The organism is Autumnicola lenta (assembly GCF_031846515.1).
Lineage (GTDB): Bacteria > Bacteroidota > Bacteroidia > Flavobacteriales > Flavobacteriaceae > Autumnicola > Autumnicola lenta.
Genome location: NZ_JAVRHO010000013.1, coordinates 1 through 115343, shown reverse-complemented (window position 1 = coordinate 115343; position 115343 = coordinate 1). Strand labels below are relative to the sequence as shown.

Genomic DNA, 115343 nt, shown 5'->3' with positions numbered 1-115343 from the left:
TCCATCTAATCCATAAATCCATATTTCATCGGTCATGTCAGAATTATAGGTGTTTTCAAAAACGATATTTTCATCGTTTTCAATAATAATCTCTGTTCGTCCGTTTTCTTTTCTGGTAATAAGGAATTTGTCATCTTCTTCAGTTCCTGTAATAACCTCAAACTCCAGTAAGTACTTATAATAATCCCTGGCGATAGCAAGCAGGTTTTCCCGGCGCTCCTTAAGATCCTCTTTTATCCGCTCTATGCTTTCATCTTTTGTATCTTCCGGAAGCGCTTCAAAAGCCGCATCGATTTTTTCATCGGAAAGTTCATTCTGAATAAACTCCACCTGCTCTTCCCAGTCTTCCCAGGTAGCGGTTTTTATAAAAGTTTTGTCCAGGGGATAAGCCGCAACGTTAAACCACTTTACATTTTTCAGTTTTTCGCCGGAAAAAGTTTGCATGGCTCGCAATACAGGAACTCCCATTTGCAAAAGATCGATTATTGGCCCGTCGTACTTTGAAAAAGCCTGATCCCGGTCCCTGGCAATCGGTTTGTACATTAGCCTCCCGTCTTGCTGCTCAAACTGCGCCCATCTCCACTGGTCTTCATGCCGGTCCCAATCCCCGATCAGCATATCAAAAAGCCGTGCTTTTATATAAGAACCCTCGTTTACATAAGAATTTTTAGTCTCCCTAAGTTCCAGAAGAAGATCTGCCGTGCTTATAATATCATCTGGCGAACCAAAAGTTTCAAACTCTTTATTTTCATCCCCAACATGCTCCTCCAGCATATAAAGTTTATTGCCATAACCATCGTTAAATATCCCCAGTTCCTCCTGTTTAGGGAGATAAACGAGCCGTGGATTTGCATGGTAGATGTCCACAGCCGCAGAGAGGTCGTTTATGGCAAATGGAGCATAAGGATGGGATGTGGTATAATAATCCTGAACAATTCTTTCTGCCAGCGTATTATCTATACGGTCCCGTACATAGTGGGTTTTAATTTTCTGCTGGATAAACCGGGTTGCACTTTTTCTTATTTCTCGTAAAGTATATTCATGTTCATCTTCATCAATTATTCTTAGGGATCTGGATTGGTTTCCACCTCCTTCTGAAATTGGTACGGGGTTTCCCGGCAGGTCACTTAGGAAAAGCACTGGAACTTCTATGTCACGACTGTAAATATCCCGGTAATGTTCTCCCCATAGAAAGGTGTAAAATCCGCTTTTATCTGTTTCTTCCTGGGTATACACAGAAGCTTTATAAGTTTCACCAAAGTTTTCCCTGTCGGGATAACTTACTTCATCAAGCCTTGTACGTTCTCTTTTAATAAATTTGCTGAAGAGTAGCTTTGGACCCGCAGGGGTGGCTTCGTAAAACCTCACAATTGAACTCCTATCTTTAAAGACTGTCAGTTTTGTATAACCGTTTTTATCTGAAGCAAAGTGGTCGTCCTCATGGATCTTGGCTTTTTCAGTATTTGCTGCTGCGCCACTTATAATTTGAGGGATACCATCATCTTCCAGATATTGCATGTTCCGATCGTTTCCTGATACAAATATTACATCGTCAAACTGGCTGGCAAGTGTCTCCAGTCGACCCCGTAATTCCTCCATCGCACTGTTATAATAGGATTGCCTGGAGAAACCTCCCATTTTTTGAAAAAATCCACGTCTTGTGTTGGACATTACGGGATGGTGTACTGCTACAATAATGGTTTTATTCTGTTCATCCTTAAGATCATCCTTAAATTTTATGAAGAACTGGTCCCTTGTTTTGAGTTCACATTTGTTGTTGATGTAGGGATGATCATCCCAGTCTTCCAGAAACCACTGAGAATCCACCATTATAAGTTCCACTTCGTCGCTTAAAGTCTCCGGTTCCCGGGGGCAACCATCATTTGGCCAGAATTCGGCATCGCTGTTATCCTGAAGAAAAGATTCCATATCGTCCAGGTTTTCCTGTCCGCCTCCTTTGCGCCATTCATTTACGCCGGGATTAAGGATTACGTTTCCATTAAAATCCTTCAGGGGTTGTAACAATTTTTGCCTTAAATCTTCTTCTGTAGCTTTTCTTTTGTCCTCATCTTCTGGATAACCATTTTCTGTAATATTTCCGAGCAGTACAAGACTAGCATCCTGGTCCTGTTGAGAAGCTTGTACAATCTGGCTGAAGATGCTTTGGGCCGCAGAGTTCTCGTTAAGCCCCGTATTGGCGGTAAAATAAATTGAGTGGGAAATTTCCTTTCCTTCAGGAATTTCGTCTTGCTGTGCAAAAGTTAAATTCAGGGTAAAAAGGGTAATTAGTACCGTAATCTGGTTCTTTAGGGAGCCAGAAAACGGACTTTTTAATTCAATAAACATATAGTCGACTTTTAAGTAGGGCCTGGAGCCAGTTTAACAAACTTCCAAAATTGACAAAAAATTATATGGAATAAGAAACTTTAACGCTTTATAACATTTATGAAGAGGCAGAAGCGACCGGTTTTTAGCAATTATTTTATGATATTTTGTTTATAGATCATCTTCTTTTTATAACCGGAATGATTTTCTGTATAAATATAAAATATTATTTTTCATTATTAGTCCAAATTATCCTTTTGCGTCTTAGTAGATTATGACCTATTTTAGCTCAAAACAATCCCTGTTGCGGTCACTATTTTTTCTTTTGTTTCTCCTATCCGGTGCGCTCCTTTCCCAGGAGTTACCTCCGGTAATTAATTACGGTCCTAACGATTATGGAGCCGAGAATCAAAACTGGATGATTGGCCAGGATGATGCCAAAAATCTATATTTTGCAAATGGTGCAGGATTACTGCAGTTTACCGGGGAGAAATGGAACCTTTACCCGGTACCTAACAAAACGGTTGTACGATCTCTTAAGGTAATTGGAGAGAGGATCTATACCGGCGCTTACATGGAAGTGGGGTACTGGGAAAAAAATGATTTGGGTGTGCTGGAATATACCAGCCTGGTAGAGCGATTTACGGAAGATATCCAGGACGGGGAACAGTTTTGGGATATTGAATACAGCGATGGTGTTGTTATCTTTCGCAGCTTCCGTGGGATTTATCTTCACAGTCCCGGGGCAGACAATATTGCCATTTTACGAAATGATGCCGGTCAACCAGTAACGAATCTTTTTAAAGTAGCGGATAAAATTTTCTTTCAGAAGGCACAGACAGGTATTTACACTATTGAAAAAGGGCTACCAGAGCAGGTAATTCCGTATTCTGCGCTGGGAGAAATTGAAATTATGCAGATTTTCCCACGGGATGGGAATTTGGAACTGGTAACGGCTATGGGAAATTTCTATAGTTGGAATGGTCAGGAACTTGAAAGGGTTTTGGAAGATTTAAGTACTAAGATCAAAAATGCGGGATTACTTTCGGCGTTAAAACTTTCCGATGATAGTATGGTGCTGGGAACTGTGGGCGAGGGAATTTATCATGTATCAGAAGATGGTGAGATCCTGAGTCATTTTGATCAGGAAAACGTACTTCTCAATAATACCGCGCTTGATCTCTACCTCGATGATGCGCAAAATGTTTGGGTGGGTCTGGATAATGGGATAAGTGTTTTGAACCTGGATTCCACTTTTCGTCTATTTCAGGATAATACCGGAAAAATAGGATCGGTTTACTGTTCCTTTCAAAATGACGATTATCTCTACCTGGGAACAAATCAGGGGCTTTACTACAAGAAACCCGAAGACACCGAATTTACTTTTATAGAAGGAACTAACGGGCAGGTGTGGAGTTTGCAAATGGAAGGTGACTATCTTTTTTGCGGACATAACAACGGGACCTACCTTGTAAACGGAAACAGAGCTGAAAGGATATCAGAACGTCTTGGTACCTGGCTGGTAAAGGAAATTGAGAATAAACCGGGATATTTTATCCAGGGACATTATAATGGCATCAGCTTCTTAAGAGATACGCCTGGAGGAATTGAAGACTTACCTATGCTTGATAATTTTCCTCATTCTTCAAAGTTTATTGAAATGGACGATGACGGTGATATCTGGATTAGTAATGAACATAAAGGTGTGTTTAAATTGACAATAAGTGATGCGCTGGATAGCATTGTGAACAGTCAAAATTATGTAATTGATGAATCCACAGGAATAACGTCAAGTATTTTTAAGTTCAATGATACGCTTTACTATTCTTCCAAAAATCGTATTCTCCAATATACCGGGGGAGCAGACGATTTTCTTCCAAATAGTACACTTGCTAAGGTATTGGAGGATACAGAGAGGATATCCGGAAGAATAATTAATGACGAAAATGGTAAAATTTGGGGGTTCGCCAAGAACTCCATATTTAACGTAAGTCTTGCCAGTTTAAGTGGTAAATACGAACTTAATGAGATCTACCTGTCTAAAGGGTTTCGCAATATAACTTCAGGTTACGAGAACATCACCAGACTTAAGGATACAGAGTATATCCTGGGTATTGCCGACGGCTATGTTAAATTTAATAAAGTAGAAAGTACTATACACGATTATGAGGTGCGCATGGATCAGATCTCTATGTCTGCGCTAGATGAGGCTGCTCGATTGGTTGCCATGGATGGTAGCAGTCCTTTTGATTATAAAACCAATAATATTAATTTTTACTTTAGTGTTCCTGTCTTCAAGAAATTTCTCACTCCGGTATATAGCTACAGGCTTTTGGGCCAAAGTAACATGTGGAGTGAATGGGATGAGGCTGCCCATGCAGGATTTAAAAATCTTTCCTTTGGGAATTACACTTTCGAAGTAAGGGCAAGGGTGGGGGCTAGAATTGCTGATCCACTTACCTATAGTTTTGATATTGCTCGCCCCTGGTATTGGAGCTACACTGCTATTATACTCTATTTTTTGATTTTGTTAATCTTGCTTTACCTGGTCCATATTTTCTATAAGCGAAGACATCAGAAGTTTATCGAAGAGAATGAAAAAGCACTAAGGATGAAGAATCTGGAAGCACAGCAAAAAATAATCAAGCTGGAGAACGAACGACTGGAGCAGGATATGGTAAATAAGAACAGGGAACTTGCAGTTTCGACAATGAGTCTTATCAAAAAAAATGAGTTTCTTTCCAGCATCAAAAAACAGTTACAGAAATCTGAATCGGCTAAAGTAAAGTCGGTCATCAGGACAATAGATAAGGATATAAGTGAAGAAGATAATTGGAAATTCTTTAAAAAAGCATTTAGTAACGCAGATAAGGATTTCTTCAGAAAGATTAAGGCAAAACATCCGGAACTTACCTCCAACGATTTGAAACTTTGCGCTTATCTAAGATTAAATCTGTCATCAAAAGAAATCGCTCCCCTTCTAAATATTTCAGTAAAGAGTGTGGAGATTAAACGATATCGTTTGCGAAAAAAGATGGATTTAGATCATGAAACAAATTTGACCGATTATATTCTTGCTTTATGACCTTTACATAACGCATTAATAACTCTACATTACCTATACAAAAATTTAAATTATTGGTTAGTAGCGGAATATGTGCAAAGTTCGTTATTCCCTGTAAAGGGCTGTTCTTATTGCAATCTTCGCATTATACTACGTCAAAAATTGCTAAATACTCAGCATGTAGATTTTTTGTAAAGGTTACTTTACTACTCTCATAAGGATTTGTTAATATATTTGAGAGAACAATTTTAATAACAAATCACATGAAGAAATCTACTTGTCTTTTAATAATTATATTTCTAAGCGGGCTAATTACGGCTCAAGCGCAATCCTATTCGGTTAGCGGAACTGTGGTCGATGAAAACAATGTACCTTTATTAGGTGTAAATGTAATTGTAAAAGGAGAATCACGCGGAACAACAACCGATTTTGACGGTAATTATATAGTTGATGATATCTCAACAGGAGATGTTTTAGAATTTAGTTATTTAGGCTTTATTGCTCAGGAAGTCACAGTTTCCAGCCAACAGACAATTGACGTGCAATTAATAACTGATTCAGAAGCACTGGATGAAGTTGTTGTGGTGGGGTACGGAACACAAAGAAAAAGTAATGTTGTAGGTTCTGTAAGTAGTGTTGAAGTAGATGAAGCCACCGCCATACCTACCACCAATGTTTCCGAAATGCTGAGAGGAAGGGCAGCGGGTGTGCAAGTGAACCTGGGGAGTGCGAGACCGGGAGGAGAATCCAACATTGTAATACGAGGAAATGTTTCTGTTGCACCAAACGGTAATTCACCATTAATTATAGTAGATGGATTACCCTTTGATAATTTAAATGATGTAGCACCTAGTGATATCGCCAGCATTGAAATCCTAAAAGACGCTGCTTCAACCGCCATTTATGGATCAAGGGCTTCAAACGGCGTAATATTGGTCACCACCAAAAGAGGTGTGGAGGGTATAACCAGGATAAATTATAATGCGTATACCACAACGCAGTCAGTTACAAAAAATTTCAACCTTTATGATGGATCACAATTTATTGATCTGAGAAGAGAGGCTAACAGGAATAGATTCACCGGCGATTATCTGAGAGATGAAAACATATTCAGTCCCTTTGAATTGGAAACCATTGAGAACAGGCAATTTGTCAACTGGGAAGATCTTGTTTTAAGAGAAGGGGTAATTCAGTCTCATTCCCTGAGCTTTTCATCAGGGACGGAGAAGACCAAAATCTTTTCAAGTTTAAATTATTTCACTCAGAATGGTATTATCCCAAATTCCAGTTATGATAGAGGTACCTTCAAATTAAACCTGGAACATCAAATAACCGATAAATTGACTTTCAGAGGTATATTTAATTATCAAAATGCTACTCAGGATCAGGAAACAGGTGGGTTAAACTTCACTACCATTACACCATTAGCGAGACCATTTGACGAGAATGGCGAACTAGTGAAATTTTATTTGGGGAATTCTATAACGGCTGTAAATCCATTGTGGGATCAAAGAGAGTCCACGGATGAAAGTAAAATAAACTTAACAGATGTCAACCTGAACCTTACCTACAACTTTACTCCATTTTTAAGTTATACACTAAATACATTTCTCAGAAATAGAAACACTAATAGAGGTATATACCGCTCATCGTTACATTCCGCGGGAGATGAAGGAATAGATGGCATTGGCGTTCTGGCGAACACTTTATTCAAACAGGTTTTAGTTGAGAATATAGTAAATTATAATCCACAGATCAATGATGATCATAGTTTAGAAATTACCGGGGTTCAGGCCTTTGATGAACAGGAAAATCAATTTACTCAAATTGACAAATCAGGATTTACTAATGATGCCCTGGGGTATAATGGTAATGCTACAACCTTACTGGCCAATGTCAGAAACGTTTCACAAAGAAGACTTCTATCCTTTCTGGCGCGGGTGCGTTACAGCTACTTAAACAGGTACCTGCTTGAAGCTACTGCGCGGGCAGATGGGGCTTCCGTATTTGCAGCCAATAATAAATGGGGATACTTTCCTGCTGTTTCCTTTGCATGGAAAATGCACGAAGAACCCTTTTTAGAAGCTGTAGAATCGATAAACGAGATGAAATTCCGGGTAAGTTACGGAGCCACAGGAAATCAGGGGATTAATTCCCTTGAATCTTTAGGGGTTGCCAATGACAGACCCTATGTTTTTAATGGCCAGACTGTGGGTGGATCCACGGCCTCCTCCCGTTTGCCAAACCCTAATCTAAAATGGGAAACTACTACAACCTTTAATGCAGGAGTCGATTTTAGATTATTCAATAATCTTTTTGATGGTACCGTAGAATATTATAAAGCAAATACCACAGATCTTTTGTTAGATCGATCTATTGCGGGAACAACCGGTTTCAATGTTATCCGTTTTAATGTAGGAGAATTGCAGAACGAAGGTTTTGAAGCATCTTTAAATTCTAACTTTATTAGCACGGAGAACTTTCGATGGACGCTGGGCCTGATCTTTTCTAAAAACAGGAATGAGATCATTTCCCTTACCGGTGAGACCGATGATAATGGAAACCCGATAGATATTACAGATAGTTCTGGGAGAAGACTTTCTATTGGTCAATCTATTAACAACATCTGGCTGCCGAAATATGACGGTATCTATCAGGTAGGAGATGATATTGCGGGGTCAGGGAACCCCCTGGCACAACCTGGAGATGTAAGGGTGGTAGACCAGGATGGGAACGGACAAATAGATGACCGTGATAACGTGTTTATTAATACAGATCCGGACTGGTACGGTTCCATTACTAATACATTTAATTATAAGAATTTCGAACTTTTTGCCGATGTGTATTTCGTTCAGGGTGCAACTCGATTGAATAGTGTTCTGGCGAATGGAGAGCTTTGGAAAGGAGCAATTAATGGAATAAGAACTAAATACTATACTCCGGAATTTCCATCCACACAATATCCAAGACCAAAACCTGATACTCACCTACATCTGTTTCCTTTTGCTGTACGTGACGCCTCTTATATTCGCTTAAGAACCTTAACCTTGGGCTACAATTTGCCGAATAATGCCCTTTCCAAGATAGGGATTGATAAGTTGAAAATTTATGCCACCGGTAACAATTTATTGACCTTTACTGATTTTAGATCTTATAGTCCTGAACAGGATCTATTAAGTAATGGTGGTACGTCGTTTCCCGAGACCAGAGATATTACCATTGGAACCAATATTACATTTTAAGTAAACGTGTTATAAGCCACCTATTCTTGGAACTAAAATTGTAATTTAATCCAAATTGGGCCAGTTAAACAAATTAAATAGCAACAGATGAAAATTATAAAAAGTTATTTGTTATCGAAAAAGTTTTTTGTAATACTTATTGCATTAACGTTTTCTACGTCATGCCAGGACGATTTCCTGGAAGATAAATTGTTATCTGATACTTCCGTAGACTTTCTGTATTCCTCTCCTGAAGGATTGGAGTCAGCGGTAGTAGGACTTTATGCCTTAAACAGAACTATCTACGAAGATCTCAGCCTTAACGGTGCCTTTCCGTTGATCTTGCAGGCCAAGAGTGATCTATCTGTAGGAATAACCGGGGAGGCTTCGCTTTACAGCAGGCTTTTATGGGGTGCAAGCCTGGGTGACTATGGAACAGCTTCAGGAATCAATGCCTATTGGGTAACCTATTATAGAATCATAGACCGGGCGAACGCCATTATTCGTGGAGCTGAGAATTTAACTGATGTTGATGAGGACAGAAGAAATCAGATTTTGGCAGAAGCAAAAGCCATGCGTGCCAATTCTTATTTTATCTTATACAGACTTTTCAATAATATATTCATCACCACAGAACCTACCACACCGGAAAATGCATTTGATGTGCCTCAGGATAAATCTTCTGAAGAAGAAATCTTTTCATTATTAAGGTCAGACCTGGATTTTGCCATTGAAAACCTTGATTACAGTCCTGAAGAATTCGGCAGATGGAGCCAGGGTGCTGCAAGGCATTTACGTGCCAAGGTTGCGATTTGGCAAGAGGATTACAGCGAAGCGGCCGCACAAGCTGATGCGGTTATAAACAGTGGTAATCACAGTTTGACCACTACTGAGCAGGTTTTTGCTGGAGATCTGAATCATTCCGAAACTTTATTTGCGGTGAACTTTGAGTTTCAGACCATTGGAGGAGGTGGTCCACATATTTTAAACTGGAACATGGTATCTTCCTATGCAGAAGCCCCTGGCCTGGTGCAATCTGTTGAAAACGGAGGAGCAGCAGCAGGTTTTATTTCATTAAATAAATATGTGATTGACCTTCTTAATGATGATCCAAATGATGAAAGGAGGGACGGTACCTACTACATTTTTGAATACGAATATAATGATGAGTCCGGGCTTCCCCCAGGTAAGGAACTAGGTGAGCCACTGGACTTATATGAGAATAGTGAAACAGATCAAAATGAATTTATGTTGTATTACCGCAGGCAAAATCCGGGAGTATTAAAGTTTTTTGATGCAACCGTGGAGCCTACTGACAGAAATCATTTTAAGAACATTATGATTTATCGACTTGCTGAGACCTATCTCATTGGCGCTGAAGCCTACATGATGCTGGGGAATAACTCAAAAGCATTAGAATACCTAAATGCCGTAAGAACAAGAGCCAATACAGATCCCGCATCTGAGATAAATCTGCAGGCCATTCTCGACGAAAGGGCAAGAGAGTTAGCTTTTGAAGGGCAGCGTTGGTATACACTTAAGCGTACAGGAAAATTATACGAATTCCTTCTGGATCATATGAATAATGATAATATGAACGAATCTTATCCTGAGGGAAATCCAAAAAATATATTGAGAGAATATATGGAAAACTGGCCTATTCCTCAGCAACAAATAGATCTGTTGGGACCAAACTATCCCCAAAATGAAGGCTATAATTAAGAGTTGATGATATAAGGTAACTAAAAATATAAGAAATGAAACGGAATAGTATAATACAGAATATTCAGAATTTTAATTTATCTCTGATACGGCTCCTTCTCCTCTTCGGTGTATTCAGCATAATAAGTTCCTGTGAGACGGAAGATGATATACCACCTGAATCTGCCTATGTTGAGCCTGAACCTGAAGTTCCCGGGGAAGGTTGTACTGATGAAGTTATGGTCCCCGACCAGACCGACCTGGCCGAAGGAATAGACTTTGAATGCGGGACGCCAGATACAGGCTTTTTTGGAGAAGCTGCTGGTTCTATAACCATTGAGCCCGCTGATAATCCTGATAAGGAAGGAATTAATACTTCTGATAAGGTAATGATGGTTACCCAAACTGAAGGAGTGGAAGGCTGGGCCGGATTTTTCTTTGATGTGACTAGCAAAATTGATCTTTCTGAAAAGCAAACCATTAAACTCAAAGTATATTCTCCGGCTGCGGGACAAAACATTAACCTGAAACTGGAAGACAGTTCAGATGGAACCATTTCAAAAGAAGTCACTATGACTTCAACAGTTGCCGACGAGTGGGAAGAGATTTCATTTGCCTTTTCTCCCAGCGATTCCGATAAATTTGACAGAATGGTGCTATTCTTTAATTTCAACGGCGATAAGGATGCCACTACAGTACATTATTTTGATGATATAGTTCTGGCTGAAGGTGGTTCTACGGAGGAGCCGGTGAGTGATTCAGAGCCAACCAGTACGGCTACTGATCCTAATGTGGATGAGGATAAGGTAATATCTCTTTTCAGCGATGTGTACACAAATGTCACAGTAGATACATGGCGTACCGAATGGTCTGATGCCACTCTTGAGGACATCACCGTAAATGAGAATAATGTAAAAAAATACAGCGATTTAAATTTTGTGGGTATCGAGACCGTTGCGACTCCCATTGATGCCAGTGCCATGAGTCATTTCCATGTAGATATCTGGACTGCCAACGCTACAGAATTCAGAATCAAATTGGTCGATTTTGGAGCTGATGGTGCTTTTGACGGAGGAGATGATGTTGAACATGAAATCGTAATTTCGAATCCGGCACAACAGGAATGGGTTGAAGTGGATATATCACTTTCCGATTTTACAGGACTTACCACGAAAGAAAACATTGGACAGCTGATATTTGCTGCAAGTCCATCAGGGCAGAACACCATTTATATAGACAATGTGTATTTCTATGATAGTTCAGGGATATTGAACGAGCCGGTATCTGCGGCTCCAACACCTACGGCTGATGCAGAAGTACAATCAATATTTAGTGATGCCTATACAAATCCAACTGGAGTAAATTACTATCCAGACTGGGGACAGTCTACTTCTTTTGAGATAATAGACTTTGGTGGTAATGCAGTGATAAAATATGGAAATGTTAATTACGAGGGGATAGATTTTGGAGAAGCTATAGATCTAACTTCCTATACAACATTAAAAATAGATGTGTGGTCTGCAGATTATACTTCCATTCCAATTTTCTTGATTAGCACTGGATCTGGAGAGAGATCAGTTAGTTTAGATGTAATTCCAAACCAGTGGAATACTCTGGAAATTCCATTGGAAGACTTCATAAGTCAGGGACTTGATGTTAGCGACATATTCCAGATCAAGTTTGATGTTCAGCCAGATACCGGAGGTAGTTTTTTTATAGATAACCTGTATTTCTCAAATGAAACAGGTGACGGTGGTACTGATGGAGAAGGCTCAGCCGGAACTCTTGGTTTTCCCTTAGATTTTGATGGTTCAGTAGACTATGCTTCTAAAACGAGTGGTGTTGCATTTGAAGTAGTAGTAAATCAAAACCAATCTGGGATTAACTCAACAGACACTAAAGTAGGCGCAGTTACTAATAATGGTCAGCAATATGAAGCGTTGACAGTTGTTCTTGATGAGGCAATAGACTTTTCAGGTTCTAATAAAACTATAACTATGAAAGTTTATTCTGAAACCGCTTATCCTGTTCTATTTAAGTTAGAAACTGGTGTGAATGGAGAAAGAGCTAATGAAGTAGAAGTAGATCATGGTGGTACAGGATGGGAAGAATTAACGTTTGACTTTGCAAACAATGCGATAAAAAGTTATGTGGATGGTGACCCAGATAACGGAGCTGCTTTTGTTCCAGTTGGGCAATATGATTCATTTTCTATTTTCTTAGATTTTGCGGGAACTACTGCAGGTACCTTCTATATTGATGATATCGAACAGAATTAGAAAAGAAACACTGTCCAATATTTAAAATTATTAATTTTTTGATCATCAGAACCCTGGTAGTTAGCTGCCAGGAAGATGATCTTGACCTGAAAACCATCAGGGTACTCAAACACTGTAAATACAGATTAGTGCATACGTAAAATATGCTTAAAATTAACTATGAAAATGACAAAAAACAACCCTTTTTACAGTTTTAAATCTATGAGCTTCATATATATTTCTTGCTTCCTGCTATTATTTTTCAATTCCTGTAGTACGGGGGATTCAGATTTAAAAACAGGCGTTTCAAATTTACAGGTAGAGGTTTCCTTAGCCGGGGCTAGCGAGCAGCAGCCTAATGGAGATGGTTCAGGAGTGGTGCAGGTGACTGCTACCGCCAACAATGCGGTGAGATACGCTTTTCGTTTTGACAGCGGAGATGTGCAGGAAAGCACTTCAGGTACAATGGAATACATATTTTCTGAAGAAGGAACACACACTACAAATGTCGTTGTCTGGGCCTATTCAGAATCGGGAGAATTCATAAATGAAACGGTGGATTTCACCGTTTTTAAATCTGATGCACAATTCACAAAGCTGGTTTTCTCTGATGAATTTGAAAGCGAAGGAAGTCTGGAGGAAGAAAAATGGCATCATCAGGTCATTCCACCAAATAATGGCAGCTGGCACAATGGCGAATTACAACATTACACAGCCCGTACCGAAAACTCCTTTGTGAGTGATGGCACTTTAAAGATTAAGGCCATCAAAGAGCAATATACATATGGTGCTTCCACTAAATCTTACACCTCTGCCCGCTTGAATTCTAAATTTGCCTTTACTTTCGGCCGGGTTGAAGTCCGAGCTAAACTTCCCGAAGCGGCGGGTACCTGGCCGGCAATCTGGACTTTAGGTGCAAATTGTAACGAAACCGGTAGTTACTTTGAAGGCCAGTATGGAAGTGGACAGTGGCCTGGTTGTGGTGAAATTGACATAATGGAACAAACGGGGTGGAACAAAAATGAAATTATATCCCATTTTCATTGGGGAGACCGTAATACCGGGGAATACAAAAACATAGGAGGTACGTTGCCAGTTGCAAATACAGCCGGTGAATTTCATGTATATTCCATGGAATGGACCGATAGCAGCATTAAAACTTTTGTAGACGGGGAATTAGTCTACGAACTACCCAACTCTTCAGAAAAACCATACGATCATCCGCACTATTTATTGCTGAATATTGCACTTGGTGGAAATCTGGGTGGTGAAGTTCCGGAGAACTTTACAGAAGCTATTTTTGAAATCGATTATGTAAAAGTCTTTCAATAGATAGTATTTGTACAATTATAATTTCCTGGCGTGTCTGCTCAAAATTTTTTCCAAATAATCATGAAGAAATTTTTTAATACTTAAATATCTCTTTTATCTGGCACTCTTGAAACACTTGTTTTTCAGGTTAATTCTATCTTTTAATATAATTTATATGAAACAATTTTTTTTAAAAACCTTCCTGGCGCTCACGTTAATTTTCAGCGGAAATATATACGCTCAGGATATACCAGTAAGAACGGGAACAGACACACTTTTCTATGATGATTTCTCCGGAAGTTCCCTGAACAGGGAGAAATGGAATGTCATTGGAACCGATTTTTGGGTAAATAACGAACAGCAGATTTATGTAGATTCCACCGCAACTATTTACACTGTGGACGGGGCCGATGCAAAGGGAGTCGAAAATGCATTAATGCTTAAAGCTCATTACAGCCCCAACTATATAACTTTTCGTGGAAATAATTTTGATTTTATTTCGGGTAGGATTGATACCCGTGACAAAGTAATGTTTACCTATGGTACTGCTGCTGCCAGAATGAAGCTTCCAAAAGGTTCCGGATTTTGGCCTGCTTTCTGGGCACTGGGCGGGGGTAGTTGGCCAGAAACCGGAGAGATTGATATTATGGAATATGTGGGGGAGACCGATTGGATAGGGGTTGCCCTGCACGGACCGGAATATTCCGGAGAGACTCCGCTGGTTAACAAATACTTCTTCCCTGAAGGTGAAGATGTGACCGACTGGCATGTGTATTCTATTGATTGGACGCCTGATAAAATTGATTTTAAAGTTGATGGCAGGTTGACCTATCGGGTTACAAAACCTATGGCAGAGCATTACGGGAATTGGGCTTTTGATAATTCAAAATTTCTTATTCTCAATCTTGCTTTAGGCGGTGCGTATCCGTACAAAACTAATGGAGTGGAAAAACCTTATAATGGTATTCCTGCATCAACAGTAGAACTTATAAAAGAAGGAAAAGCAGAAGTCCTAATCGACTGGGTTTTAATAAGAAAATAAAGAGTTTTGATTAGCCAAAGTTCATCCTCTAAATACCGTTTTTGAGGAGGATCTGTGAGAGTTGCTTCAGCCATGCCTGAAAATTTACCAAATGTAGTATTCCGCACTCCAGATGGAAAGACGGCAGAAATTACTCAGAATAAAAATTCAAATATAGAGAGGGGCGTTTTTTAAATTCTCATAGATGATGTTAGTTTTCTTCTTGACGCCCCCTTTTCTATACTTAATATCAAATCATGAAAAAATGTTTTATCCTTATGTCGTTCCTTCTTTCGGGAGGGTTTGGCCTACAGGCCCAAAATAGTGAAATTCCAAGCTCTGTTAAAGACGTCGAAACCAAAGTAGATTCCATTCTGTTTATGATGACGCTGGAGGAAAAGGTGGGGCAGCTGGTGCAGTATAACGGCAGCTGGGACCTTACCGGCCCCGCTTCAGAAATGGGCAATAAAGAAAAGGAAGAGCGCCTTAAGAAAGGACTGGTAGGTGCTATGTTAAATGTGCTTTCGGTAGAAGCTACAAGAGAAGCGCAGAAGCTGGTGATGGAAAATTCCAGGATTAAAATTCCGCTTATTTTTGGTTATGATGTGATACATGGTTATAAAACAATTTTTCCTGTTCCGCTTGGGGAAACTGCAAGCTGGGATTTGGAAGCGATGGAAAAGTCAGCGCGGATTGCTGCAATAGAATCTGTGGCCAATGGCGTAAACTGGACATTTTCGCCCATGATAGATGTGTCTCGGGATGCGCGTTGGGGAAGGATTATGGAAGGTTCTGGCGAAGACCCTTATCTCACCTCTTTGGTCGCTGTTGCGAAAGTAAAAGGTTACCAGGGAGATGATCTTGCCGATAGTACCACGATTGCGGCCACTGCAAAACACTTTGCAGGCTATGGTTTTGCTGAAGCCGGCAGGGATTACAATACCGTAAATGTGGGGAAGTATGAGCTTCATAATTTTATTTTGCCTCCGTTTAAAGCTGCGGCAGATGCCGGAGTGGCAACTTTTATGAACTCGTTTAATACTATAGATGGTACGCCCGCTACAGGCAGCAAAATGTTACAACGCGATATCTTGAAGGACGATTGGAACTGGAACGGATTTGTGGTTTCAGACTGGGGTTCTATTACAGAAATGATCTATCACGGTTTTGCAAAAGATAAAAAACATGCTGCTGAAATTGCCCTAAAAGCCGGAAGTGATATGGATATGGAAGGCGGCGCTTACGAAGCCGGGCTTCTGGATTTGGTGGAAGAAGGCAAAATAGACGAAAATCTTATTGATGATGCGGTAAAAAGGATTTTGCGCGTAAAGTTTAAAATGGGACTTTTTGAAGATCCCTATCGCTATTCCAATCCTGAACTGGCAGAACAAATTTCCTATGAAGAGCATAAAGAAGTGGCACGTGATATCGCAAGAAAATCCATAGTGTTGCTGAAGAATGAAGATGATATGCTGCCCATAAAAAGTGCAGTGCAAAATATTGCAATTATCGGCCCGCTGGCAGCAGACAAAGACACGCCTATAGGAAACTGGAGGGCACAGGGAGAAGCAAATTCCGCGGTTTCTGTATTGGAAGGAATCAAAGCTGCCGCCGGGAAAAATGTAAATATTTCTTATGCTTAAGGTGCCGCGCTTGGAACCGGGGAACGGAGTTTTTTGATGCCCCTGGAAATAAATGAAACTGATAAATCTGGTTTTCCAGACGCTGTTTCCAAAGCTGAAGATGCAGATCTGGTGATCATGGTGCTGGGTGAAGATGCTTTCCAGAGTGGTGAAGGACGGAGTCAGGCGAAAATTGGACTGGCAGGGCTTCAGCAGGAATTGCTGGAAGAAATCTATAAAGTCAATAAAAATATTGCTTTGGTATTGATTAATGGCAGGCCGTTGGAAATTACATGGGCTGCAGAAAATATTCCGGCTATTGTTGAAGCATGGCAGCTTGGTTCAGAAAGTGGAAATGCTATTGCCGATGTGCTTTTTGGGAAGTATAATCCTTCAGGGAAACTTCCGGTTTCCTTTCCAAAGGCAGTGGGGCAGGAGCCGCTATATTACAATCAGCAAAATACGGGAAGACCGTATAGTGAACAGCATGTAACATTTTCCAGTTATACAGATATTGGGAAGGAGGCGCTTTATCCGTTCGGCTTCGGATTAAGTTACACCGATTTTGAATATGGGGAAATATCCCTTTCCGCAGAAGAAATGAGTGCCAATAAAGAAATCACACTAAGTGTGCCGGTGACCAATTCCGGAGATGTGGCGGGTAAAGAAGTTGTGCAGTTATACCTGCGTGATCTTGTTGCCAGTAAATCCAGGCCGGTAAAGGAGTTGAAAGGCTTCGAGATGATAGAGCTGAACCCCGGAGAAACAAAAACTGTCGAATTTAGTATTGATGAAGAAATGCTGAGGTTCTATAATGCAAGCAAACAATGGGAATCTGAATCAGGCGATTTTGAAGTCTTCGTCGGTGGAAATTCGAGAGATCTTAAAAAGGCAGCATTTACGCTTAACAAATAAATCCCTTTTTGTTTCAGAGAGCGGAGTCTTAATTCGGACTTTGCTCTGAGACATTGTTTTAAAATTATTAATCGATTAGAAATGAATAACATGATTAGAAAAATTACAGGTTTGCTGTTTTTAATGATTCCGGTTCTTATAAATGCTCAGGAAGTGATTTTTGAAGAAAATTTTGATGGGAATGAGCTAAATATGGACAATTGGAGCTATGAAGAAGGCGATGGGTGCCCCGATCTCTGTGGTTGGGGAAATAACGAGCGGCAAATTTACAACCGGGATTATGTTGCGGTTGAAGATGGAAACCTGGTGATAGAAGCTGTTAAAGAAGGGGAGAAATACTACTCCGGAAAAATTATTTCTAAAGATAAAGTCGAATTTCAGTATGGCGAAATAGAAGTAAGGGTAAACGTTCCGCAAGGGCAGGGGATTTGGCCTGCTTTCTGGATGTTGGGGCATGATATTAATGAAGTAAGCTGGCCTGCTTCAGGAGAAATTGATATTATGGAGTATGTGGGTCGCGAGCCAAATACAGTCTATACCACGCTGCACTATCCCGCCCACCACGGGGAAAATGCAAGCTCTAAAAAGACAAATATCGACAACATAGAAGACGGTTACCATATATTTAAGGCGGTCTGGACTGCCGATAATATCGAATTTTTTGTGGATGGTACTTCGGTTTACAATTTTATTCCGGAGAAATATGATGCAGAACATTATCCCTTCAGAAAGCCGTTCTATTTCCTGATAAACATGGCTGTGGGCGGCAATTTTGGTGGCCCCGAAGTAGATGATTCTATTTTTCCGAAGAAATATTATGTAGATTACATCAAGGTGACGGCGCTGGAGGAATAGTTATTTTTCCCAGGGCACTCTGGGCGATTCATAGAAGTTGAGGTTCATAATCTTGAATCTTTTATATTGCTCTCCTAAACGCACTTTATATTCTCCCCAGTCTCTAAGACTATCGGGGGACCAGCCAATTTCGGCATAACCCGGTAATCTTGGAAAAACCATATATTCCACGTCTTCTATGTCTTTAATAGTCTCTGTCCAAAGCGGGGCTTCAATTCCCACAATATCTTCTTTTGCAATTTCGGGGACAAGAGTTGCCGGGTTCCAGTTATAAGCAGAATCTACTTCAATATAAGCGGCCCAGTGAAGCCCCAGGGGAGAAAGTGAATCGTACTGCATATCCATATAGGCACGTTTGGAAGGGGACATAAGGATCTTTGCCTTTTTCTTTTTAGCTGCAATGGCGTTTTCTTCGCTGTGCCAAAATTGTGCTACAACGCCTTCTTCAATGTCTGCAGTCTGGATTTCGTCCCAGCCAATAATTTCTTTGTCGTACTTCTTTACAATTTTTTGAACCCGGTTTATAAAATAATTATAGTCTTCTTTACTGGTGGCATGGGATTCGTCACCGCCAATATGGAAGTAAGGTCCGGGCGTTATGGCAGCAATCTCGCTAATAACATCATCTATAAACTCATAAGTAATTTCCTTATTTACGCAAAGGCTGCTAAAACCAACTTCAATGCCTGTATAAAGTTCGGGAGCGTTATCATCGCAGTTCAGTTGCGGATAAGAGGCTAGGGCAGCGTTGGTATGCCCCGGCATATCAATTTCAGGGATAACGGTGATATAATGCTTTTGTGCATAGGCGACAATTTCTTTGTAATCCTCCTGGGTATAAAATCCGCCTTCGGTATCGCCAACTTCCCTGGACCCGCCAATGCTGGTAAGTTTTGGCCATTTTTTGATTTCTATGCGCCAGCCCTGGTCATCACTTAAATGCAGGTGCAGTTTATTCATTTTATAGGCAGCAAGAAAGTCGATATATTGTTTTACCTCATTTACACTGAAAAAGTGCCGGGAAACATCCAGCATGGCACCCCGGTAGGAATATTGCGGATGATCTTCAATTTTTCCTGAAGACACATTCCATTCGATATTCTGAACCTTGTCACTTTCAATTTCCGGCGGAAGGAGCTGTCGCAGGGTCTGGATTCCGCGGAACAAACCTTCGGGAGTAGAGGCCTGTAAATGCACATTTTCGACTGTAACTTCCAAAGTATAAGCTTCGGGTTTCTGAAATTGAGAATTTTCACTGAGGCTTAAGAGAATATTTCCGGAGTTTTTATTTTCTTCAGAATTTTGCTTTACCGGAAGCTCAAAACCCGTTGCAGGGCTTAAAAATTCAGATAAATAGCTGGCAACAGACCTCATTTCTTCTTCATCTTCAGAAATAAGAATAACAGTTTCAGGAGTAATTGTAAAATTTCCTTCATAGTTCTCTATCTGTATGGGAATGGGAATAAGGCTCTCTTTAGACATGTCTTTTTCATTAAAGTTACGGGAGGAAAATGCAAGTGTCAAAAAAAGTGCAAGGCCAAAAATGGCAATTATCGTATTCCTGATGAGGAATTGCTTCTTGTTGAGGTTTTTATTATCCATTCTTAGCTGAAGTTTATTTCCAGTATATTTTGTTTGGTTATCTGGAGGCTAGTTGATTGGTGAAAACCTCAATGCCCGGTCTTCCCGGGCATTGAAGCTGTTGGATTTATCTTTTAAACTGCACTTGCCTTTATTTAGTCACCAGTTTGTTCTGAAGATAATCAAAACTTTGTTCCAGGCTCTGGTAGGGCTCCATTTCAAAATTTTCCTGTTCGATGATAAGGTGTTTTGCGCCTGCCTCTTCAGTATATTTAAAGATTTCCTTATAATCTACAGTGCCGCTTCCAATTTCGGTATTTAGCTCCGGCTGCTGCTTATCCATATCCTTTACATGCCACAATGGGAACCTTCCAGGATACTTTTTAAACAATGCCGCCGGTTCTATTCCTGCTCTTACGACCCAGTAAATATCCATTTCAAAATAAACCAGGTCTTTATCTGTATTCTCCAAAAAGATTTTATAACCGTTTTGTCCATTATAATCGTCAAATTCGAAAGCATGATTGTGATAAGCGAATTTTAAGCCTTCTTTCTTACACATTTCCCCGGCAGTGTTCAGTTTATCGGCAATCCTTTTATAGTGATCTACAGAGTTCCGCAGGTTATCGGCAATATATGGTGCAATAACATATTCCTGGTCCAGTTTATTGGCTACTTCCAGGATGTAATTTAACTCGTCTTTTGTGCCGTCTTTTTCCAGAAAGGGATCTATTCCGTAGTGTCCACTCGGGGTTTCTATGCCATTTTGCTCAAGGATGTTCTTGAATTTCTCTACGCTTAGCCCCCAGAAACCGTTATCTTTGGAATAGCCATAGGTTTCGGCTTCCTTAAAGCCTATTTCGGCTAATTTTTGAATTGTTCCTTTCACGTCATTCCCAATAGTTTCACGTAAAGAGTAAAGCTGTAATCCCAAAGGTTGCATGCCGGAATTGGCAAATATCGTACTAGGTAAAAGTGTGGTGGCTGCCAGTGCAAGTCCTGATTGTTTGAGAAAGGTTCTTCTATGTATCATAGTTTAGTTTTTAAGATTGATTAAATGAAAACTTTAGAATTTACTCTAAATAGCTGAAACTGTTTTTAAATAGAGCTGAAATTTTTAAGTGGCTTTTTCCATACTTCGGAATTTACCGGCCTTGAACTGTTCCACAGCATGATTTGCAGCCCGGGCCGTAATTGCCATATAAGTTAACGAAGGATTTTGCGAAGCCGAAGATGCCATGCACGCACCATCTGTTACGTACACATTTGGAACGGTATGGACCTGGTTATTTCCGTTTAAGACAGATGTTTTTGGATCCCGTCCCATTCTTGCAGTTCCCATTTCGTGGATTCCGTTTCCGGGGAAACAGGGATCCTCGTAGCCCTGTACATCTTTAAAACCGGCCGCTTTTAGCATTGCTATGGCCTGTTCCTGTGCATCTTTGCGCATCGCCATTTCATTTTCTTTATACTCGCAACCAAAAGTTACCGTTGGAAGGCCCCATTTGTCTGGTTTGTCATAATTCAGCATCATTTTATTTTCATGGTAAGGAAGGCATTCCCCAAAACAGTTCACACCTATTTGCCAGTCCCCGGGTTTTTGCAGCGCTTCTTTAAGGTCTTTGCCATAGCTCATTTCACCAATGGCACTTGTCCAGTCTGTCCTGCTGGCACCACCCTGCATTCCGTATCCGCGAAGGAATTTATCTGTTTTACTTTTTTCATCTACATTTCTAAATCGCGGTACAAAAAAGCCTGCAGGTTTGCGGCCTTTGTAGTAATCTTCTTCATGCCTGTCTGATACTGCACTTGCGCCTACTTTAAAATGGTGATCCATCAAGTTATGCCCCAGTTCACCGCTGTCATTTCCCAGGCCGTTGGGAAAACGGTCAGACTTTGATTGCATGAGAATGGAAGCAGAAGGGATAGCGCCGGCACAACAAAAGATCACATCTGCATAAAATTCCAGTTTCTCTTTGGTTTCGGCATCTATTACCCTTACTCCCGTAGCTTTTTCCAATTGTTCATCATAAATAATTTCGTAAACAATAGAATTTGGTCTTAAGGTAGTATTTCCAGTGCGTTCTGCAGCTGGAAGGGTAGAAGAGTTACTGCTAAAATATGCTCCATAGGGACAGCCTCTAATACACCTGTTTCTATACTGGCAAGGGCCACGCCCTTCTCGTCCGGAAGGATCGGTAAGGTTGGCTGCCCTACTATTAATTACTTTACGGTCATCATAATTTGCTGCTACACCATCTTTCAAATCCTGTTCAACACAATTTAGTGGCAATTCCGGAGTAAAAATACTATCGGGTAATTGGGGGAGGCCCTCTGCCTTACCACTAATACCAACATATTTTTCAACTTTTTCATACCACGGTACCAGGTCTTTATATCTTATTGGCCAGTCTACTCCATAGCCGTCGTTCTTGTTTGCTTCAAAATCCAGGTCGCTCCATCTAAAAGACATACGGGCCCACATAAGCGATTTGCCGCCCACATGGTAGCCCCTAATCCAATCGAACCGCTTTTCCTCGTTATAAGGATGATCTATATCATCCACAAACCAATGCTTGCTGGCGTCGTTAATGGTATACCCTGTACGGGCCTGTTTGGACTGCCTTTTTAACTCTTCGCGCGTAACCCTTCCTTTATATTTATAATCCCAGGGATCATCGTTCATAGTAGGATAATCCTCTACATGTTTTACCATGCGACCTCTCTCTAAAACAAGGGTACTCAGCCCTCCTTCAGATAATTCTTTAGATGCCCATCCTCCTGTAATTCCGGTACCAATGACTATTGCATCATACCTGTTTTCTGAAGCGGGGCTTATTCTCTTGTTCTTCATTGGGTCCTGATTTTAATTATTACTTGCTGTTAAGGCTGAATTTACTGAAGTATCTTCGTTTATTTTAACCAGTTGGATAAAGTCATCGTTTTTGGCAGATATTACATAACTTCCCTCGGGGGTATTTAGGCGAGCCATATCTTTTACGTCGCCGGGGACAAAAAAGCCACTTTCTCTTGCGGGAACAGCTTCAAATTCGCCCTTTCCGTTTCCTTTTAGGAATAATCCAATTCCGGCATCTGCACGTGGAGTTTCAATTTCTGAACTGTATAGATTTCCGGCAATTAGTGCGTCAAGATGGCCATCATTATCAAAATCTTCTATAAGTGTTTGATTAATACTCGACAATTGTGCTTCTACTGGTAATTCTTTTAATCTGAATTCTCCGTCTACATTTTCAATATAAAGGCTTGCAAAAGATTTTACCTGGTAATGGAGTGCATCATCCAGGTACTTTTCTGTATAAATATCTTCGAGAGTGGCTTCTGAAAATGACTGGTAATTCTGAAATTTTTGTTTTATTCCCGGCATTTGCTGTGATGAGCATTCTCTTCCCCTTACCGGGAATTTTTCACCATCATTAAAATAACTCAAAACAATATCCTTCTCATTGTTACTATCAAAATCATGGAAGTAGATGTCAAAAGTTTCCTTTTCCGTCGCCTGATATTTGTAATTTAAGCCAAGGTTGCCCGCAATAAAATCTAAATCCCCGTCCTGATCAAAATCACCTTCTTTAAGACTGAACCACCATCCTGTAGTATCTGCCAATCCCATTTGTTGCGTGACGTCAATAAGTTTTCCTTCCTGATTTTTAAAAACACTTATAGGCATCCATTCGCCGGTGACAATAAGGTCTGTCCAGCCGTCGCTGTCGTAATCTGTCCAGCTTGCACTGGTGACCAATCCCAGTTTTTCCAGTCCGGGAGCAGCCTGGGGAGTGACATTTGCAAATTTTGGAGTGCCGTTTTGGGACTTATTTTCCAGCAGGTAACTGTCGGCCGGAGAGGGGTAATTTCCCGGTACAAGTCTGCCGCCAACAAAAAGGTCGAGGTCCCCGTCCTTATCAAAATCTTCGGCATAAACCCGGGATCCGCTTGTTAGCATTTTTGGTAATGCTGTTGCAGATTTTTTAAAGTTTCCATTTTCATTTATATAAAGCCTGTCCTGAAGCCATTGAGAATCCTTTTTAAACTCATTTCCGCCGCTTACAACATATAGATCATAATCGCCGTCATTATCTGCATCAAATATAAGGGCCCCTAAGTCTTCATATTGCTTGTCATTTTCAAGATCTTCAAAATTTTGTTTTTCAAAACCTGTTTTTTGCTGAAAATATATTCCTGCTGCATGTCCTGAAGCCCCGCCTACGTACAAATCATCAAGGCCGTCCCCGTTTAGGTCACCAACTGCCAATGCCGGCCCAAACATAGAAGTTTTGTGTGGTAGGAGAATTTCGTCTTCAAAATCGTTGTAATAGTTTTCTTCATGTCTATGCTTCAGTCCCAAAGAATCTGCATCAACAGTTGTAAATAAAGCTGAATTGCTCTCTGGCTGTTCCATTTCAGAAACTGAAGAATTTTTATAATCTAATACCAGAAGTTCATTTGCCGGCACATCTTCCAGAACTTCTGTTTTTTTATCTGGCCAAATTATTTTCACCACCTTGGCAACCTGCTCTTTTCCAATACCAAAATGAAGTTGTGGAGCTACAGAAGACTGGAAACCACGGGTGAGGGTGAGTTCCTGCATTTGAGTATTTCCAGAAGTGGTAACATAAATACGAGCTCCTAAACCGTTGAGGTTTTTGTCGGAACCTTTTAATTGAAAATCAAGGAAATTATTTTCTTGAGCATTGTTATTCTTGAAAACAGACGCGTAGTCGTCGATATTGTTAGTAACAATTTCCAGATCTCCATCATTATCCAGATCTACATAAACAGCACCGTTAGAAAAGCCTTTATGGGATATTCCCCACTCCTCATTTGTTCTTTCAAAAGTGAGATCACCTTTGTTTCGAAAAATGAAATTATCTATTTTTTCAGAAGGAATTGCAAGATTTTTTTGAAGAAGACTATCTCTTTTATTAGGATCTTTTGCCAATTTATTGAAGAAATCCCGGTTGTTGATTTCCCTTCGTGTTCCGTTGGAAACAAATACATCTTTAAGTCCGTCGTTATCAAAATCTGCAAAAAGTGGTCCCCAGCTCCAGTCTGTAGAGGATAAACCTGCGAGACGGGATGTGTTACTATACTGTGGTATTTTGTCTTTTATCACACCCGAATGGGTTTGTAACGTATTTTGCATGTACTGATAGTGAAAACCGTTATTTACGGTACTCCAAAATATAGCAGGATTCATACTGGACATGTTGGATTTTGCCCTGCGGTTGTTCTTGGGTGCCATGTCTACCTGTAGAATATCGAGAAGCCCGTCATTATTATAGTCACCAATATCTGCTCCCATCCCATAGAAGGAAGTTTGGCGTGTGGCATCCTTTACAACTTCTGTAAAGGTACCGTCCTGATTGTTCAGGTAAAGATAATCTGGAATGCTAAAATCGTTTGATACATAAAGATCTGGCCAGCCGTCTTCATTTAAGTCGCCAACGGTTGCACTTAAAGTAAGGCCGAAGGACCTTAATCCTGATTGGTCTGTAACGTTAGTGAAATGGCCACCATCGTTGCGGTACAGATGATCTGTTTCAATGTCTTTTATATTTTCAGTTTTAAACTTATAATATTCATTGTTGGCACTAAAGCGGGTAGGAGGATAATTGGCTACATAGAGGTCCAGATCACCATCCATATCATAATCAAAAAAAGTAGCCTGTATACTATTACCTTCATCATCAATTCCGTATTCAGCTGCTTTATCGGTAAAAGTGCCGTCGGTATTATTAATGTATAAAATATTTTTTTTCGGTTCATCCTGGCCACCAATAGAGCAATAGATGTCAAGGAAACCGTCACTGTTAACATCGGCCATAGTGACCCCTGTAAACCATCTTTCGTCTCCTGTTACGCCGGCACCTTTTGTAATGTCCTCAAATTGAAGATTGCCTTTGTTGAGATAAAGTTTGTTGGGTACCATGTTCCCGGTAAAGTAGAGATCTGTAAGGCCATCGTTATTTATATCCCCTGCTGCGAGTCCGCCTCCAAGGTATATGTAAGAATACGTGAAGAAGTTGAGGCTGTCGTTCTCTGTAATAGTATTCTGAAAAAAAATGCCTGTTTTATCCTTATCAAGCTGTTGGAATTGTTTAGTATTGCTTTCTTCCTGATGAGAACAGGAGATATAAAAGCAACAAAAAATCATAATCCCTACGAGTTTTTTGATTCTGCAGAACATTGTATTTGAGAATAAAAACATGCTTTTTTAAAAAAGCCAACAGAGCTTAAGTAAATAAACTCTGTTGGCGAATTAGAAAATTATAATCTGCTAACTAGTAACCGTCATTCTGTTCAAGAATTCCACCACTAAGATCGATAGCAGGTTGTGGAATAGGGAAAACAGCCGCGTTTGGACTGTAAGAAGCCCCCTGAAGATAAGCACGAGTATCGTTTTGCTGTAGATACTCATTTAAAACTTCTTCTGCTTTTCCTCGTCGTACAAGATCAAAGAACCTGTGGCCTTCTAAAGCAGTTTCTAATCTGTACTCAAACAAAACAGCCTCTTCTGCAAATTCCTGATCCGGGAACCCACCGTTTTCTGAATATAAGCTAATTTCGTAATTAGCAGCTGGGGTGCCATCGTCATCCATAACCCAGGTATCCGGATTTGCAGCACGGGCCCTAACCTGATCTACAAGGGTGGCTGCCATGGTTAGATCACCTTCTGCAGCGGCTATCTCTGCACGCCATAGAAGTATTTCTGCATAGCGAATAATATTGGTGTTTATTGAGTTTATTGCAGTGTTCCATCCTGTTAAGGAATTTACAGAGCCAGCCTGATCTGCGCTATAAACTATCTTTTTGGAAACATAAGGACCTCCGTTTGCGGGATCCCTAATCCATGCAAGTCCAGGGAAATCTCCCCATCCAAGAAAAGGAATTCCTTTTCGACCCACTGTCCAGTCCAGTCTTGGATCCAGGTTTCCTGGCTCCTCAACAAAAGTTTCATCGTTTGCAAAACCACTTGGAGAATTGTCCTGTGGATCTACGTTGTTGATGTTGGTTTCATTAAATGTTTCGGGCATAGGTAAACCTGCAGCATCGGTTTTATAGGCATTCACGAGATTATGTGAAGGTTGTAAGAACCCACAGCAGCCTCCTCCAATAGGACTTCCGTTAGGAAAATTTAAAACTTCACCCCATGCAGCGTTGCTGCTGTTGTTACTGCCGTCGTTTACAGCATTCTGTACGGCAAATACAGACTCTACGCTGTTGTTGGTTTCAGCGTTAAAATTGTCATGAAAATAAGTGTTAAGTGCATAAGGTCCGTTGTTAATGATATCTTCAAGCAAAGGCCTGGCTGCTGCATAATCCAACTGGAACATATGGGCTTTAGCTAAGTAAGCTTGGGCGTTCCAGGAATTTGCTCCACCAACCCTGGTGCTTAGAGGTTCGAGATTATCTACGGCAAATTGAAAATCCTCTTCGATTCTTGGCCACACATCTACACCCATATTGGTGGTGCTCTCTGTGGTATTTTCATCTATATAAGGAACATTTCCAAACATTTTTTTCGCTTCAAAATGATAGTGGGCTCTTAAGAACCTTACTTCTCCAAGAAACTGGTTAGCTTCTTCTTCGGTTAATGTTCCGGCTTCCAAGCCTCCCTGTATTGCATTTATCGCAATGTTGGTACGGGAAACTCCTTCAAAAATGGAAACCCACTTATAATCTACATAAGAGTTTCTTGCAGCTGCAGAATAGGTTTCAAAAGCGGTGATTTCAGATTGATCACCTGCATCACTTCCTTTATAAGCATTGTCTGCAGCAACCTCACCGTAAACCCAGTTAGAAGCGGCTGCTCTCCAAACGTTATCATTCGCCTGGTTTCCATCTAACATAGCGTACGCTGCAATAACCTGGGTGTTAATGAACCTGGAATTTAAGGGTACATCAGAACCCGAAATTACAGATTGAATAGGTACGTCCAGTTCGTCGTTACAGGACCATAATAGCGCTGTACACATTAGTAATCCAAATATTTTTTTCATAGTAATAATTTATAATGAAACATTTAAACCAAGTATTACCGATCTGTCTATAGGATAAACACCGCTGTCAAGACCAATAGTCAGGTTAGCATTGGTTCCTGGTGCATTTCTAAGGTTGATCTCAGGGTCTAATCCGGAGTAATCAGTAATAGTAATTAAATTTTTTCCTTGTAGATAGAATCTTATTTTTTCCGCACCAAGGCTTTGTACGGTGCTTTCAGGTAAGGAATACCCGATAAGGATATTTTTTAGCCTTGCATAAGATCCGTCTTCCACATAATAAGAGGAAGGTGCAGATTCGTTAAGAATAATAGCAGCATCATTAGTTAGATCTGGCAACCCATCTGAATTTACAAAGGCCAAACTTTTTCCTCCAGGGAAGGTGTTAAAATCTGTAAAGAATTTCAGGAAGTTATAGATGTCATTTCCTTGTGAACCCTGCACAAGTAAAGAGAAATCAAAGTTCTTGTAATCTCCGTTAAATGTAAGCCCATAAGTAAAGTCTGGGTGGGGATTTCCAATAAATGTAGTCTCTCCATCATTTGCAAACTGCATCCTGCCGTTTTCTATTCCGGTAAATACTTTTCCGTAGAAAGAAGCCAATGGTTGCCCTGCCATGGTCCTGTTAGGAAGCTGATCTCTTACACGATCCCCCTGTATAAAAGTATCAGGGTTATCTGGATTTAGATATTCAACTTCATTTTTATAAGCGGAAATATTGAAGCCTACATTAAAGTTAAAATCTGAATCTCCCATACTGTTATAGGATAGTGCAGCATCAAAACCTGTATTATTCATTTTTCCCAGGTTCTGGATAGTACCATTGGTCAAACCAAAAATAGTTGGATCACTTGGAACAAATAAGAGCATGTCCTCGGTATCAGCATTGTAATATTCAAAGTCAAAGTTCAAGGTATTGAATAGGCGGGTGTTGATTCCTAAGTTTAATGTAGTAGTCGTTTCCCACTCCAAATTTGGATTTCCCCGCGCATTAAGTCCGTAACCAGATGCAACACTGTTAATGCTGGTTGGATAAGCATAATAATCGTTGTTAGGGGAATAGGTGTTTACTGTTGCAGAGGTTGAAATATTTCCGTTATTAGCCACAATTCCGTACCCTGCTTTTAACATAAGATCGGTAAAGACATTTGAATCTTCCATAAAGGCTTCATTACTAACTCTCCAACCTGCGCTAAAAGAAGGGAATACACCATCCCTATTGTCCTCCTGGAATAAAGAAGAACTATCATAACGTACAGTAGCACTTAACAAGTAAGTATCCATAAACTTGTAATCAATCTTTCCAAATGCAGAATAGTAGGCAGATATAAATCCATTACCTGAACCGGCGTACGCCTGTGTTCCTAAATCAAGATAGCGGATATTATCAACGTCGTCAAATAAGAATCCTCCACGGTTTGCGCTAAAGCCTCTAAACCATTCTTTGTGAAATTCTGTACCGGCTAAAACATTAAAGCTGTGGTCCTCAAACGTTTTATTATAGGTTAAAGTATTAAACCAGGTATAGGTTCTAAAAAAAGAAGAACTCTCTGTTAGCATGTTATCAGTAGCCGCTTCTGCTTCGAAAATTGCAGGAGCAAAATTGGTGGTATTAGTAGATTCCAGATCAAAACCAAGGTTCGATTTAAAAGTAAAATCTTCGAGAAAATCTACTTCTCCATAAAAATTACCAAGTGCTCTAAAACCTAGAGTGCTGTTGTCTTCATTTCTCGCCGCATTGGCAATAGGGTTGTCAGCATTACCCAGCCCCTGTACCCATACTCCGGCAAAATTCCCTCCTACGTCTCTAACTGGAATTAGAGGGTGCATTCTGTATAAATTGGTAATAGTACCATCATTAACATCTACTCCGGGGGGAATAGTCTGATCTGAATAAGATAAAGTCAGGTTTTCACCCACTCTAAAATTGTCGGTCACATCAAAACTGGAATTAGCTCTAAGTGTATAACGGGAGTAATTTGTTGCATATCCTGTACCTTCCTGATCCAATGCGCTTAAGGACATAAAGAAGCTGGCGCTTTCAGAACCACCGGCCGCACTTACATTAAAATTCTTTGTTGTGGCAGGATTAAAATATTCGTCAAACCAATCTGTTCCTTCGGGATTTGATCTGGTTATCCTGTTGTCAGGAAAGCTGTATTGACTTTCATCAGCAGTTTGTGCTCCTCGTGGGAAAAGATAATTTGGAATAACCGGTTCAGGTCCGCTTCCAAATTGTTGATTACTTGGGTTTCCTGTTCCGTCATTTGCAGCAGCTTCCCAAATGGCGTCTGCCAATTGTTGTGGAGAAGCCATCTCAGGAAATACGGAATCAGGAATAAAGTCTATTCCTGTGTAAGCATTGGCATTAAACCTAACTTTTTGTCCGCGTCTTCCACCTTTTGTAGTTATTATAATAACCCCGTTTGCTGCACGGTTACCATATATGGCCGCCGAGGAAGCATCCTTTAGAATCTGAATAGATTCGATGTCGTTCGGGTTAATATCAGTAAGGCCTGCCCCTGTTGGGGTACCATCGATTATATAAAGCGGGTCGTTTCCGTTAATTGTTCCGTAACCACGGATTCGTACCACGGCACCTTGTCCCGGACCACCCTGATTACCTACAACAACACCAGAGCTCTGGCCTTGTAAGGCTTCTTCAACGTTTAGAGGAGAAACTGCTTCCAGATTTTCAGATTCAACTACAGAGACAGACCCTGTAATATCCCTTGTGCTCTGACTGCTATAACCAGTAACAACAACTTCGCTTAATGCTGCAGCATCTTCTGTCATGGTTACGTTAATTTCTGATCTTCCGCTAATTGGAATTTCCTGTGTGGCAAATCCAACATAGCTAAATACGAGGGTAGCGTCACCATCGGCCATAATAGAATAATTTCCATCAAAGTCTGTAGCCGCCCCTGTTGAAGTGCCCTGGATAAATACGCTTACTCCGGGAAGAGGTAAGCCATTCGCGTCTACTACTGTACCACTTACTTCCTGTTGAAGAATTTTTTCCACCTTTTCATAAGCATACGATTCAGGGATACCGAATCCCAGTAGTAATACTAAGACGGTTATAACCGCCTGGAGACATTTAATCCCTGATGATAAGCCCAGGAGGTTTGTTTTAAACTTTCCGTTCATAATTTAATTTTTAGTTGAGTCATTGAGTTAGTTATTAATTTAAAAAGTAGTTAGTTTTCTAAAAATCGTTAAGTAATTTTTATCATACGCATCTTAAAGTTTTTAAGGGTTTATTAATAGCTCGATATTAAAATATGGAAAGACGCCATACATTTAATTATGGCCTCTTTCCTATATGAATTTCCACTAATATAAGGTTGTGCTTTGCGGTGTTGACAATTTATGGCATTGCTATATATTAAATTTTTAAATTTTACCATAAAAAATTACAGGAGTCGAATTTATAGATAAGGTGACCAGAATGTTAATATTATCTTATCATTTTGTAATGAAATTTTTGCTTTCTTTTTTATCTGGTCCTTCTAATAATTTTGAAATCAGAGTATAACGAAAAACAGCCCCGGGAAAATAACCGGAGCTGTTTGTAAGAAATGTCTTCCACTTTTCGGAAAGGATATAAAAGGAATCAGTTCCAGATATTTGGACTCTCTTCCCTGCCAGTGCGGTAGTTCTCTATAATTTCAATAGCTTCTTCTGTTAAGGAAACAGGATATTTACATGTTTTATTCTGGCATACATAAATAAGCGTCTCATCCTCTACAAGTTTGCTTTTTAAGAGCGGAAGGTTCTCTTTTTTACCACCCATAAAAATAGAAGTTGGCAAGTACTTTTTCTGAACCTGAAAATTCTTTTGTTCGGCATTCTCACCTACGATGGCAATTTCGTAAGCTCCAAAAGCTTTAGTGCCAATCAATTTTGTCCAGTTCGCGTAAAAGGAAGGATCCTCCATTGCCTGAACATACATTTGCCCAAGCATTTCTTCGCTCATCACCATATATTCTTCATTTTCAAATAGCGTTCCCAGGGCCAAAAGATTTTGTGCCATAACAGAATTTGATGAAGGGATCACATTATCGTCCAGTTCCATTTTTCTGGCGACCAGGTTGTTGTGCTCGTTGGAAGTATAATAAAACATACCGCTTTCATTATCTCTAAAATGAGTAATGGCGTATCCGGTAATTTTCTGAGCTTTTGAGAGCCATTCAATGTTAAAGGTTGTTTGGTAAAGATTAATATAAGCCTTGCTCAATAGCGCGTAATCGTCCAGAAAAGCGTTTATTCCGCTTTTACCGTCTTTATAGCTCCTCCATAAGCTATAGTCGGGATTGAGCATCTTGTCGCTTAAAAATTCGGCGCATTTTATTGCCTTGTCCAAATATTTTTCCTTTCCAAGGGCCAGAAAAGCATCCAGGTAAGCGTCAATCATAAGAGCATTCCAGGATGTCAGCGATTTATCATCAACAGTGGGCCGATTTCTGCTTTGTCTTTCCTCCAGCAGCTTTTCTTTTGCTGTTGAAAGGGAATTCCTGAAATCTTCTGCATCCAGGTCTTCTTTGTTGATGTATTCTTCCGCGGAAAATCTTCGGTAAAGTATATTTTTTCCTTTTTCCCAATTGCCGTAAGGTTCGATGTTGTAATAATCTGAGATCAATTCAACTTCAGAAGAATTTAAGGTATTGCGGAGTTCTTCAGTAGTCCAGACGTAGTATTTGCCCTCTTCACCATCGGTATCGGCATTTAAGGAAGAATAAAAGCCCCCCTCGTTATTTGACAATTCCCGCTCTACAAATTCGATGCTTTCTTCTATTACTTCACGATATTCCTCTGATGGTGCAACTTTGTAAGCTTTGGAATATAAACTGATCAGCTGCGCGTTGTCGTAGAGCATTTTTTCAAAATGAGGGATCAGCCAGTTGGGATCTGTGGTGTATCGGGAAAATCCACCACCAAGCTGATCATAAATTCCTCCCCTGGCCATATTGTCCAGCGTGGTCTTTACCATTTCCAGCACTTCTTTATTTCCGGTTAAGTAATAATGCTGCAAAAGAGCGTCCCAGCTAACAGGCAACGGAAACTTCTGTTCTCCCTGGTAGCCACCTTTTTCTCTGTCAAACCTTGGCTCCCAGGCTTCCATAACAGAGAGATATTCAGCTTCGGAAATTTCATTCTTTTGTGTACCAAGATCACCCAGGCTATTCGTGCTTTTAATACCTTCAGTTAAAGCATTGGCAGTTTCTACTAAAGACTCCTTGTCTTCCTTATACGCTTCAGCGATCTTGGTTAAAATATTTTTCCATTCTTCCGGTGGGAAATAAGTTCCGGCAAAAAAAGGTTTTCCATTGGGTAGTGCTACTGCATTTAAAGGCCAGCCGCCGCTACCGTTTAAAAGCTGGGCAGCATTCATATAAATTTTATCAATATCGGGACGTTCTTCGCGATCAATTTTTATAGAAACAAAATCGCGGTTCATAATCGCAGCCACGCTGGAGTCCATAAAACTTTCCCTTTCCATCACATGGCACCAGTGGCAGGAGGCATATCCAACACTAATTATGATGGGTTTATCTTCTTCCTTTGCTTTTTCTATAGCTTCAGGGCTCCATTCGTACCAGTCTACAGGGTTATCTGCATGCTCCCTCAGGTAAGGACTACTGGCTTCAGCAAGACGATTTTCTATTGCGTGCTTTTCCTCCTTCTTGTCTGCACATCCTGCTAAGCAACAAATTGTTATAATTAATAAGCTGAAAGTCAGTAGGGTTCTAATATTTATTCTGAATGCCATGGCTATTTAAATCAAATTTTTCGGGATAAATATAGGGGAATTAAGCCTGCGCTTAATTGTTCATGAATGCAAAGTTTTCATTTCCTAATTCAGATTTCTTTTCTGAATAAAAAAGCGTTTCAGTAAATCTGAAGCTTCACGTTCCATAATTCCGGATTTTACCTTTGTTTTGGGGTGCAGTTGTACACCCATCGTTCTAAAGCCCCGCTGCAGGTCGTTTGCCGCATAAACAAGCTGCGAAAGCTGACTCCAGTACAGAGCTCCGGCACACATCTGACAGGGTTCCAGCGTAACATACATCGTGCAACCCTTCAGGTATTTTCCGCCTAAAAAGTTCGCGGCTGCCGTTATGGCCTGCATCTCTGCATGGGCAGTTACGTCATTCAAAGTTTCAGTCAAATTATGGCCCCTGGCTATAATTTTCTCATTGATTACCACTACAACGCCAACGGGAATTTCTCCTCTTTGAAAAGCAGTATGAGCCTCATCCATAGCTTTTTTCATAAAGTAGGCATCATCTAAGGGCTTTATCATATCCTGTTTTTACCCGGTAACCGGGATTTATATGTTCCGAAAGCTTTCCCCGAATTTGATATTATTGCTATGAATTCTTTTAAGCTGCTTCGGGATTTACTGCGGAAAGGTAAAAATTATAAATTAACCGAAAGAGTTGTTTTCTTGATATTCTTTTGCCTGATATTTCACGGCTTAAAATTCTGCCTCTATCTTTACAGAAAATTAGGCAGTCGCAGTTTTGCGGAAGAAACCGGCTGTAAAATGAAATCCATTAAAATTCCTGAATTCAATAATGTCTGGAAAGCTTCTAAATAATATCAATTCCCCAAAGGATCTGAGAAAATTATCTCCCGAAGAATTAAAATCTTTGGCTGGAGAGCTACGGAAATTTATTATTGATATTGTTGCCACTAAAGAAGGTCATCTTGGCGCCAGCCTGGGCGTGGTGGAGCTAACCATTGCATTGCATTACGCTTTCAATACACCTGAAGATCTCCTGGTTTGGGATGTGGGGCACCAGGCTTACGGACATAAAATCCTAACCGGCCGCAGGGAAGTTTTTGAAACAAACCGCCGCCTAAACGGAATCAGCGGCTTCCCAAAGCGAGAAGAAAGTATTTATGATACTTTTGGGACAGGGCATTCATCAACATCAATATCTGCAGCTTTGGGAATGGCTATTGCTTCCAACCTTCAAGGAGAAACAGCAAAGCAACATATTGCCATTATAGGAGATGCCTCCATTGCCAGTGGGATGGCGTTCGAGGGTTTAAATCATGCCGGGGTTTCCAAAGCCAACCTGCTTGTTGTTTTAAACGATAATGCAATTGGCATAGATCCAAGCGTGGGTGCACTAAAACAATACCTAACAAAAGCCAAAGTTGGGTACAAACCTTCACAGGATAATATTATTGAAGCGCTTAATTTTCAATATTTTGGTCCGGTAGACGGTCACGACCTGGATTCGCTTCTGAAAATTTTTTCAGAATTAAAAGAAATTTCTGGTCCTAAATTTCTGCATGTAATTACAACAAAAGGAAAAGGCTTAAAAAAGGCTGAAGAAGACCAGGTAAAATATCATGCCCCGGGAAAATTTCAACCCGACACGGGCGAACTTTTACCGTATGATACCAAAGGTCTGCCGCTAAAATACCAGGATGTTTTTGGGTTGACCATTGTAGAGCTGGCAAAAAGCAATGAGAAAATCATCGGGATCACGCCTGCAATGCCTACCGGCAGTTCACTCAAATACATGATGGAAGTTTTTCCTGAAAGGGCTTTTGATGTGGGAATTGCAGAGCAGCATGCGGTAACCCTTGCTGCGGGAATGGCCACGCGGGGATTCACGGTTTTTTGTGCAATCTATTCCACATTTTTGCAAAGAGCATACGATCAGTTAATTCACGATGTGGCTATACAAAACCTTCCGGTGGTGTTTTGCCTGGATCGTGCAGGTTTGGTGGGGGAAGATGGTGCCACGCACCATGGGGTTTTCGACATTGCGTATTTAAGGTGTATTCCTAATCTAATAATCGCTGCTCCTTCAAATGAGGTGCAGCTGCGTAATTTACTCTATACTGCACAACTAGAGTTAAAGCATCCGCTGGCCATAAGATATCCGCGTGGCCGGGGAGTCAAAGTGGAATGGGAGCTTCCGTTTAAAGAAATGGAAATCGGCAAAGGCCTCTGCCTTAACGAAGGATCGAAAATTGCCATTTTAAGCATAGGACCTATGGCAGCCAATGTTTCTGAAGCAATTCAGAAATTAGAGGCTTCAGAAAAAGAAAAATTTGGCCACTATGATATGGTTTTTGTAAAACCACTGGATAAAAAATTGCTTCAGAACATCTTCAGAAGGTATAAAACGCTGATTACTGTGGAAGATGGGGCGGTAAAAGGTGGTTTTGGAACTGCTGTGCTCGAATTTGCTTCTGAAATGGATTTTAAAGGTAAAATAAAGTGCCTGGGAGTACTCGATAAATTTATTGAGCAGGGAAAAGTAACCGAATTACAAGAAATCTCCGGAATTAGCGTTGAAAATATACTGGCGCAATTAAAAACGCTGGTTTAAAATTTCTATTTTTGCAATTCCGAGAATCTATCTAAAATGAAAATCAGACTATTAAGCTTAATTCTATGCCTTTTTTCTATCAAATCTTTTGCTTCAAATTACTATCAGATCCCTGTTATTATTGATACAACAGAAGCCGGTGAAAATAGTGCTTTAAAGGACTCTACAGAGACAGATGTTACCAATTACTGGGACGAACAAAATGCTGTGGGGCTGGATTTTAACGAAGTGGCTTTTGTTAACTGGAGTAGTGGTGGTAACAACTCCGTTTCGGCTCTAATACACGGCGATTTTGAAAGAAATTACAAGAAAAAACTTACTAACTGGAAAAATTCGGCAGTTATCAGGTATGGAATTAATGCCCAGGAGGGGCGGGAAATAAGAAAGACAGAAGATGAACTGGTGTTCAGTTCTTCTTTTGGTTACAGGAGAGATTCTACTTCTAATTTTTACTATTCGGCAAGAATGGACTTCAATACGCAGTTCACCAACGGTTATCGCTACCCGGAAACAGATATACCTATTTCAAAGTTTATGGCACCCGGTTACTTATTTCTTGGGGTTGGTGCAGAATTTTCTCATCCCGAAGAAGATTTAACCGTCTATTTGTCTCCTATCACCCAAAAATCAACTTTTGTACTCGATCAGCGCCTGGCGAACGAAGGGATGTTTGGTGTGACTCCCGCGGTAAGGGATGAGGACGGAAACCTTATTGAAGAAGGAGAAAGCGTTAGGACAGAATTTGGTCTGCAGTTCACCAACAGATTTTCTAAGGAAGTTTTTGAGAATGTCAACCTTAAGCACAGGCTTAATCTCTATTCAGATTATCTCAATAAATTTGGAAATATAGATGTGGACTGGCAAATTAACGTGAACTTAAAAGTGAACGATTTTATAAAAGCCAATGTTGGTTCGCAGATACGTTATGATGATGATGTAAAGTACAAAGAAGATTTCGACGGAGATGGCGAATTGGAAACCACGGGGCCACGGCTGCAGTTTAAGCAAACACTGGGAGTGGGTGTGGTGTATGAATTTTGAGTAATTATTAATTATTGAATTAAAAATAATAAGAGTTTGCAAGCCATATTCTGGAGGAAAATGAGGTGTAGAGCAAGAGTAGCACCTTTCTTTAAGTTTATACCGTCTATGTATGATAAATGTGAGGTGCGGTTTTTATAAATCCTTCTTTAAGTTTTTTGGATTTTGCCGTGTATCAAAAAAAGTAAGTATGTGGATTTCCTGATCATTAAACTGATAGAACAGAGAGGTTTGTTTACTAATCACACATTTTCGTAATCCTCTATGTTTAAAAGATTCTGGAAAACTTTCTGGCTGATCCTGAATAATTCGGATAGTTTTATCTAACTTCTTTATAAAATCAGATTTTACTTTATAAGACCATTCTTCCAGTAGCTACTCAAAAAGCAATTCCAGTTTTTTCTCTGCTATTTGAGAAATTCTGACTTTTCTACTCATTATCTATGTTTGCTCATAAACGAATTATAGTCAGTATCTGCACCTTCTTTTATCTGTTTCTGTGCAGTTTTAATTTCTGACTTCTGGTTTGAAGTGAGGTCGTCCCAAAAATCTGTAGTTTTCTCTTTCCTGAAAATTTGTTTAATGGATTGAATAATTTTAGGATCGTTAGTATTCAATAACAATTTCGCCAATTCTATTTTTTCAGCTTGAATATTCATTTCTAAAATATTTCTAACAATAGTAAGTATTCTCTTTTAATTAAATTCTTAGCTGAATGTTTTTAAGACTTGATAATATTTACAGGACTTTATCAAACAATTTTTTGCATTGTCGTCTTTAATTCAATGCTAAAGATTTTTTGAGCATTGTTATATTCTAAAACCTTTATATTTTTCAAAAGAAGCCACCGTAAATCCATCTGTAAGGGAAGCCGTATAAGAACAAATCTGTAATAGACTTTGATAAACTGATTGGCCTTCGGGAATTTTCAGTTTGGGAACAGATCGTTTCACAAGTTTATCAAAATTAGATTCTGAACCTGGTTCTTCAGGTAAAAACGCGTGCGTGTAGGTGTCCAGCAAGTGCGTAAGCATTTTATAACCTGCAATTTCTTTACCTATTACTTCTTCGCTCTGGTAAATGCGTTCCACACTTATTTTAATAATGTCCTTGATCTGTGCCTCATAACTGCTCTTGTCGAACAAAGATTCGTGAAATTCCCCGGCGAGAATGGTCTCTTCATTTTTCAGGAATATTTCCACAGCTTCGGTAATAAGCGTGTTTATCGCCAGGGCTCTCAGGTAGCTCAACCTGTCTGCAGTGTTGGTGAGGCTATTGTATTTAGAAGTATTGATGCTGTTTTTTACCAGTTTTATTAAATATTCCAGCGCATATTCTTCGTCAATGAGACCAAGGTTAATACCGTCCTCAAAATCGATGATGGTGTAGCAAATATCGTCTGCGGCTTCTACGAGAAATGCCAAAGGATGCCTCGAAAAACCGACATTATCGCCCTTTCTTGTTTGTGTTAGCCCTAACTCTTCTGCAACTTCCAGGAAAGTTTCTTTTTCAGACTGAAAGAATCCGAACTTTTTGTCGCCAATATTCTCAGTGGGTTTATGCGGAAGGGATTCCTTGGGGTATTTCGTAAAAGCTCCTAAAGTAGCGTAAGACAGCCGAATTCCGCCCTTAATTCCCGGCCTGTTTTCGGTTAAAATTTTGAATCCGTTCGCGTTTCCTTCAAATTTCATTAAATCCTGATATTCGGTGGTAGTGAGCTGTTTTTTAAAACGTTGCCCGTTACCATGGCTGAAGTATTCTCCAATTGCCTTTTCTCCGGAATGCCCGAACGGCGGATTTCCTATATCATGGGCAAGTGCGGCCGCGGCAACAATAGCTCCAAAATCGTTCATCTGGTAACCGTGAATCGTGGAAAGGTGCGGATGTTTTTCCAGAATCTTCTGACCTGCCAGCCGCCCCAAAGAACGTCCAACTACTGAAACTTCCAGGCTATGTGTTAACCTTGTATGAACAAAATCGGTTTTGGAAAGCGGAATTACCTGGGTTTTATCCTGAAGGCTACGAAATGCCGAAGAAAAGATAATCCGGTCATAATCCACCTCAAATCCCAGGCGGGTTTCATTTTGTTCTTTTCTGAGCCTTTTATGCGTGTCGCCGTAGCGTTTAAGTGACAGGAGTTGTTCCCAGTTCATTTTAGTTCTTTTGGTTCTGCGGTAAATTTACTTCAGTTCACTGAGAAATTTCTCCTGAAGGGGTATGATTTTCGGTTCACTCTGCATGTTCTCCTAAAATTATCCCGCAGATTTCGCTGATTTTCGCAGAGCAAAAAGGTTTTTAAGAGATTTTTCTGCGTATATCTGTGTCATCTGCGGGCCAGCTTTTTTCTAGAGCTTCTAAGGATTCTCAGTAAAATTTATCCCGCAGATTTCGCTGATTTTCGCTGAGTGAGGAGCTTTTCAGCAAATTTTTCTGCGTTTATCTGCACTATCTGCGGGACATATTTTTTTCTAGAACATCTAAGGATTCTCATTAAAATTTATCCCGCAGATTTCGCTGATTTTCGCAGATCTTATAGATTATTTACTTTCCGAAAAATTCCGGTTGAAATATTATCTACGTTAAAATTCACTAGAATAGCTAGTTTGAGTTTTGTCAGTTTTAAGTAAGTGATGGTCTGCTTATGGTGAACCTCTGCCAGATGTTCTACGGACTTTATTTCAATAATAACTTTGTTTTCCACCAAAAGATCCAGTCTGAAACCTACTTCCAGTTTTTCTTTTTCATAATAAACCGGAACGGGGGTCTCTTTTAGAACTCTTAATCCACTTTTTTCAAGCTCGTATTTTAATGCTGCGACATAAACCGATTCCAGCAGTCCCGGTCCTAAGCACTTATAAACATTATAAATGGCTCCTCGTATTTTATAGGAAATCTCATTTTCAGTCATACTTAGGTTCTAGTGGTGTGAATTTGTCCCGCAGATTCCGCTGATTTTCGCAGAGCTAAAATGTTTTTAAGAAATTTTTCTGCATTTATCTGTGTGATCTGCGGGACTATTTCCTATATGCCGATAATTGCCATTTTAAGACCCGCACATTAAACAGTCGTCACCTTCGCCTTCTTTGGATTGTGCGATGAGGATTTTTCTTTGTTTCTAAAAGCTCCTAAAGATGCTTAATAAAATCTATCCCGCAGATCTCGCTGATTTTCGCAAATTTTAGAACTTTTTAGCAAGATTTTCTGCGTTTACCTGTGTGATCTGCAGGACTATTTCCTATATGCCGATAATTGGCATTTTAAGACCCGCACATTAAACAATCGTCACCTTCGCCTTCTTTGGATTGTGCGATGATAGCACGCAATTCTTCCGGGGAAAGGGAACTTTCGTCTGTAACCACTTCTGAAGGAGCCGAATCTTTATTTTGCACAATTTCCGCAGCACGTTCAGGGGCTTTTTGAGTGGTGTCAGCTATTGGTTGCGCTTTTTTCTCCTTTTCCAGGGTAAATTTAATAGCATCAACAGCACTTTTGGTCCTTAAGTAGTACATTCCGGTCTTTAAGCCGCTTTTCCAGGCGTAGAAATGCATGGAAGTCAGTTTTCCGTAGTTCGCATTCTCCATAAACAGGTTGAGCGACTGTGACTGGTCTATAAAATAGCCACGCTGGCGGGACATGTCGATAATATCCTTCATACTGAGTTCCCAAACCGTCTTATAAAGCTCTTTTAGGTCCTGCGGAATCACATCTATATCCTGAACCGAGCCGTTATTTCTCATAATGGCGTTTTTCACCTCATCTGTCCACAGATTTTGATCCACAAGATCTTCCAGCAAGTGTTTATTCACCACAATAAATTCGCCGGAAAGTACGCGGCGGGTGTAAATATTGGAAGTGTAAGGCTCAAAAGCCTCATTATTGCCCAGGATTTGTGAAGTGGAAGCTGTTGGCATTGGCGCTACAAGAAGTGAGTTTCGCACCCCGGTTTTTACTACCTGTTTGCGCAGTTTTGCCCAATCCCATCTTCCGCTAAGATCTTCATCTTTTATTCCCCAAAGGTTATACTGAAATTCTCCCTGGCTTATGGGTGAACCTTTAAAAGTTGAGTACGGCCCTTCTTCTTTGGCCAGTTCCATAGAAGCTGTAACTGCAGCGAAATACAGTGTTTCAAAAATATCGTGATTAAGTGCTTTTGCCTCGTCGCTTGTAAATGGAAGTCGCAGTTTAATAAAAGTATCTGCCAATCCCTGAACCCCAAGTCCTACCGGACGGTGGCGCATATTAGAATTTTCTGCTTCTTTTACCGGATAATAATTGCGGTCTATAACTTTGTTGAGGTTTTTGGTGACGCGTTTGGTAATTTTATAAAGCTCTTTATGATCAAATTCTCCGTTTTTCACGAACATTGGCAAGGCAATGGAGGCGAGGTTACAAACAGCAACCTCGTCCGGACTCGTGTATTCCAAAATTTCTGTACATAGATTGGAAGAACGGATGGTTCCCAGGTTTTTCTGATTCGACTTTCGGTTCGCGGAATCTTTGTATAACATATAAGGAGTGCCGGTTTCGATTTGAGATTCCAGGATCTTTTCCCAAAGTTCCCGTGCTTTTATGGTTCTTCTTCCTTTCCCTTCAGCTTCATATTGCGTATAAAGCTTTTCAAATTCTTTTCCGTGGATATCAAATAAGCCGGGACATTCATGCGGGCACATTAATGTCCATTCCGCATTTTCTTCTACACGCTTCATAAAAAGATCTGGCATCCACATTGCGTAAAAAAGATCGCGGGCACGCATTTCTTCTTTTCCGTGGTTCTTTTTAAGATCAAGAAAATCAAAAATATCGGCATGCCAGGGTTCCACGTACATGGCAAAAGAACCTTTACGTTTTCCGCCGCCCTGGTCTACATAACGGGCGGTATCGTTAAATACCCTCAGCATGGGGACTATCCCATTAGAAGTACCGTTGGTGCCCGAGATGTAGGAGCCTGTTGCGCGAACATTGTGAATTGATAAACCTATACCACCAGCCGACTGCGAAATCTTTGCAGTTTGTTTTAAAGTATCGTAAATGCCATCAATACTGTCGTCTTTCATGGTAAGCAGAAAACAGGATGACATTTGAGGTTTTGGAGTTCCCGAATTGAAAAGTGTTGGGGTAGCGTGAGTAAAATATTTTTTAGACATCAACTCATAAGTCTCTATCGCGGCTTCTATATCGTTTAAATGAATACCAATAGAAACACGCATAAGCATATGCTGAGGTCGCTCGGCAATTTTGCCGTTTAATTTTAAAAGATAAGAACGCTCCAGGGTTTTAAAGCCGAAATAATCGTAGCCAAAATCGCGGTTGTAAATAATAGTCGAATCCAGCAGTTCTTTGTTCTTCTGAATAACGTCATGAACATCATCTGCCAGAAGAGGTGCTTTTTCACCGGTTCTTGGATTGATGTACTCATAAAGATCTGTCATAACTTCAGAAAAAGTCTTCTTTGTATTTTTATGAAGATTGGAAACCGAAATTCGTGCAGCAAGTTTTGCGTAATCGGGATGAGACGTGGTCATTGTTGCGGCAATTTCCGCAGCAAGATTATCGAGTTCACTGGTAGTTACATTATCGTATAAGCCTTCTATGACCCGCATGGCAACTTTTACGGGATCTACCAGTTCATTGAGTCCGTAACAAAGTTTCTTAACGCGGGCGGTTATCTTGTCGAACATTACGGGTTCTCTGTGCCCATCTCTTTTTACTACATACATAATACTAATATTTTAAGCCCCTCCCGACCTCCCCGAAGGGAAGGAGTTGTGGACGTTGAATTTTCTAAGTGTGCTTCCCCTTAATGGTGCAGGGGATTCCCCCTTTGGGGGTAGGGGGCTTAAAAATCAGCGTCGAAACTGATTTTATCTGAATCTTTGTCTTTATTCATTACACCGGCCTTTTGATATTCGCCAACCCTTTTTTCAAAGAAGTTGGTTTTCCCCTGCAGGTTGATCATATCCATAAAGTCGAATGGATTGGATGAGCCATATTCTTTTTCACATTCAAGCTCTACAAGGAGCCTGTCTGTCACAAATTCCAGGTATTGAGTCATCAACTTGGCATTCATTCCAATGAGGCTTGCCGGTAATGATTCGGTAATAAATTCACGTTCTATATTAAGCGCATCAATAAGAATTGCTCTGATACGTTCTTTAGGAACCTGATTAACAAGGTGGTTGTTGTGCAGGTGGACCGCAAAGTCGCAATGTACACCTTCGTCACGGGAAATTAGTTCGTTGGAGAACGTAAGACCGGGCATAAGTCCTCGTTTCTTAAGCCAAAAGATAGAGCAGAAAGATCCCGAAAAGAAAATCCCTTCTACAGCGGCAAAAGCAATGAGACGTTCAGCAAAAGAATCAGATTCTATCCATTGAAGAGCCCATTGTGCTTTCTTTTGAATGGCAGGAAATACTTCAATTGCTTTAAAAAGCTGATCCTTTTCTTTCTCATCTTTTACATAGGTGTCAATGAGAAGAGAGTAAGTTTCAGAATGGATATTCTCCATCATGATCTGAAATCCGTAGAAAAATTTTGCTTCGGCGTACTGAACTTCATTTACGAAATTTTCAGCAAGATTCTCGTTTACAATCCCGTCTGAAGCAGCAAAAAAAGCAAGAATATGTTTAATAAAGTAACGCTCGTCTGAATTTAGCTTATTATTCCAGTCGTTTAAATCCTGATGAAGATCAATCTCTTCGGCTGTCCAGAAACTAGCCTCCATTTTTTTATACCAATCCCAAATATCGTGGTGTTTAATAGGGAAAATCACAAACCGATCTTTGTTTTCTTGTAGAATGGGTTCCAGTTGAGCCATAGAAGTATTTATTTTGGATTTTTTTAACAAAAACTATTAGTAACAAATATGGAGAAATGTAAAGGAATTTTTAAGCTGAAGCTGTAAAGCTTTTCAACAAAGTTTTTAACACAAAGGAAAGACCGATTTGCTGATGTGGCAGAAGTTGTTGGTTTTAACATATTGTTTTTCAATTAATTATAATATGTTAATAACGGGAGATCTATTGTGTTAACAGTTACTTTAAATGTAGCAATATCGTAGAATTGACGGCTGCTACAGGATGCGATTCCATCTGGGTTTTAAGATAAATTTTGAATTTTGGAGGGTGACCGTTTTGTGCGTAAGGGATCTGATTTTTGAAAGAATTTTTCAGAAAAACCAGGTATACGGTGTATTTTCTTCAAAGGGGTTGGAAAGGCGCTGCATAAAAAATTCTGAAACAAATACGCACTGTTTGCGAAATTGCTTCAGAATTAATTCTGAAAATCTTCGAAAAAAGAGGGTTGCTTAAAATGGCAATTATCGGCCTCCCATGCTGTTGTAGTTAGATTTTTTAAAAGTTACGGATTCCTTTTCTATCCTTGTACAGGTCATGCTCATATTGTTTTTTTCTTTTCTCTTGTCCTGCATCTCCATTTCCATAAGGAGGACATCGCCATCCTGCAGCCATTCCGGGTTAAAATTTTCGGGTAAATTGTTTTGCCGGTTCTGGAACATTCCTTTAAAGCCTATTCCCGCTTCGTCTGTCACGTAAAACCGGATGAGGTAATCTTCATTTTCCCCCTGATAGCCCTGGCAGTCAAAGCCTAAAATTGTTTTGTTGCCAATCGCTTTTATTTCCATATCATCGTAAAAGTCCTCATTATCTTCGGGAGTTTCTTCTATGTCGAACCTGGAGGCCATCAGGTACTTATTTTCACCGGAAGTCATGAATATTACACTTAAATCGTTCTCATTGTCTATTACTATAAACATTTCTCCCTGCTGCTGCATCTTGATTCCAAAGTAAGGGGCGCCTTCTTTAAGGTGGTAAAGCATGTCCATTTCTCCACTGCCGGAGTTGATGTGCATATTATAAGTCCAGGTAAAATCGTAGGCTGCCGGTACTTCGTCAGGGCTTACGCGTTCGGCTCCCATGAAATTACCGTCACTCAGTTTCTTTTCCCACATCGAGTTCAGACTTTTATTGGTCTCGTCTGCTGCTTTGTCTGATACATTATCAATAGCAGCATTCTCCACTTTCTCCTGGACTTTGTTCTTTAGTTTTTTTAAGAACTGTGCTTCTGTAGTATTGCTGATCATAAATACTGCCAGGAATAAAATCAATAATTTTCTCATGATGTTTTCTTTTTGTAGTTATACGTTGATTAATATGGTTTGTAGGGTAGGATAAATGTAGAAGGGAATATTCTGAAACTTACCTAAGGATTGTTTTACCTCATAAGATCAGATTCTCCTTTTTTTTTGAATTTGTGAGGAAGGCGAACCGCTGAAGAGATTTTTGGCTTCTCAGGATTGGGAATGAGATTTTTTTCCATTGCTGTGTATTTATTGTTTTACAATTCAAAAATAAATACAGACGTGGGGAAAAGCCCTGAGGGAGGGGTTGCCTGTTTAATTAGGTTCAGACTTAAAAGATTGAACCTTTAACAGTAAAGTGTGTGGTTAAAAAAATAGGATGTTTATTAAGTTTTACCTATTCTTTAAATCACAGTAATAAATATAGGGAATAAAAACAAGAAGTCAAAAGGGAGTGATTGAATTTCAATCTGTTAAGCAGATAATTATTTGATTCTTTCTGCAACCTTTTCCAGTTCCATATACCAGTCTTCGCCAAATTTCCGGATCAGGGCTTCTTTTACAAACTTATAAACGGGAACCTGCAGTTCTGCTCCCAGGCTGCAGGCATCATCACAAATTTGCCATCGGTGGTAATTTACGGCAGAAAATTCTGAGTAATCCTGAACACGAACAGGGTATAAATGGCAGGAGACGGGTTTTTTCCATTCGATTTCTCCCTGATTGTAGGCTTCTTCAATTCCGCAAAGGGCAGTTCCCTTATCATCAAAAGTGACATAAGCACAGTCTGCACCGTCTATTAAGGGTGTCTCAATTTCACCATTTTCAGTGGTAATTGAAGTCCCTTGCTTTTCTATAGCTTCAATTCCCTTTTTCCGAAGAAAAGGCTTTATTTTTGGATAGATTTCTTCCAAAATTTTCGCTTCCTCTTCTTCTACCGGTGCGCCGGCATCCCCGTCTATACAACAGGCTCCTTTACAAGCTGAAAGGTTACAGACAAAATCATTTTTAATGATTTCTTCTGATACTATGGTTTTTCCTAATTGAAACATAGTGCAAATATAAATTTATAAGCTTTTTTAAGTCCAAACTTCGGGTGAAATTTTATAAAAAGTTTCATTTTATAACCGATGGAATTCTCTGAATTAAAGACTAATTTTGCACGAAATTAGCGATATGACAGAAATAATCACTCTAATAAAAGAAACTATAAATCTTAGAGAGATTTTTACAGCGAGCATGGTGCTTTTTGCAGTTATTGATATTATAGGAAGTATTCCTATAATTATTGATTTAAGAAGGAAAGCTGGTCATGTTGAGAGTGAAAAGGCGGCTATCGTGGCGGGAATCTTGATGATCCTGTTTCTGTTTGTTGGAAAAGAAATTTTAAACCTTATAGGAATTGATGTTAATTCTTTTGCTGTGGCTGGCGCCTTTATCTTGTTTTTTATTGCCTTGGAAATGATATTGGGTATTTCTCTGTACAAGGATGATGCTCATGAAACAGCTTCTATTGTTCCACTTGCCTTTCCATTAATTGCAGGTGCGGGTACAATGACTTCTATTCTCTCCTTAAGGGCTGAATATGAAACGGTAAATATTATTGTTGCTATCATTATGAATATTATATTTGTATATGCTGTTCTGAAATCTTCGGGTAAAATCGAGAGAATTCTGGGGCAGCAGGGTATTAATGTAATTAGAAAAATATTTGGGGTGATCCTGCTGGCAATAGCAGTGAAACTTTTTGCCACAAATATCCAAAGTTTATTTCAATGAAATTTTTTATTTATTCTGTCATAATTTTGGCTGTTATCCTAATAGGATATCATGTAAGAATTCTTGATTTTGATAATCTTCTAAAAGGTGAGAGTGCTAACGCGACGGCAGCTATTCTTGCCAGTTTCTGTGTAGTCCTATTAATGGCTATCCTCCTGGTTTCGAGAAAAATTTCCAGAAAGGATTCTTGAAGCGATGGAGTTTGATGTTCTTGTAATAGGGGGCGGTGCTGCCGGTATGTCTTGTGCGCTGGTCTTGGGTTCTGCCCTCGATAAGCCTTTTGCAGAAAGTAAAAGAGTAGGTATTATTATGCACCAAAAAGCCAGCGACCTGCAATCTGCACTTTTTAATAATGCACTAGGTGTACCTCCTGGAACTTCAGGGCAATCTATTCTAAAAAGTGGCCTTGAGCAAATTGAGGAAAGATATCCTCGAGTTGAACGTATTGGGAAAGAAAAAGTGAAGGAAATTCTTCCTCTTGAAGTTGGTTTTCAGGTCATCTCGAATAAAAACACCTATGTTTCGCAAAAAGTAGTGGTGGCAGTTGGATACTCTAACCTGGTAAAAATAAAAGGACTCGAAAAATATATGATTCCTCATAAAAAAGCAAAAGCATCCAAAAACAGGATTCAGCTTATTAATGAAGATCATGTGGTTTTTCCTGGACTGTACGTTGCCGGTACTTTGGCGGGCTGGAGGAGCCAATATGCTATAGCATGCGGCAGTGGGGCGGCTGTTGCAACAGATATTCTAACAGAGTGGAATGAAGGGGAGCATATTAAAGTGCATGATAAGTTAACCAGAGAGGAGAGAGATTAGAACAATAAAAAGTGAGAGTAACGTTAAGATGATAAATGAGCGATGTAATTTTCGGAAGATTAAAGCTCTTTTTAATTGGCGTTTAAAATCTTTGTCCGAGTTGGTATGTAGATGTTCCCTAATGATTTTTAAAGATACATTAGAAGAAGTCACTAATATCTCCTTTTGAAGAAAAAGTAATGCGCTATTGTCCAATAAGCGAAAACTCACCGCTATAATAAAGAAGAAAAGAGGCGAAAACGTTAGGCAAACTTCTAAAAAATCATCTGGAGCATTCACAGTTCCAAATTAGGTTTTTTCCTTCGACAATTGAATTACTTTCTCGATTATTCGATCACCTTCGTTTTTTATCCGTTCAAATGCGTTAGTCCCGAAAAGTTGCTGAGCCATTACAGCTCTTAAATATTGCTTTAGCAGTGGCTTAAATTCTTTCACCTGGATGTTAATTCCTGGGCTTTGATCTCTACCATATCTAAGGAACTCTCTAATTACCTGATCATTAATAATCTCCTGCTTCTCAAACTCTTCCTGGCTAATGGAGTTGTAATAATCCCGATCCTGCTCCATGAGATCAAAGATAAACCTGCCCATAAATCCTCCGTTAAGAAGCAGCATATACTGTTCTTTTTCTGCTTCCAAATCTTTTGGAACAAAAACATCGGGAATTATTCCGCCGCCGCCATACACTATTTTTCCACCCGGAGTTTTATAACGAAGAGAGTCCTCGACATGAATACTGTCGGCACTTTGTAATTCGCCATTTCTGTACCTCCGCATGTAGTCGTTGTAATAGGTTTTATTATCTTCTCCATAAGGCTTTTGAATGGAGCGTCCTGTAGGTGTATAGTATCGTGCAATGGTAAGTCTAACTGCACTTCCATCTCCCAGCTCCATTTCCCGTTGCACGAGTCCCTTTCCATAAGAGCGCCGCCCCACAATAGTACCAATGTCATTATCCTGTAAAGCACCTGCTACGACTTCACTGGCAGAAGCAGAACCTTCATTTATTAGGACATATACTTTTCCGTTTTCAAAATCCCCCTCGCGCTGTGCAAAGGTTTTCTCAACAGAACCACTCTTATTTTTTGTAAAAAGAATGAGCTTATCATCTTTTAAAAATTCATCAGCAATATTAATAGCTTCAGAAAGGTAACCACCCGGATTATTCCGAAGATCAAGGACAATTTCTTTTGCTCCCTGCTTTTTTAGTTCTTCCAGCGCATCATCAAATTCTTCGTAAGTGGTTTCAGAAAAGCGATTGACTTTTACATAGCCTAGCTTATCTGTTAACATGTATGCTGCATCCACGCTTTTTAAAGGAACTTTTCCACGATTGATTTTAAAGTTCAACAGATTTTCTTCCCCTCTCCGAAAAACTTTAAGGTTTACTTTGCTGCCTTCTTCGCCTTTTAGTTGGCCAATAATAGAGTCTGTGCTTATATTTTTTCCAAAAAGACGGGTTCCATCAGCATAGAGGATACGATCACCACCGCGAATTCCGGTCTTTTCACTTGGACCACCTTCAAGCGGCTGGATAACGACAATCGTGTCGCCAACTGTGTGAAAACTTACTCCAATTCCCACAAAGTCGCCTTTCATGCTCTCACTTACATGGTCGTATTCCTTACTGGGGATGTAAACTGAATGGGGGTCAAGATTCTCAAGAATTTTATTTACAGTAATATCTACAATGCTATCAGTATTCACATCGTCCACATACTCATAATCGATATAATCAATTAGCCGACTGAGTTTCTGCTTTTTAGGATTGCCGGAAAAAAGAGTGTCTGAGGTGGTAAAATTAAGCTTGGCACCAAGGAGAATTCCCAGGGCGCAGGCGATCCCCAAAAGTAGTGGGATATATATTTTATTACTGTTTTTCAATTATCTAAATCTGTTATCTGCTCAAGTTTAACTCCGGCTTTCCTTAAAAACTCAAGTCCGGAATTGTCCTTGTAATCAATGTTATACACTAATCGCGTAATTCCTGCCTGGTGTATAAGTTTGCTACATTCCTTACAAGGGGACATTGTTATATAAAGTGTTGCCCCAAGGCAGGACTGTGTAGAGGAAGCCACTTTTAAAATAGCATTTGCTTCTGCATGCAATACGTACCACTTGGTGTATCCTTCATCGTCTTCACAAGGATTTTCAAAACCACTGGGAGTACCATTATAACCATCAGAGATTATCATTCTGTCCTTCACAATAAGCGCGCCAACCTGTTTTCTTTCACAATGGGATAGCTTCCCCCATTCCCTTGCGATGCGTAAATATGCTTTGTCGTATTTTAATTGTTTTGTCTTCTGCATAAGTAAAAGTGCAATTTAATTGTTAGAAGCTAAGTCCTTGTAGATGAATAAGTACGAATAAAACTGAATATCTTTCAGGAATGCTAAAATATTAAATAGCTGCAAAACTGTCTCGAAGAATCGGTAAAATAATGCCAAGTATTATAGAGGATGTAACTAATATCCAGTCCCGCCTGGAAACATGAAGGACATTTTGAAGAAGGAAACCTGCTATCATTACTATAAGTACAACGCTTACTTGTGCTGTTTCGATTCCCAAAGCAAATTCCAACAGCGGCAGGAATTTACTTTCCCCAGAGGCTGTAACCATTTTAAAGTAAGAGGAAAAACCCAGGCCGTGAATAAGACCAAAAAACAGGGTAGTAAAGTGCAGCAGGTTTAAGTTATTCTTTTTTTCATTCTTTCCTGCATTTAAAATATTAAAGAGAGCTGTTGAAAGAATGGTAAGGGGGATAAGAAGTTCCACCCAATCCTGATCTACTTTAACTATCTCGTATACAGACAGAAACAAGGCCAGAGTGTGTCCTATGGTGAAAAGGGTGACGAGCCAAAGAATTTTTTTCCAGCTGATAAATCCGTACCCTACTACAAGCACAATTAGGAAAAGCATATGATCGTATGCCTGCCAGTCAAGAACATGCTCAAGGCCGAGGTTAAAATAAAGCCAAAATTGCGACATACTAGTTAATTAACAAAGATTCGAAAGTACGACATATTCATAAACATGCAAAGTTTTTTAGGCGCAGAGGCCTTTAACCGGAGGGTGCTCATTTTATAGCATTACTGAAATATTTCTGAATAAAGCTTTAGTATTTGGGATGACTACATTACTTTTGGAACTCTATTTAAATTAAGTCTAAATAAACTAAGAGGTAATTCAGATTTCGCCAGCACCTCTTAAGATTGAACTATCCTATAATGAAGAAAAAAAGGAAATACACTTTCAGGAAGTTTATGAACGACGTTCATCTATGGCTGGGCCTGGGTAGCGGAATTGTACTTTTTCTAGTTTGTTTTAGCGGAACCATGTTGGTTTTTGAAAAAGAAATTAAAGCACTATTTGCGGAAGATCTTAAAATTAAAAACAAAGAAGAAATTATTGAGATAGGAGATCTTGTTGAAAACTTGAAATCTAGAGGTGAAGTATTAGGGGTGAGTATTAGTAATAAAGAGACAGATCCTTATGAATTTAGAGTAAAGACTTCTCCTGAAGACAGGCGGGGAACCATTTTCTTTGTTGATCCACATACTGGCGATACTTTAAAAGCTCCGGAATCTTCTCTGGACGGCTTTTTTATGAGCATGTTCCGCCTGCACCGTTGGTTGTTACTGGATACCGCTATTGGTCGTCCTATTGTAGGCGTTGCCACCATTATTTTTTTCTTTCTTGCGGTTAGCGGAATTATAATATGGTTTCCAAAAAAGTGGAAATGGAGAAATTTTAAGCCCGGCTTTAAAATAAAGTTTTCAGCAAAATGGAAGAGGATCAATCATGATCTTCATAACACACTCGGCTTCTACTCCTGCATTTTTCTTGTTGTTATGATTCTTACAGGGCTTTGCTGGTCTTTTGAGTGGTATCGGGATGCCGGTAGCCAGGTGCTTGGAACAAAAGTTTTTGGTAATCGCGGCAGCCCCGGGATAGAATCACAACTTGATTTTGATCCGTCCGAGGAGTTAACTGTAGCAGAAATCTATAAAGTAGCGTCAAAAGAACTGAATTACAATGGAATTACAAGTATTTCATTGCCCTCTTCAAAAAAAGGAGTGTTTCAGATTAGAAAATATGATGAAAGTAATTGGTCGCCGGTAGTTTCAGATCAATTGGTGCTGGATAGAAATGGAGAAATGCTTCAAAAGGAAATATTTAAAGAGAAACCTCTTAATGTACAGGTAGCATCATTAATAAAACCTCTGCATACGGGCGAAATCTTCGGAATGTTCTCAAAAGTTTTATATTTCATTTCCTGTCTTATCGCCACTAGTTTGCCGGTTACGGGAACCATTATCTGGCTTAATAAGATGAAGAAAAAGAAAGTTTCTTCTAAGTAAAAAAGGAGGATGCCTAAAAATGCCAATTATCGACCTATAGTTTTACGACTATCTCCGGTTGCGCTCTTTTGCAGCTCCCGAAATACTTTATAGATCCTGGCCGGTTTTAGTCAGCCTCCTAACTCAATGTATTGTCTTCTAAAAAAAGACAATTAAAATTACAATGTCATCTCGCCAGACGCAAGAGCTTCGTCAATATCTGCTTTTACAGTAGTGAAGTTTCTAAAGAATTTACGCCCGTCCACGCGTTTGATTTCTACTTGCCGTGTTCCATCCTTTTTTGTCTTTACCGCGGTGATTTTTACGCGATCGCCTTCAACACTGCTATAATTAGCGATACCGCCACTTTTAATTATGAAATTTGGACGCGGAAAATGAATGTGCTTAAAGCCATATGCCTCAGCTTCATTTATTTTTAAAATTGTGCCGACTTCAATGTTTTCCTGATTCATTTCCTGCGACTGCATTTGAAAGCCAAAAAATAAGAATAGTGTAAAAATTAGTAGGTTCTTCATAACATAATTATTTAATAGTTAAAAAATGGACTTAATTTTCTTAAATATACATTTATGGAGATAAATATAGAGAATATTAATTCTCAAAAATTTCTTAATGATCTGGGGACTAGGAGCTAAGGCTGATGATCTTGAAGATGCCTGTTATTACTGGGTTTACAGCCGGAAGTCATGAAAATTCTGAACATTCTAAGTTAGAGTGTTTCACGAAATTACCTTAAAATCATACAATTTATAATATCATTAGATGAAGCAGCAGGAGTAGAAGTGTGTTTTTTTACGTTTGTGCTGATATATTTTTTAAAAATTGCCAGGAAACGTTCTTCAGAGTTTATGGAGAAACATATTAGTTTTGTGGCGCCGGAGGTTTTAACGGTTTAAACAAACAACATAAAAAAGCTGAAATTGGATTCTGGCTTTTAAAAGAGTTTTGGGAAAACGGAATCTAAAAGAACTAATTCCGAAGCTATTTGAGCACGGTTTCACTGCGCTAAACCTAAATCGTATAGAGAAGGTTTCGTAGTAAGCGAAAATATGAAGTGTAAAAGCGCACTGGATAAAATAAACTTCCGGTACGAAGGAACCATGAGGGAAAGCGAAATTAGAAATGATGAAAAAATTAATGTTGATTTTTGTTCGATTTTAAGAAAGGAATGGCAACAGCAAAAACACATTGTAGTAACGCATTGCTTAAATAGGAGATAGTGTAAGAGTGAAAATTCTTATCTTCATCAACGAAACAATTCTAAGCGGACAAATTTGTTTTCCTATTCCGCCAAATTGTAATTTGATCGTAAGAGTTGTAGAATATTAATCCTTAAACTGACCAAAGAATTATGAAAAAGCTAACCTTGAATGATGGAAATAAAATACCAGTAATAGGGTTTGGAACCTACAAAGCTACAGCGCAGGAAGGAATAGAATCAGTTAAAGCTGCCATTTCCAGTGGTTATTCGCTAATCGATACGGCAGCAGCTTACCAAAATGAAGAAGCTGTTGGAAAGGGAATTAAAGCCAGCGGAGCTTCAAGACAGGATCTTTTTATAACCTCCAAATTGTGGCGCGAGAATTTAGGTTATGACTCTACAAAAAAGGAACTCGAAAATTCCCTGAAAAGACTTGATCTGGAATACCTGGATTTATACTTAATCCACTGGCCTGCTAACGCAAAAAATTACGATAATTGGCAAAAAACCAATGCTGATACGTGGAGAGCGATGGAAGAACTACAAGCTGAAGGAAAAATAAAATCTATTGGTGTAAGCAACTTTTTTGAAGAACATTTAGACACGTTATTCCACACAGCGAATGTCATTCCCTCGATTAATCAAATAGAATTTCATCCCGGATATTGGCAACAGGGATTAGTAGCATACTGCAAAAGACAAAACATAGTAGTAGAGTCCTGGTCTCCTTTGGCAAGGGGAAAAGTTTTCGGAAATGAAGTATTGGAAGACATCGCCAAAAATCACAAAAAATCTGTTGCCCAGGTTTGTCTGAAATGGATAATTCAGCACGAAGTAATAGTTATTCCGAAGTCAAGTTCACCCCAAAGAATAGAAGAAAACATAAATCTGTTCGATTTTGAATTGTCTAAAACAGATATGGAACAAATAAATAACCTTCCTGAAATGGGTTTCAGTGGAGAATTGCCTAATATCTGGCCCGATAGAATTTAAGGAAAAATGTGTTTTAAGATACTCCCTAAGTTAGGACCTGGCCTCCCTCACCTGGGAAATCCTGCGGACTTTTTTGTTTATTCTGAGGAAGGCTATAATTCAACTTTAGCACATAAAAACAGGATTAATAAATTAATGGCTGAAGGAGCTTGAGATCAACTAACGATAAAGAAACCACTGTTCATCTGCCGAAAATTACTATTTTTAAGCATCAACTAAATTTTACAATATTTCTGGCACAACTTCAGCATTTCAGCAAATCCCGTTCTATATATCGAAAATTGCCATTTTTGAACATGCACCTCATTTTAAAACACTTTCCCCTAGATAACAGCTTATGAAAAAATTATTCCTCTGCCTTTTTACATGTTTCCTGGGAAGCATTTACTCCGCATCTTCTCAAAATGTCTATTTGTTATACGATAACGCTGTTCCCCAGGCAGAATATGCCGCCAAAATGCTGGAAAAAGCCCTTTTAGAGCAGGAGTATTCAGTTTTGGAGGAACAAACGGGTTATGATTATCTAATTAGCATAGCAGTAAATGCTGTTAATCTTGGCAGTGAGGCATATTCCATTATTCCGGAAGGAAAAATCATCACAATTTATGGAGGCGACCCCAGAGGGATGATCTACGGCAGCCTTTCGGTTGCTGAAAGTGTACGAAACGGCACTTCACTTCAGAATATTAAAAAGAGCAGCGAAAGTCCGCACAATGCGCTGCGGGCAATAAAGCATAACACTCCGTGGTATACCTACCGGCCAAGTTCTGCCCTGGATTTGCATTATGAGACCGTTCGCGATGTGAAATACTGGGAAGCTTTCCTGGATATGATGGCTAAAAATCGCTTTAATTCACTTTCCTTATGGAACCTTCATCCGTTTGTATATATGATCAAACCGAAGAACTTTCCGGAAGCGAGTCCGTTTAGTGATAAAGAAATGGAAGAATGGAAACATTTACACCAGGAAATCTTCCGAATGGCAGATGAACGTGCGATCGATACTTATATCATTCCGTTTAACATCTTTGTAAGTCCGGAATTTTCCGAAGCTTATAACGTGGCCCGGGAAAACGTTTACCCAAATTATTACGTTCCGGGCGACACTTCAGAAATTGTGAAGCGCTACACACGGGAAAGTATCACCCAGGTATTCCAGGAATATCCCACACTTACCGGAATTGGCCTTACACTTGGAGAAGGAATGGCAGGAATGACGCCACAGCAACGCGAAGACTGGATCTATGAAACTTATATTGAAGGGATGCGCCAGGTGGGTCGGGACCTAAAACTTGTACATCGAATTCCCTTTTCAAGTACTTCAGAATCTTTGGGAAAAACCAGTGTGGAGTTAGAGCAATTAACACGGAATGCCATAGAAAGAGAGGCTAGCCTGGATTTTATAGAAGGACCCATCTGGGCAGATTTAAAGTACAACTGGTCCCATGCACATTCCACTCCGCAGCTGGTAAAAGTACACGGTGGTGAGATGTTCGACACCTTTTATAATCCCGAACCCGAAGGATACAAGGTCACCTACACGGCCCGGAATGAAGATTTTTTTGCTTTACGCTGGGGAGTTCCCGATTTTATTCGGGAGCATATCGCCCTAAATAGTCAAAGCTATATCGGCGGATATTTTATAGGATCTGAAACCTATATTCCTGCGAAAGATTATTTTACAGCCATAGATGCGCCGGTAGATTGGAATTATGCTTTTGAACGGCAATGGCTGTTTTACAAGCTTTGGGGAAGGCTGTTGTATAATCCCAAAACTCCCGATGATATTTTCCAGGCCGAATTTAACGAGCGCTATGGCAGCCAGGGAGACAACCTCCTGGAGGCTTATTCCCTTGCTTCGGCTACACAATTGCGCCTTGCCTCCCTCTACGATTCGCGATGGGATTTCACCCTTTACGGCGAAGGTTTTATGGCTCTTATTGGTGACAACACGCAGTACATTTCCGTAGATCAATTGATAAATCATCCTACTCTGGATCCTGATTATGTATCTGTCGGCGATTATGTGGAAAGACGCGCTTCCGGGGATTCTTTTAAAGACGATGAAATCACTCCGCCTGTTCTGATTGATATGCTGGAGGCAGACACCCAGAAAGCTTTAAGTTTAGTTGAAGATATTAATACCGAAAATAATGCCTCGCTGATGTATGAAGTTGCAGATATTAAAACCTGGTCGTATTTAGGACTGCATCTTGCTGAAAAACTGAAAGGAGCTGTAGCGCTACAAACTTATAGGATTAAAGGCGGAGCAGAAGACAAGCAAAATGCCGTAAACCATCTGGAAAAAGCATTGGATTACTGGGATAAGGTAATTGAAATCACCCGCCCGATTTACAAGGACATGCCATTAACCCACTATAACGGAAGCAGTCACGACAGGAATGAAGATAATCTTTTCCACTGGGCGCTTATACGGCCTGAAGTTGCACAGGATATTGAAATTGCAAAAAATGCGACGGTTAGTGAAAGCAACTAAAGTGATACTTTGAAAAAAAATGGTCAAGTAAAGATTACAGGTCAATAATTGCCATTTTCAGGATTGATTAGATTGCAAATCACTGGTAAGTCCGCAACCACTCCTACCCAATGTTTCCGGCTTCCAGCAAAACACAATATAGATAGCACATGAAAAGCAGTAAAACCACACTTCCGGAAAATTCCCTGCTGAATAGTTCTCACAAGAAATATGACTATGTAGACAGTTTTCAAGCTGTACTTTATGATGCTCAAAACAATTTTACCTCTGTTGACGTCGGAAAAGCATTTTTCTCCGCCGGACCAAAATGGGTCGAAAATTTATTTGATGTCCGGAATAAAATCGTCTCCCTATTCGGATTTAAAACTTCGGGAGAGCTGAAAGACAGGGGAAAACAGCTTCAGAATTTCAGGTGCGAACCGGGTGAACAACTCGGGCTCTTTAAAGTGTTTGACAAAAATGAAAATGAAGTGATCTTAGGAGAAGATGATAAACATTTGAATTTCAGGATTTCGTTATTTTTAGAACAACACCAGAATTCTATTCAGAAGAAAAACCTGATAATTTCAACAACAGTAGAATTTAATAATGGGTTTGGGCGGTTATACTTTTTACCGGTGAGACCTTTTCACAAACTCATTGTCCCGGCAATATTAAAAGGAATCATTGAGGATCTGGAAAAACAGAAAGAGCAGGCAAATTCCAATACAAGTAATCCAATTGTAGTAAAATAAAATACTCAGGTTGGTAATTGCCATTTTTGAGCATTGATTAAAAAAGATTTTCACCAATCAAGATGGAGAATAATCTTTTGAAGTTTCAGATTGAGAATTGGCTTTTCAGGGTATCGACTAAAACTGAAAATTTCTCCTCCTCAAATGGCCGTTATTTTAAACAGAAGATTGAGTAGGAATTCGGTACTAAGCTGGTTGAAAATTTCAAAAAGCCATTTTAGATCCAAAACCAGGTCTATTTCCCGATTTGCAACGGTAAAACCTGCAGAAACCATTAAAATTATGATTCCAGAAGGCATATAAAAGCTTTTTGAGTAGAAAATCCAGAGTCTTGAGCTAAAACTATTACAGACTCACCCGGTGCAATACAACCTCCCAAAGCCGACTCTCAAAAATGCCAATTATCGACCTTCTGATTTGTAATATATCACAAGGCAAATTATATTACTCCCAGGTCGGCAGAATATTTTTTTTAAATTATTTAATTCAGCAGATTTTTTCTATTTTTGCCATCCGTTTTGCTCGAGTGGCGGAATTGGTAGACGCGCTGGATTCAAAATCCAAACTTAAAAGAGCGTAAAATGTTAGGCCGAAGTGGTGGAATTGGTAGACACGATGGATTCAAAATCCATTGCTGATAAGGCGTGCGGGTTCGATTCCCGCCTTCGGTACGAAAAAGAGCTGAGATGAAAATCTCGGCTTTTTTTATGCTCAGGTACAACATAGGTACAACATTTAAGTATATTTAATGAACTCATTAAAAATGATTTCATTTGGTATCATTAAGCTAAAATGAAAATCAACTTTTACGGGCTTATATTCAGAGTTTGAGATGATTGAACTTTTTTAAGTAAACATTTAATCCGATGGTCAAGATTGATAGACAGATTAACACTTTAATCCAAAAGTGTATAAACACAAAAAAAATAGAATTTCCTAAAGTGGAAACAGCTAATTGTGGCCTACTGTTGAAAAAAGAAATCGTCCTACAAATGGAATCAAATCCTGAATTTATTAAGCTCAACCCAAATTCTATTGAATTTAACGAAGCCCTACTTAAAGAAGCTGAAGTTAAACTTGAAAGAGAAATGCCTAAGAATATTGTGGGAGCTTTTGGTTTTGTAGAAGATTTTCAGGAAAAATTAAAAGAGGAAAATGGAATTGCCAAAAATGTAATCAATGGTTACGGCAGTTTGATTAAGGGATTACAAGGTTATATTTTACATAGACTGCATTCAGATGGATTTGATGTCAAAGGATATTTTTTAGACAAATTGAAGCCTAAAGGAGAAAGAGAGAAGGAACTCTTCTTATTTGAACAGCACCTTTATAGATTCCTTCCATATTCAAAATATTCAGCAAAAGATATTTGGGAGATATGTCAGCGAACACTTGCTTTTGACGACCGATATTACGTGGATGAATTTGCCCGTAAGCTACCGTTCAACAATTTTGATTTAGCAAAAAATATTTATTCTATTGCCATCAGGTCAGAACAACCCAATGATACATTTTTCATAGCTAGCCTTTTAATAGGACTTCACAATAATGGATTTGAAGGGGTATTTGAAAAGGCATTTGAGCTACAAAACAAGCATCCGCAACAGGGCTATCACGTTTTAAATTCGTTACAAAACCTTTCAGACGAGCAAAATAATTCGATATTCGAATTAGTCCATAATGATTATTTACCAGAATCTATTGGTAGTAAAACTCAAGTTATTTGCGGTTTAATCGACAATCCAAAAGTAAGTGAAGAACTGCGGAAGGGTTGTTTTAATTTAATTACCACCTATCTTCAAAAAGAAAATAAGGAACTTGTTAAAATTGCCTTTCACAGAATAATCTATAATCTTAAGTCTTTTGAGGCTGAGAAATACAAATTGCTCCACATTTATTTTGAAAATACGCAGGATATTTCCGTTATAGAAAGCTTTTTCTATAACTATGAGCATCCCGAGCATTTATTTCACCTAATGAAAATGTTTTACCTAGCTGGATGGCAAAGAGGTTCCATCAACCGATTTGAAAGTTCCATTTTCCATTTTTGGAGTAATAATATACAAGAAACAGAAAAACATATCCTTGAACTTTTTAAGCCTGAGGACAAGTTTGGTTTGCTTCCGGTAGAAATTATAATGACTGGAAGTTTTGGGGCACTTCCAATAGATTTGCTGAAATTGGACACAAAACAGGAGCAGGCAAAGGCGATTGAAGCTATTACCTTGTTTCCACATACTTTTGACAAATTACTTCCAATAGTTCTTCCATTAAGACGTTCGCCTTATCCGGAAGTTGTAAAGTTTCTTCAGATAAAACTCTCTGAACTGATATATGATGCCTACCATAGGTCTTTACTGGACGACATAGAAAACCTATTAGATGAATCTAAAGAAGATAAAGCATTTGTACGACCGTTAAGGGAAGCCTATAAAAATTATGAATCTATTGTATCAAAAAAGAAATCTATAAATGACCTAAACCCCTATGAAAATGAACGGGATTTAATGGATTTGTATTATAGTCTAGAACACGAGAATAGAGCCAAAATGATGCAAGATATTAATGAGAATCCCAATGGTATTCTTGCGGCTGTGGGGAGGAGTACAATAATAGTTAGGGGCAACAGTTGGAAGCAAGAACTTGAAGATAAAGTGATGCCATTAGGGAAAGTAGAATCCAGTTTTATACTTGACGCCAGATTGTTCAAAAATCCCGACCTGCAAGAGTATATTTTAAATACCTACGATAAGAGATGAATATTAAGCAACTAGTGGTTAAGGACTATCTGGAATCTTTAACAGAGAAAGACGAGCTAAATCGTATTTTCCCTCTTTTATTGGAAAGTATGGGATTTGAGATTTTGTCTAAACCGACCGAATATTTGGGTTTGCAAGAATATGGCAAAGACATTGTGGCTGTTGGGATTGACGAAGATAAAGTTAAAAAGCGATTCTATTTTGAACTAAAGGGTGGAGCGGACAGAAATATCACTACGAGGAACTTTTACGGTAAAGATGGAATACAGGAATCAATTACCGAAGCAACTTATACGCCATTTGTATCGGCGTACCCAAAATTCCAAGAACTACCCTTAAAAGTTGTAATTGTGCACAATGGGGTTATTGAAGGCGGCCTGCAAAAAACCTTCGAAAACTTTTTGGTCAAAATAAGTAAACCTGTAGATAACACGGTTTTTGAACGTTGGGATATTGCACGTTTAACCGCTATGTTCTCTGAAAACCTTTTCGGGGCATACCTACTTACTGATTCTTCCACCACAAAACTTTTCAATAGAGTTTTGGTTAATTTGGATACATCCGATGGGGTTTCACGAGACTTTATAAAACTTATCGATTCATTATTTGAAAAGATTGAATGGAAAGGCTATAAAACTAAAATTCCAAGAAAATGGCAATTACTTTTTGAATCCTTAAAACTAATTTCATTCATAATTTACACGGAGTCTAAAGAATATAACAACCTTGACATTGCAAAACGCTACCTTACTCATTTGGTATTACGATATTGGTACTGGGTTTTGAAGAATAACCTGGAAAATAATAAAAAGGTGCTCAAGCACTTTAATCAGGTAATGCTGTTTTTCTATGAAGTATTGCAACAGTATTTTGATAGGACTCTTTCCATAGTACAAACAAAAGATGGACTTTACGCAGAAAATGGTGGTATGTCTGAACAGGTGGGTTATACCCAAAGAACTTTCGACTACTTGGCTTATTTGTTGATTCTAATAAATATGGAGAAAGCTTGTTTCCCAGACTACGACTTACTAGATGCTAGAACTGGAGTTTACAATGTTGTTCAGCACAACTCGGTTTCTAAGCGACCTTTGCTGGATATTCACTCATTGGTCATCGTCAATACCATAGAACTTTTTATACAGACAGATGATGTTGATGCAGCGAAAGCATATCTTAAAAGTATACTTGCTACAATAAAATATAGAAAGGAAAAATCTGGAATGCTACCGGATGCCAACAATAGTATTCAAAATGTTATTAAATATACGGTTACAGGAACTAAACCAGTTTATTATTCGGATTCCACCTCGCCTTTGTTGGCAGTTTTATTAGAGTATATTGCTCTTTTTGGTTTGGAGGAAGAATATAACCAATTGAGAATTTTCGTCAAAAAACACGATATCACTTTGGGACTTTTTATTCCTCATCACAGCAAAAATTCAGTGTCTGAAAACCTCATTGAGGATAAAGAAAACGACCTCGAAGAACAGTTATTTTCGAAACCTCTGCGAGATGGATATCAAGTGGATACAAGACTTACAAAAAATTTAATAGACGAATTGCCTTTTGAAGAGTTTAAGGAAAAGATAAAGAAAAGAAAAGATGAATTTATCTATGAATATCGTACTGATAAAGCAGGATATGCTTTTCTGAAAGATTTGGCACATTTCTATTTTCATACACCTTATTTTCCTGACAAATGGAGAAATGTTACAGATGGTTTGTTAAAATCCCAAGGATAAATTTCGGTAGACATATTTGATTTATGGCGTAATTCTAATTGAAGTGAATTAATCGAGTCATTATCCATTTAGCACATTCCCCTGCATTTCGCGAAAAGCTACATTCCGGGAAAAGCGCTTCATTACAAAGGTCTTGAACCCAACTCCAAAGCTTCCGATTTCCATTCCACTTGTCCGCCCTTTCCCGAGAAAAATCGGGAAGCGGTCAAACTCCATTCCCATCTACATCTTTGAAGTCAAGTCCGCTTTAAATCCTACAGAAAGATAATTCTGTTTAATACTGGCTATTTCGGAGTGACCGTGCCACCTATTTCGGTTCAAACAGTGCCACTTTGAAAGATCATGCAATTATATAAAAAAATAATGTTACTCGTTTTTCAGAACTCCCTTTCTTAATGATTCTCCTTTAAGATCTATCCTATGTGAGGAGTTTACTATCCTGTCCAGGATTGCATCAGCAATAGTCCCTTCCCCGATAATATCATACCATGCAGATACCGGTATTTGAGAGGATAATATGGTAGATGTTTTATTGTATCGGTCATCGATTATATCCATTAAGGTCTCTCTTGCATGATTGTCGAAGGCTTGAAGTCCAAAATCATCAAGGATGAGTAGATCTGCTTTAAGCAGTTTATTTAGTTCCTTGAGATAGGTTCCATCAATTTTACGGAGTTTTAACTTCTTAAATAGACGGGCAGTGTTTGAGTAGATGGTTTTATATTCCATCATGCAGGCCTGATGGCCTAAGGCCTGTGCTAAATAACTCTTGCCTACTCCGGAGGCACCGGTCAGTATAAGGTTTTCCTTTTTAGCTATAAAATCCAGGGATCCCAGACGAACAAACATGTTCTTGTCGAGGTTACGATTGGAGGCGTAGTTTACTTCAACAAGACTTGCTTTCTGCCTGAAGTTTGCCTGCTTAAAAAGACGTTCAATCTTCCGGTTCTGGCGATCCTCCCACTCATGGTCTGTGAGTAGTGCCAGATATTCATCGGCAGTGATATCGTTTAATTCGTTGTTCTTTACATGCTGAAGGTGTAGCTGGGCCATAGCCCCCAGTCGCATTTGTTTTAGTTTTTCAATAGTCTGATTGTTATTCATATTTCTGGATTAAAATGATTTATTGATAAGCAGCGGCACCTCTGATGTTTTGATGGGATGGGATATGAGTTTTATCTTCTTCAAGATCCTGATAAAAAAGAGAGCTTTGGTCAAGGTTGTTCTTTAGGATATTCTTGATACGCATATAAGAAGTCGCATCTGCCTGTAAAGCTCTTTTACAAGCATTATCAAGTCTTTTAGAACCGTAAGACTTATGGAGCTGGATAAGGCCCATCACCCGCTTATAGCCTGTTTCAGGATACTCACTGTCAGCAAGTATCTTTTCCACACAATTCACTACGTGAGCTCCGTGAGGAGCGGCTTTGTTTTTAAAATATTCAGGACTCCAGGAGGTATAACCTTTATGGGTGCTACTTAAATGATCTGTATTTGTATTGTAGCTTCCTTTACTTGGATTTCGATGATGCAGGGCTATTCGAACGTGATTGTAATAAACCTCGACCACAGTTTTGGTATAATGGATCAGGGTCTTTTTACCGATGTAGCGGTAGGGAACACTGTAGTAGCTTTTATCTGGAGAGAAGTATACATAGCCCATCTTTTGCACCTTTGCCCGTTTATAGTCTTTGATTTCATAGGCAGATGTTGGCAGGGGTTTTAAGTACTCACGTTCTACTGATTGAAACAGTTCTCTACGACTGGCTTCCTTTCGCTGGAACAGTAGATCGTTATAGCCAACAAGTAAGCGCTTTATCTCCCGGTTTAGATCCTGTAAAGAGAAGAAGGTCATCTCCCGCAGGGGATAGTAAATACGCAGATAAACAAGATGCACTGCATTCTCAACCAAAGCTTTGTCTTGTGGGGCATAGCTGCGGGTGGGATTGATCACACAGTTATAATGGCGGGCAAAATCTTTAAAGCTCCGGTTGATCTCCGGCTCATATTTACTGGCTCTGGTCACTGCCGATTTTAAGTTGTCTGAGACAATAGCTTTTGGGACACCTCCATAAAACTGTAATGCATTACCGCAAGAGGTGATAAGATCCTCTCGTTTTTGGCTTAAGCTAGCCTCTACGTAAGTATACTGGCTGCTGGGAAGAATTGCTATAAATACCTCTACCGGGATCACTTCTCCGGTTTCTTTATTAACGACATGTAATTTTTTACCCGCATAGTCGATGTACATTTCATTACCGGCTTCATGTTCGAGTTTCATGGAACCTTTGACCTTGGCATATTTCCGCCGATAATGCTCCATAAACTGCGTATAGCTATACGGCTGGGAAGCCTGCTGCGCATATTCCTGATAATGGTACAGAAAAGTAAAACCAGGATGATTCCGGGCCTTATTGACCCCCTCAAAATATAGCATCAGTTCATCATGTCGCTCATTATCAATAGTGGTATGTGAAGGAAAAAGCGCACTCAGGCGTGCATTGTCAAAGGAAAGTAGTTCTTTAAATGAATAGTCACTGGCCGTTAAAAACTTCATATAGCTGTTGACCGTGTTGCGGGAGATGCCTAGAGTGGTAGCTATCTTACGATTGCTAAAACCATCTAGGTTTAGGGAAATAATTTGTTTTAAGTCCATCGGATCAAGGGTGTTGGCCATATCTTATTACATTTTTTGCAACAAGATATTACTTGATCTTCCAAAGTGGCACAAAACGAACCGATACGACTGGCACAAACGAACCGTTATGATTCATAGAATACCGGCAGTGGCACAAATCAAACCGATATTACTGGCACAATTTGAACCGTTATGGTTTTCTTTGCTGCCAAAAGTGGCACAAATTAAACCGAAATGCCTGGCACTAACCGACCGAAACCACTGGCACAATTCGAACCGAAATAGCCAAATAGCTCAACTGAAACATTCCTTTTCCAAAAATGTATTAAAAACCAAAATGTGGGTCATACCTATTCAAAAGAATTCAATTAATACACTGTTTTTTCCAATATTTTATGGTCTTGATTTAACCAACAAGCCCGCAACTAGAAGTTGCGGGCTATAATACTTTCGTATTTTTGCGGATAGAGGGAGATTCGAACTCCCGGTACAGTTCCCCGTACCCCTGATCTTCAATCAGGTGCCTTAGACCTCTCGACCATCTATATTTTAAAAAGATTATCCCTTTTTAGAAATTACAGGTTTTAAGAAACTTTTCAAAAAACCGTTTGTTGTTAAATTGTGTATGCCCAATAAGTTAGCTATTTCTTTATTACTAGATGCCGTGAAACCTGAATTATTGATTCCGTCAACAAATCTTCTAAGATTATCTTTTAATAAATTTAATGATTCTTCATCAATCACTCGTGTATTTTCACTAGTATTTACATTCCACCCTTTTATATTTGGAGGTTGAATGGTAACCAAATTAAAATTTGCAGCAGAACCATAGAGTTTTTTGAACCATTCACCTGATCCTAATAATTGATTGATATTATCTCTAGTGATTTCACCGTGTATGGCTCTAGACTTGGCTTCTAAAACTAGATAATGATTTCCAGTCATCACCCATAGTACATCAGGGCCGTTTCCAAATTCCGCTTCAGGTTCCTGAGTGTAAAAACCTATAAGCCTGCCAATTTCAGCAAAGGCATTCTCAAATTTAGTATGAGGAATATCTTGACTGAATTGAAGATTTTCCAATAAGGTTTCAAAGTACATTTTAAAGTCTTGGGAAGTCTCAAATTGCTTGATAAAATTTAAAACTTGAAATGCCTGCTCTTCACTAGCCATAATTTTCGTATAACTATGTCCATTTTTTGATTGCAGCATATGGGAAGTTGTTTGTGCTGCTTTAATTTGAAGGTCATTTGATTTTGGTGCATTATCTAAATATAGATAATTAGCAGCTTTTTCAAAATACCAGCCTTTCTGCTTGTCAGTTAACGCGACCGTATCTACTATTTTATCTAGAATTACCTTTGATGCACTTTCATAATCTCTTCTTCTGTAATTTTCGATTGCTTGTGATTCCAAATCTGCAATTTCTAAATTCTTAATGATTCGATCGTCAGTTTTGTCAGCGTCAATTTTCGACAATATTTCTGAATGATATTCCCTCCAGCTCATATCTTGAACGAGACATAGGTTGGCAGTATCCTTAATCGTATTCAAAGATTTATCAGTAGATTCGTCATCAAGAAGCGATAAACCAAGTTTCAATTGCTTGCGTGTAACTGGTGTGAAATATTGTAAGTTGGATTTGTTGCCTACAAATTGGAGCAAGTCTTTACCCATTAAATAAACTGCACAGTAATCACTACCAGATCTTACAGCTCGACCAAGTCCTTGTTCTATTATCTGTGCTTTCAAAGAAGCCTTAACGGATTCTAAGCGCAATTCGGCATAAAGTTGTTCATAAGAGCTGAATGAGGGGTAGCCGTCTAATATTAAAACTCGGCACATATCACCATTCAGGTCAACACCATCATAACGATTAACTAAAACATAGAACTGCCCTTTCTCAGTTCTTAATTTAGCGATTTCTTCATTTATGTTATCATTTTCGATTATTTCCGCTCCAAAATCTTCCCATTTGGCCGCCCTATTTGAAGATGGTGTCAATACCATTACATTTATTCCAGATTCGGAATATTCCTTGGCCAACGACATAATCTGCTCATCTGTTATTCTTGAATCAAATCTTTGAGGAGCAAGGATCAATCTTTGCCCAACGTCCTTACGATCTTTAGGAATCAAGGCGTTCTTAATACTGTTTATGTTAATACCTAAATCTTTAATTAAATCAATTTGATCTTCAAATGTAGCAGATAAAATATATCTATGTTTGGCTTCATTAAAAGCTCTGACATTATGAAATGGCACATAGGATGGTGCTATCTCAATTCCTCTGGGTCCGACATAACAATCGTAAGATTTCAAGTCGTCAGCTATTAAACCCCATTTGAACATAAGCTCTCTATCTTCACTAAAACTGCCTATGAGTTTTATTAACTCATCAATACGCGTTAGCCAAGCCCAATAAGGGACTTTAAGTATCTTGGCATATGGATCACCCTGAATAAGTCTGTGATAAGTTCCTGGGGCTTGGTATTTCAGCTCTTCTTGGAATAACTTCAGTAACCTATCTGCCAAGTCGTGATTGAAGGGTATATTTAATGTAGTTGCTTCTCTAGCTTTGTCAAGACAGACGTGGGCATCATCAAGGACGATTGAACCAACATCAATATTATCCCTTTCAAAAATAGAACGGGAATTGAACAATTTTTGGAACGTGCATAATAGGATGGCTTTTGAATTTGAAAAGTCATCAGGGAAAACACTTCTTTGCCCGTGATATTCAATTTCACAAACAGGTATTCCATATAAATCCGCTTGCAACTTTGCCTGTTCTAATAGTTGTTTGTCTGGACATAGATACAAACTGGGACCGACTCCTTCAATCATTTTTGAGTATAACATCAATAGGCTTACAAGAGTTTTTCCTGAACCTGTATTCATTTTGCACAAAACATCTCGTTGATCCCTTATGCTATGCCAAGAACTTAACACTTCTTCTTGTATGCCTCTTAAATACGCGTATCCCTCCTTATGGAACAAATTTTGAAATAATTCTATGGGTTCAAAATTTAATTGCTTTGGAGATGTATCTTCTAGTTTTTTCTTAAATATATTCATCTATAGTTTTATTTTTTATTATGTTTTGATTAACAAATATCTTAAAAATCTATTGACTGATAGACACACCAATCTTCAATTAGTTAATGAGTTGGAATGAATGCTATGTTTTTCACGTTATTCAGCCCATTCCCCTCCATTCCGCAGAAAAAGCTTCATTACGGGAAATACGCTTCATTCAAAAAATCTTGGACACAACTTCAAAGCTTCCGATTTCCATTTCGCTACCCCTGCCAAAAAAGGCAGGAACGCTACATTCCCAATCTCCATCTTTAAAATTAAGTCCGCTTTAAATCCTACTTCAAGAGGATAATCCATTTTCATAACCCGGTCAGCACATTCCCCTCCATTCCGCAGAAAAAGCTCCATTGCGGGGAAAGAGCTTCACTATAAAAGTCTTGGACACCATCCCCAATTTCTCCTTTCCATTTCGTTAGCCCTTCCCGCTATGCTAGGAAGTGCACTTCATTCCAATTCGAAATCGGGAATGGAGTCCGCTTCATCGGATTCCATCCTTGCTTTTGGCCCCGTTCCCTATGTTTTAGTACTTCACATAAAGCCTTTAGACCCACTTCCGCGCCGTCACTGTCCCTTCCCTTTTTTTGTAAGCAAAATACCAACATTTTGAAGTTGAACAGACTGCATAACCGGTCGTGCCTCCCTTTTATAAGTCTTTATCAATTCCAAATATTGAAAATGTATAAGCAACAAAAAAAGGTACTGCGACGGCACTACGGGAAGTAAATCTAAAATGAACATTGTGAAATCGTACAAAAACATCAGAAAGGAAGCGGGGCCAAAAAAACAAAAAAAGGAAAACGCTCAGGATACAATAAGTAAATCGCTTCAAAAAAATATAAATGAAAACTGCCTGAAAGGTTCAGGTAGTCTATTAATTAATCTTTAATTCTTTTATTATGAGTACTATTAAAAATCACGTACAGCTAATTGGGAACGTTGGTCAGGAACCAACCATTACCAACCTTGAAAACGGTAAAAAAGTAGCCCGTTTTTCACTTGCCACCAATGAGTATTACAAAAACGACAAGGGCGAGAAAGTGCAAAACACCGAATGGCATACTATAGTAGCCTGGGGCAAGACCGCTGAAATCATCGAGAAGTATGCCGGAAAAGGCAAGGAAATCGGTGTAACGGGAAAATTAAAGTCCCGAAGCTATGAGGACAACGAGGGCGTAAAACGCTATGTTACCGAAGTTGAAGCCAACGAAATCCTTTTGTTGGGCGTAAAGAACGGCAATAATTCAGCCGGGTAAATTTAAAACAAAGAGGGCGTTCCTCTCGAAAGTTGCGCCCTCTTTCATTATTCACCTTTTAAATCAGATCATAATGGAAACCAAAGTTAATGAAATCGCGATAAGTTATAGTGGAAGTTTAAAAGCAAATTTGCTTCCCAAGATAACCTGTTCCCAGAGTGCTGCAGATTTAGCCTACAGCCAATGGAACAAAGATACTATTGAACTGCACGAGACTTTTAAAATAATGCTGCTCAACAATGCCAATAAGGTAAAAGGAATATATGAAACCTCTAACGGAGGAATAACAGGAACTTTAGTGGATGTCCGCATCTTATTTGCCGTACTGTTAAAGAGCTTGACAACGGCAGTCATTTTGGTCCACAATCACCCGAGCGGAACCTTGACACCGAGTGAACCCGATAAACGCCTGACCCAAAAAATTAAAAAGGCAGGGGAATTATTTGATATTAAGGTATTGGACCATTTGATCCTGATACCTGATGGAAATTATTTCAGTTTTGCAGATGAAGGAATCCTTTAAATGGAAAGCTTATGATTTATCTTAATTTTTCAGACCTGACCGAAGAAGCCCAAAACCGACTTTTGGAGAATTCCAAAAAGGATGTGGAACGAAAATTTGGGAATGATATCCGCAAGTACGTAAGAGAAAATTATACCTGCTTTAAGACGATGGTAGAGGAAGAAGCATTGCGAAATTTATATTCCTATACTTTCATATTCAACATTTAATTCCTAAACTTTATAGTCAAGCACCTCTAAATTTTTGGAGGTGTTTTTCTTTTCAATTATTTTCAATTCAATAAAAATCATTATCTTTATTTCGCTGAAATTCAGCATTTAATTTTACGTAGGGTTATCCATTTTTTGACTTTCGCCGATAACCGTACCCATCAAAAAAATACATAACAGGAAATTATTTCCCTGGAACTAGCAATTGGCTTTTGACCAAATTGTACGGAATTTTTGTCCCGCTGGGCGGGACGAAAAGGAGTAGCAAGAGGGTAACACGCGATGCGATGTTTAGTACTCCTTTTTGTTTTCAAATAACTGGTAATCAGCAACTTGAAAAAATATAAAATTCCCGACCTTCTACAATTTGCGACAAATGTCCTGTGAACGCCCATTTTTAGGGAAGGATTTGCGACAAATCGGCGAATTATGGACTCATTTATCGGCATCAGGTTCAAAAAGGAAACGGCAAAACGTTTTCAGGAATTTTCAAGGACACACTTCAAATCGCACACCGAAGCAATGGCAACAATGCTCGATTTTTTCTTCTACAACGAGATTTCCCCAAAGGAAAAACTAGGACCTACGGGAAGGACAATCGAAGCTTCAATCAAGAAGCGAATCAATGCGGTGATTGCCATTATGAGGGATATGGAAAAGAGCCAGACCAAACCCACCGTAGCAATGTTGGAATCTCTATTTCAAACTGAAGAACCTAAAAAGAAGCCTTTGATTTTAGAAAAGAAAATCATTGAAGAAAAGAATGAAGTAAGCTTTCGAGAAAAGCTAAATGGGAGCAATGAACTCTAATTTTTGAGCTATGTACATTACCATCACACCTCAAAAATCAGGGAATAATTACTCGCAAAGTTCAGCGGATTTTGTGGGCTATCTGGAGAAAGAAAACCAGGGTTTGGAACAGGGAGCTATGGAACATTTTTTCAATCAATATGATGAGGAAATATCAGCGGATGAAGTTGTAAAGGAAATTGATGGGAATGGTGCCAAACTCAAAAAGACCGAACCGAAATTCTATTCGATCACGGTGAGCCCTTCTAAATATGAATTGAACCGGTTACAGAACAACAGTGAGGATCTAAAAAGGTACACCCGTGAACTGATGAAGGACTATGTGGCATCCTTCAATCGTGAAATCAACGGAAGACCGATTAGCATCGATGATATAAAATATTATGCGAAAATAGAACATCAACGAACATTTAAGGGAACGGATTGGCAGATTAGGGAAAACCAACCCTTTGCTACCAAAATATTGCAGCTCAAAACTGAAATCAGAAACATTAAAGAGGGGCGAGCTGAAGGCAATATCAAACTATTGCAGAATAAAATTGACCGATTGGAAAAGGAGGCTCCGCACCAACAGGACGGGAAGCGAATTGTCCAGGGGATGCCAAAGGCAGGAAATCAAAGCCATATCCATATCATCGTAAGCAGAAAGGATGCATCCAATACTTTCAGTCTTTCTCCTGGGAGCAAGCATAAGGCCTCGGAAGTCCAGATGCATGGTAAGAATGTAAAACGGGGCTTTGACCGTGATCAATTTTTTGACCGGGCAGAAAAGACCTTTGACAGGACTTTTGTCTATCAAAGAAACTTTGCCGAGACCTACAAGGCTCGAAAGGATTTTATCAAAAACCCTCAAATATATTTTGCATCACTGATGAAATTGCCCACCAATGAAAGGGCGATTGCTTTTAAAATTATGAAGGAAAGTGGTGTTCCAATGCTACCAAGTATTCCGGTTACCCAGGCACAACTGGCAATGAAAATATTCAACCGCCTGCGCCGTGGTGTGGAAGTGGCTATTAAATCAAGTTCAATAGGTATCTAAAGGAAAAACAATAATGCAACTAGCCAATCCACTACATATACTCTTAATTATCGTTTTGACAGCTTCAGTATTTTATGGACTGTATCGGATTTCCAAATATGCCTTTTTCATAAATACTGTGCTGCTTTTGGGACTGATAGCCTATTTGTATTATCCGCATAATACGATAAAAGCACTACTTTATTTAGGTTGTCCTTTATTGTTGGTCAATACGGTATTTTACGTTTTTCTGCATAAACCGGATTTAAAGCAAAATACCTCTGACAAATATCGGGTAACTTTTAAAACGGACAGGAAAAATTTTAAAATTGAAAACATCAAACGTGGAGCTTCGATTATTGGATCTGCCGGAAGTGGAAAAACCGAAAGCGTGGTTTACGGATTTTTAAAACATTTCCAGAAACATGATTTCTGTGGGGTTATTCACGACTATAAGGATTTTGAGCTAACCGAAATGGCGTACCCACTTTTTAAAAATCCAGATATTCCTTTTCGTATTATCTCTTTTGACAAAATTATCCATAGGGTAAACCCTATAGCACCCAGATATCTCGAAAACGAAGAAAGTGTGAATGAGATTTCGAGGGTACTTATTGAAAATCTTCTGGAACAGCGGGAATCGGGAATTACAGGATCCTCTAAATTTTTTTAACGATGCTGCGGAAGGATTGATTGGTGGATTGATCTGGAAACTGAAAACATCTTATCCGCATTTCTGTACCTTACCACATCTAATAGCCATTTATCAGTTTCTGGATACCGATAGTCTCATAAAGTTTTTAGAGACCAATACCACCTCCAGAGCGATGGCAGATGCGTTTATTAGCGGCAAAGATTCCGAAAGGCAGACAGCAGGGGTAAAGAGTACCCTGGCCAATGCTCTGAAACGTATCAGTACACAAAACATATTTATGGCCCTTTCCGCAGATGAAGTGCCATTAAATATTAATAACCCGGAAAATCCTGCTGTGATTTCAGTAGTGAACAATCCTAAATTTGAAACCTCCTATTCCCCTGTAATTGCCACCATAATCCACACGATTACAAAGCAAATGAGTGTACGCAATTCAAATTCTTCCTTTCTTTTAATGGAAGAAGCACCAACCATTCGGTTATTGAATATGCACCGCATTCCGGCTACCTTAAGAAGTTATGATATAGCAACTGTTTATGTAATGCAGGACAAGATCCAGAACGATATGATGTATGGAGATAAAGCGAGTAAAGCTATTTTAAGCAACCTTTCCTATCAATTCTTCGGAAAGGTCAATGATCCTGATACTGCAAAATACTATGAACGCTTCTTTGAAATCATAAAAAAAGAAACAACCAGCATCAACCGAGGTTACAGTCTTGACTTTGATACACGCATTACTACCGGGGAACGGGAAATTCCTAAAATACGGGCTGATGCTTTTTTCCGTTTAAAGCAGGGGGAGTTTATTACCTATGCGGATGGGGAAGATAAAAAAGTGCAGTTTAAATTGCAGAGAATTCAGAGGCAGCTTCCGGATGAATTAAGGCAGTTTTCCAAGGCTGATTTAGCAGCTAATTTTGAAAGAGTTTATCAGGAAGTGAGATCAATTTTTAATTAAATTATAGTTTAACAAATCAGAATATTATATTTGTACAAATGGCAAGAGCAGATTTATTATTAAAATTAGTTAAGGCCGGAACTAACGGAGACAATACCCTTTTTAGAAAGGTTGTTGAATCTATAATTGCCGAAGAAAAGAGTAAACAACATCATATTGTAGCTCAACAATTATTAGATGCACTTTCCAAAGCCTCTAAGCCTCAATCCAACCAACCTATACATAATCGTTTACTGGAAGATGGATTAGACAGTTTTTTATATCGCATTTACCCTCAAAAGACTTTGGATGATGTGATTTTAAATTATGAAAATCAAGCCGTCATTCAAGACCTTATCCAGGAACATCATCGTAGTGACTTATTGAGATCCTATAATTTAGAACCTAGAAATCGTATTCTATTGGCAGGTCCTCCTGGAAATGGAAAAACTTCTCTCGCAGAAGTCATAGCTCAATCTTTAATGATTCCATATTACGTTGTAAGGTATGATGGAATAATTGGTAGTTATCTAGGAGAAACCGCTACTCGGCTTAAAACAACTTTTGATTTTATTAGAACCCAAGAATGTGTTTTATTTTTTGATGAATTTGACACTATAGGAAAAGAACGCGGAGACATTCACGAAACGGGTGAGATTAAAAGAGTTGTAAGTTCTTTACTTCTTCAGATTGATCGTTTGCCGAGTTATGTAGTAGTTGTCGCAGCAACTAATCACGCCGAACTTCTAGATAGGGCTGTATGGAGAAGATTTCAAGTAAGATTGGAATTAAAAGCTCCGGATAAGTCAATGATAAAGATTTGGCTCAAAAACTTTGAACAGCGAGTTAAATACGATTTGCAATATCCTATTGATAAAATAGCAAATAAGCTTGAAGGTCTTAATTTTGCGGAGATTGAAGAATTCATCCTCGATGTTGAACGTAAATATATATTGTCGCTCCCTGACGTAAACGTAAAAAGGTTAGTGGATGAATGCCTTGTTCAAATGGAGCATAAATATTCCTTAGGGAATGGTTAAAAAACCACTTCTTTTGTTCCCATTCCCTATAAGTGCGGAAAAATCTAAAAAACAAGGTTTTCCGGGTAAAATGTTTATCCCAACCAAAACTCAACAAATTCAGAGAAATGAATTAAAGATAACGGAATTAGATCGTGTACTTTCTAATAGGTCAGCTTCACTACAAAAGGAAGCAGGGAATATTATCCCTGAAATGATCTTGGTGTTAGAAACTGCCGGAGAAATAAAAGATTTTTTTAAAGCTGTGAAAAAGACTCCAGGAATGGAGTTTTTAGCTGAATATGAGACTGAGTTCGAGGCAGAAGATGATTTCTATAACATAGATAAAAACGGTAATAGATCTGAAGAAAATGTGGATGCCAGATTTTACCTCACTATGACCAACCAAAGGGCACTTAAAGAACTTCAGAAATATTGGCGAGAATATAAGAAAGATAAAGAAAAACAAAATTTTAAGCGAGGGACTGCAAAATTCAGATCGCTTTTTGAACAATTAAAGGATATTAGGCCCTATAATGTTAGTGATAGGGTACGTGATACAGGTATTGAAAAATATATTCAGGAAAGAAAATTATACGATTTTGATTTCGTAAGATTTGAAATAGAATTGGCCTTTAAAGGTAGTGACCAAGCCAATCGAAAAGCCTATGAAGAAGTAACCCGTTTACTGAATTTACATAACGGAGAAGAAGTGAAAGGTTCAAGGACTATAATCTCCGAGATATCATATCACGCTTTTATTGCAAGAGCTCCGATTCAAGTATTTGATGATCTTACGGAGAATACGAATATTTCCTTTTTAAAATCGCAACAAATTTTGTTTTTTCGTCCTGTAGGACAGATGGTTTTTGAAACTCCTGAAGATATTGAGCAATTAAAAAAGTTGCCCAATGTTGAAGAAAATGATGAACTACCCACAGATGGCCATCCAGTCATTGCACTTTTTGATGGTCTTCCCTTAGCAAATCATTCTCTATTAGAAAATAGATTACAAATTGATGATCCTGATGGTTTCTCCAGTAATTATACGGGTAATCAAAGATTTCACGGTACCGCAATGGCTTCTCTTATTATTCACGGTGATTTAGATAATGAGAAAAAATCGATATTAAAAAGACCCTTATATGTCCGCCCTATAATGAAATTGGACACACAACTTTATCAAGGAGAATGTCTTCCAGATGACGTTTTACCAATAGATTTAGTGCATAGGGCTGTTCTAAGAATGAAAGTGGGAGATGCGGACAATCCTCCAGTAGCCCCTGAGGTAAAGATCATTAATTTTTCTATTGGAGACGCTTTTAGACCTTTCTTAAACAATATGAGCTCTTGGGCAAAATTACTGGATTGGCTTTCTTATCAATACGATATCTTATTTGTAATTAGTGCAGGAAATTTTAGTGACGATATCGCTTTGGAAATCCCAGATGATGAATTTGATAATCTCTCTGATGATGAAGTACAAAAATTAGCTTTAGAGGAAATAGTTAGGACAAATTTTAATAGAAAGATTTTGGCACCAGCTGAATCAATAAATTCTATTACAGTTGGTGCGGCACATTTTGATTTCTCAAAGCCTAATAATTTATACCAAAGGAAAAATCTGATTAAGTCATCCTCCTTATTATCTCCAATAAGCCGGATTGGTTTTGGTTTCCGAAGGAGCATAAAGCCAGAGATTATAACGTCAGGTGGGCGGAAGTTATTTCGGAAATCTCCAATTCAAAATTTACCAGGGAAAACGGTTCTTAAATTAGAATCTATCCCATTTAATGTAAATCCTCCCGGAAACAGATCTGCATTTCCAGGTAGTCCAGGACAAATAAATAAGTCTGGGTATTTATGTGGTACTTCAAATGCAGCAGCTTTGACATCTCGTCTTGCTGCCCAACTTTATGATGTTTTAATTTCTATAAATAATTCTGGAGATAAATCTATACCATCAGATTTTCTTACTGTAATTATTAAAAGTTTATTGGTACATAGTGCTAGTTGGAGTAAAAGTTCAGATTTTTTATTGCAACTAATTAAGGATTTACCAGGCTCAGCTGCAAATACTTCAAAAAAAAACGTATTGCCTTATCTAGGGTATGGGGGTATAGATCCAGAACGCATTTTATATTGCACTGAGAAACGAGTAACCATTATCGGATTCGGAAAGCTTTACGATGGTCAAGCCCATTTATATAGATTTCCATTGCCGCCATCACTTACTAAGGGGAGGATTGATAAAAAACTGACAATAACTTTAGCCTACAATAGTCCTCTAAATTTTAAAACAAGACAATATCGTAAAGCACAATTATTTTTTGATAATCTTAAACATAATAATCATCTCGAATTAGATAGATCATATTATGATTTCCGAACCACACAATTAGGAACTGTGCAACACGATATTCTTATTGGGGACAAGGCTGACGTCTTTGTTGATGGAGATTTTTTAGAAATAAAAGTGAATTGCAGAGAAGACGCATCTGAGCTTGGAAAACTGTCAATTAAATATGGATTGTCTGTTACTTTAGAAGTCAAGGAAAATAATGACATAAAAATTTATGAAGAAATTAGGCAACGAGTTCAAACACGAATTAGGCCTACTCTATAAATTCAAAAATTATTTTTCAAAAAGGTCCTTTCTCCCTCGCTCCTTGCTGCGTAACCTTCCAGTTTCCATCAATTTTTAAAAGCTTAAATAGCTCAGGGTTTTCTTCATAAGATGTGGTGAATCTAACCCAAGCTATTTCATTATCGGTGGTTTCTTCCAGCACTTCAAAATTGGAATTCCCCGATTTGCCTGCCGCCATCAAATCTTGTACCGATTTAAGACCTTCGTAGCCTTCTGGGGTAGTATATTTTTTCAAGGTCTCATTATCCTTATTGTAGAAACTTTCAACTACAATTTTTGAAGTTTCGCTTGGTGAAAGGTCTTGTTTTCCGGTACAGGCAAGGAATAAGAAGGCTATTGAGTATATGACGACGTTTTTCATTGCATTGCTAATTAGGGTTGTTGATAAATCTATGCGATACTTTTAATTTTAAGCCTCTTTCCCCGTTCTTTTCATTTAGCTCTAAAACCGCTCTGCGGTCATTGCTTATTGAAAACTTTGGTAGAACGTAAATCAATCTTACGGTTTCGTTTTCGGCTACTGTGGAAGGCAACTTATATTTGAAAATCGGCTCTTGATAAAGACGTTGCAATGATTTCTTTTTTCCTTTTTGTTTCGTTTCAACCGCAAGTTTCAAAAAATTTAGATCGTAATCCAAAGTAGATTTATTTTCAATCTGGATCACGAAGTAAAGTTCTTCTTTATCGAAAACAATGTTCTCAATACTTAAAACGATGCCCTCATTACGCTTTTTTATCCGGTTAATCCGTTGCTTTCGATCAAGTAGATAGGAACAGAATTTTTTGTAATAATAGATCTTGTTTCCTAACTCTATCTTGGACTCATCACTTTTAGCTGAATCAGGAGCAATAGGCTTTTCGTTGCCGATGCTACTGGATTTTGGGATGAAATAATTCAGCGTGGAAAGCTGTTTTTTATACTTAACAATATACGAAAAAACTGCACCATTTTTATTGACCACCAGAAGATTACTTTCTTTTCCCGGCTTTGCCTGAAGCAGTCCAAAGTATTGTTCTTTCTCCCGATTATAAGTAAATACAAAATTTTCTGATCCCGTAATTCCTTGACGGATGGGTTCTGGAAAAAACAATGCTACATTCTTTTGGTCATTAGCATAAATGGTATCAAGAGTAATAGGTTGTTGCGCAGAAGCTTTGCTAAAAGCCAAAACAAAGGCTATAATTAAGATATAAGCTTTCATAATTTAGGTTTTAAAATTAGTCTATAATTGTTGAGCACGGTAACCTTTAAGTTCCGGTTGTTGCGCTTGAGTAATTTGGTTATACCACTCACTTGCGGTACGCTAGGGATGTTGATATCCCCTAAAATATCATCTAAGACTTCATTAGTGGCCTCTGCGCGAAAACTATTTTCCACGTATATTCCCTCACTTCCATCCTGAAGATCGAAGGCTTTAAGTTTTGTGGGATGGTGATGGATATTTTCGATTTCAATTAATACCCGATGGGGTTGAAAACTGATAAAGCCAAAAACGTACGTGTTCTTTGGAATGCTTTTGTTATTAATGGTTGCGGCTTTGGTCAAGCGCATTCGCAAACGAGAATTGACCTTCACCACTTGATCACCATCCACGGCCGCATAGATGACGGCATCCGTTGTTCCGGAAATGGAAATATCACTTTCCTTTGGATCAGAGGCAAAGAACAACTGATGTTCCAGTCCCAATTCCTTAGCAGCAATTTTTTGTTCAGCTTTTATTTCTGCGGAGTCAACTAGGTTTGCGACTTTGGCAACAGTTTTCTTAACGCCAATATTCTGATAATTTTTTTCGGAATACTTAATTTTCCCTGCGGAGTAAATACTATCTACAATGCGCTCCTTTTCTTTTTCAGGTAAATCCACATCATAAAAACCCAAGGAATCAATCAGCTTTTCATTGTAGATGCTTGGTGCGTTGGTTTCCTTCACTTCCTTCAAATCGTTGATTGCATCCAGTTTGGAATTGTATTCTTTTTGACTTTCTTCCAGTGCGGGAACAGATGTCTCTTTAAGGTTCTCGTTTTCGCTTTCGTCATCACCCATTACCATCACGGAATAGGAAATAAGAAATAGGAATATCACGGCCAAAACTGCCGCAAAGACTATTTTATTCTTTTCAATTTTCATGGGATATTTTCTTTAAGGTATTTTCAAAATAATTCGTAATCAATAACCCGTGTGGATTGTTAGGAAAGTTGCGGTCAACCGAAATTAGGTTTCCAGTAGATACCATTTCATAGGTGTCGACAATTGACCCACGGTTGATTTCAAAAACAGCAACCGTTCTAAAACTGTAAGCCCCGTGTTTTTCTTCGATTTGGGAATCGATGCTAAGCACCTTTTGAACTAGTGAATATTGCAACAAGCGATTATAAACACCATCCGCCTTTTTTTGTCGATAGAGGTTGTCCACAGAGCTATTGCCGAGCCATAGTGCCTTTTCCAAGTTCTTTTCATAATTGCTTGCATCGATGTTGTAGAAATAATTGTGAAAAAGCTGTAAATGAGCCAAGGCTTCAACTTTATAGTTTTCCTTTTGAGTAACAAGTTTTAATGGAATGATACTTCCATCGGTATTGATGGCAAAAGCATTGTTCAAGGCCTTTTTATTAATGTTATATGCCATCCAAACGGCAAAGAAGCTGGATAATGAGGAACAGATGATGACGGCCAAGACGATAAACCTATTTATTCTAAGGACGGCGTAAATATTTTTATAAGGTGTTTTCATTGTATTAGTTTTAGGCAGTAAATAATTTCAGGGTAAATGAAGTAGCGCGGCGATACAATTTGAACTTTAGGAAAACGATAAACCCTACCGAACCAAGCTGTACAACTGGGGCAAAAAAGCCGCTGCCTACATCCGTCCCGAACAAGTTCGTCCAAAAGTTGGTGTTTATCTCAGTATAAATGGCATTGACAAAGACATTGACCAAGAAGAAGGCCGGTACCAGCATATAGACCGCTGTATACAATTTGAAAAAATTATAAGCCAGGGAACGGAATTTTTCAAAAACGGCCAGACTGATGACCAATGGGAAAAACGCTTGCATAATCCCCAGTAGGAAAAAGCGTTCTGCCAAAAATAAGGGATAAATGAACAGATCTAGAATCCATAGGATAGTACTTCCTATAAAAGCGAATATTTTGAAACCAAAAAGGGGTGTTACCAAAGCTTCATAGAGCAATGCCATTGCAGCCTGAGCTGCTTTTATAATGTTTACTTCATCTTCAATAGGAATATCCTGCATCTGTAAAGGAAGTAAAGCTGGGGCCGTGCCGCGATATTGGCCTTCAATGGCCACTAAAATACCATCAAAAAAGCCGAGAATTTGTGTCGAGAAAATTACCAGTAGCACGACAGCAAAGTTTTTGGCCAGTTCTCCAGGGCTTAACCCCCAGGTATAGCCATCCTTATCCGCAACGCCCTCACTGTATTTTTTGAGGATATTGACTAAAAAGAAAAGGACGGCAAGCGTTTTCATTCCAGCAATGGTATATTGCGAGAAACTACTATTTTGTATGGTCTGGAAAATGGTATCAACATATTCCAGACCTATTCCTAAGATGATATTAGCAGCCATAATTAATATTCTGTTTCACGATTATTGATTTTATCCTGCATCTTTCGGAAAGAAATAATATCACGGTATCGCTTCGTTTTCAATGTAATTTCTGAAACCATAATTTTGGATTCTTCTTCCTTTTCTTTTAGGATATACGCACGGTCGGCATCGCTCATTTTGAGGTAATCGCTGGACAGGATTTCATCAATAAAGTCCATTGTTTCTAATGAGTTTTCTACAATGGAGCTAAAAGATTCAGTCACCCGTTGGATTTCCTCTGGTTTGATATAGGGTGAGTTAAGAATGTCCTGTAAGTCATTCTGCATTACGTTGATAAGACGTTGATTGTTCCGGCCTATTTCCTGTACGGCTTTTAACTGCTTAACTACATTGTTTACTTTTTCAAGATTTTCTTTCTGCTGTTTCAGGAATTCAGCAGTTTTTAAAAGTTGGGAAGTCTGCTTTGCAGATTCCACCAGCGACTTCACCAGGCTGATAAAGTTCGTATTATCGTAAACCGGCATTCCCTGGGCCCGGGTGTTTAGACTAAAAAAGATAGCCATTCCAAGAATTAAAATTTTTGTTCTCATATTTTTATTTTTTTGGATGAATACTCTGTAATTGCTTTCTCCATATCCTGATGCTTTTCATAAAGCTTCATTATTTCTTCATTCTCGTATCCATCGGTTAAATATGCTGCATAAACTTCCCTTGGCACTTCCAGACGGAAGACATTGCTTTCCTTTCCAATCTTGATAAACATTTCAGTGTACTTCCGTTCCCCGGAAAGATTGTTCCTGATGGATTTTAGCTGGTTAAGATCGTGGCTGGAAAGGTTTAACCGCTTGGCCAGCTCGTTATACCCCTTTTCATTATGCAGGCTGTAAATGACCTGAGTGTTCTCCAGGATACTTGCCGAGATGGAATTGTTCGGCAGCTGGTTAATAGATTGTAAGATGATACCGATTGCCCCGTTCTGTTTCCGAATTGCCTGATAGTAGAATTCCACGCTTTCCAGTACGTTCTCAAATTTCAACTGCTTCGCAAATTCATCAAAAAGGATAATTCCTTTCTCGGCACGATTTTTCCAAATGGTTCGTTGGATAGCGGATTTAATCAGCTTAAGCATTACTGAAAGAACTTCCTTGTTATCCTTTACTTCATCAAGCTCAAAAACAATCAATCTTTTATCTTCAATTTTATAGGTCTGGTCCTCGCTAATCTCAAAAAGGAAACTGTACAGGCCATCTCCAACATATTCTGACATCACGTGCAGGAAGTTCACTATGTTGAAGTAATCCGCATGGATCTTCAGTTTTTGCAGGAGATCCTTCTGATTGGTTTCTACAAACCGATAAAAATTATCCAGGGAATGCTTTTCAGGAACATTCGAATAGTAGTGGAGCAATATTTTTCTGATCGAAACTGATTGTGCTTTGGTGACTTTTAAATCTGAGCCGAAGAGTTCAAACAGGAACATTGACAAATCCTCCAGCCGTTCTGGCGTGACATCTTCTGAATTACTGATGTAAAACGGATTAATACCCAAATTTTTCCCGCTTTCATATCTCAGAACAGTATACTTTTCAGGATATAATTTTGCGAATTTTGTATAGGAGCCACCAAGATCAATGATCACCAGGCGCACTCCGCTCTCAAAGTACTGGCGCAAAATATTATTGGCCAGAAAAGATTTTCCTTCCCCTGTAGGGGCAAAAATGGCAAAGTTCCGGGCTTTAATCCGCTTCTTTCCCTCGTCCCATACATCCTTTAGCACCGGGATGTTGTGTTCCCGGTCATTGAAGATGATTCCTGTGGGATCAGATTTATAATTGGTATTATTAATCAGCAGGCACAGCGCATGTTTTAAATCGGTCACATATAGATCTGAATTGGAAAAATTGGAAGAGAAACAACAGTAGCTATTCACTACATAATTTTTACGTTCTTCCCCCCGCGGGTAGTACGGCGTAATATCAAGTTCCTTAAATTCAGTCTTTACCTTCGAAGCTATCTGGGCCAGCTCTCCGGCTTCCTTAGCCCAATAGATGACATTGAAATGGCCACGGATAATTCTGGACGTATCATCCGCATTTATCTGATCAAGGATATGCTGAATTTTACCCAGCACAACCTTATTCTGAGATCCGAAATTTGAACTTTTATGAAGTTCTTCGATTTTGTTATCAAGGAGCTTCCGCCATTTTTGTTTGTCATCCAGGTAGAGAATCTGGTTTACCATATGATTTTCATTAAGGGTCAAGCCGAGGCCGTCAATAAAGCCCTGGTGGAATATAAACTCATCGGAAGTAAACCTTTCATTGACCTTACTGCTCTGAACAGTTTCTCCAAAACAGCGTTCGCTGTTGATAGCCAGGGCATCAAAATAATTGTCGCCAACCTGAATATTGGATTTATTTAGCAGCATATCTGTATCAAAACCTTCAGAAAAACCATTAAAAAAGCTATTGGTTAAAGCCTGAATTTCCACGGCGCCCAGAGGTAGAAAAGACATCCTACGGCTATTATTGATAAAGGAAACGGAATCGCTCACAGAGCTGATAAAACTTTTGAGATTATCATCCAGTTCCTGGCACATCCCTTTAGAGACCTTTCGAAATGGATTGACATACTTCGGGTTATTTAATGCTTTGTTTTTGGTGAGGATAAAAAACAGATAGCAGCGATGTTCCATATATTCCCTGCCTTTGAAATGTTCGTGTGTTGCCTTTTCTAAAAAGGTAGTATTTGGCAATAACTCCGCAGAATAAGATTTTTTTAAATAAATGTCCTGTTTGTGTACAACACTTCCATTGGGCAAAGATTTTAGGGCCTGGAACCAAACCCCATGAATATCTTTAAAGTCCTTTTCAGATAAAGAGTAGATTTCAGGTAACATCCCCTCATAGCAAAGAACTACGTTACCATTATTGGCAAAAATGATATTGTCCTGAATATCGATTATGGGCGTAAAGTCCGAAAGATTAATCTTGTTCATAATTAAAATTTGAATTTCTTCTGTTGCTGATGATTTCTGGAAATTTTACCGAAACCTGAAAGAGCTGTGATGTTCTGGTTATTCTGATTAGTACTAAATAAAGGATACAATTGAGGATCAAAGCACTAATGATGATCCAGAAGCTGAAAGAGAAAATGATGACCAGTAATGAAGCTACTACGCAAATCATCATTAAAGCAAAGGAGGAGATGGGCAGCCCAAAAATGACAGCCCCTTTCCTAATGTTTCTATAGACTTCAAACTGTTTCATTAGACCACGATTGAAATCAAATAGGTGAAGATGCCCACTACTGCTCCTGCAATAAGGACAAAGACGAGCACCCGGGTAATCCCCTTTTTAAGGTCTGCATTTTCCCCAAAGAAGTGGCCTGCGTTAAACAGGAAGCCGACAAGAAAGATCACTCCAAGGAGGATTGGGAAGATGGTCCGGATCGTATCGGCAATATCATTAACCGAATTTTCAATTCCCCCGATTTGTGCAAAAAGCGGTAAAGAAACCAGGGACAAAAAGAGCGTGGGATAGATTGGTTTTTTCATAAAGCACAGTTTAAAATTTTGTGTTGTTTTTGTTATGGAAAAAATACATATATTTCAATATAATACGTTGAAAATCAGCATAATAAATAAAAAATAATATTTGATTTTTAATAGTTTAGTTTGATATTAAATGATGTCAAACTGAATTGAAATCACCAGGAGAACTGGTAACAACCTGAAAATTTTAAATGCTCATGAAGCTGAAAAACGTCATTTTTCTGGTTTTGCTCCTGAAAATGTGTTTCATTTTTGGGCAGGGAAAAGAACATCGAAAAAGAATTATTGTCGATGTTGGTCATGGAGGAAAAGACCCTGGTGCGATCGGAATAAACGGAATCCAGGAAAAAGATGTTGTCCTGGCCATAGCAAAAGAAATGATCAGGCTCAATAAAACAATATTTGGAGATGTGTACGACATTTATCTTACAAGATATGATGATAGTTTTTTCACCCTTTCAGAAAGGATCAACTTAGCAAAATCATTAAGGGGAGATATATGTATTTCCTTGCATTGCAATTCATTTTATAGCGATGCCAAGGGAATGGAAATTTTTACATTTAATTCTGAATCCATAAAAAATGACTATAACACCAGGACTTCAATCGCTCTTGGAAATGAAATTCTAAAAGAGTCTACTCTTAATTTAAACATTGAAAACAGGGGGATGAAATTTGCCAATTTTCAAGTACTCAGGGAAATGATTAAGTTTTGTCCTGCTATTCTAATTGAAGTAGGCTTTTTGAATAATCCGGTTGAGGCAGTGTATTTTTCCAGACCATCAGGTATTACAGCAATAGCATTGGCTATTTTATCAGGAATAAATAATCATTTAAAATCGAAATAATGAAAGAAGCATTTTTAGAAATTATTAAAAGTATTGGGGATGTTGTAAAAGCTTTCGTTTCAGAAACTTTAAAGCAACTTTCGGACTTAAAAAAATGAACCATGGCTTGATGATAAGTTGTTATTATCTCTTCAAATTTATATCATAGATGCCCATTTCTATTTCCGCTTATCCCCCACGGTTTCATCAAAAGCAACAAGATTGAATAATTCCCGCATACGGCTTCGGACTCTGTTTCCGTAACGTTCTTCCAGCTCCTCAGCGTTAAGGTTGGTCGTTGCGTGGGTTTTTATGTGTTGCTTTGTCTGTAGAAAAAATTCATATCGCGATAAAAGGACTTCGCCCATTACGTTACAGTCTTTGCCGTAATAGCGACCGGGTGGTTCAACACCCAGATCATCAAAACAAAAGAATTTGGTGTTCCCGTATTCTTCAATCGTTTTATAGCCCAAATGGTTGAAGCTGAAGGTCACATTCCGGCAGGGAATCATTTCGTAAGGCCGCTGCAAAGGAACCAGATGGTGTAATAACTTCATCAAACTTGTTTTGCCGCATCCGACCGGGCCGGACAGCAAAATACCTTTTTCAAGATCTATCCCAAATTTCTGGCAGTTATCTTTTTCCTTTATAAAATAAGAGCACAGCTTCAGTAAAATATCACGGTCGTCCTCATAGATCCGGAATTTTTGTCCGAATAGAAGTTTTCCTTTGGCATTTAGGTAGATGAGCATTTTTGGAAAATCGTAAACAACGGTTTTCCCATCAAACTTTCCCAGGGAATATTCCATACCACCTTCGATAATTTTAGAGGGGTTGTCCATAATCTTTTGCTTTAGTGGTTCTGAGGTTGTCCTGATTTTGGGACGCTCGCTTTTTGTTTTGTTTGTTTTCCTCTCCGAATAATTCTATTCGGTCCATCCAGTTTTTGGCCAGGGCACGCCAATCCCTTATCGCTTTTCCGTCACTGGTTTTCCAATCATCTGCCTGATAATGTTCATAGAATTTTTTTCCTTCATCAGCAGAAAAATCTTTTTCCTCAAAAAAAAATAAAACAGCCTGCCTGTCCTTTGGCTGTTTATTAATGTTTACTTGTTTAGTATTGTTTATATAAGATACCAATGCTTGTCCACTCACGGGACGGTGCGAGTCCACAGCTTGTCCATTGGTGGGACGGTGCTGGTACACCACTGGTTCATTTTTGGGATGGTAGCGTTCCGCAAGATGTTCTAATCTGGGATTGTACTGTCCCGTCTCCGATTCATCACTTGTCCCGATAATGGACATCTTGATCTTACTGCCTTTGTAAGGGTTATTCGACGGAAAATAGCAGAGGTATCTCCAGGTATCAAGATCCGTGACACACCTATGGTATGTGGATTTGGAGCCGATTTTGGCTACACGCATCAACTCTCTGCGGTTAACGAAAAATTCATCGGCAAACCGGCTACTGTTCCATTCCTGAAACAAAGCCATATACAGGCTGATGTGCGTTGGATTTAGGCGGTCATCAAAAAAAAAATTTTCAAAAGCCGCATTAAGAAGCTTTATATAATTCATCGCTTAGGAATTTAAACCATGCTGCACACGATTGGTATCCATCACGTTCTGGATTTCCTCTGCATCGTAATATATGATTCCGCCCACTTTTGTGTATGGGAGCGTACCATTTATTCGTAAATTTTGAAGGGTTCCCGGACTTACCTGGAGCAGGTCCATCACTTCGGAAGATTTAAGGTATTTTTTAATTCTTCCTGAAGTTTGTTTGGCAAGAAGGTCTTTAATCTCATCGAGCAATTCCATTTTGAATTCCCGAAGATCGTCTGTGGTAATTATACTTGTTGGCATAATAGAATTTTTTAGAAGAAAGGGACTACCAAAGGGTTAAACTTTTTAAATTGATAGCCCCTGACTGAATTTGACTTTCGTTCTACAAAATTGGGAGGGATTACTGGATTTTATTCCCCAGTACGACCGTAGTACGGTCAAAGTTTAACATTTTGAAATTTGATGAACTTTGGCTGTTTTTATCCTATAAATTTTAAACTTAAATCTTCAAATAACATTAAATTAAATGGAGGTTTGAAAAAAATATCGATTTCGGTAGGTCAACCGTAGTACGGTCTTTTTTTATCAATTCTGGAAGATCAAAAAATCCAAAAATTTTAGTCTTCACTCTTATCCATTTCGGAAAGTAGTGAGGTCGCTAATTGGTCAAGAAATAACGTCCTGCTATTTTTTCTGCCCTTGATGTCCTGATTGGTTTTGTAGATGTCCCTTGGTGTATAATCAAAGATTTCCTGAAGCTTTTGTGAAACCTTCATAATGCTAAGGCCATTTTGGTTTCGAAGTCCATTATACCATAGGGCATAAACCAATTCCACCCAATCCGAATTCGTAAATGGCCAATGTATTTTTTCGGTGGCATGGAGCTTTACCTCTTTTCCATTAAGATTATTTTCAACATTGGACATTCGTTCATCCAGATAAATAACCAATGTATTGTAGGCTTTGAATTTACCTAGGAGCATGTCCCTGGGCGTGCAAAAATCAGGGTCCTGAAAATAGAATTTTGAAGTGGTTATATGAAAGCTATCCAGGTAATCCCGGGTGTAATATTCTTTGTCGAAATGGGTGGCCCCGGAATTGACATACTGCCCGAAATCCATATTGTACAGAAAGAAACGATTTAGCTTACCAATTTTCTTTTTTATGAATTTAAGCTGGGAGTTTTTATCCGCTTTTGGAAACTGGATTTCAAAGGAATGGATTTCTGAGAAATAAATGAGTTGAACTAGGGGAGCCTGTTTTATAGTTTTAAAGAATTCAATTTCGGCTTCAATTGAGTCAAAGCCTTTAGCTATGACTTCTCTTTTGAGTGTAATGAGTAGGTTACGACAGACTTCAATAGAGCGATAGGATTGTTTAAGGATATTCTTACTGTGAAGTTTGATTTCCTTCAGATCTTCCAATAGCTTGTATGAGAGCAATTCTGTATCCATCTGTAACAATTTTACTGTAAAGCATCATACACTTTTTTATATAAATGGTTAGATAGTCCATTCGAGTCTATCGACTACGAATGATCAAAAAGGAAATTGGGAGGTACTTTCCTTACAGCTAAAGAACCTCCTTGAAGATAATCACAAATACCTTTACTGTCAGTAATTGATGCCGTATTTTATTACGGAAAAGCCCGTATTTTCCTACGGAATACGAGCTAGAAACCCAAAATAGTATTGAAGCTATTCATTCTTTGGCTTGAAGCGGGATATGAATTGACCTCTATTCTTGACCGCAGTTTTTTTAAAAATATTTGAGGCATGTTTAGAAACAGTGCTTTCTGCTATGAAAAAATCTTTGGCAATTTCTTTATAGGATAATCCTCGTAAAATGGATAATGCAATTTCAACTTCCCTTCTTGTCAGATCTCCATAAATTATTTTGTTTTTCAGGGCTTCATTTCCTTCTACTTTTTGAAAAGCAAAGACTTCGAAGGCTTCAGGCTTATTCTTCAGAAAACGAAGGTATCTATTTACTTCAATAACTGTTATTGCATAGAAAGCCAGGTTCATTACAGTGAATGTTAACCATTGATAATCACCTATAACTGTTAGTATGGGCAAAAGGGCTATGCAAGAGATACTTATGATGGCTAATCTGTTTTTTTTAGAAACAAATGAATTTGGATTGTCGATGTTTGAAATCCTTCTGTAAAATAAGCCGAGAAAAATAAATGCTATAATTGAAACCGGGATCGTGAAAAGAAGCCTTGCTGAATCTAAAGAATTTGTAAGGAAGTAGGGAATTAAGAATAACAGAATAAAACTACAACCTACCAGTATAGCAATATTGGGAATAGTGGAACCGAATTTTAAAAATTCAATATCATAGTCCTTATACAAATAATAAATTATGTATACACATAGTGCTATTGCTACGCCATAAGTAATGATGTATTGAACAATTATTGGATCAGGAAAACTTTCTGTTGGGAGGAATCCCCCGGTTAAGTTGTAAGCAATATACAGCAACCCTAGAATTATATACCTTCTTAGGCTCAGGCGTTTTAGCTTTGCATTTTGAATGACAGCAATAAGTACAATAATGGTGTCAATCAAAAGATAGAAAAAGGTCGTCCAATGGATTGAAGTGCCAAACATCATTGTTTTTCATCTTTAGGCTCGAATTTATTTGTCTTTAAATTTTTAGTCACATTGCTCCAATGAAAAATCCTGCCGTTCATAGCAACATATACATCAGGTTTTAAAAATTGCAAGGAGCATATCGCATAACCTAAATTAAAAGGTGCATCCGTGTTCTTTGATGAACCTAAGATAAATGAACCTACGAGAACAATTGTTTTATCAAGGTTAAGTTTTCCTATATGCGCCGCAGTATCTTCCATAGTGAAAGTGCCGTGGGTGATCAATATTTTAGAAGAACCGGTTGCTTTAATTCTCTCTGCTAAAAATTCCCGGTCTTCCTGAGTTATGAAACGACTGTCTTTTTTGAAGACTTCCTCCAAGGTAAAAGGAAATGAAACATTTGCTGATTCCAGAAAATTACTTAATGAAATTTTTCTGGCGCTTTGTTTTTGATTATAATCCAGGCCTTCGATGGTGCCTCCTGTGGTAAGTATATGTATCAAAATTGTAAGATTTGGGATTTTACGTACTAAAGATAAGATACTTACTCTTTACAGGGTGATCCTTTCCCTTTTTTTACCCGTACCCAATCGGCTTCAGTCAACTTTGCTATGGCAACTGTTTCGATTAAGTTCTTTTGTGGGTAACTTGTAATCTTTAGCATATCTCTGAAAAAACAAACGGTTAATAGAATGGTCTATAGGCTTAAATACTACTTTGCCCACTGCTAAAAATAGTTCAGCACCCAAAAGAGAACAACCGCCACGTAAACAAATAAAACAGCACCCAAGGTATAAACCTGCCAGCGTTTAAAGCCATGCTCTCCTTCACTACTTCCCCAGTGAATAAAAGCAGCATAAAGTATAGCTACAAGGCCCACAAAACTTAGGACGGTAATGAACAAAGGGAAATTTTCAACCGGTACCGTTACCAGGGCAAGGGGCAAAAATGCTACTGCTAAAGTAGCCGCATGATCGCCTATTACACTAGTGACGGCAGAGGTTATCTGCCCGCTTTTGGCTACACTCCAGGTGGCAAAGATTTCAGGAAGCGCAGCCATAGGCGCTGTTATAAATAAACCACCTACCACTTTAGAAATACCAAAGGCGGCAACTAAATTCTCCGTAGCTCGAACAGTAAAAAAGGCCCCCAGCCCCAGAGCAGCTACACCTGCCACTGCCAGCCAGATTTCTTTTTTTTTCCATTCTATTTTTTCCTTTTCTTTTCTTCCCCTTAAAAGGGCCTGGGTAAGAAAAATTACATACAAACCCAGCATGATCCAACCATCCACAGGCTGTAAACCCCGCCACTGCTTAGGAACGGTGAGTATCGCCACTACCGCCACAATTACCAAATAAGGGATAGCCTGTACGGTGACAGCGGTTGGGTCTACTTTTAGCAGCTGCTCTTTGATATGTTGTCCATGGTTTTTTTCAGCCTTCTTTTTCTTCAGATTCCTTGTAGCTATATAAGCCGTGATGACCATTAGAGGAATGGCAATAACATTGGAGCCCAGCATTGTCCCTAAACCTATATCGCCTACACCTGTAACAGCGCTGGCAATGTTAACTCCTATTTCAGGGCTTGCCGAAGCTATCCCTACGAGGGCTCCTCCGGCAGCCACAGAAAAGCCCCATTGCTTCCTTAGTTTTTTTAAAGGTGTTGCTAAATGTTCTGCGCCCCAATTTGCCAGCCATACGGCAGCAAGCAAAACCAATGCCCAGATCCATGTACTCATATCTGCTTTTAAAGATTTTTTTAAGTTCTCAAAATAAATTTCGTTTTTCTAGCTGATGAACATCCTTTCTTGCGAAATAGTTTCTCAGACTTATCTTAGCCTTAATTAAAACCGAATAGAGAATTATCCCAGTTTAAAAAAAGATAAAGGAACTTTCTCCTAAACTTCTGTTAGAACCTTTTTTATTTCTCTTCTTCCAAACCTTAAAAACAAATTCCAAGAAAAATTAGCCTTGTAAGTCTTTCAAAACAAACCAAAAAAATAAAAATGCTAATACAAATAAGCCTATAAGCATTAAAATTCCATTTATTCTGTCCTTTCTGGTAATTTTACTTTTCGGGGATTTTTTATTCTTTATCTTTTTTATTTTCCTTCTGGTTTTTGGATCTACAGTCATTTGGCTTTCTTTTTTCTTGAAACTGGCTTTTTTAAATGATTTTCTTCGGAAAACAGAGCAATTGCTTCAATTTTAATTCATAGTTTCTTCACAATATGCGTTCTTTGGAAAATACCTATTCTATCATGGGTTTTTATCTGTGAATATATCGGTATATTGTTTGGCAGATAATCTTACATGTTCAAAGAGTATTTTAAGTCTCTTCTTATAATCTCAAATACATCTTGCCCCGTCACTTGGATATTTTTAAAATTCTAAGGGCACCGCGCATTACAAAAGTGAACACGATTCCACCAATCACCAAATCGGGCCATTTACTATCGAGAAAATATACCAGCACACCGGCCAGGATTACCCCGCCATTTACAATAATATCGTTAGAAGTAAAAATCGCGCTCGCCTGCATATGCGCTTCCTTACTTTTGGCTTGGTTGATCAACCAAAGCGAAATAAGATTGCCCAGTAAGGCAAAAATGGAAACAATGATCATCCATTGAAACATTGGTATTTCACTTTCACTAAAGAATCTTCTTAAAATTTCCATAAATCCAAATGTCGCCAGTGCCATTTGGAAGTACCCGCTAAACTTTGCCACTTTCTTCTTTCTTGAAATAGCACCACCAACCGCGAACAGACTTAGTGCGTACACTATGGAGTCTGCCAGCATATCCAGGGAATCTGCAATAAGACCCATAGAAGACGAAATCCACCCCGTGGTCATTTCGATAATGAAAAAACCAAAATTGATTCCCAGGACCCACCAAAGAATATTTTTTTGTTTAGATTGGTCTTCCCATACGGGAGGCTCGGCTTCTTCGGTTCCCTGAAGTGTATCCCCAAGCTTTAAACTGGCTATTGATGTTTGTATATCCTCAATGCCATCCAAATGATACACTTGCAATTTTCTATTGGGTATATCAAAATCGAGGTATTTTACTTGAGGGTAAGCCTCTAATTTCATCCGGATCATTTGCTCTTCAGAAGGACAATCCATTTTCTGAATGGTAAAATTTGATCTTTTCATTTAAATTCTATTTAGTACCACAAAATTATTTTCAAAAACTCACTCCTAAAGATACTACTGTCTCTACCGAAATGGAAACAACATTGATATTCTGTACTTTTCTCGCTGTTTTTCAAATAATCTTTTTGTTTTTGATCTTTCATTCTTTATTAATCAAGGGTCATTTTGTTACCTTCTTGTGTTCTTGTTTTCATTTTGCTAAATCATAAAACCGTTCTGCAGCTCCTTTTATAGCTTCACCCGTATACCTTTTCTGAAAAATTTCCGTTTTTTATTAGTTGACTGGTAATTTCGAGTGCCTTCTTCTTTATTTTTGGATTCCAAATTCAGTTTGAAAATCTCCCAATGTCCACACCATAGTAATTCGCTTTAGAAGTTTTAATGGCCGAACAGCTCCTTCTCTTCCTCCGGTTTTAATTCTTTTTTGGGTTTCCTGTCCAAAAAATAATGTAGTACAACACCCACTACTATAGCCCCCCCAAAAGCAGCATATACCTGCCATTGATACTGGATTGTCAGACTTGCACTTATTAAAATGGCCAAAATGGGCAAAACAGGCAATTTACCAAGGGATAATGGTACTTTAAACGGTCTTTCCTGCTCGGGGGCCTTATACCTCAAAACTATAAGTGCAATATTGACTGCTATAAAGACTAGTAAAGCTCCTAAAGAAGACATTCCTGCCACTGTTTTTATGTCTCCAAGGAGGAGGAAAGCGCCAACTGCCACAAGAACAATCAATGTTGCCGCCCAGGGCACTTTTTGCTTGTTGGTTTTTTCTATAAATGTCGGAAGTTCGCCGGTTTTTGCCATCCCAAACAATAACCTGCTTATAGAGATAATTCCACTAAAGGCAGCATTGGCAGTTGCAAACAGTGCAGCAACCGCCAATACAACAGGGAGCCAGGAATTCAAATTCGATGCAGCAACTGAAAGGGGGGAGTCCTCATTGGCCAATTTAGAGGGATTGCTGATGTTCAAAACCGTAAAAGAAATAAACAAATAAATAATTGTAGTAATGAGCATTGTCAATAAAAAAGCCCTGGGGATTGTCTTTCCGGGATTTTTTACTTCCGAGCCCAAAGCCGCCATATGCTCAAAACCGGTATAAATAAAAAAGAGTGTGGCGGTTGCTGCCAGGGTATTTTCAAAGGATTCAATTTGAAAAAACTCTTTTTCCGGTGCACCTGTGCTTGTTAGTCCTACTACTATTAGAATCAACAGCCCGAGTAATTGAATACTCACCATAAAAATATTGGCGGTAGAGGATTTCTTTATTCCTGTGATGCTGATTAAAGCAAGTAAAATTAAAGCCCCGTAGCTAATCAACAATGAAGGAAATTGAAAGAACACATTAAGATATCCCGAAAAAGCCAGTAATACTGCTGCAATGGTAGCAGAACTATGAAAAGCAATGGTCCAGCCGGTAAGAAACGAGGGGATGTGGATCTTAGGAAAAGCCTTTTTTAAAAAGATGAATTCGGCACCTGCATTGGGAAAAGTTGAGGATAGTTCCGCATAAGATACCGCAGAGAAACTTGCGGCAACTGCGGCCAAAATAAAACTGAGCCAAAGGTCATAACCCGCCTGCCCGGCTGCGGCACCAATAACAGTATAAATTCCTGCGCCTACAATCGTGCCCACACCATAAAAGGTGAGCCTTAAAGTTCCTAATGATTTTTTTAGTTCAGCCATACTTTAACTTTTTAAATTCATTTAAATGCTAATTCTTTTAAATAATCAGGAAATCAAAATCTGTCGAGGTAAAAAAACTTCAGTAAAATATTATCTGTTTTACGCTTTTTACCCACTCAAGGATTGTTTAAATGTCACTGATATGTTTAAGGTTAATTTAAATCCTCCAATAGCATTTTACTTAAAATGTCAAAACTAAACACCAACGGCATTTTTGATGTTACTTTTGCTAGTAAAGAAAATTGCCTGGAAAAACAAATGTTTTTATGCCCGTTTCTTTTATCGCAAAGGCTTCCTCTCCTTAAGAACAAGGCTTCTTCCAATATTTTGAACATTCGTCAACGTTTTCTCGTTTTATAGATTCCTTTTCTCTAATTCAGCTTTTGCAATTCCCATTTCCAATGCTTCCTCTTTAGTGCAATTTCTGTCTTGGTAGAAAGAGACAGCATAGTTTAAGACTGCTTCCCGCACTTCTTCATCAAGAACACTAAGCCGCTGGTGAAATTCCTCAAATTGTTCTGCTCCTTTCATTGTTTTATTTTTTTGCTATCAAAAGTTACTGAAAGCTTCACTCCTATAAATTAGAAAAAAATAATCGTGGAGCACTTTTCCGCATTATAATTAATTAATGAAAGAGTGGAGATCCATTATTTAATCCTTAATATTCAACCTTTCTTCCATTTTGTAAAGCCTCCCATCCTTCTTTAAGGGCATAAGGAACAATCAGAAGAGCAGCCACCGGATCGGCCCACCACCAATCTAGATACTGAACCGCCAGTAAACCTCCCAATACAGCAATGGTTTGATACAAACACACAAAGGTATCTTTGGAGTCGGCTATTAATTCCTGGCTGTCCAGCTTTTTACCGTACCTGAATTTGTACCAAATCAGGATAGGGTTAACCACGAGTGAAACCAATAAAATTATTAATCCCAAAGTACTCCAGGAAGGAGTTTCTTTGTTGAGTAACTTTGTTATAGAGTCGTAGGTAATAAAAGTACTAACAATTAAAAAAGAAGTAGCAATTACGTAGAGGGTGATTTTTTCTCTTTTCTTTACCCGTTTATCACTAATATCATGAATTTCACCATGTAACCTCCACCAGAGGGTACTTGCCGAAATAACTTCAATAACACTGTCGAGCCCCCAGCCAATCAAGGCTGCACTACCGGACGTAAATCCAGCCGTTAAGGACACACCTACTTCAATGGTATCATAAAACACATTGTACTTTTGAACTGTCTCTGCTTTTCTTAAATATTTTTTTCTTTCCTTGTCTGCCATAATTTTATTTTATGTTTAAATTCTGTAAGCTTAGCTTCTGAGCCACCTATGGACTTTATTCTCATAGGTGATTTAAAGAAGCAGATCCCAGGGGTAAAAAGCGGCTCCGTCAGGTTTTTCACCATCCCTGCCATTCTTTGTTCCCTATCAGAATCGTTTGTCTAATGTTTGTTCTTCAAATGGCAAAATTCTCCGGGGAAAGCCCACGGAAAATTTTAATTGAACACGTTTTCAAATTTTCCGCCCGGGCCAGATCCTATAATAGTTACATCAAATTTTTCCATTTTTTGAAATTTAAGTTTTAATATTGTTCACAACAACCCAAAGATTAGGTCTACTTTTTAGGAAACAGCGATTACATTCCACTTTGACCAATACTTTCTGATAGGGTTCACAGGAAAGTTATTGGCTTATGCCTTAGATTTCATCCTTCCAGATCATAAAACCATTCTTCCGCCTGTTTAATGGCTTCGGTTATCGCTTCTTTTTTTGTATACTTTTCCTCTTTCACAAGCTCGTTAGCTATTTCAAGAGCTTTTTCCCTGACTGGCGGGTTCAGGGATTCCAAATCTGTTTTAAAATCTTCAAATAGCCATTCCATAATGAGTTATTTTTGTTGAACAATTTTTTCCTGTTTGTTGACAGTTTTCTATCTCAAGAAGGATTTTTGCTGAAGACTACGCCTTTACTAAACCAATCCAGGCTTTGGCCGTATCCTTTTCGTTTAAATCAAAGTATTTTATTTGAGAGCCTGAAAAGAAATTTAAAACCTTTGTAGTCTTTTCCTGCCATATTTTATCTCCAACAATAGCCATATTTCCGTAGTCGGAAATATGTGCAGCATCTATTTTTAGATCTGCCCACAATCCTTCCAAATCGTAACCGTAGAAATCGTGCAGTTCAAAATAAAAATCCACTTTATTGTTTTTAGCAATAATTTTATCGATAAGCGGATGCAAATTTTCCACTTCCTCTTTTGAAACCTTACCGCTCACTTCCACGGCTATAAGGTTGTCTCTATCTGAATTTAAAAGGTTTATCATAATTTTTAATATTTTACTTAAAAATACTTCTAATTTGTCTACCACAGTAAAATCTTCAAAATTACTGTGACATATACTTAGCCTCTCCAACTAGAGCAGTTCCCATAGGACTCAATGTTAATATTAGTTGCATTTTAGTTCCTTTTAAAGTTCTTAAAATGACCAACTCCTTCCGGTTTTTGTTTTGACAATGCTCTGGCTTTCACAAAAAACCTTAAAAAACTTCTCCCAGCTCTTGTTGCTTAGCGCTCCGGGTCTTCCCCAGACTAAGCACAAGCACACCGGCTATGGCTGCTACAAGTGAAGCAAGCAGGATACTTATTTTCGCTACCTGAACAAGGTTTTCATCTGCAAATGCCAGGTTCGTGATAAACAGGGACATGGTGAACCCGATACCGGCTATCAGCCCGACTCCTACAATATGTTTCCAGCGGAGGCCTACCGGCAGGCGGGCAAAGCCCAGTTTAGCACCTAAATAGGAGAAGGCGGTAATGCCGCATACTTTCCCCAGCACCAATCCTGTTAAAATTCCGAGACCCAAAGGACTTGATAGTACTTCTGAAATTCCAAGACTGAGTTCTACTCCTGCATTGGCCAACGCAAAGACCGGAATGATAAAGAAGGCATTGAAACCGGTAAGCGCATTTTCCAGCCGCAGCAGGGGAGGGTGGGTGTGCTTCGTGTCATTTCGAATTGTTTCCAGAATATTCTGTTGCTTCTTATCAGTGAGCAGATGGGTGTTTACCAGGTCAATTTTTTCCAACTCCTGCACATGGGACTTTGTCCGTTGTTGAAAATCCCCACTTTCTAATTTCGGTTTAATGGGAATGGTAAGGGAAAACAGCACCCCGGCCAGGGTGGGATGTATTCCGGAGTCAAGGAAAGCCAGCCATAATACAATTCCCAGTAAAATATACAAAGACAGGTGTTTTATCCCTGTCTTGTTCAATATGGCCAGTATTAGCAGAGCCCCTCCTGCAATCAGCAGGTTCATCCAGGCTATTTGACTGCTGTAAAAAATGGCAATGACCAGAATCGCACCGATATCATCGGCAATGGCCAAAGCTACCAGAAATATCTTTAACTGCACAGGCACCCGCTTTCCTAAGAGACCCAGTATTCCAAGGGAATAGGCAATATCGGTAGCCATGGGAATACCCCAGCCTTTGGCTGTAGGCATGTTAAGGTTGAATAGGAAAAAAAGTAAAGCCGGTACGAGCATGCCACCCAGGGCAGCAAATATAGGCATGGAAGCTTTTTTGAAATTAGACAACTCTCCTACCATTACTTCTCTTTTCAATTCGAGACCGGCCACCAGAAAGAAGATTACCATCAGGCCGTCGTTGATCCATTCTTCCACCGAAAGGGAAATTTCCAGGTGCTCCGATGCCCCTATAACAATTTCATCAGTCAGGTAATGGTGGTATATATCGGCCACACCGGTATTGGCCAATACCAAAGCGACCAAAGTAGCAAAAATGAGCAGAAGGCCGCCTGCGGTTTCCCGGTCAAGGAATTTTCGGCCAGTTTCCTTCATGTAGCTTATAGGGGTAGATTCCTTTTTTACTTCTCTATCCATTTTTGTCCTTCGCTTGCATGGTTTATTTCAAAAAATTTTACTTCGGCAGAGGTAAAAGGTTTCATCAAATCCGTCATCCAATCTTCCCATTTTTCATCCCCTACCATGGCCACTTTTTGAAATTTGTTGGCATGTTGGACATCGAATTTCAAATCTTCCCAAAAGGCTTTTGGTTTCCATCCTTCAAAACCCTCCATTTCAAAATACCAGCGAATTTTTTTATGTTTCTCCACTATGTTGTTCAGCAGGGGCAATAGCTTATCGTAATCGGCTTCAGTCAAATTTCCTGTTGCCCTTGTGGCTATTAAATTCCCTTCTGTTTGTCCCAATATTTGTAGCATAACTCCTCTTTTAATTATTATTTAATTTATTCCTTTTTACAACATTAGTTACCTTATTAGGGGGTTTCTAAGCTCCTGAATTGCCCTAAGGGGATCATTGGAATTGAAAATACTACTTCCTGCTATAACAGCATCAGCTCCTGAATTCAAAATTTCCTTCACGTTATTCCTGTTAACCCCTCCATCTACTTCAATAAAGGCCTTTGCATCTTTTCTTTGTATCAATTGCTTTAATTCCTTTATTTTTTCCAGTGTATCGGGAATAAAATCTTGTCCGCCAAAACCCGGATTTACAGCCATTAGGCAAACTGTATCTAAATCTTTGATGACGTATTCCAGGCTTCCTAAAGAGGTATGCGGATTTAAAGCTACCCCTGCTTTACAACCTAGGTTTTTTATTTGTTGCACCACGCTGTGCAAATGAAGGCAGGCCTCGGCGTGCACCGTAATTTGCTCCCCATATTTAGAAAAAACTTCCAAATACCTTTCAGGTTGAGCAATCATTAAGTGCAACTCGACCGGTTTCTTGTTGTGCTTATGAATAGCTTGTAAAACAGGGGTTCCGAAGGAGATATTGGGAACAAACATACCGTCCATTACATCCACATGCAGCCAGTCTGCTTCACTTCTATTAATAGTTTCGAGGGTTTTGCCCAGGTGGGCAAAATCTGTCGAAAGAATGGAAGGGGCAACCATGAGATTTTTCATATCAACTATATTTTATCGGCTAGTTCAAAATTCAAACTAAAACCCTTACACACTAAATCTACCTGAAGAAAATTATAAAACAGGTTCCAACACAATCTCTGTTATTACAGAGTTAGAGATAAAACACTCAGCATGTGCTTTATGGTGCATTTTTTTCATTTCTTCTTCATCAGGTATATGTTCCCCCGAGAATTCTACTTTGGGCCGTAAAAAAACCCTGGTCACAGCCTGTTTACCATCCTTGTTTTTCTCAACCACAGCAACGGTTTCATCTTTGTAACTCTTTATAATATACTTTTTAAAGGAGGCAATAGCCAGAAAAGTCAATAAGTGGCAGCTGGAGAGGGAAGCAGCGAAGGCTTCTTCAGGATTGACAAATTCAGCTTTCCCCAAATACTCTGGAGCTGCAGATGCAGTAATTTGCGAGCCTCCTCCAAAGATCCATTGATGGGTACGTGTATAATTCTTATAGGAGAAATCCTCGGAATCGGATTTCCATTCTAGTTTAACTTTAAATTCTGACATTATTTTCTTGTTTTAATTCATGAATTTGTTTTATACGGCCTCCGGGAAAGGCAGTTTTCTTATTGTTATAAGCTAATAATCTCAAAGCATTGCCCACTACCAATAATGTAGAACCTTCGTGAACCAGTACTGCTATACCAATGTTGGCAAACCCGAAGATAGTGGCCGGAATTAATAAAGCTACAATCCCCAGGCTTACCCAAAGGTTTTGTTTGATGATGCTTTTGGCTTTCCGGCTCAAACCTATTGCAAAGGGCAGCGTTTCCAGTTTATCGGCCATCAGGGCTATATCGGCGGTTTCCAGAGCTACATCAGATCCTGCTGCCCCCATTGCAATACCCACGGTACTATGTGCCATAGCGGGAGCATCATTCACTCCATCGCCCACCATGGCTACTTTGTCCTCCTGTTTCTTTAATTTTTTAATAGCATCTACCTTTTCCTCGGGAAGCAGGCTTCCCCAGGCATCGGTAAGGCCAATTTCTTTGGCCACCGCATCAGCCACTTTTTGGTTATCCCCGGTGAGCATGATCATACGTTTAATACCGATTTTTTTAAGCTCCTCCAAGGTGGCTTTAGCTTCTTCCCGTGGAGTGTCCATAAGGGAAATAATTCCAATATACTCCTCATTCCTGCGTATCAACATTGTCGTGTTCCCTGCGGCTTCCTGTTCCCTTACTTTTTCAACGATTTCTTCTGAAGGCTTTTGATCATCGAGGGCTTCAAAGAGCTCAAGATTCCCCATATACACCTTATCTTCCCCGAGGCTGGCTTTTATACCTTTTCCTAAAACAGCTTCCATATTACTTGCTTCCGGAAATTGTGCATTTCCCAGGCGTTCTTTGCCGTCCCGTACCACTGCTTTTGCAAGGGGGTGGTTGCTTAAAGCCTCTACAGCTACAGCTGTTTTTAGCAGTTCCTCTTCACTTACGTCCGTTAAAGTGATAACTTTGGTGAGCTTTGGTTTGCCTTCAGTAAGGGTACCGGTTTTGTCAAAAGCAATAGCGGTGAGCACGCCAAGGTCTTCCAGGGGCCGCCCTCCCTTTACCAGAACACCACCCCTGGCTGCACGAGCCACTCCGCTAAGTACAGCACTGGGTGTGGAAATGGCCAGGGCACAGGGACTGGCAGCCACTAAAACTGCCATAGCCCTGTAGAAACTCTCACTAAAAGGTTCATCAATGACCAGAAAGGCGAAATTCAGCAAAACCACCAGGGCCAAAACCGATGGCACAAAATATTTTTCAAACTTATCAGTCAATAATTGGGTAGGTGATTTCTGTGTCTGGGCTTCATTCACTAATGTCACCAGTCTTGACAGTGTAGAATCCTGAGAGGTTTTTATCACCTTTACTTCCAGGGTACTATTGCCGTTGATGGTTCCCGCAAAAACCCGATGTTCTTCTTTTATTTCGCTTTCTTTTGAATAGTCCCTGTCAGGATCGGGTACGGGGGACTTATCCACAGGGACGCTCTCACCGGTGATGGGTGCCTGGTTCACACTACTATTGCCATTAACAACAACACCATCGGCAGAAATTTTGGTGTTGGATCTCACTACAACAATATCACCTATCTGAAGCTCTTCTATTTTTACTTCCTGCGTCTTTCCATCTCGTTTTATCAGAGCAGTTTTAGGTGCAAGGTCTGCTAAAGCTGCAATAGATTTTCGCGCCTTGTTCATGGCGTAATTTTCCAGTGCATGGCCCAGGCTAAATAGGAAGAGGAGCAAAGCCCCTTCTGCCCATTCTCCCAGAATGGCTGCCCCGATGGCCGCGACCAGCATAAGGAAATCAATTTCGAAACCTCCTTTGGCAACCGTTTCAATGGCTTCTTTTGCCGTGTAATAGCCCCCAAAGAAATAGGCGCCTATGTACAAGGCCAAACTTGCCCATTCGGGCACAGTTTCCAGGTAGGAAAGGCCAAAACCGGTGCCCAATAACACCCCGCAAATAATGGAAAAGTACATCTCAGTATTTTTTCCTAAAATACCCCCGTGGTCATGAGCGTGGCCTTCATCTTTAAGCTCTGCCTCTTTGTTGGAATGTTTATGGGTTTCAGCCGTTTCAGGAGGCACTTTTTTATTCTTTTTGGCAGTCTTGATTTTCAGGCCTTCGTTCCTCAGGATTTGACGAAAATCTTCTTCATCAGTTTTAGCCTTTATGAATTCCAGCCTTACGATTCCCGATTCGGATACCGAGGCTTCCATTATCTCCTCCAATCCTCTCAGGGCATTTTGAATTTTCCTCGCATGCCTTGCATGTCGTATTCCCTCAACCTCCAACAGGGTATGTCCAAATTCATTGGTCAATGATGCCCCTGCCTGTTTTGCGAGTTTTGTAATATGGGCAATGGAAATAATGTCGGGATCGTAATGAAAACAAAGCTGAGGGGTATCATCCTCTTTTTCAGAAACAATATGCACCTTTTCAATACCTTCCCTGTTTTGCAGGTGATCCATTAGCCTCTGCACACATTGATCGTTCTCATCGGGAACTTCCGGCAGGAGTATTGGCAGTTTTACTTGCGTTTTTTTCATTTTTTCTATCGGTTTTTCGATTCTTGTCCGGTAAACTCTCGCTGAAATCTTTAAATTGGCGATGATCTTTTAATTAATGCGCCTTCACCTCCTTGAACTTCTACTTTGTTTTTTAAGTTTAAATATCCTTTTTCTTACAGCGACCATGAAAGCAAGAGCTATCCCCAGCAATGCAAAAAGAAGGTTCATCAAGATTTGATTTTTATCACTAAAATTGAATATTTCCTGGTAACTCTCAGGGAGGTACTTCCACCAATTTTCATCTCCCTGTAAATAATTCATTTGTAGGGAAAGAACCAGCGGTTGCATGATCAATATTCCAAAGACCACACCTGTTAGAATCGCTATAAAAATTTTTCGCCTCCTCATAATTTCTTGTCTTTTTTTCAGGTTCCCCTAAAGAAAGGCAATCGGCAAAATCATGCAGTGAACCAGCCATTATGGCAATACTGCCCGAAAGAAAACCACCAATCAATTCGACTACCGTAAAGGTCAGGTTGAGAAAAAAGGCGGTTCTGGTATAGATTAACGGTTTTGCCCGAAACATTTATAAATTCTGCCAACATACCTCCGCCAAAATTTCCTAAGGCAGGCATGGCTGCAAACAATAGAACAGTCAAAAAATCATTCATAGATCATTTCTTCTTTTCAGTTATAAGTTACAACTTTCCTTATGGCATCTATATGTCTCCTTTATTACTTCCTGTATTTTTAATTTCGAGCTACAAAAAATTATGCCTGAAAAGGAAATCCCATTAGTAAGACAAACAGTTAGAACTTCCTTTACAGGACTTATTTTATTGTTGTTGCTCCCCGTCAATCAAATTTCTTTATGGATTTTCCCGTCTTTATTTGAAACGCATCTTCAATATCTGAAACATAAATAATTCCGTCGCCAGGATCCGTTGTCTTTCCATTTTCGACTATGATGTCTATTGCTTTTCGTGCTTCTTCATTTTGGCACACCAGTTCCAGTTTCACTACGGGACTATCTGTAATGCGAAAATCAAGGGAGGGGCTGGCACCTTTGGCTTTGAATGCACCGGTCCCTTCCCCTTGCGAAAGGGTCATGCTATTAAAGCCACTATCACTAAGGGCTTCAACTACTTTTTGTACTCTTTTTGGTTTTATAAATGCTTTTATTTCTTTCATCGCTATAGTTTGTATTAAGGATGAACCCTCTGGGTTAACTAATTAAGACAAACATTATACAGAGAGCCCATCCATTTAAGTTTTTAATTTAATGACCGTGAGAAGTCTGGCTCTTCTTCATTTCTGCTATCAAATAATAAGCATTGTTCCACGCCACCTTTGCACCTTCAGGTAAAGGTTGCAATAATTTAATTTCCACCCATCCTTCATTTTCTTCTCCTGTCACCACTTCCACCGGCTTAAAAGACCACTCGGTTTCCCCGTCCTCCTCGTGCTCTTCAGCAATAAAGATGTAGGATTTGTCTTCTTCCTCAATAATTGCTTCTTTCGGTAAGGCTGTTACTTCTGTTCCTGTGCCCGTAACGATCCTGCCGTTGATGTACATGCCCGGTACCAGGTTTTCTGAATCTTCCTGTATCTCTGCATGCACGTGGACAGCCCTGGGATTCTGTTCAAATTTCTTGCCGATAGAATAAATTTCAGCAGTATAAGTCTGGCCGGGCACTGATTCCATTTGTAACAGGACCTTTTGTCCCTCCTTGACTTTATATACATCTTTGGCAAAGACCATTAAATCTGCATGCACATGTTCGGCGTTGATCACTTCGAATAGCTCGGTTTGGGGATCAACATATTGTCCTACCTGCACACTTACATCTTCAATGCTCCCTTTTATTGGACTGACTACAGGAACATTCTCGACAATATTTCCTTCTCGTATGCCAGCAACATTAAGGTTTAACTGCCTGAGCTGTGATTCAAACCCTTGAACCTCTGCCTGCACAACACGATAATCGGCCTGTGCCTGTTGAAAAAGTTTGCCTGAACCTACTTCTTGTTCATAAAGCCTTTGTTGACGATTAAATTCTTGCTCCAGGTTCTGCAAACGGCTGTAAGCTGTCATATAATCGGTTTGTAACCTGGTGAGGTTAGGATGGGATAGATATGCCAGTACCTTACCTTTGCTTACTTGATCCCCCTCAATGACCTCAATAGAAGTTATATTGGCTCCTATAAAAGCAGTTACTGTAGCTTCATATTGTGGTGGGACTTCCAGTTGTCCGGTAGCTTCTACTATATCGGAAATGGGCCTTGTGGGCAGGGTGTCCACTTTTATTTCCAAACTGTTGAACTTGAGACTGGAAAGATGCACTTCACCCATTCCTCCTCCTTCTTCTCCTTCTTCATGACCTCCTTCTTCTTCTGCAGAATGTTCTTCCTGAGCTTCAGGGGACGCTTCTTCCGTACCTTTGCCTTCTCCGCCATTGCAGGCTGAAAGAAAGCTTACCGTAATGAGCAATGTGAACAGTTTTATAATGTGCTTTTTCATTTTTATATCTTTGTCTATTAATTAATTATCTTATTCTGAAGTATTTATATAATATTCGAGTTGGGAGCGGCTATCAAGATAGCTGCCCAATGCCTGCCAGGCATTCACTTCTATGCGTACGGCATCGCGTATGTTTTGCAGGAAAGTCACATAGTCAATTGCTCCTTCCCGATAAGCGATGATGGCCCCTGCCCGCTGTTCTCTGGCCAAGGGTAGCGCTTCTTCCTGATAGTATGTCCAGGAATTAAGCCACTTCAGGTATTCTTCGCGTGCCTCAGCATAAGCTGTCTTTAGCTCAAACTGCGTCTGCTGTAAATTAGCTTCAGCTATTTCGCGGTTTATTTTTGCTGATTGTGTTCTGCCCAATTCAGGTCCAAAGAACAAAGGAATGCTGATCCCTACCTGATATTGATAAAAGCCGGTTTGGCCGTCAATTTTCTGCCTGCCGTACTGCGCCTGAAATTTCGGAAGAAACTGCGATCGCCTCTCCCTTAGGGTTGCATCAGCCACCTCTATCCTTTGTTCATACACATTGAGCAGGGGATGGTTCCCAAGGGGTTGCAGTAATCCGCTAATGGGCTCATCAAACTGATCGGCAGGAACATTAGGTACCGTGTAAAGTGTGTCACTGGCAAACCACAGGTTGAATCGCTGCAAGGCTCCAAGATAATCCCTATAGGCCTGCTCTTTTTGTATTTCAACTTCATTGCCCTGGTTTACCGTAGCCAGGTATTCAAGTCTCGAGATTGTCTCTGTTTCCAACCTGATCTGTGCAGCTCTCTCAATATCGGTAAAGGCTGAATCCAGACTGTATAAGGTCTCATACTCATTTTTAGCAGCATATACCGACGCCCAGGCCTGACTTACCTCCAGTTCTACTTCAAGAATGGAAAGATCAAGGGCTTCTTCTGCCAGGGCCACCCTTTCCTTCTGCAACTTCAGGCGTGGCGCAATACCAAAGATGTCGATATTCTGTTGCTGAACCCCAATTTGTGTATAGACACCAAGATCAGCATTACTCGAACCACCGCTAATTTCTTCTGCGCCGGTGAATATCTGGGTATTACCAAGGTCCCAGGCCGTTTTCTTTAAAGCCTGCTGACTTTCTATCTCCAGGGCAGCAGCTCTTATTCTCGGAAAAGCCTCTATTGCCCGTTCCTTGGCCTCTTCTAACGAGAGGACTGGCAAAGAATCCTGTTGGACAATTATTTCAGCCTGAGCCGGAGAATTTTTCTGTGAAGAACTGTTTTCCTGTGCCTCTGCAGGGGTGCTAAATCCTAAGAGGCTTCCGACAGAAAGCAATGCCACCACTATTGCAGGGGCTGGTGCAAAGCCATTATTGTTATTACTATTTCTTCTGTTTTTCATATTTTCTATTAAAGTATAAAGGACTGGCAACACCACAAGGGTGAGAAGGGTAGCTGTAAGCATACCTCCAATAACCACGGTTGCTAAAGGGCGCTGCACCTCTGCACCGGCCGAAGAAGAAAATGCCATTGGCATAAATCCTAAAATATCTGTTACCGCTGTAAGCATGATCGGCCTGATTCGTTCTTTCGTACCCATAAAAATCCGGTCTTTGATACTGGTTACGCCTTCTTCTTTTAATGAATTAAAGCGATTCACCAGGACCAGACCGTTAAGTACTGCCACTCCAAAGAGCACGATAAAGCCTACACCTGCAGAGATACTAAAGGGCATGTCCCGGAGCCACAGGGCGAAAACACCCCCAATGGCCGCTAATGGAATGGCCATATAAATCATGATAGACTGCGAGAATGAGCCCAGGGCAAAATACAGCAGCACGAATATCAGCAAGAGAGCGATAGGCACCACAATAATCAGGCGGTCTTTGGCATTTTGAAGGTTCTCAAACTCACCGCCATAAGAAATGTAGTAACCTGGAGGTAAATCCAGTTCGGCACCCAGTTTTGCCTGAATATCATTCACAACCGACTCTACGTCACGGCCCCTCACATTTACCCCAACGTATGTTCTGCGATAGGTGTCGTCTCTGGAAATTTGCATTGGCCCGGGAACAAAGCTGATATCAGCTACTTCATTAATCGGGACTTGGGTACCATTAGGCAGATCAATGTATAAAGTCCGTATATCTTCAATACTCTGTCGGTGCTCTTCATCAAAGCGCACTACCAGGTCGAAACGTCTTTCTCCTTCAAAAACCACTCCTGCCACTCCACCTGCAAAAGCGGTATTTATATATTCATTTATTTTTTCGATTTCCAGCCCGTACTGTGCTAACTTGTCACGATTGTAGCGTACCGTCATTTGTGGGAGACCAGAAGTTCTCTCTGCATTTACATCTCCTGTTCCGGGTACAGTTTGAATAATCTCTGCCATTTCCTGAACCTTAGTGGATAGAACTTCCAAATCCTCGCCATAGAGTTTTACCGCAATATCTTCTCTTACCCCTTCCAATAGCTCATTAAACCTTAGCTCTATAGGTTGGGTAAAAACAAGGTTGACACCTGTGAGGTTTTTATTGAGTAGGTCCTGGATTTGTTCAATGAGTTCCTCTTTTGTGTCAGCAGAAACCCATTTGTCCCTGTCTTTTTCGAGTATGATGTACATATCTGCTATATCCATCGGCATGGGATCAGTAGGAATATCGGCCACCCCAATTCGGGCTGTTGCTGTCTCTATTTCCGGGAAGTTGTCCAAAAGTAAGGTCTCAATTTTTTTAGAGACTTCAATAGATTCATTTAATGAACTACCTGGACGGATTAAAGCTTGCATGGCAATGTCCCCTTCATCCAGCTGCGGAATAAATTCTCCCCCCATCGCGGAAAAAACATAGCCTGCAGCCCCCAATAAAACAATAGATCCTATGATCACCGCAGCTTTGAGGCGGAGGGAAGCTTTTAAGAGCGGAAGGTAAGCACGGTGAATGCCACCAATGATTTTATCACTGACTCTTTCCAGCCAGCGTTCTAACTTGCCATACCAGTTTTTCTTGTTTTCAATCGGCTTCATAAACAATGCCGTCATCATAGGAACGTAGGTAAGGCACAAGATAATGGCACCTATCATTGCAAAACCAAAAGTATAGGCCATTGGCTTGAACATTTTGCCTTCCACTCCTGTTAGGAACAAGATGGGTGTAAACACAATAAGGATGATAACCTGGCCGAAAAATGCCGACCCCATCATAGTGCTTCCGGAATCGTAAGCGACCTCATCCATGACCGCCTGATTAAATTTGACTTTTCCGGCTTTGATCCTTTTATGGATTTCATAAACGGCACCTTCTATAATAATAACCGCCCCATCAATAATTATCCCGAAGTCAATGGCCCCCAGGCTCATTAAATTTGCCCAAACCCCAAACTGCTTCATCAGGATGAAGGCAAAGAGCAAGGACAGCGGAATGGTAGTGGCTGTAATGAGGCCCCCACGCAAACTCCCCAATAGGAATACCAATGCAAAGATTACGATTAAAGCACCTTCCAACAGGTTTTTAGTCACGGTATCGGTTGTTCTTCCAATAAGGGCGCTTTGGTCAATGATGGGCCTTATTTCAAGTCCTTCCGGCAAGGATTCTTCTACCTCCGCCATCCTTTCCTGGACCCTCTGTATTACCGCATTGGGGTTTGAGCCCCTCAGCATCATAATAATACCGCCCACAGCTTCCTCTCCATCCTGAGTAAAAGCACCATAACGCACCTGACTTCCGAAACTCACTTTTTCGGCAATATTTCCAACTGTAACAGGAATCCCGTTTTCATTGGTAACCACTATTTTCCTGATGTCATCTAAAGACTGGATCAGGCCTTCTCCCCGAATGAAGTTGGACATTCTGTTCCTTTCAATGTAGGCTCCCCCGGTATTTACATTGTTCCGGGCCAGGGCCTCGTAAACCTGGGAGATGCTTACATCCAGCGCATTTAATTTCTCAGGACTAATAGCTACTTCGTACTGTTTGATGTATCCTCCAAAGGAATTCACTTCTACAACACCTTCAAGGAGTGTCAGCTGTCTCTTAATAATCCAGTCCTGAATACTTCGGAGCTCCGTAGGAGTATACTCCTCTTCATAATCTGGTTGTGGCTGGATGGTATATTCATAAATCTGTCCCAGCCCGGTGGAAATAGGCCCCATAGTTGGGCTACCAAAGTTTTCGGGAATGGTTTCCTGCAGCTCTGTCAATTTTTCCTGAACCAGCTGCCGGGGCAAATAAGTTCCCATGTCATCTTCAAAGACGATGGTTACCACGGATAGTCCAAAGCGGGAAACAGATCGTAATTCAGTCACCCCGGGGAGATTACCCATTGCCAGTTCGACCGGATAAGTGACAAACTGTTCAATATCTTCAGTACCTAAGCTGGGAGATTGGGTAATCACCTGTACCTGGTTATTTGTAATATCAGGAACTGAACCCAGGTTCACGGTCATCATCGACCATATTCCGGCTCCTATAAGTGCCAATGTTAGCAGTCCTACTATAAACTTGTTGTTTATAGAGAATGCTATAATTTTGTTAATCATTAATAATAGAATTTAATTCAACGTAAATAGATGAGATGGCCATTAAAGAAGTCAATGGCGTCAGGATATAATTATCCTATCACAAAAGTTAAATTAAACTTGGGGTGGTTGAAAGATAGTACCTAAACTGGCCGAGGAAAATGGAGGTTGGTAGAATAAAGAATTAGTTTTTGCTTCTGGAATTCCTAAGGAATAGGTTTCAAGATTCGGCGAATCAACATAGGCCATGCCATGATAACACGAGTGGTTGCCTTGTAATGGAAGTTCACCATCATGATTATCCTTCTCGTGGCCCGGAAATTTTTTCTGATCCCCATAATGATAATCTATGAAATCAAAAAAAGTAATACCGGTATCTGCCGATTGTTCTTTATAATGCTCAACAAGATTTGGTATTTTCAGTAGTTCACAGCACCAATCCGTTACTGGTCCCGAAGATTGGAACAAGAAAATGACGGATAAAAAAGTGGTTGCTAGAATTTTCACATTACAAAGATAAAAAATTTAAATGCAACAGAAGTGCAAAAGTAGAACTTCTAATATTTAGCGAATTGAAATGAAAATTTAAAACCGATGCCTGCGGCCATTTGAGCGGAAGAAATCAGATATTAAACCAGTTTTTAGAATGGATTAAACTGAGGTAATTCCTGGAAGAAATTTGGCGGGATGAATATCAACATAATACACTATTTCTCTATCATATTTAATAAGTTGCTTAAATAATAAATAATTTATATCTTAGCAGCTTTAAAATTTTTTATGAAACTTGAAATAATCTGTACACGTGCTGAAGCTAACCATACACAGCTATTGAATTGTCAGGCAACAATTGAAAGTTTGGACAACGGTTTCCAGCAGATGACAAAACTCCTTTCTATTGCCGGTAATGAGGTGCGTTTAAAGATTCTCTTCCTTTTAAACATGGAGAAGGAATTATGTCCCTGTGATATAGCAGACATTTTAAAAATGAGTATGCCGGCGATTTCGCAACATATTCGAAAAATTAAAGACGCCGGCTTTATTGTCTCCAGAAGGGAGGGGCAAACTTTATATTATTCGCTGGTAAATTCTGAAACCCAGGTTCTGGATAACATTTTGAGTTCAATTAAATCATCAAGAAAATCCGCTTAAAATGGATGCATCTCAAAATAGATCCAATAAAGCTGCTTTAAGCGGTGTAGTAGCGGCAACAGCAGCATCTTTATGTTGTATTGCACCAGTTCTTGCTTTGGTCGTGGGCACGAGTGGAATGGCTACTACCTTTTCGTGGATGGAACCTTTCCGGCCGTATTTAATTGCGCTCACGGTTTTAGTTCTGGGCCTGGCCTGGTATCAAAAACTAAGATCTAAAAAAGAAGCTGAAAGTGATTGCGGATGTGCAGAAGATGAAAAACCAACATTTCTGCAGTCAAAGAAGTTTTTACTGATTGTAACATTATTTGCAGGGCTCATGCTGGCTTTTCCCACTTACTCCGAAGTATTTTACAGCCAACCTACCAAGGAAATAGTCTATGTTTCACAATCAAATATTGTTAAGGAGGTATTTGTTGTAGAAGGAATGACCTGCGCAGGATGTGAAGCCCCTGTGGAAAATGAAGTCAATAAACTTGATGGCATTATTTCGGTAAAGGCAAATTATGAAAATGCCAATACGGTAGTCGAATATGACAAAACAAAAGTAGATAAGGCTGCAATTATTAGTGCTATAAGCAGTACCGGTTATAAGGTAGTTGATAAGTAACTTAAAAAGAACCAGATGAAAAATTATGATGTTTTTGTGATAGGTTCCGGAATGGCAGGAATGAATATTGCCAATAAATGTGCTTCTAAAGGGCTTAGGGTGGGAATCACAGATAAATTGCCCTATGGTGGTACCTGCGCTCTTCGTGGATGTGATCCCAAAAAGATCATGCTCGGCCCTACTGAAGTAAAACATTTGGCTGATAATCTACACGAGAAGCAAATTTCTGAAGTACCAGCTATCTACTGGCAGGAAGCAATGAAATTTAAACAGGATTTTGTGGATGCTATGCCGCCTAAAATTGAAAAAAGTTACGAAAAAAACAAAATTGATACCTTTCATAGATCAGCAAAATTTATTTCTGAAACTCAATTGCAGGTAGGAAATGAAACTATAGAAGCCGGAAAGATTATAATAGCCACGGGTGCAAAACCGAGAGAGCTGGAAATACCCGGGGAGGAGTACGCTATGGACAGTACAGATTTTCTGAATTTCCAGTTCCTGCCATCCTCTTTGCTGTTTATTGGCGGTGGGTACATCGCTTTTGAATTTGCACATATGGCTGCCCGTTTTGGCAGCAAAGTGACAATCGTTCACAAAGGGAGAAGACCGCTTGAAAATTTTGATCCTTTCATAGTAGATCAATTAACTGAAGCTACCAAACAAATGGGTATACAACTAGTTTTGAATACCAATGTTACCGCGATTGAAAAGGCGAATGGGGCTTTTTGCGTGACCGGAAAAGGTGAAAGCGGGGAAAAGAAATGGGAGGCGGCGCAGGTGATTAATTCTGCAGGAAGGTCTCCTGCCATTTTTGATATGGACCTGGAAAAAGCCAATGTTGCCTTTGGTGAAAAAGGAGTTGAAGTGAATGAATATTTGCAAAGCACCACTAATCCAAATGTCTATGCTGCCGGGGATGCAGCAGATACAGATGGTATTCCCCTTACACCTGTTGCAGTTATGGAAGGACATATTGTAGCATCCAATATATTAAAAGGCAACATTAAAAAACCAGATTATACCGCCATTCCCACTGTGGTTTTTACACTGCCCACAATGGCTTCGGTAGGATTTTCTGAAGAAGAAGCTGTTAAAAAAGGTTTAAACTTTAAGGTAAACAAGGATCGTGTTCCCGACTGGTTTACCGCAAAAAGGATCAACGAGAAAACCTATGCCTATAAGACTCTCATCGAGAAAGAAACCGGAAAAATTTTGGGAGCACATCTCATTGGCCCTCACGCCGAGGAAATTATAAATTTATTTGCCATGGCTATAAAAGCCGGATTTACTTCCAAAGATTTAAAAACCATAATCTTAACCTATCCTTCATCAAGTTCAGATGTTGTATATATGGTATGATTAATTAAAAAAATAAAAAAATGAATTCCTTTATAATTGAATCAACTATAACTTGTCCAGATTGCGGACATTCCAAGACAGAAGAAATGCCTACAGATGCCTGCCAGTTCTTTTATGAATGCGAGCAATGTAAAGAGGTTTTAAAACCCAAAGAGGGTGATTGTTGTGTATTCTGTTCTTATGGCAGCGTACCCTGTCCTCCTATCCAACAAAATAATACTTGCGGGTTTTCTAATTATTGCTAAAAAGTTACAATAAAAAAGATGGCTCATGGATATAAGAATAGGTAAAAGCGCTTAAAAAATACCTATAGGTCAAAATCAAGAGATTTTATTGAAGTGATGTTCTATTTAAAAATTGTTTTATGAGTGATTATAAGAAAGGAAGCCTTAGTCTTGGCAATACCGTTGCTATGGGTACTGGAGTAATGATTGGAGCAGGTATTTTTGCCCTTCTGGGGCAAATCGCTGAACTCTCCGGACAATATTTCGCACTATCATTTATAGTGGGTGGAGTAATTTCGGGATTTAGTGCTTATTCATATATTAAAATGGCCGATGCTTATCCTTCCGCAGGGGGGATAGCTATGTTCCTGAAAAAGGCCTACGGGAAAGGCACAATTACAGCATTTGCAGCGTTCTTCTGTATGGCATCCACATAAAATATACTATAGCAATTACAACCCCTGTTCCACTAACGATAAAGGTAATTTCAGGACTATCATAAAACCAGATCAGACCCGCCAATGTACTTGCCAACATTGTGGTAATGCTTTTTAATTCTTCATAAGTGTCAATAGCAGTAGCAGTGTCTTTTTTATCACAAATATTGCTTATCCATGCATTTGAAATGCCTTCGGTGTGAATATCTATTTAGAAATTAATCACACTATCCAATGCCTCATCGGTATCTTTATGCATAAAGTTAGATTGGTAATTTATTGTGGTAGTAATTGATGAATGCCTATATAGTTTTTGAAGCATATTGATCGGAATTTTATCCTCTGATATGTTTCCAAAGGTATGTCGTGCTATGTGCATTGTGACTTTTTTTGATATTTCGGCCTGTTCTGCAACGGATAACAAATATTTGTTGAATTTTTTGTTGGCTGTTTTTGTTTTAGCATAGACATCTTTGGCATCTTTTAAATTTGCCTTTTTCATTTCAGGAAATATAAAATCATCATCATTTTGTTTATTGTCCTGATAGTATTCCAAAATCGGAAATATTTTACCGGGGATTTTAAGGGATAACAATTTTGAATTCTTATTCATACGATAATGAAGCCTTTCATCATAAATGTCGCTCCAGCGAATTTTCAATACGTCAGCTACTCGAATTCCAGCAAAATAAAAACTAAAAAGCCAAACATTTCGAGCGTGAGTTTCGTTTTCATTCAGATTTTTAACGGATTCAAGTTTTATGACCTCATTTCTGGTTAGACCTATTTTTTCGGTTTCTGGGAATTTAATTCGTATTTTATCAGAACCGAAGGGATAGAGTTTTCTATCTACTATATCCAATTTAATAGCTCTATTATAGATAGTCCTAATCACTATAAGATTATTTACTATTGACCTTTCTGATAGGCTGTGTTTTTTACGTAAGTAGATTTTAAATTTCCTTAAAAATTGTTCATCTATTTCCTGAAAGGTAAGCTGCTTTGATTTGGAAAAGTTCAATACGTGGTTAACGCGAGCCTTATCGGTAGAGAGTCTTGACAATTTCTTATTTGCTTCTAGTTCATCAAGAAAATCTTTTGCAACCTCAAAGAAAGTAATAGATTCAGAAGAGGCATACAGTTTCTGTTTTATTTGATTAGCTGATATATCCTTTTTCCCCGATTGCAAATCAATTAGCATCTTATTAGCTTCAGAAAGTTTAGTGGTTAATAAGCCATTGAGACTATCTGCATTCAGATGTGATTTCCTAACTCGGATATTTTTCTCATCCCAATCTTTTAAATTTATATAATGACCTATATAATGATAGTTTGAACGGCGATTCTTTGTAATACGAACCGCCAGTGGATACAGTCCTTCTTTATTGGGTTTTTTTCTGAGTACTATTTTTGCATTTGACGTCACCTCTTTGATTTTAGAACTATAAAGATAATCATTTTTGGTACAACATAGGTACAACAAACTTTGATTTTAAACCATATCAAATGAAATTAATAAAAATTACATTTCTGTTAATCAATTGTTTATAAGTATAATTAGTTTAATTTATCATTAAAAACGCAGGATTCAAAATCCAGTTTCTTCGGAAGTGCGGGTTCGATTCCCGCCTCGAGTACTTTTTGTATAACAAATGAAACTAAAACCCCGTAAACTTCACTGTTTACGGGGTTTTTTATTTTTATTGAGGTTAGTAATTTTAATATCAATAGATATTTTAATGAGTTCTGTATTAGGATCAACCGCTCAAAGAGTAAGGCAACAATCTTTGATAATTTAATAACTAAAATTGTCAACAAGGATAAAGTGTATCACAAGCAAATTATATGTAACTAACTACTGACCTCAATAATATTATTTTTTACTTCCTGCTTTGTTAATTTTTCAAAGCGGCCCAGGATTTTTTGAAAAAACGCTTCTCTTAATTCTGGTGTATCTTCAATTCCCGGTGCTAACGGAATTAAAAATATACCAGATTCTTTTCTCTGGAGCATTCTCAACATCTGTAACAGAACGGAAACTGGCATAGAAGAGAGGATTCTCCGGCCACCTGGGATTATCATAAATAGCATCGGCATGTTTTTTAAAATTTGTGTGAAAAAACAAGGTGTGGTGTGCAACGTTTTTAATTTTCTTGTCAAAACCAACATAGAAAAGCAGGGAAGAAGGCGCGAAAATTTTCTTCTCCCAGTATTTTTCCGGTTACTGTCTTTTATATTCCGGAAGTAAGATCTCGGTGTGGTGATAGTCTGCCCCGCTAAGGACAATTTCAGATGTTATTTCCTTTCCATTTATCGCAATGCCGGTAGCTGAATCTCCCGTAAGGTTGATCTTTTCTACAGAAGCATTTGTATGGACCAGCGATTCTGCAAGCGCTTTAATGCTTTTAATCACCTCATACATGCCTCCTTTTGGATGCCACGTGCCCAGAGCAAAGTCTGCATAATTCCTATAACTGTAAAATGCCGGTGTATTACTGGCCTTGGCACCAA

89 protein-coding genes, 2 tRNA genes and 4 pseudogenes (1 of these 95 running past the window's edge) are annotated in these 115343 nt (G+C 39.2%); 37 read left to right on the top strand and 58 right to left on the bottom strand.

Annotated features, from left to right (window positions below):
* Nucleotides 1-2346, bottom strand: partial view of a bifunctional metallophosphoesterase/BamA family protein gene (locus tag RM545_RS10725; RefSeq protein ID WP_311495274.1) — the 5' portion only. It extends 1263 nt beyond the left edge of the window; the window shows 2346 of its 3609 coding nt (coding positions 1-2346); its start codon is at nucleotides 2344-2346; its stop codon lies off the left edge, out of view.
* A gap of 283 nt (nucleotides 2347-2629) precedes the next feature.
* Here RM545_RS10725 and RM545_RS10720 point away from each other — a divergent pair, with 283 nt between their 5' ends.
* The 9 genes and pseudogenes from RM545_RS10720 to RM545_RS10680 all read left to right on the top strand — a co-directional run bounded on the left by RM545_RS10720 (nucleotide 2630) and on the right by RM545_RS10680 (nucleotide 18293).
* The gene (locus RM545_RS10720) at nucleotides 2630-5410 is read left to right on the top strand and encodes a LuxR C-terminal-related transcriptional regulator (RefSeq protein WP_311495273.1); all 2781 of its coding nucleotides are present in this window, start codon (nucleotides 2630-2632) and stop codon (nucleotides 5408-5410) included.
* A 242-nt stretch (nucleotides 5411-5652) separates the two neighbouring features.
* Nucleotides 5653-8631, top strand: coding sequence for a SusC/RagA family TonB-linked outer membrane protein (locus RM545_RS10715; protein ID WP_311495272.1), 2979 nt, complete (start codon nucleotides 5653-5655; stop codon nucleotides 8629-8631).
* A gap of 87 nt (nucleotides 8632-8718) precedes the next feature.
* Nucleotides 8719-10332, top strand: a complete 1614-nt coding sequence (locus RM545_RS10710; protein WP_311495271.1) for a RagB/SusD family nutrient uptake outer membrane protein — start codon at nucleotides 8719-8721, stop codon at nucleotides 10330-10332.
* Nucleotides 10333-10367: 35 nt separating this feature from the next.
* Nucleotides 10368-12590, top strand: coding sequence for a carbohydrate binding domain-containing protein (locus RM545_RS10705; RefSeq protein WP_311495270.1), 2223 nt, complete (start codon nucleotides 10368-10370; stop codon nucleotides 12588-12590).
* 165 nt (nucleotides 12591-12755) lie between these two features.
* A complete protein-coding gene (locus RM545_RS10700) occupies nucleotides 12756-13901 on the top strand; it encodes a glycoside hydrolase family 16 protein (protein WP_311495269.1) in 1146 nt (381 codons plus the stop codon).
* A 154-nt stretch (nucleotides 13902-14055) separates the two neighbouring features.
* The gene (locus tag RM545_RS10695) at nucleotides 14056-14922 is read left to right on the top strand and encodes a glycoside hydrolase family 16 protein (protein WP_311495268.1); all 867 of its coding nucleotides are present in this window, start codon (nucleotides 14056-14058) and stop codon (nucleotides 14920-14922) included.
* A 54-nt stretch (nucleotides 14923-14976) separates the two neighbouring features.
* A complete protein-coding gene (locus tag RM545_RS17635) occupies nucleotides 14977-15096 on the top strand; it encodes a hypothetical protein (protein ID WP_432264582.1) in 120 nt (39 codons plus the stop codon).
* Between the two features lie 62 nt (nucleotides 15097-15158).
* A pseudogene (gene bglX, locus RM545_RS10690) lies at nucleotides 15159-17438 on the top strand (beta-glucosidase BglX).
* A gap of 90 nt (nucleotides 17439-17528) precedes the next feature.
* Nucleotides 17529-18293: a glycoside hydrolase family 16 protein gene (locus tag RM545_RS10680; RefSeq protein ID WP_311495265.1), complete on the top strand. Its 765-nt coding sequence runs from the start codon at nucleotides 17529-17531 to the stop codon at nucleotides 18291-18293.
* Here the strand turns inward: RM545_RS10680 and RM545_RS10675 are convergent, their stop codons facing one another.
* From RM545_RS10675 to RM545_RS10640, 8 genes are all read right to left on the bottom strand, one after another.
* Nucleotides 18294-19895 (bottom strand): beta-N-acetylhexosaminidase, encoded by a 1602-nt coding sequence (locus RM545_RS10675; RefSeq protein WP_311495264.1) that lies wholly within the window; start codon nucleotides 19893-19895, stop codon nucleotides 18294-18296. It abuts the gene before it with no gap.
* A 130-nt stretch (nucleotides 19896-20025) separates the two neighbouring features.
* On the bottom strand, nucleotides 20026-20907 hold the full coding sequence (locus tag RM545_RS10670) for a TIM barrel protein (protein ID WP_311495263.1): 882 nt from the start codon (nucleotides 20905-20907) through the stop codon (nucleotides 20026-20028).
* A gap of 84 nt (nucleotides 20908-20991) precedes the next feature.
* Nucleotides 20992-22728 (bottom strand): GMC oxidoreductase, encoded by a 1737-nt coding sequence (locus RM545_RS10665; protein WP_311495262.1) that lies wholly within the window; start codon nucleotides 22726-22728, stop codon nucleotides 20992-20994.
* Nucleotides 22729-22740: 12 nt separating this feature from the next.
* Nucleotides 22741-26046, bottom strand: a complete 3306-nt coding sequence (locus RM545_RS10660) for a CRTAC1 family protein (protein ID WP_311495261.1) — start codon at nucleotides 26044-26046, stop codon at nucleotides 22741-22743.
* Nucleotides 26047-26173: 127 nt separating this feature from the next.
* The gene (locus RM545_RS10655; RefSeq protein WP_311495260.1) at nucleotides 26174-27892 is read right to left on the bottom strand and encodes a RagB/SusD family nutrient uptake outer membrane protein; all 1719 of its coding nucleotides are present in this window, start codon (nucleotides 27890-27892) and stop codon (nucleotides 26174-26176) included.
* 9 nt (nucleotides 27893-27901) lie between these two features.
* Nucleotides 27902-31042, bottom strand: a complete 3141-nt coding sequence (locus tag RM545_RS10650) for a SusC/RagA family TonB-linked outer membrane protein (RefSeq protein WP_311495259.1) — start codon at nucleotides 31040-31042, stop codon at nucleotides 27902-27904.
* Nucleotides 31043-31508: 466 nt separating this feature from the next.
* The gene (locus tag RM545_RS10645; protein ID WP_311495258.1) at nucleotides 31509-33665 is read right to left on the bottom strand and encodes a thioredoxin domain-containing protein; all 2157 of its coding nucleotides are present in this window, start codon (nucleotides 33663-33665) and stop codon (nucleotides 31509-31511) included.
* An 84-nt stretch (nucleotides 33666-33749) separates the two neighbouring features.
* Nucleotides 33750-34199: a nucleoside deaminase gene (locus RM545_RS10640; RefSeq protein WP_311495257.1), complete on the bottom strand. Its 450-nt coding sequence runs from the start codon at nucleotides 34197-34199 to the stop codon at nucleotides 33750-33752.
* A 274-nt stretch (nucleotides 34200-34473) separates the two neighbouring features.
* On the opposite strand from RM545_RS10640, the gene RM545_RS10635 reads away from it, so the two are divergent.
* Entirely contained in the window at nucleotides 34474-36252 is a 1779-nt protein-coding gene (locus RM545_RS10635; protein ID WP_311495256.1) for a 1-deoxy-D-xylulose-5-phosphate synthase, read from the top strand.
* Between the two features lie 36 nt (nucleotides 36253-36288).
* Nucleotides 36289-37293, top strand: coding sequence for a DUF3078 domain-containing protein (locus RM545_RS10630; protein WP_311495255.1), 1005 nt, complete (start codon nucleotides 36289-36291; stop codon nucleotides 37291-37293).
* Between the two features lie 437 nt (nucleotides 37294-37730).
* Here the strand turns inward: RM545_RS10630 and RM545_RS10625 are convergent, their stop codons facing one another.
* The 7 genes from RM545_RS10625 to RM545_RS10595 form a co-directional block, all read right to left on the bottom strand.
* On the bottom strand, nucleotides 37731-37952 hold the full coding sequence (locus tag RM545_RS10625) for a hypothetical protein (protein WP_311495254.1): 222 nt from the start codon (nucleotides 37950-37952) through the stop codon (nucleotides 37731-37733).
* Nucleotides 37953-38102: 150 nt separating this feature from the next.
* Nucleotides 38103-39446, bottom strand: a complete 1344-nt coding sequence (gene dgt / locus RM545_RS10620) for a dGTP triphosphohydrolase (RefSeq protein WP_311495253.1) — start codon at nucleotides 39444-39446, stop codon at nucleotides 38103-38105.
* Between the two features lie 377 nt (nucleotides 39447-39823).
* Nucleotides 39824-40201 carry a GxxExxY protein gene (locus RM545_RS10615; protein WP_311495252.1) on the bottom strand — a complete coding sequence of 126 codons (378 nt, stop codon included), beginning with the start codon at nucleotides 40199-40201 and terminating at the stop codon, nucleotides 39824-39826.
* 349 nt (nucleotides 40202-40550) lie between these two features.
* Nucleotides 40551-43010 (bottom strand): ribonucleoside-diphosphate reductase subunit alpha, encoded by a 2460-nt coding sequence (locus RM545_RS10610; RefSeq protein ID WP_311495251.1) that lies wholly within the window; start codon nucleotides 43008-43010, stop codon nucleotides 40551-40553.
* Between the two features lie 119 nt (nucleotides 43011-43129).
* On the bottom strand, nucleotides 43130-44107 hold the full coding sequence (locus RM545_RS10605) for a ribonucleotide-diphosphate reductase subunit beta (protein ID WP_311495250.1): 978 nt from the start codon (nucleotides 44105-44107) through the stop codon (nucleotides 43130-43132).
* Nucleotides 44108-44608: 501 nt separating this feature from the next.
* Nucleotides 44609-45427 (bottom strand): DUF4412 domain-containing protein, encoded by an 819-nt coding sequence (locus RM545_RS10600; RefSeq protein WP_311495249.1) that lies wholly within the window; start codon nucleotides 45425-45427, stop codon nucleotides 44609-44611.
* A gap of 446 nt (nucleotides 45428-45873) precedes the next feature.
* Entirely contained in the window at nucleotides 45874-46440 is a 567-nt protein-coding gene (locus tag RM545_RS10595; protein WP_311495248.1) for a DUF3109 family protein, read from the bottom strand.
* A gap of 124 nt (nucleotides 46441-46564) precedes the next feature.
* Here RM545_RS10595 and RM545_RS10590 point away from each other — a divergent pair, with 124 nt between their 5' ends.
* The 3 genes from RM545_RS10590 to RM545_RS10580 are packed head-to-tail and all read left to right on the top strand — an operon-like array spanning nucleotide 46565 to nucleotide 47986.
* Nucleotides 46565-47167 carry a MarC family protein gene (locus RM545_RS10590; RefSeq protein ID WP_311495247.1) on the top strand — a complete coding sequence of 201 codons (603 nt, stop codon included), beginning with the start codon at nucleotides 46565-46567 and terminating at the stop codon, nucleotides 47165-47167.
* A complete protein-coding gene (locus tag RM545_RS10585; protein WP_311495246.1) occupies nucleotides 47164-47358 on the top strand; it encodes a hypothetical protein in 195 nt (64 codons plus the stop codon). Before RM545_RS10590 ends, RM545_RS10585 begins: the two co-directional genes overlap by 4 nt.
* Before the next feature lie 4 nt (nucleotides 47359-47362).
* Entirely contained in the window at nucleotides 47363-47986 is a 624-nt protein-coding gene (locus RM545_RS10580; protein ID WP_311495245.1) for an FAD-dependent oxidoreductase, read from the top strand.
* Between the two features lie 288 nt (nucleotides 47987-48274).
* Here the strand turns inward: RM545_RS10580 and RM545_RS10575 are convergent, their stop codons facing one another.
* From RM545_RS10575 to RM545_RS10565, 3 genes are all read right to left on the bottom strand, one after another.
* Complete coding sequence (locus RM545_RS10575) at nucleotides 48275-49870, bottom strand: S41 family peptidase (protein ID WP_311495244.1); 1596 nt, start codon at nucleotides 49868-49870, stop codon at nucleotides 48275-48277.
* Entirely contained in the window at nucleotides 49867-50298 is a 432-nt protein-coding gene (locus RM545_RS10570) for a deoxycytidylate deaminase (protein WP_311495243.1), read from the bottom strand. Before RM545_RS10570 ends, RM545_RS10575 begins: the two co-directional genes overlap by 4 nt.
* Before the next feature lie 91 nt (nucleotides 50299-50389).
* A complete protein-coding gene (locus tag RM545_RS10565) occupies nucleotides 50390-50977 on the bottom strand; it encodes a HupE/UreJ family protein (protein WP_311495242.1) in 588 nt (195 codons plus the stop codon).
* 239 nt (nucleotides 50978-51216) lie between these two features.
* Here RM545_RS10565 and RM545_RS10560 point away from each other — a divergent pair, with 239 nt between their 5' ends.
* A complete protein-coding gene (locus RM545_RS10560; RefSeq protein ID WP_311495241.1) occupies nucleotides 51217-52350 on the top strand; it encodes a PepSY-associated TM helix domain-containing protein in 1134 nt (377 codons plus the stop codon).
* Nucleotides 52351-52508: 158 nt separating this feature from the next.
* Here RM545_RS10560 and RM545_RS10555 read toward each other — a convergent pair whose 3' ends face one another.
* Nucleotides 52509-52865: a hypothetical protein gene (locus tag RM545_RS10555; RefSeq protein WP_311495240.1), complete on the bottom strand. Its 357-nt coding sequence runs from the start codon at nucleotides 52863-52865 to the stop codon at nucleotides 52509-52511.
* Between the two features lie 836 nt (nucleotides 52866-53701).
* Between RM545_RS10555 and RM545_RS10550 the strand changes: the two genes are divergently transcribed.
* The 3 genes from RM545_RS10550 (at nucleotide 53702) to RM545_RS10540 (ending at nucleotide 57775) form a co-directional block, all read left to right on the top strand.
* On the top strand, nucleotides 53702-54544 hold the full coding sequence (locus RM545_RS10550) for an aldo/keto reductase (protein WP_311495239.1): 843 nt from the start codon (nucleotides 53702-53704) through the stop codon (nucleotides 54542-54544).
* Nucleotides 54545-54881: 337 nt separating this feature from the next.
* A complete protein-coding gene (locus RM545_RS10545; RefSeq protein ID WP_311495238.1) occupies nucleotides 54882-57041 on the top strand; it encodes a glycoside hydrolase family 20 zincin-like fold domain-containing protein in 2160 nt (719 codons plus the stop codon).
* 149 nt (nucleotides 57042-57190) lie between these two features.
* Nucleotides 57191-57775 (top strand): DUF2867 domain-containing protein, encoded by a 585-nt coding sequence (locus RM545_RS10540; RefSeq protein WP_311495237.1) that lies wholly within the window; start codon nucleotides 57191-57193, stop codon nucleotides 57773-57775.
* 140 nt (nucleotides 57776-57915) lie between these two features.
* Here the strand turns inward: RM545_RS10540 and RM545_RS10535 are convergent, their stop codons facing one another.
* Nucleotides 57916-58074, bottom strand: coding sequence for a hypothetical protein (locus RM545_RS10535; protein ID WP_311495236.1), 159 nt, complete (start codon nucleotides 58072-58074; stop codon nucleotides 57916-57918).
* A gap of 289 nt (nucleotides 58075-58363) precedes the next feature.
* Between RM545_RS10535 and RM545_RS10530 the strand changes: the two genes are divergently transcribed.
* From RM545_RS10530 to RM545_RS10520, 3 genes are all read left to right on the top strand, one after another.
* Nucleotides 58364-58446 (top strand) — tRNA-Leu (locus RM545_RS10530).
* Between the two features lie 321 nt (nucleotides 58447-58767).
* The gene (locus RM545_RS10525; protein WP_311495235.1) at nucleotides 58768-60534 is read left to right on the top strand and encodes a hypothetical protein; all 1767 of its coding nucleotides are present in this window, start codon (nucleotides 58768-58770) and stop codon (nucleotides 60532-60534) included.
* Complete coding sequence (locus RM545_RS10520) at nucleotides 60531-62279, top strand: hypothetical protein (protein WP_168025951.1); 1749 nt, start codon at nucleotides 60531-60533, stop codon at nucleotides 62277-62279. The genes RM545_RS10525 and RM545_RS10520 overlap by 4 nt, the downstream gene beginning before the upstream one ends.
* 366 nt (nucleotides 62280-62645) lie before the next feature.
* Here RM545_RS10520 and istB read toward each other — a convergent pair whose 3' ends face one another.
* The 4 genes from istB to RM545_RS10500 form a co-directional block, all read right to left on the bottom strand.
* On the bottom strand, nucleotides 62646-63383 hold the full coding sequence (gene istB, locus RM545_RS10515; RefSeq protein WP_168025952.1) for an IS21-like element helper ATPase IstB: 738 nt from the start codon (nucleotides 63381-63383) through the stop codon (nucleotides 62646-62648).
* 19 nt (nucleotides 63384-63402) lie between these two features.
* Nucleotides 63403-64935 (bottom strand): IS21 family transposase, encoded by a 1533-nt coding sequence (gene istA / locus RM545_RS10510; RefSeq protein WP_311495288.1) that lies wholly within the window; start codon nucleotides 64933-64935, stop codon nucleotides 63403-63405.
* 443 nt (nucleotides 64936-65378) lie between these two features.
* Nucleotides 65379-65463 (bottom strand) — tRNA-Phe (locus tag RM545_RS10505).
* Between the two features lie 12 nt (nucleotides 65464-65475).
* Nucleotides 65476-67995 (bottom strand): DEAD/DEAH box helicase, encoded by a 2520-nt coding sequence (locus RM545_RS10500; RefSeq protein WP_168137311.1) that lies wholly within the window; start codon nucleotides 67993-67995, stop codon nucleotides 65476-65478.
* A gap of 917 nt (nucleotides 67996-68912) precedes the next feature.
* Here RM545_RS10500 and RM545_RS10495 point away from each other — a divergent pair.
* The 8 genes and pseudogenes from RM545_RS10495 to RM545_RS10460 all read left to right on the top strand — a co-directional run bounded on the left by RM545_RS10495 (nucleotide 68913) and on the right by RM545_RS10460 (nucleotide 77072).
* On the top strand, nucleotides 68913-69269 hold the full coding sequence (locus RM545_RS10495; RefSeq protein WP_168025955.1) for a single-stranded DNA-binding protein: 357 nt from the start codon (nucleotides 68913-68915) through the stop codon (nucleotides 69267-69269).
* A gap of 73 nt (nucleotides 69270-69342) precedes the next feature.
* The gene (locus tag RM545_RS10490; RefSeq protein ID WP_168025956.1) at nucleotides 69343-69792 is read left to right on the top strand and encodes a JAB domain-containing protein; all 450 of its coding nucleotides are present in this window, start codon (nucleotides 69343-69345) and stop codon (nucleotides 69790-69792) included.
* 11 nt (nucleotides 69793-69803) lie between these two features.
* Complete coding sequence (locus tag RM545_RS10485; protein ID WP_168025957.1) at nucleotides 69804-70001, top strand: hypothetical protein; 198 nt, start codon at nucleotides 69804-69806, stop codon at nucleotides 69999-70001.
* 429 nt (nucleotides 70002-70430) lie between these two features.
* Nucleotides 70431-70811, top strand: a complete 381-nt coding sequence (locus tag RM545_RS10480) for a BfmA/BtgA family mobilization protein (protein WP_266069664.1) — start codon at nucleotides 70431-70433, stop codon at nucleotides 70809-70811.
* Nucleotides 70812-70821: 10 nt separating this feature from the next.
* Nucleotides 70822-71853: a MobB family relaxase gene (gene mobB, locus RM545_RS10475; RefSeq protein WP_266069665.1), complete on the top strand. Its 1032-nt coding sequence runs from the start codon at nucleotides 70822-70824 to the stop codon at nucleotides 71851-71853.
* A 13-nt stretch (nucleotides 71854-71866) separates the two neighbouring features.
* A pseudogene (locus RM545_RS10470) lies at nucleotides 71867-73448 on the top strand (type IV secretory system conjugative DNA transfer family protein).
* A 38-nt stretch (nucleotides 73449-73486) separates the two neighbouring features.
* Nucleotides 73487-74467, top strand: coding sequence for an AAA family ATPase (locus tag RM545_RS10465; protein ID WP_168025960.1), 981 nt, complete (start codon nucleotides 73487-73489; stop codon nucleotides 74465-74467).
* On the top strand, nucleotides 74460-77072 hold the full coding sequence (locus RM545_RS10460; RefSeq protein WP_168025961.1) for a S8 family serine peptidase: 2613 nt from the start codon (nucleotides 74460-74462) through the stop codon (nucleotides 77070-77072). Before RM545_RS10465 ends, RM545_RS10460 begins: the two co-directional genes overlap by 8 nt.
* A 16-nt stretch (nucleotides 77073-77088) precedes the next feature.
* Here the strand turns inward: RM545_RS10460 and RM545_RS10455 are convergent, their stop codons facing one another.
* Genes RM545_RS10455 through RM545_RS10425 form a run of 7 tightly spaced genes read right to left on the bottom strand, consistent with a single transcriptional unit; the run spans nucleotide 77089 to nucleotide 83658 of the window.
* Complete coding sequence (locus RM545_RS10455; protein ID WP_168025962.1) at nucleotides 77089-77454, bottom strand: Tim44 domain-containing protein; 366 nt, start codon at nucleotides 77452-77454, stop codon at nucleotides 77089-77091.
* A gap of 7 nt (nucleotides 77455-77461) precedes the next feature.
* Nucleotides 77462-78295, bottom strand: coding sequence for a DUF4138 domain-containing protein (locus RM545_RS10450; protein ID WP_168025963.1), 834 nt, complete (start codon nucleotides 78293-78295; stop codon nucleotides 77462-77464).
* A complete protein-coding gene (traM, locus tag RM545_RS10445; RefSeq protein WP_168025964.1) occupies nucleotides 78292-79221 on the bottom strand; it encodes a conjugative transposon protein TraM in 930 nt (309 codons plus the stop codon). Before traM ends, RM545_RS10450 begins: the two co-directional genes overlap by 4 nt.
* On the bottom strand, nucleotides 79211-79825 hold the full coding sequence (locus tag RM545_RS10440; protein WP_168025965.1) for a conjugal transfer protein TraK: 615 nt from the start codon (nucleotides 79823-79825) through the stop codon (nucleotides 79211-79213). The genes traM and RM545_RS10440 overlap by 11 nt, the downstream gene beginning before the upstream one ends.
* Before the next feature lie 10 nt (nucleotides 79826-79835).
* Nucleotides 79836-80678: a hypothetical protein gene (locus RM545_RS10435; RefSeq protein WP_168025966.1), complete on the bottom strand. Its 843-nt coding sequence runs from the start codon at nucleotides 80676-80678 to the stop codon at nucleotides 79836-79838.
* A gap of 2 nt (nucleotides 80679-80680) precedes the next feature.
* The gene (locus RM545_RS10430) at nucleotides 80681-81250 is read right to left on the bottom strand and encodes a TrbJ/VirB5 family protein (RefSeq protein WP_146831850.1); all 570 of its coding nucleotides are present in this window, start codon (nucleotides 81248-81250) and stop codon (nucleotides 80681-80683) included.
* Nucleotides 81247-83658, bottom strand: a complete 2412-nt coding sequence (locus RM545_RS10425; protein WP_168025967.1) for a TraG family conjugative transposon ATPase — start codon at nucleotides 83656-83658, stop codon at nucleotides 81247-81249. Before RM545_RS10425 ends, RM545_RS10430 begins: the two co-directional genes overlap by 4 nt.
* A gap of 110 nt (nucleotides 83659-83768) precedes the next feature.
* Here RM545_RS10425 and RM545_RS10420 point away from each other — a divergent pair, with 110 nt between their 5' ends.
* Nucleotides 83769-83912 (top strand): hypothetical protein, encoded by a 144-nt coding sequence (locus tag RM545_RS10420; protein WP_168025968.1) that lies wholly within the window; start codon nucleotides 83769-83771, stop codon nucleotides 83910-83912.
* A 16-nt stretch (nucleotides 83913-83928) separates the two neighbouring features.
* Here the strand turns inward: RM545_RS10420 and RM545_RS10415 are convergent, their stop codons facing one another.
* Nucleotides 83929-84216: a hypothetical protein gene (locus RM545_RS10415; protein WP_168025969.1), complete on the bottom strand. Its 288-nt coding sequence runs from the start codon at nucleotides 84214-84216 to the stop codon at nucleotides 83929-83931.
* Nucleotides 84217-84410: 194 nt separating this feature from the next.
* Between RM545_RS10415 and RM545_RS10410 the strand changes: the two genes are divergently transcribed.
* Complete coding sequence (locus tag RM545_RS10410) at nucleotides 84411-85061, top strand: N-acetylmuramoyl-L-alanine amidase family protein (protein ID WP_235942522.1); 651 nt, start codon at nucleotides 84411-84413, stop codon at nucleotides 85059-85061.
* A gap of 158 nt (nucleotides 85062-85219) precedes the next feature.
* On the opposite strand, the gene RM545_RS10405 is transcribed toward RM545_RS10410, so the two are convergent.
* The 23 genes from RM545_RS10405 to RM545_RS10295 form a co-directional block, all read right to left on the bottom strand.
* On the bottom strand, nucleotides 85220-85882 hold the full coding sequence (locus tag RM545_RS10405; RefSeq protein ID WP_168025971.1) for an ATPase: 663 nt from the start codon (nucleotides 85880-85882) through the stop codon (nucleotides 85220-85222).
* The gene (locus RM545_RS10400; protein WP_168025972.1) at nucleotides 85866-86618 is read right to left on the bottom strand and encodes a hypothetical protein; all 753 of its coding nucleotides are present in this window, start codon (nucleotides 86616-86618) and stop codon (nucleotides 85866-85868) included. The genes RM545_RS10405 and RM545_RS10400 overlap by 17 nt, the downstream gene beginning before the upstream one ends.
* A gap of 3 nt (nucleotides 86619-86621) precedes the next feature.
* Entirely contained in the window at nucleotides 86622-86906 is a 285-nt protein-coding gene (locus RM545_RS10395; protein ID WP_168025973.1) for a helix-turn-helix domain-containing protein, read from the bottom strand.
* A 317-nt stretch (nucleotides 86907-87223) separates the two neighbouring features.
* Nucleotides 87224-88060: an RteC domain-containing protein gene (locus RM545_RS10390; RefSeq protein WP_168025974.1), complete on the bottom strand. Its 837-nt coding sequence runs from the start codon at nucleotides 88058-88060 to the stop codon at nucleotides 87224-87226.
* 243 nt (nucleotides 88061-88303) lie between these two features.
* Nucleotides 88304-89092 carry a helix-turn-helix domain-containing protein gene (locus tag RM545_RS10385; protein ID WP_311495234.1) on the bottom strand — a complete coding sequence of 263 codons (789 nt, stop codon included), beginning with the start codon at nucleotides 89090-89092 and terminating at the stop codon, nucleotides 88304-88306.
* A gap of 128 nt (nucleotides 89093-89220) precedes the next feature.
* The gene (locus tag RM545_RS10380) at nucleotides 89221-89709 is read right to left on the bottom strand and encodes an asparaginase domain-containing protein (protein WP_168025975.1); all 489 of its coding nucleotides are present in this window, start codon (nucleotides 89707-89709) and stop codon (nucleotides 89221-89223) included.
* Between the two features lie 224 nt (nucleotides 89710-89933).
* Nucleotides 89934-90944 carry a sodium:calcium antiporter gene (locus RM545_RS10375; RefSeq protein ID WP_168025976.1) on the bottom strand — a complete coding sequence of 337 codons (1011 nt, stop codon included), beginning with the start codon at nucleotides 90942-90944 and terminating at the stop codon, nucleotides 89934-89936.
* Nucleotides 90945-91573: 629 nt separating this feature from the next.
* Nucleotides 91574-92365, bottom strand: a complete 792-nt coding sequence (locus RM545_RS10370; protein WP_209309364.1) for a cation efflux transmembrane domain-containing protein — start codon at nucleotides 92363-92365, stop codon at nucleotides 91574-91576.
* 378 nt (nucleotides 92366-92743) lie between these two features.
* Complete coding sequence (locus RM545_RS10365) at nucleotides 92744-94060, bottom strand: APC family permease (protein WP_168025977.1); 1317 nt, start codon at nucleotides 94058-94060, stop codon at nucleotides 92744-92746.
* 354 nt (nucleotides 94061-94414) lie between these two features.
* Nucleotides 94415-94591 carry a hypothetical protein gene (locus RM545_RS10360; RefSeq protein WP_168025978.1) on the bottom strand — a complete coding sequence of 59 codons (177 nt, stop codon included), beginning with the start codon at nucleotides 94589-94591 and terminating at the stop codon, nucleotides 94415-94417.
* A gap of 127 nt (nucleotides 94592-94718) precedes the next feature.
* On the bottom strand, nucleotides 94719-95345 hold the full coding sequence (locus RM545_RS10355; RefSeq protein ID WP_168025979.1) for a cation diffusion facilitator family transporter: 627 nt from the start codon (nucleotides 95343-95345) through the stop codon (nucleotides 94719-94721).
* Nucleotides 95346-95769: 424 nt separating this feature from the next.
* Nucleotides 95770-95946 (bottom strand): hypothetical protein, encoded by a 177-nt coding sequence (locus tag RM545_RS10350; protein ID WP_168025980.1) that lies wholly within the window; start codon nucleotides 95944-95946, stop codon nucleotides 95770-95772.
* A 76-nt stretch (nucleotides 95947-96022) separates the two neighbouring features.
* The gene (locus RM545_RS10345; protein WP_168026017.1) at nucleotides 96023-96388 is read right to left on the bottom strand and encodes a SpoIIAA family protein; all 366 of its coding nucleotides are present in this window, start codon (nucleotides 96386-96388) and stop codon (nucleotides 96023-96025) included.
* 214 nt (nucleotides 96389-96602) lie between these two features.
* Nucleotides 96603-97967, bottom strand: coding sequence for a Na+/H+ antiporter NhaA (nhaA, locus tag RM545_RS10340; protein WP_168025981.1), 1365 nt, complete (start codon nucleotides 97965-97967; stop codon nucleotides 96603-96605).
* On the bottom strand, nucleotides 97952-98308 hold the full coding sequence (locus RM545_RS10335) for a SpoIIAA family protein (RefSeq protein WP_311495233.1): 357 nt from the start codon (nucleotides 98306-98308) through the stop codon (nucleotides 97952-97954). The genes nhaA and RM545_RS10335 overlap by 16 nt, the downstream gene beginning before the upstream one ends.
* Nucleotides 98309-98356: 48 nt before the next feature.
* A complete protein-coding gene (rpe, locus tag RM545_RS10330) occupies nucleotides 98357-99016 on the bottom strand; it encodes a ribulose-phosphate 3-epimerase (RefSeq protein WP_168025983.1) in 660 nt (219 codons plus the stop codon).
* A gap of 72 nt (nucleotides 99017-99088) precedes the next feature.
* Complete coding sequence (locus RM545_RS10325; RefSeq protein WP_168025984.1) at nucleotides 99089-99541, bottom strand: OsmC family protein; 453 nt, start codon at nucleotides 99539-99541, stop codon at nucleotides 99089-99091.
* Nucleotides 99528-102080, bottom strand: a complete 2553-nt coding sequence (locus tag RM545_RS10320; RefSeq protein ID WP_168025985.1) for a heavy metal translocating P-type ATPase — start codon at nucleotides 102078-102080, stop codon at nucleotides 99528-99530. Before RM545_RS10320 ends, RM545_RS10325 begins: the two co-directional genes overlap by 14 nt.
* A 259-nt stretch (nucleotides 102081-102339) precedes the next feature.
* Nucleotides 102340-102627, bottom strand: a complete 288-nt coding sequence (locus RM545_RS10315) for a cation efflux transmembrane domain-containing protein (RefSeq protein ID WP_168025986.1) — start codon at nucleotides 102625-102627, stop codon at nucleotides 102340-102342.
* Nucleotides 102628-102896: 269 nt separating this feature from the next.
* Complete coding sequence (locus tag RM545_RS10310; protein WP_168025987.1) at nucleotides 102897-103232, bottom strand: P-II family nitrogen regulator; 336 nt, start codon at nucleotides 103230-103232, stop codon at nucleotides 102897-102899.
* 88 nt (nucleotides 103233-103320) lie between these two features.
* Nucleotides 103321-104562 (bottom strand): efflux RND transporter periplasmic adaptor subunit, encoded by a 1242-nt coding sequence (locus RM545_RS10305; RefSeq protein ID WP_168025988.1) that lies wholly within the window; start codon nucleotides 104560-104562, stop codon nucleotides 103321-103323.
* A gap of 30 nt (nucleotides 104563-104592) precedes the next feature.
* Nucleotides 104593-109068, bottom strand: coding sequence for a CusA/CzcA family heavy metal efflux RND transporter (locus RM545_RS10300; RefSeq protein ID WP_168025989.1), 4476 nt, complete (start codon nucleotides 109066-109068; stop codon nucleotides 104593-104595).
* Between the two features lie 93 nt (nucleotides 109069-109161).
* Nucleotides 109162-109554, bottom strand: a complete 393-nt coding sequence (locus tag RM545_RS10295; RefSeq protein WP_168025990.1) for a hypothetical protein — start codon at nucleotides 109552-109554, stop codon at nucleotides 109162-109164.
* Nucleotides 109555-109827: 273 nt separating this feature from the next.
* Between RM545_RS10295 and RM545_RS10290 the strand changes: the two genes are divergently transcribed.
* From RM545_RS10290 to RM545_RS10270, 5 genes are all read left to right on the top strand, one after another.
* On the top strand, nucleotides 109828-110199 hold the full coding sequence (locus RM545_RS10290) for an ArsR/SmtB family transcription factor (protein WP_168025991.1): 372 nt from the start codon (nucleotides 109828-109830) through the stop codon (nucleotides 110197-110199).
* A 1-nt stretch (nucleotide 110200) separates the two neighbouring features.
* The gene (gene merTP / locus RM545_RS10285; protein ID WP_168025992.1) at nucleotides 110201-110809 is read left to right on the top strand and encodes a mercuric transport protein MerTP; all 609 of its coding nucleotides are present in this window, start codon (nucleotides 110201-110203) and stop codon (nucleotides 110807-110809) included.
* Between the two features lie 15 nt (nucleotides 110810-110824).
* A complete protein-coding gene (locus RM545_RS10280) occupies nucleotides 110825-112171 on the top strand; it encodes a dihydrolipoyl dehydrogenase family protein (RefSeq protein ID WP_168025993.1) in 1347 nt (448 codons plus the stop codon).
* A gap of 20 nt (nucleotides 112172-112191) precedes the next feature.
* Entirely contained in the window at nucleotides 112192-112416 is a 225-nt protein-coding gene (locus RM545_RS10275) for a GDCCVxC domain-containing (seleno)protein (protein ID WP_168025994.1), read from the top strand.
* A gap of 119 nt (nucleotides 112417-112535) precedes the next feature.
* Nucleotides 112536-112832 (top strand): amino acid permease, encoded by a 297-nt coding sequence (locus RM545_RS10270; RefSeq protein WP_168025995.1) that lies wholly within the window; start codon nucleotides 112536-112538, stop codon nucleotides 112830-112832.
* 211 nt (nucleotides 112833-113043) lie between these two features.
* Here the strand turns inward: RM545_RS10270 and RM545_RS10265 are convergent, their stop codons facing one another.
* Complete coding sequence (locus RM545_RS10265; protein ID WP_168025996.1) at nucleotides 113044-114258, bottom strand: site-specific integrase; 1215 nt, start codon at nucleotides 114256-114258, stop codon at nucleotides 113044-113046.
* A gap of 282 nt (nucleotides 114259-114540) precedes the next feature.
* Here RM545_RS10265 and RM545_RS10260 point away from each other — a divergent pair.
* Nucleotides 114541-114687: pseudogene (locus tag RM545_RS10260) on the top strand (IS1595 family transposase); the annotation flags it as partial.
* 11 nt (nucleotides 114688-114698) lie between these two features.
* Here RM545_RS10260 and RM545_RS10255 read toward each other — a convergent pair.
* Nucleotides 114699-115343, bottom strand: a pseudogene (locus RM545_RS10255) (phytoene desaturase family protein); the annotation flags it as partial.

Excerpts from the sequence above, each read along its gene's own strand:
- RM545_RS10715 (WP_311495272.1), top strand. The coding sequence starts at position 5,653 with ATGAAGAAATCTACTTGTCTTTTAATAATTATATTTCTAAGCGGGCTA.
- RM545_RS10710 (WP_311495271.1), top strand. The coding sequence starts at position 8,719 with ATGAAAATTATAAAAAGTTATTTGTTATCGAAAAAGTTTTTTGTAATA.
- RM545_RS10705 (WP_311495270.1), top strand. The coding sequence starts at position 10,368 with ATGAAACGGAATAGTATAATACAGAATATTCAGAATTTTAATTTATCT.
- RM545_RS10700 (WP_311495269.1), top strand. The coding sequence starts at position 12,756 with ATGACAAAAAACAACCCTTTTTACAGTTTTAAATCTATGAGCTTCATA.
- RM545_RS10695 (WP_311495268.1), top strand. The coding sequence starts at position 14,056 with ATGAAACAATTTTTTTTAAAAACCTTCCTGGCGCTCACGTTAATTTTC.
- RM545_RS10680 (WP_311495265.1), top strand. The coding sequence starts at position 17,529 with ATGATTAGAAAAATTACAGGTTTGCTGTTTTTAATGATTCCGGTTCTT.
- RM545_RS10675 (WP_311495264.1), bottom strand. The coding sequence starts at position 19,895 with ATGGATAATAAAAACCTCAACAAGAAGCAATTCCTCATCAGGAATACG.
- RM545_RS10670 (WP_311495263.1), bottom strand. The coding sequence starts at position 20,907 with ATGATACATAGAAGAACCTTTCTCAAACAATCAGGACTTGCACTGGCA.
- RM545_RS10665 (WP_311495262.1), bottom strand. The coding sequence starts at position 22,728 with ATGAAGAACAAGAGAATAAGCCCCGCTTCAGAAAACAGGTATGATGCA.
- RM545_RS10660 (WP_311495261.1), bottom strand. The coding sequence starts at position 26,046 with ATGATTTTTTGTTGCTTTTATATCTCCTGTTCTCATCAGGAAGAAAGC.
- RM545_RS10655 (WP_311495260.1), bottom strand. The coding sequence starts at position 27,892 with ATGAAAAAAATATTTGGATTACTAATGTGTACAGCGCTATTATGGTCC.
- RM545_RS10650 (WP_311495259.1), bottom strand. The coding sequence starts at position 31,042 with ATGAACGGAAAGTTTAAAACAAACCTCCTGGGCTTATCATCAGGGATT.
- RM545_RS10645 (WP_311495258.1), bottom strand. The coding sequence starts at position 33,665 with ATGGCATTCAGAATAAATATTAGAACCCTACTGACTTTCAGCTTATTA.
- RM545_RS10640 (WP_311495257.1), bottom strand. The coding sequence starts at position 34,199 with ATGATAAAGCCCTTAGATGATGCCTACTTTATGAAAAAAGCTATGGAT.
- RM545_RS10635 (WP_311495256.1), top strand. The coding sequence starts at position 34,474 with ATGTCTGGAAAGCTTCTAAATAATATCAATTCCCCAAAGGATCTGAGA.
- RM545_RS10630 (WP_311495255.1), top strand. The coding sequence starts at position 36,289 with ATGAAAATCAGACTATTAAGCTTAATTCTATGCCTTTTTTCTATCAAA.
- RM545_RS10625 (WP_311495254.1), bottom strand. The coding sequence starts at position 37,952 with ATGAATATTCAAGCTGAAAAAATAGAATTGGCGAAATTGTTATTGAAT.
- dgt (WP_311495253.1), bottom strand. The coding sequence starts at position 39,446 with ATGAACTGGGAACAACTCCTGTCACTTAAACGCTACGGCGACACGCAT.
- RM545_RS10615 (WP_311495252.1), bottom strand. The coding sequence starts at position 40,201 with ATGACTGAAAATGAGATTTCCTATAAAATACGAGGAGCCATTTATAAT.
- RM545_RS10610 (WP_311495251.1), bottom strand. The coding sequence starts at position 43,010 with ATGTATGTAGTAAAAAGAGATGGGCACAGAGAACCCGTAATGTTCGAC.
- RM545_RS10605 (WP_311495250.1), bottom strand. The coding sequence starts at position 44,107 with ATGGCTCAACTGGAACCCATTCTACAAGAAAACAAAGATCGGTTTGTG.
- RM545_RS10600 (WP_311495249.1), bottom strand. The coding sequence starts at position 45,427 with ATGAGAAAATTATTGATTTTATTCCTGGCAGTATTTATGATCAGCAAT.
- RM545_RS10595 (WP_311495248.1), bottom strand. The coding sequence starts at position 46,440 with ATGTTTCAATTAGGAAAAACCATAGTATCAGAAGAAATCATTAAAAAT.
- RM545_RS10590 (WP_311495247.1), top strand. The coding sequence starts at position 46,565 with ATGACAGAAATAATCACTCTAATAAAAGAAACTATAAATCTTAGAGAG.
- RM545_RS10585 (WP_311495246.1), top strand. The coding sequence starts at position 47,164 with ATGAAATTTTTTATTTATTCTGTCATAATTTTGGCTGTTATCCTAATA.
- RM545_RS10580 (WP_311495245.1), top strand. The coding sequence starts at position 47,363 with ATGGAGTTTGATGTTCTTGTAATAGGGGGCGGTGCTGCCGGTATGTCT.
- RM545_RS10570 (WP_311495243.1), bottom strand. The coding sequence starts at position 50,298 with ATGCAGAAGACAAAACAATTAAAATACGACAAAGCATATTTACGCATC.
- RM545_RS10565 (WP_311495242.1), bottom strand. The coding sequence starts at position 50,977 with ATGTCGCAATTTTGGCTTTATTTTAACCTCGGCCTTGAGCATGTTCTT.
- RM545_RS10560 (WP_311495241.1), top strand. The coding sequence starts at position 51,217 with ATGAAGAAAAAAAGGAAATACACTTTCAGGAAGTTTATGAACGACGTT.
- RM545_RS10555 (WP_311495240.1), bottom strand. The coding sequence starts at position 52,865 with ATGAAGAACCTACTAATTTTTACACTATTCTTATTTTTTGGCTTTCAA.
- RM545_RS10550 (WP_311495239.1), top strand. The coding sequence starts at position 53,702 with ATGAAAAAGCTAACCTTGAATGATGGAAATAAAATACCAGTAATAGGG.
- RM545_RS10545 (WP_311495238.1), top strand. The coding sequence starts at position 54,882 with ATGAAAAAATTATTCCTCTGCCTTTTTACATGTTTCCTGGGAAGCATT.
- RM545_RS10540 (WP_311495237.1), top strand. The coding sequence starts at position 57,191 with ATGAAAAGCAGTAAAACCACACTTCCGGAAAATTCCCTGCTGAATAGT.
- RM545_RS10535 (WP_311495236.1), bottom strand. The coding sequence starts at position 58,074 with ATGCCTTCTGGAATCATAATTTTAATGGTTTCTGCAGGTTTTACCGTT.
- RM545_RS10525 (WP_311495235.1), top strand. The coding sequence starts at position 58,768 with ATGGAATCAAATCCTGAATTTATTAAGCTCAACCCAAATTCTATTGAA.
- RM545_RS10520 (WP_168025951.1), top strand. The coding sequence starts at position 60,531 with ATGAATATTAAGCAACTAGTGGTTAAGGACTATCTGGAATCTTTAACA.
- istB (WP_168025952.1), bottom strand. The coding sequence starts at position 63,383 with ATGAATAACAATCAGACTATTGAAAAACTAAAACAAATGCGACTGGGG.
- istA (WP_311495288.1), bottom strand. The coding sequence starts at position 64,935 with ATGGACTTAAAACAAATTATTTCCCTAAACCTAGATGGTTTTAGCAAT.
- RM545_RS10500 (WP_168137311.1), bottom strand. The coding sequence starts at position 67,995 with ATGAATATATTTAAGAAAAAACTAGAAGATACATCTCCAAAGCAATTA.
- RM545_RS10495 (WP_168025955.1), top strand. The coding sequence starts at position 68,913 with ATGAGTACTATTAAAAATCACGTACAGCTAATTGGGAACGTTGGTCAG.
- RM545_RS10490 (WP_168025956.1), top strand. The coding sequence starts at position 69,343 with ATGGAAACCAAAGTTAATGAAATCGCGATAAGTTATAGTGGAAGTTTA.
- RM545_RS10485 (WP_168025957.1), top strand. The coding sequence starts at position 69,804 with ATGATTTATCTTAATTTTTCAGACCTGACCGAAGAAGCCCAAAACCGA.
- RM545_RS10480 (WP_266069664.1), top strand. The coding sequence starts at position 70,431 with ATGGACTCATTTATCGGCATCAGGTTCAAAAAGGAAACGGCAAAACGT.
- mobB (WP_266069665.1), top strand. The coding sequence starts at position 70,822 with ATGTACATTACCATCACACCTCAAAAATCAGGGAATAATTACTCGCAA.
- RM545_RS10465 (WP_168025960.1), top strand. The coding sequence starts at position 73,487 with ATGGCAAGAGCAGATTTATTATTAAAATTAGTTAAGGCCGGAACTAAC.
- RM545_RS10460 (WP_168025961.1), top strand. The coding sequence starts at position 74,460 with ATGGTTAAAAAACCACTTCTTTTGTTCCCATTCCCTATAAGTGCGGAA.
- RM545_RS10455 (WP_168025962.1), bottom strand. The coding sequence starts at position 77,454 with ATGAAAAACGTCGTCATATACTCAATAGCCTTCTTATTCCTTGCCTGT.
- RM545_RS10450 (WP_168025963.1), bottom strand. The coding sequence starts at position 78,295 with ATGAAAGCTTATATCTTAATTATAGCCTTTGTTTTGGCTTTTAGCAAA.
- traM (WP_168025964.1), bottom strand. The coding sequence starts at position 79,221 with ATGAAAATTGAAAAGAATAAAATAGTCTTTGCGGCAGTTTTGGCCGTG.
- RM545_RS10440 (WP_168025965.1), bottom strand. The coding sequence starts at position 79,825 with ATGAAAACACCTTATAAAAATATTTACGCCGTCCTTAGAATAAATAGG.
- RM545_RS10435 (WP_168025966.1), bottom strand. The coding sequence starts at position 80,678 with ATGGCTGCTAATATCATCTTAGGAATAGGTCTGGAATATGTTGATACC.
- RM545_RS10430 (WP_146831850.1), bottom strand. The coding sequence starts at position 81,250 with ATGAGAACAAAAATTTTAATTCTTGGAATGGCTATCTTTTTTAGTCTA.
- RM545_RS10425 (WP_168025967.1), bottom strand. The coding sequence starts at position 83,658 with ATGAACAAGATTAATCTTTCGGACTTTACGCCCATAATCGATATTCAG.
- RM545_RS10415 (WP_168025969.1), bottom strand. The coding sequence starts at position 84,216 with ATGAAAAAACCAATCTATCCCACGCTCTTTTTGTCCCTGGTTTCTTTA.
- RM545_RS10410 (WP_235942522.1), top strand. The coding sequence starts at position 84,411 with ATGAAGCTGAAAAACGTCATTTTTCTGGTTTTGCTCCTGAAAATGTGT.
- RM545_RS10405 (WP_168025971.1), bottom strand. The coding sequence starts at position 85,882 with ATGGACAACCCCTCTAAAATTATCGAAGGTGGTATGGAATATTCCCTG.
- RM545_RS10400 (WP_168025972.1), bottom strand. The coding sequence starts at position 86,618 with ATGAATTATATAAAGCTTCTTAATGCGGCTTTTGAAAATTTTTTTTTT.
- RM545_RS10395 (WP_168025973.1), bottom strand. The coding sequence starts at position 86,906 with ATGCCAACAAGTATAATTACCACAGACGATCTTCGGGAATTCAAAATG.
- RM545_RS10390 (WP_168025974.1), bottom strand. The coding sequence starts at position 88,060 with ATGGATACAGAATTGCTCTCATACAAGCTATTGGAAGATCTGAAGGAA.
- RM545_RS10375 (WP_168025976.1), bottom strand. The coding sequence starts at position 90,944 with ATGAGTACATGGATCTGGGCATTGGTTTTGCTTGCTGCCGTATGGCTG.
- RM545_RS10370 (WP_209309364.1), bottom strand. The coding sequence starts at position 92,365 with ATGAAAAGATCAAATTTTACCATTCAGAAAATGGATTGTCCTTCTGAA.
- RM545_RS10365 (WP_168025977.1), bottom strand. The coding sequence starts at position 94,060 with ATGGCTGAACTAAAAAAATCATTAGGAACTTTAAGGCTCACCTTTTAT.
- RM545_RS10360 (WP_168025978.1), bottom strand. The coding sequence starts at position 94,591 with ATGAAAGGAGCAGAACAATTTGAGGAATTTCACCAGCGGCTTAGTGTT.
- RM545_RS10355 (WP_168025979.1), bottom strand. The coding sequence starts at position 95,345 with ATGGCAGACAAGGAAAGAAAAAAATATTTAAGAAAAGCAGAGACAGTT.
- RM545_RS10350 (WP_168025980.1), bottom strand. The coding sequence starts at position 95,946 with ATGGAATGGCTATTTGAAGATTTTAAAACAGATTTGGAATCCCTGAAC.
- RM545_RS10345 (WP_168026017.1), bottom strand. The coding sequence starts at position 96,388 with ATGATAAACCTTTTAAATTCAGATAGAGACAACCTTATAGCCGTGGAA.
- nhaA (WP_168025981.1), bottom strand. The coding sequence starts at position 97,967 with ATGGATAGAGAAGTAAAAAAGGAATCTACCCCTATAAGCTACATGAAG.
- RM545_RS10335 (WP_311495233.1), bottom strand. The coding sequence starts at position 98,308 with ATGCTACAAATATTGGGACAAACAGAAGGGAATTTAATAGCCACAAGG.
- rpe (WP_168025983.1), bottom strand. The coding sequence starts at position 99,016 with ATGAAAAATCTCATGGTTGCCCCTTCCATTCTTTCGACAGATTTTGCC.
- RM545_RS10325 (WP_168025984.1), bottom strand. The coding sequence starts at position 99,541 with ATGTCAGAATTTAAAGTTAAACTAGAATGGAAATCCGATTCCGAGGAT.
- RM545_RS10320 (WP_168025985.1), bottom strand. The coding sequence starts at position 102,080 with ATGAAAAAAACGCAAGTAAAACTGCCAATACTCCTGCCGGAAGTTCCC.
- RM545_RS10315 (WP_168025986.1), bottom strand. The coding sequence starts at position 102,627 with ATGTTTCGGGCAAAACCGTTAATCTATACCAGAACCGCCTTTTTTCTC.
- RM545_RS10310 (WP_168025987.1), bottom strand. The coding sequence starts at position 103,232 with ATGAAAGAAATAAAAGCATTTATAAAACCAAAAAGAGTACAAAAAGTA.
- RM545_RS10305 (WP_168025988.1), bottom strand. The coding sequence starts at position 104,562 with ATGAAAAAGCACATTATAAAACTGTTCACATTGCTCATTACGGTAAGC.
- RM545_RS10300 (WP_168025989.1), bottom strand. The coding sequence starts at position 109,068 with ATGATTAACAAAATTATAGCATTCTCTATAAACAACAAGTTTATAGTA.
- RM545_RS10290 (WP_168025991.1), top strand. The coding sequence starts at position 109,828 with ATGAAACTTGAAATAATCTGTACACGTGCTGAAGCTAACCATACACAG.
- merTP (WP_168025992.1), top strand. The coding sequence starts at position 110,201 with ATGGATGCATCTCAAAATAGATCCAATAAAGCTGCTTTAAGCGGTGTA.
- RM545_RS10280 (WP_168025993.1), top strand. The coding sequence starts at position 110,825 with ATGAAAAATTATGATGTTTTTGTGATAGGTTCCGGAATGGCAGGAATG.
- RM545_RS10275 (WP_168025994.1), top strand. The coding sequence starts at position 112,192 with ATGAATTCCTTTATAATTGAATCAACTATAACTTGTCCAGATTGCGGA.
- RM545_RS10270 (WP_168025995.1), top strand. The coding sequence starts at position 112,536 with ATGAGTGATTATAAGAAAGGAAGCCTTAGTCTTGGCAATACCGTTGCT.